We start from the raw sequence: 115343 nt of genomic DNA on the forward strand, positions 1-115343 counted from the left end.
GGCCGGCGTCGGCGTGCCGTCACCGCGGCGGCCGGCGCGCGCTACCTCACCGGTTACGGCACCGCGCTGGCCGACACGGCGCGGCACGCCGACGCCGGCCGCGTCCGTACCGCCGTCGAGACCGGCATCCTCGGCGCGGTCCCGCTCCAGGCCGCGCTGACCGCCGCGGCCGGAGCGCCCACGGCCGCCGCCGTGCTGTCCGCTGTCCACCCGCTGGCCGGCCGGCTCGTCAAGGCGGTGTCGGCGACATGAGCGGACGCCTCCCCCTGCGCTTCGGCTACGGCACCAACGGCTTCGCCCACCACACCCTCGACGAGGCCCTGCGCATCATCGCCGACCTCGGCTACGACGGCGTCGCCCTCACCCTCGCCCGCCACCACCTCGACCCCTACGCCAAGGACGCGCCCGCCCGCACCGCCCGGCTGGCCGGGCTCCTGGACCGGCTCGGCCTCTCGGCCGTCGTGGAGAGCGGGGACCCGCTGCTGCTCGACCCGGCCCGCCCGCACCGGCCCGGCCTGCTATGCGAGCACGGCGCCGACGCCCGCGTGGACCTGGTGCGGCGCGCCGTACGGATCACCGCCGAACTCGGTGCCGACACCGTGCACTTCACCAGCGGCCACACCCCCGAGGGCCTCACGGAACAGGCCGCGCTCGACCGGCTCGCCGCCGGCTGCCGGCCGCTCCTGGCCGCCGCCGAGACCCACGGGGTCACCCTCGCCCTGGAGCCCGAGCCCGAGATGTTCGTCCACGGCATCGACCGCTTCGCGGCGCTGCGCGAGCGGCTGGACGGCCATCCGCTGCTGCGGCTCACCCTGGACGTCGGGCACGCCCACTGCGTGGAGCCGCGGCCCGTCCTGGACTGCGTCCACCAGGCCCTGCCCCACCTGGCCCACGTCCAGATCGAGGACATGGTGCGCGGCGTCCACCGGCACCTGGAGTTCGGCGCCGGGGAGATCGACTTCCCGCCGCTGCTGCGCGCCCTGGCTGATGGCGGCCACCGCGGCCTGGTCTCCGTGGAGATCCAGGACGGCTCGCCCGACGCCGCCCGGGTGGCCCAGCGCTCCCTGGCCTTCCTGTACGAGGCCGCACGAGTGAGGGAGACGGCGTGACCAAGGTGTTCGCGGACCTCTGCGCCTGCCTGGAGGCACGGCTCGCACCGGACGCCGCCGCCTGGCTGGAGGCGGCCCTGTACGCGACGGCCACCGACCCCATGGCCGTCCTGGAACTCTTCCCCGTCGTCGCCCGGCACTGCGGCCGGGGCCCCCTGGACCCCACCGGCGCACCCGGAGCCCGCCCCGCCGCCGCCGGCTGGGCCGCGCCCGACGCGGCCCGCGTGGTCCTGCTGGCGGCCCTTCCGCCCGCGCCGGGGCTGCTGCCCGGCCTGCTCACCCGGCTCTACCGGGCGGGCGGCACCCCGGAACGCCGGGCGCTACTGCGGGCCCTGCCCGTCCTGGACCCGCTCCGCTCCGACCTGGGCGACGCTGCCGTCGGCCTGGTGCACGAGGCGCTCCGCTCGCAGGACAACAGCCTCGTCGCCGCCGCCCTGAGCCCCTACGCGGCCCGCCACCTCGACGCCGCCGCCTACCGGCACGCCGTCCTCAAGTGCGTCTTCATGGGCGTCCCGCCGGTGATCGCGGAGGAGCGCGTGGACGCGGAGCTGGCTCGGATGCTCGCCGACCACGCCCACGAACGCGTCGCGGCCGGCCGGGACGTACCCGAGGACGTCTGGCCGGTCCTGGCCCGTTTCCCCGCCGTGGTGGCCGCCTCGGGGCTGCCCGGCGAGGCGGACCGCCCCGAACCTGGGCGCCGCGCGGCCGCCCGCCGCGCCCTGACCCGGCTCGCCGCGCACACCCCGGCCGGCGTCCCCGGCCACCGACTTCGGCCCTGCGAATGAAGGAGCACCGCATGCGCATCTTCGACCCACACGTGCACATGACGTCCCGCACCACCGACGACTACACGCGCATGCGTGACGCGGGCGTCCGGGCGCTGGTGGAGCCGGCGTTCTGGCTCGGCCAGCCGCGGACCTCCATCGGCAGCTTCACCGACTACTTCGACAGCCTTCTCGGTTTCGAGCCGTTCCGGGCCGGCCAGTTCGGCATCCGCCACCACTGCGCCCTCGCCCTCAACCCCAAGGAGGCCAACGACCCGCGCTGCACCGGCGTCCTGGACGTCCTGCCCCAGTACCTGGTCCGCGACGGCGTGGTGGCCGTCGGTGAGATCGGCTACGACTCGATGACCCCTGCCGAGGACACGGCGTTCGCCACCCAGCTCGAACTCGCCGTCCGGTACGACCTGCCGGTCCTGGTGCACACCCCGCACCGGGACAAGGCCGCGGGCACCCGGCGCACCCTCGACGTCGTCCGCGAGTCCGGCATCGCGCCCGAACGCGTCTTGGTCGACCACCTCAACGAGGTGACCGTGGACCTCGTAGCCGAGGCCGGCTGCTGGGCGGGCTTCTCCATCTACCCCGAGACCAAGATGAGCCCGCCCCGCATGGTCGAGGTGCTGCGCCGCCACGGCACCGCCCGCACGCTGGTCGACTCGGCCGCCGACTGGGGCCACAGCGACCCGCTGACCACCCGCGCCACCGGCGATGCCATGCTCGCCGCCGGTATGACCGAGGACCAGGTCGACGAGGTGCTCTGGCGCAACCCGGTCGCCTTCTACGGCCAGAGCGGCCGACTGGACCTGGAAGGGGTCGACGGCCACCAGGACGGGACCGCCGCCCCGGGACCGGCGGTCTTCGCGGACAACTCGCTGCTGCGCGGGGAGCGGTGACGCCGTGCGCTTCCGGCACCGCGACGGCTCCCTCGTCCACCTCGCCTACTGCACCCACGTGCACGCCGCCGAGACCCTGGACAGTGTCACCGCCCAGCTCGACGCCTGCGCGGCACGGGTGCGCGACCGGCTCGGCACCCCCGTCCTGGGCGTAGGGCTCTGGCTGGCCCGGGACGCCGCCCGCGACCTCGCCGCGCGCCCCTATGAGGTCGCCCGGCTCCGCGCGCACCTGCACCGGCGCGGCCTGGAGGTCGTCACCCTCAACACCTTCCCGTACCAGGGCTTCCACCAGCCCGTCGTCAAGCACGCGGTGTACACGCCGGACTGGACCGACTCTCGCCGGGCGGCGTACACCCTCGACTGCGCCCGTGTCCTGGCCGGGCTGCTGCCCGACGACGTCGCCAAGAGCGGGACCTGCCCCCGAGTGGTGGTCCCGACCACGGTCGGCCGGTGCAGGGTTGCTCTCCCCGTGTGCCTCTCTCGGCGCGCGCATGTGCATCATGCCCGAGCGTCCACGCCGGCGGCGGCATCACTCACTGGCGAGTTCGCCATGGCGCAACCTTCGCCCGGCGCCCACGGCCGATGATCGTGCGCCCGCCACACGGCCGTGCGATCCCGTCAGGCAGTGCGGGGGCTCATCGGCGGGCCCCCGCCTCTCCGCGAACGCCGACGAGATCTTCCGCGACCTGAAGAATCCCGAGATGGCGTCGATTTGGAACTGGCGGGCCGCCATCATGGCGCCCGGCCCGTTCACCCGCTCCGTCGGCAGGACTGCCTCGACGGCGTCTTGGGCGGCTGACGCGTTCCTGAAGTGTGGCTGCTGCTGGTGCGTCGGTTACGGGCGCTTCGCTGTGCGGTCGCGCAGTAGCAGCCACTGACTCGCGTCGGTGCCGCCTGAGCGCGCGGCCGGTCCGTGCAGCAGCACGGCGTAGGCCGTCCTCTCCGCCTTGCTGGGGGCGGCATACTGGCCGGGCGCCTCCGGGGTCGGGAAGGACCTCGTCATGCCTTTCCAGGCATTGTCCGCGTTCGGAGTGCTGAGCATCGGCCCTCCCGGGCTCAATAGGGTCAGGCAGTGCAGTACGAGCACGCGTGCGTGCAGCCCCGATAGGGGTTCACCTTCCACTCGAACGGCAGGCGTGAGGCCCCGGGGACGCGGTTGATGATCGAACGGGCCCGGATCTCGTGGAAGGTGATCCCGCGGAACTCGGGAGAGTCGAAGGTACGGGTGGTCACCGCGTCCGCGCCGAACAACGCGGCGTCGGCCGGGCCGGAGCCGGACCCCACAGTGAGGTTCTCCCAGCGCATGACACCTCCTCGGTAGCACTGACCACAGAATAGAACACATGTTCCCTTGATCGTGCGATCGTATGTTCGAGTCTTGTGAAGCTCGCCGCCGGACCCCTTGTGAGACCCCGATTTGGGCGGCCGGGCGGCGGGGTGGTTGGCTGAGCGCGACCCACCGAAGAACCAGCTGCTGGAGGAACGCAATGGCGCAGGTCGAGGCCACCACGGAGCGCATCGTCGCGGCGGACGCGGAGACGGTGTTCGACGCCCTCGCCGAATACAGCGGCACGCGCGCGAAGGTGATGCCGGAGCAGTTCAGCGAGTATGAGGTACGCGAGGGCGGCGACGGAGAGGGCACCCTCGTCCACTGGAAGCTCCAGGCCACCAAGAAGCGCGTCCGGGACTGTCTGCTGGAGGTCAGTGAGCCCACCGACGGCGAGCTCGTCGAGAAGGACCGCAACTCCTCGATGGTCACCACCTGGCGTGTCACCCCGGCCGGCGAGGGCAGGTCGCGGGTCGTCGTCACCAGCGTCTGGGACGGCGCCGGTGGCGTCGGCGGCTTCTTCGAGCGGACCTTCGCCCCCAAGGGCCTCGCCCGCATCTACGACGGCCTCCTCGACAAGCTCGCCGCCGAGGTGGAGAAGTAGTCCAAGGGGCAACCCCTCGAAGGGCGTTGGCTCCCGCCCCCGCTCACCTCACCGGTTCGAGTGGATCTCCGCCCCTTGTGCCGTTACGCCGTAACTCGTCGCACTTGCTCGCAGTTGTCGCCCAAAGCGGGAATTGTCGGTAGGTGCGACGAGGGGAGCGGTACGTGGGCGGGATCACTCTGGTGCAGGACGAACCGGCGACCGAGCTCCCTCCACCTTCTCCAGAACCTCCGCAACTCGGTCCGCGCCAGGTCCGGTTGGTGTTCTTCGGGCTCATGCTCGCGCTGCTGCTCGCCGCCCTGGAGCAGATGATCGTCGCCACCGCGCTCCCGAAGATCGTCGGGGAGCTGCACGGCCTGGACAAGATGTCCTGGGCGATCACCGCTTACCTGCTCACCGCCACCGTCGGACTGCCCGTCTACGGCAAACTCGGTGATCTGCTCGGCCGCAAGGGCGTCTTCCAGTTCGCGATCGTCGTCTTCGTCGCCGGCTCGGCGCTGGCAGGCCGGTCGCACACCATGGACCAGCTCATCGCCTTCCGCGCCCTCCAGGGCGTCGGCGCGGGCGGGTTGATGATCGGCGTCCAGGCGATCATCGCGGACATCGTGCCGCCGCGCGAACGCGGGCGGTTCATGGGTCTGATCGGCGCCGCGTTCGGCCTCGCCTCGGTCGCGGGGCCTCTCCTGGGCGGCTACTTCACCGACCACCTCTCCTGGCGGTGGTGCTTCTGGTTCAACGTGCCGTTCGGTCTTCTGACGCTGGCCGTCGTCACCGTCGTACTGAAGCTGCCCAAGCCCACGGCCAAGGCCCGGCTCGACCTCCTCGGAGCGCTGCTGCTCGCCGTGGCCTCGACCTGCCTGGTGCTGCTGACGAGTTGGGGCGGCACCGAGTACGCGTGGGGCTCGCGCGAGATCCTCGGGCTCGGCGCCGGAGCGCTCGTGGCCGCCGTACTCTTCGTCGTCGCCGAGCGGTTCGCACCCGAACCCCTCATCCCGCTACGGCTGTTCAGGGACTCCGTCTTCAACGTCACCGGTCTGGTGGGGCTGGTGACCGGCGTGGCGCTGTTCGGCGCCGCCAGCTATCTGCCGACCTTCCTCCAGATGGTCGACGGCGCCAGTGCCACCGAGTCCGGTCTGCTGATGCTGCCCATGATGGCCGGCATCGTCGGCGCGTCGATCGTCTCCGGGCAGCTCATCAGCCACACCGGCCGCTACAAGGTCTGGCCGGTCCTGGGCAGCGCCCTGTCGGTGCTCGGCATGTGGCTGCTGTCCCGCCTCGAAGCGGACACGCCCCGGCTGCACTACAGCCTCTGGATGGCCGTCCTCGGCACCGGCATCGGCATGGTGATGCCGGTCCTGGTCCTCGCCGTGCAGAACTCCGTGCGCCCTGCCGACCTCGGCACCGCGACCAGCGCCAACAACTACTTCCGGCAGATCGGCGGCAGCGTCGGCGCCGCGGTCTTCGGCACCCTCTTCTCGAACCGGCTCGCCGAGTCCCTGCACAAGAGCCTCCCCACGCGCGCGGGTGCCCGTCTCCCCGACCCCGACTCGATCACCCCGCAGCTCGTCCACGCGCTTCCCCCGGCGCTGCGCGACAGCTACATCAGGGCGTACGCCGACGCCATGCCGGGCGTCTTTCTGTACCTCGTGCCGGTGCTGGTCCTCGGCCTGCTCATCGCCTGCTTCCTCAAGGAGAAACCCCTGGTGTCCCACCACACCGCCCCCGCCGCTCCCGACTCCGCGGGACCCACGACCACCCTGGCGGTCCCGGCGGCCCTCCCCCACCCCTCGGGCGGGGGGAACCCCGTCTCGCCTCGCTCGCCGTACGCGGCCGGAATCCCGGTGTGCGGCACCGTCCAGCACCCGGACGGGACCGTCGTACCGCGCGCGGCGCTCACCCTCATCGACGTCACGGGCACGCAGATCGGACGCGGCGCGAGCGCCGAGGACGGGCGGTACGCGCTGTCCACGCCCGGCTCGGGCGCGTATGTCCTGATCGCCGCGGCGGGCGGTCACCAGCCGCAGGCGGTCACCGTGACCGTCGGCGAGCGGCCCGTCGAACTGGACCTCGTCCTCGGTGGCGCGGGGCGCCTGGCCGGCCGGGTGCTGACCGGGGACGGCGCTCCGGTCCCGGACGCCACCGTCACGCTCACCGACGTGCACGGCGAGGTCGTCGCCACCACCCGCAGCGGACCCGAGGGCGGATACGTCATCACCGAACTGGTGGCCGGCGAGTACACCCTCGCCGCCGGTGCGCCCGCGTTCCGCCCGGCCGCCCTCCCTGTCACCGTGCGAGCCACCCGGGAGACCCGCCAGGACGTCGGACTCGCGGGCGGCGCCGTCCTGAAGGGCACTGTGCGGGCCGGCGGCGGACGGCCCGTCGAGGACGCGCGGGTGACCCTGCTCGACGTGGCCGGCAACGTCGTGGACACGCTCACCACCCCGGCCGACGGAACGTTCCGGTTCGTGGACCTGTCCTCCGGCGAGTACACGGTCATCGCCTCCGGTTACCCGCCGGTCGCCACCGTCCTCCAGGTGGCTGGTGGCGGCCGTACGGAACGCGACCTTCAGGTCGGGCACGAGGACTGAGCGAGCGGGGCGCGTGTCTGTGCGCCGGAGCGGACCGTCCAAGAGCAATTACCGGATTGCCACACATCGCGACCGACCGGCGCCGTACGGTGGTGAGGACGGCACAGATCTCGCGGAGCCGTGGGAAGAAGGAGCCTGCGCCATGGATCGTGGCACCGAAACGGGCGCACATCCCAGCCGCGGAGCTGCGGAGAGCGCGCCGACGGAGCACGGTGAGGCGGGCCGTATCCCGCTGGCCGTGGTCGTGGTCGACCGTGAAGGCCTGGTCTCGCACTGGAGCCGGGGCGCGCGGCGTCTGTTCGGTGCCTCCAGGGAGGAAGCCCTCGGCCGGCCCGCCGTCGACCTGCTGCCCGTCTCCGGCGCCCTCCCCGACATCGATGACGACGACTCGACGCCGTTCGGGTCGTTCGCGGCCTACGACGGTCTCGGACCCGACCTGGAGTCCTCCCTCGACGGGCGGCTGTCCTACCCGGCCTCGGGCCGCGCCCGCCTCGCGGTGCCGGGCCACGACGCCGACCGTGTCGATGTGCTCTGGTGGGCCTACCCCCTGGTGGGCCCTGGCCACGAGCGCCTGCTCGTGCTTGCCGCCGACACCGACGTACTGCGCCAGGAGGACGACGAGGTCCCGGTCGAGCGCATCGCGCCCGGATTCGCCCTCCACACCAACTTCCCCGGCGCCGACGAACTCGCCCGCAGACTCCCCGAGATCCTGCCCAGCATGAGCGTCGGGGAGAGCGCCCGCATCGTCTCCCAGATCCTCGAACTGGGCTATCCCGTCCTGGAGTTCAGCCAGAACGACCTGGTCCCGGTCACCCCTGACTGGGGCGTGCCCCGCCGCGCCGAGCGTAAGGTGCGGCGGGAGCGGGTGGCCCGGGCGGTACTGGCCGGCGAACCCCTGCCCGAGGACCTCCAGGACGACGTCGAGGACCTCGAGTACGCGGCGGTGCGCGAGCGGCTGGAGTTCCTCAACGACGTCAGCGGGCGCATCGGCACCTCGCTCGACCTGTCCCGCACGATCATCGAGGTCAGCAAGGCCGTCGTACCCCGCTTCACGGACGTGGCGGGCACCTATCTGCGCGAACAGGTCGTCGCCGGTGAGGGGTTCCCCGAAGGGGTGCCCGACACGACGACGATGTGGCACCGCGTCGCCCTCGAACACACCGACGAACCGGGCCGCTGGGACGACGTCGTACCGGTCGGCGAGGCCATGCCGTTCCCGGCGCACACCCCGTTCTTCCAGTGCATGACCAGCGGTCAGCCCGTCCTCGTGCCGCGCATCAGCGAACAGATGGGGCACATGATCGCCTCGCAGTTCGAGAAGCGCGACATCAGGCCGCTGATCACGGGTCGTTCCATGCTGGTCGTACCGCTGAAGGCCCGCAACGTCGTCCTCGGCTTCATGATCCTTCTCCGCCACCCGGAGCGGGTCGAGTTCAACGACATGGACCGCGTCACCGGCGCCGAACTCGCCGCCCGCGCGGGCCTCGTGCTCGACAACGCGCGCATGTACACCTACCAGGAGAGTGTCGCCGAGACCCTCCAGGACAGCATGCTGCCGCAGATCCCGCCGCGCATGGCGGGCTGCGACATCGCCACCCGCTATCTGCCCGGCACGCTGCTGGGCAGGGTCGGCGGCGACTGGTTCGACTCCGTGAAACTGCCGGGCGCCCGCACCGCCCTCGTCGTCGGCGACGTCATGGGGCACGGCCTCAACTCGGCCGCGATGATGGGCCAGTTGCGTACGGCCGTCCAGACCATGGCCGCCCTGGACCTGCCGCCCGCCCAGCTCCTGCGCAACCTCGACGACCTCGCCCAGCGCCTCGGCGACACCTACCTCGCGACCTGCCTCTACGCCGTCTACGACCCGATCGCGGGCGAGCTGCACCTCGCCAACGCGGGCCACATCCCGCCCGTGCTGGTCCGCGCCGTGGACGGCCGGAGCGAGCTGCTCGACCTGCCCACCGGCGCGCCCATCGGCGTCGGCGGAGTGCCCTTCGAGGCGGTACGCGTGCGCGTTGAGCCGGGCGACCGGCTCGTGATGTGCACCGACGGCCTGGTCGAGGTACGCGGGGAGGACATCGGCGTGGGCCTGGCGACGCTCTGCGAGTCCGCCGCCCACCCGGCCGCCTCCATGGACGACGCCTGCGACACGATCATCCGCACCCTGAACGTCCGCGGAGGCCGCAAGGACGACGTGGCGCTGCTGATGACCAGACTCAACGGGATCGAACCGGACGACGTCGCCGAATGGCGGCTCGCCCCCGGCCCGGCCGAGGTCGGCCGGGCCCGTGCCGTGGTCCGAGAACAGCTCCACGACTGGGGCCTGGCGCGACTGGTGGGTACCACCGAGCTACTGGTCAGCGAACTGGTCACCAACGCCGTACGGCACTCGCACGGGCGTTCAGTCGAGCTGCGGCTCGTGCGCGGCGAGACGCTGCTGTGCGAAGTGGACGACGACGACCACACCCTGCCCACGCTGCTGGGCACCGAGCCCACGGCCGAGGTCGGCCGAGGGTTGCGCGTGGTGAGCACGCTGGCCCGGGAGTGGGGGGCGAGCCGGACGGGGACTGGCAAGACCGTGTGGTTCGAACTCACTCTGCCGCGCCGACGCTGACGCCCCGCCGTCGATGTCGGTGCCCTGTGCTTGGATTGCTGTTGCCGCGGGGCCGGGGAGGCGTGCGAGGCGCACACCGGCGCGCACCTCTCGAACGAGCCGTGAAGGTATGTGCGGTGTGCTTGTGGGCGTAACCGGGGCACGGTAGACCGAACTGGCCCGTCCCCTCGGACGGACAGCCGTCGCACCCTGGGGAGTTGGGCATGAGCGTCACGAGTCGGTACAGGGAGGCCTGGGAGGGCTTCTGGCGCGAGGCCCCCCACGGACAGGGGGCCGTCTTCTGGGACGCGGAGCCCATGCTGGCCGTCGGCCTCCACCTCGCCGTCTTCGAACCGCACCTCGCGGACTTCGAGTTGCCCCTGCTGGACCTCGGCTGTGGCAACGGCACGCAGACCCGGTTCCTCACGGACCGCTTCACCCGGGTCGTCGGCGCCGACCTCTCGTCCGCGGCCATCGAGCGTGCCCGTCAGGCCGACCCGGAGGGCGCCGCCGAGTACGAAGTCCTCGACTGCGCAGAGAAGACCGAGGTCGAGGAACTGCACGGAAAGCTCGGCGACACCAACGTGTACATGCGCGGGGTGCTCCACCAGTGCGACGCCGACGACCGGCAGACCCTCGTCGACGGCATCGCGACCCTCATCGGACAGACCGGCCGGGCCTTCCTGGTCGAGCTGTCGCAGGACGCGCGCCCCATCCTGATGGGCCTCGCCCAGAGCCCCGAGGGCCCGCCGCCCAAGCTGCGCCCGGTCCTCGAGCACGGCATCGCACCCGGTGAGGTGGCGGACTCGGCGGTGCCCGTGTATCTGAGCGCGGCGGGCCTGCAGGTCCTCGGGAGCGGCGAACTCCCACTCACCACCACGGAGTACACGGCGGACGGAACCCGCGTCGTGCTGCCCTCGAAGTGGGTCGTGGTGGCGCAGCAACGCTGAGGATCACGGCGGCCCGGGACGCTCCGCCGGAGGCCGCCGTGACCAAGCCGGAATGTGGAGAACTCGTGGAGGATTGACGGGAGTCACCTGACCTGGCGAGAATGCGGATCACTTCGCTGTGCCTGAAGCGAGTGAAGTGACGCGAGTGACCTGGTGCGCACGCCTTCGTGCGTCCGCCCGCGCCGTTCACTGGCACCCGACACACCTCCCACACATTTCGAACCACAGAGGCCCATTTTGTCGCGTTCGCACCAGTCCAGAACTCTGGCTGTCCTCGCCGCAACCGCTTTCGCCGCCGCTGTCGTACCCGTACTCGGGGCGGGCACGGCGAGCGCGACCACGGGCGGGTCGTGCCAGTCCGCCACCGTCCAGTACCGCATCGACGGCGGTGACTGGACCTCGCAGGGCGGGTTCCACTCCCTGGCCAGTGCTCCCGGCACCGTCGAGGTCCGGCTGGCCCCGGGCCAGAACGTCGGGGAGGGCTGCAAGTACCCGGTGTCCCTGGCCGAGTACACGACCGAGGGTCCGAACTGGAACACCTCCGGCCACCAGACCTTCATCGAGAAGGACACCGTCTACCTCACCTCGGCGGACGTCGCCGACGCGGGTGGCGCGGAGCACACCTGGCAGAAGCTGAGCGTGAAGACCCCGGACTGCTACGGGCAGATCGACCTGTACGGCGACGACATCGCGTACGACGGCCAGGAGGGGGAGGGCCATGGCCCCGCCCCCTACCAGCCCGACAACGTGGTCACGCCCTACCACCTCATAGCGGCCTGGAACGGCGGCGACAAGGCGTGCGACACCGGCGCCTCCGTGCCGCCCGCCCCCACGCCGTCAGAGCCCGCGCCGAGCACCCCGGGCACCCCGACCACGCCGGCGACTCCCACGACGCCCGCGAGCAGCGAGCCGCCCGCCGAGGAGTCGACCCCGCCGACCACCCCCGACACCTCCACCACGCCGCCCACCACCCCGGACGTACCCCCGGTGGAGTCGACGCCGCCCACCAGCCCGGCGCCCTCGCCCAGCGAGAGCACCCCGCCGCTGGCGGAGACCGGCGCCGGCGCGCCGGTCGGCACCATCGCCGGTGCGGCGGCCGTGGTCGTCGCCCTCGGCGCCGGCGCGCTCCTCATGGCCCGTCGGGCCCGCCGCTCCTGACCGGGAGCACAGGGACCGCAGTCGTCCCGTAGCGCGACAGCTCGTCCGACAGCCCCGACTCCTCAGGGAGGCGGGGCTGTCGCCGTGTTCCGGATACTGAACGGTTCGGTGCGGAGATCCGTGGGTTCACCCGGGAGGCAGAAGCGGTGCTTCCTGGCCGGGACCGGGCCCGGCGCGTAACGTTCGGACAGCGAGCCGCTGACCTGCGACGGGACTGTCTCACGATGAAGATCCTCATCAGCGCCGACATGGAGGGCGCCACCGGCGTCACCTGGCCGGCCGACGTACTGCCAGGCACCCCGCAGTGGGAGCGATGCCGTTCGATGTTCACCTCGGACGTCAACGCCGCCGTGCTCGGCTTCTTCGACGGCGGCGCCGACGAGGTGCTGGTCAACGAGGCCCACTGGACCATGCGCAACCTGCTCCTCGAACGGCTGGACGAGCGGGTGGAGATGCTCACCGGGCGCCACAAGTCGCTGTCCATGGTGGAGGGCGTCCAGCACGGCGACGTCGACGGCATCGCCTTCGTCGGCTATCACGCGGGCGCCGGCATGGAGGGCGTCCTCGCGCACACCTACCTCGCCAACTCCATCACCGGCGTGTGGGTGAACGGCGTACGGGCCAGCGAAGGGCTCCTCAACTCCCATGTGGTCGCCGAGTACGGGGTCCCCGTCGTGCTGGTCACCGGCGACGACCTCGCCTGCGAGGACGCGCTCGGATACGCGCCCGAGGCGCTGAAGGTCGCCGTCAAGGACCATGTGTCGCGGTACGCCGCCGTGTGCCGGACACCCGCCAGGACCGCCGCCGACATCAGGGCCGCCGCGAAGGAGGCCGCCGCGCTGGCCGTGCGGCACGAACCCGTCGTCGGCGGGCCGTTCACCGTCGCCCTCGAGTTCGACGCCGAGCATCTCTCCATGGCCGCCACCGTCGTGCCCGGCGTCGCGCGGACCGGGGAGCGGAAGGTGGCGTACACGAGCGGCACAATGTACGAGGGCATTCGTACCTTCAAGGCGGTCACGACGATCGTCTCGGCCGCGGTGGAGGAGCAGTATGGCTGAGCAGCAGGCGCTCGACGAGGTGGTGTCGTTCACCTCCGACCTCATCCGGATCGACACGACCAACCACGGCGCCGGCGACTGCCAGGAGCGGCCCGCCGCCGAGTACGCCGCCGCCCTGCTCGCCGAGGCAGGCCTCGAACCCACGCTCCTCGAGCGGACCAAGGGGCGCACCAACGTCGTCGCCCGGATCGAGGGCACCGACCCCGCCGCCAACGCGCTGCTCCTGCACGGGCATCTCGACGTCGTGCCCGCACGCGCCGACGACTGGAGCGTGCACCCCTTCTCCGGGGAGATCCGCGACGGCGTCGTCTGGGGGCGGGGCGCCGTCGACATGAAGAACATGGACGCGATGATCCTCGCCGTCGTCCGCGACTGGGCCCGCGAGGGCGTCCGGCCCCGGCGCGACATCGTGATCGCGTTCACCGCCGACGAGGAGGACAGCGCCGTGGACGGCGCCGGGTTCCTGGCCGCCGAGCACCCGGAGTTGTTCGACGGGTGCACCGAAGGGGTCGGCGAATCAGGGGCGTTCACCTTCCACGACGGCGGCGGACGCCACCTGTACCCCATCGCCGCCGGTGAACGCGGCACCGGCTGGCTCAAGTTGACCGCCAAGGGGCGCGCCGGACACGGCTCGAAGGTCAACCACAGCAACGCCGTGACCCGCCTCGCCGCCGCCGTCGCCCGCATCGGCGCATACGAGTGGCCGCTTCGCCTCACCCCGACCGTCCGAGCCGCTCTCACCGAACTCGCCGCCCTCTACGGCGTCGTGCCCGACCTGGACGACGTCGACGGGCTCCTCACCAAGCTCGGACCCGCCGCCCGGCTCGTCGAGGCGACCGTCCGCAACAGCGCCAACCCCACCATGCTGAACGCCGGTTACAAGGTCAACGTGATCCCCGGCGAGGCCGTCGCGTTCGTCGATGGGCGCTTCCTGTACGGCTGCGAGGACGAGTTCCGTACGACCCTCGACGAACTCACCGGCCCCGACGTGGAGTGGGAGTTCCACCATCGCTCGGGGGCGCTGCAGGCCCCGGTGGACTCACCCACCTACGCCCGAATGCGCGCCGCCGTCGAGGAGTTCGCGCCCGAGGGGCTCGTGGTGCCCTACTGCATGTCCGGTGGGACCGACGCCAAGCAGTTCTCGCGGCTCGGCATCACCGGGTACGGATTCGCGCCCCTGAAGCTGCCCGAGGGCTTCGACTACCAGGCACTCTTCCACGGTGTGGACGAGCGTGTCCCGGTCGAGGCGCTGCACTTCGGAGTCCGGGTACTCGACCGGTTCCTGCGCACGGCCTAGGAGTGGGGAAGACAGTGCAGACACTGCCGTACGGATCATGGCTCTCGCCCATCGACGCGGAACTCGCCGCCGAGCACGACGGGTCACCCGAGTACGTGGGGTTCGTCGGCGACGAGGCCTGGTGGACCGAGCCCCGGCCCACCGAGGGCGGCCGGCGCACCCTGGTGCGGCGGCGCGCCGACGGCACCCAGGAGTCGGTCCTGGACGCGCCGTGGAACGTGCGCAGCCGCGTCATGGAGTACGGCGGCCATCCGTGGGCCGGTGCCGTGCGCGACGGCGGTCCGCTGGTCGTGTTCGTCAACTTCGCCGATCAGCGGCTGTACTGCCTGGCGGAGGGGCAGGAGCCGCGCCCGCTCACGCCGTTGTCCCCGGTCGGGGGCGGACTGCGCTGGGTGGAGCCGCAGTTGCGGCTCGAACTCGGTGAAGTCTGGTGCGTGCTGGAGGAGTTCACCGGCGAGCGACCCACCGATGTCCGGCGCGTGATCGCCGCCGTGCCGCTGGACGGATCGGCCGCCGAGGAGCGCGGCGCCGTACGCGAACTCACCGACGACCGGCACCGGTTCGTCACCGGACCCCGGATCTCGCCCGACGGCCGGCGCGCGGCCTGGCTCGCCTGGGACCATCCGCGGATGCCCTGGGACGGGACCGAGCTGGTGGTCGCGGAGGTGGGCGCCGGCGGCACGCTGAGCGGCGCCCAAACGGTCGCCGGAGGGCCCGAGGAGTCGATCGCGCAGGTGGACTGGGCGGGCGACGGAGCACTGCTGTACGTCAGCGACCGCACCGGCTGGTGGAACCTCTACCGGGACGACGTGCCCGTGTGCCCCCGCCCGGAGGAGTTCGGCGGGGCGCTGTGGAAGGTCGGGCAACGCTGGTTCGCACCCCTGGAGGGCGGGCCCGTCGCGGTCGTGCACGGGCGCGGGGCGACCTCGCTCGGGATCCTGGACCCCGAGACCGGAGACGTCGTCGACACGTGCGGCCCCTGGACCGAGTTCGCGGCCACCCTCGCCGTGCACGGTGACCGGATCCTCGCCGTCGGGGCCAGCCCGCGCAGCGCCTACGAGGTCGTCGAGCTGGACACCCGTACGGGACGGGCCCGGGTCATCGGCGCCGGGCACCAGGACCCGGTCGACCCCGTGCACTATCCCGAGCCGCAGATCCGCACCTTCACCGGCCCGGAGGGCCGGGACATCCACGCGCACATCTATCCGCCGCACCACCCCGGGTACACGGCGCCCGGCGACGAGCTGCCCCCGTACGTCGTGTGGGCGCACGGGGGGCCGACCGGGCGGGCGCCGCTCGTACTCGACCTGGAGATCGCCTACTTCACCTCGCGGGGCATCGGCGTCGCCGAGGTCAACTACGGCGGCTCGACCGGGTACGGGCGCGAGTATCGCAACCGGCTGCGCGAACAGTGGGGTGTCGTCGACGTCGAGGACTGCGCGGCCGTCGCGCTCGCCCTCGCCGACGAGGGCACCGCCGACCGTGCCCGGCTCGCCGTCCGGGGCGGCAGCGCGGGCGGCTGGACCGCGGCGGCCTCCCTCACCAGCACCGACGTCTACGCGTGCGGCACGATCCTCTATCCGATCCTCGACCTGGCGGGCTGGGGCTCGGGGGAGACCCACGACTTCGAGTCGCAGTACCTGGAGTCCCTGGTCGGCCCGCTCGCCGACGTCCCCGGCCGCTATCTGGAGCGCTCGCCCGCCGAGCACGCCGCCGACATCACCGCACCCTTCCTGCTGCTGCAGGGGCTGGACGACGTCATCTGCCCGCCCGTGCAGTGCGACCGGTTCCTCGCCCGGCTCGCGATGGAGGGGCGGCGCGTGCCGCACCGGTACATCGCGTTCGAGGGGGAGGGGCACGGATTCCGGCGGGCGGACACGACAGTGCGCGTCCTGGAGTCCGAACTCTCCCTGTACGCACAGGTCTTCGGCCTCACCCCGCCCGGCATCCCGACCCTGGAACTCGTCAAGTGAAGCCCCTGGCAAGGCCGTCGAGGCTCGCGCCGGGTGCGCGCGTGGCCGTCGTCGCGCCCAGCGGGCCCGTGCGCGAGGAGCGACTGCAGTCCGGGCTCGACCTGCTGCGCGGCTGGGGCCTCGACCCCGTCGTCGCACCCCATGTGCTCGACCGGCACGGGGAGTTCGACTACCTCGCGGGTACGGACGCGGACCGGGCCGCCGACTTCCAGGCCGCCTGGTGCGACCCCGAGGTCGACGCGGTGCTGTGCGCCCGCGGCGGCTACGGAGTGCAGCGCATGGTCGACCTGCTCGACTGGGACGCGCTGCGGGCGGCCGGCCCCAAGGTGTTCGTCGGCTACAGCGACATCACCGCGCTGCACGAGGCGTTCGCGGTCCGTCTGGGACTGGCCACCCTGCACGGACCGATGGTCTCCGCCGTCGACTTCCTCAAGAACGCGCGGGCGCAGGAGCATCTGCGGGCCACGCTGTTCGATCCGGAGTCGGTACGGGTCATCCACACCGCAGCCGGTTCGATGCTAGTACCCGGGCGGGCCCGGGGTGTCGTCCTCGGCGGCTGTCTGGCCATACTCGCCACCGAACGGGGCACCCGGCACGCCCGGTCCGGTGCGCGCGGCGGGCTGCTCATGATCGAGGACGTGGGGGAGAGCGCGTACCGGATCGACCGGGACCTCACCCAGCTGCTGCGCACCGGCTGGCTCGACGGCGTCGCCGGGATCACGCTCGGCTCGTGGGAGCGGTGCGGCCCGTACGAGGAGCTGCGCGCCGTGTTCGCCGACCGGCTCGGCGGGCTCGGGGTGCCGGTGGTGGAGGAGTTCGGGTTCGGGCACTGCGACGGGGCGCTGACGATCCCGTTCGGGGTGGCCGCCGAACTCGACGCAGACGCGGGGACACTGACGTTGGAGGAGCCGGCGCTGCGGTGAGGGTGGGGCGGGTCGGCCCTCGGTGCTGTCACCCGTCCGGCGTACCTCCGGGCGCGCGGGAAGCACCGGTTCGGCTCATGCTGGCCCCATGAGCCCGAAGACCTCCGAGAGCCGTGGCGATGCCGGTGGCGGAACCGCTGGCGGGACCGGTGGTGCGCGGGGGGTGCTGACGCCCGCCCGGGTCGCCGTCGGGGCGCTCGCCGTGCTCGCCCTGATCTTCATCTTCGAGAACACCCGAGCCACCCGGATCCGGCTGCTGATCCCGGAGGTGACCATGCCGCTGTGGATGGCGCTGCTCGGCACGGCGGTCATCGGCGCACTCTGCGGGGCCTATTTCATGCGCCGCCGAAGGTGAACGAGGGCCGCGCGTAAGGTGGCTGAGTGTCTGAGCTCCGTGGATATCTCGCCGAAGGGCCCCGCGTGGGCATACGTCCGTTCACCTACGAGGACGGTGCCGAGTTCATCGACCGGGTGCGGGAGAGCAAGGCCCTGCACCACCCCTGGCTGGCTCCGCCGGCGAGCCCCGACGCCTATGCCGCGTACGCCGGGCGGCTGATCGAGGATCCGACCAAGGCCGGGTTCCTCGTGTGCGAGAAGGGCGACGGCCCCGGCGTTGAGGGTGGCGCCGTCGCCGGGTTCGTCAACATCAACAACATCGTCCAGGGCGGCTTTCTGTGCGGCGCCCTCGGGTACGGGGCGTTCGCGCACGCGGCCGGGCGGGGGCTGATGAGCGAGGGGCTCGAACTCGTCGTCCGGTACGCCTTCGGGCCGCCGCTGCGGCTGCACCGGCTGGAGATCAACGTGCAGCCCGGCAACGCCGCCTCGATCGCCCTCGCCCGGCGCTGCGGGTTCCGGCTGGAGGGCTTCTCACCGGGCTTCCTCTACATCGACGGGGCCTGGCGGGACCACGAACGGTGGGCGATCACCTCGGAGATGCTCAAGAGGTAGGGCCTGATCGGTTCGCCCCCTTCAGCCGCCCGAAAGCTGGGGCAGCACCTTCGTGCGGTAGAAGTCGAAGAAGCCGCGCTGGTCGGGGCCGATCTGGCTGACGTAGACCCGGTCGAAGCCCGCGTCGGCGAAGGCGGACAGAGCCGAGACGTGTTCGTCCACGTCGGGTCCGCAGACCGTCTTCTCGCTCACCATGGACTCGGTCACCAGCGGCTCCAGCTGCTCGAAGTGGCGCGGCGTGGGCAGGATCTGGGCCATCTCGCCGGGCAGCAGCTGGTTGGACCACAGCTTGTGCACCGTACGGACGGCCTCCTCGCGGTCGGGGCCGTAGCAGACCTTCGTACCGCCGCTGACGAGCCCGGAGCCCCCGCCGCCCTTGCGGAACTGGGTGGTGAGGTCCTCGTCGGGGCCCATGGTGATGTAGCCGTCGCCCACGCGGGCCGCGAGCGCCGTGGCCTGGGGGCCGAAGCCGGAGACGTCGATCGGCACGGGCTCGTCCGGGACGGTGTACAACCGGGCGTTCTCGACGGTGTAGTGCGGGCCGCGGTGGTTGACCTCCTCACCGGTGAAGAGGCGGCGCATCACCTGGATCGCCTCCTCCAGCATCTCCAGGCGCGTGTGCGCGGGTGGCCACTGGTCGCCGAGGATGTGCTCGTTCAGCGCCTCACCGGAACCGACGCCGAGCCGGAACCGGCCGTCCGTCATCACCGCGCTCGTCGCCGCGGCCTGCGCCACCACCGCCGGGTGCATCCGCACGGTCGGGCACGTCACGGCCGTCTGGACGGGCAGCGACACCGCCTGCGACAGCGCGCCGATCACGGACCACACGAAGGGGCTCTGGCCCTGGGCGTCGTTCCACGGGTGGTAGTGGTCCGAGATCCACAGCGCCTGGAACCCGGCCTGCTCGGCCTGCCTCGCCTGTTCGACGAGTTCCGCCGGGCCGAACTCCTCGCACGCGAGGAAGTAGCCGTATTCGGGCATGGGAAGCACCTCCGGAAATGGGCGGATCGGGGTGTGCTCCGGGTACCCAGCGGGCGGCGGGGAAACCGGCGGGTGAGGTCGGGCCGCGGATGACCGAACGGGCCCCGACGGACGTTTGGGCGCCCTGACCAGGGGGACGCGGATAGTTCCGTACCTCGTCCATGACGGTGTACCTACGGCTGACCGAAGGTTCTGTACACGCGACCTCGCCGGAGGCGAAAACGTGAGTCGACCCCGCATCCTGATCGTCGGCGCGGGCTTCGCCGGGTACCAGACGGCCCGAACGCTGGCCCGGCTGACCCGGCACAAGGCCGACATCACCCTGCTGAACCCGACCGATCACTTCCTGTATCTGCCCCTGCTGCCCCAGGTCGCCGCCGGTGTCCTGGAACCGCGCCGTATCACCGTCTCCCTCGCCGGCACCCTGCCCCAGGTGCGCCTGGTGCTCGGCGAGGCCGACGCCGACGGGATCGACCTCGACGCGCGCACCGTCCGTTACACGGACCCCGAGGGCGAGAGCGGGACCCTCGGCTACGACCGGCTCGTCCTCGCCGTCGGCAGTGTCAACAAGCTGCTGCCCGTGCCCGGCGTCGCCGAGAACGCCCACGGTTTCCGGGGTCTGCCCGAGGCGCTGTATCACCGCGACCACGTGATCCGGCAGATCGAACTGGCGGCTGCCGCCGACGACCCCAAGAGCTGCGCGGCCCGCTGTACGTTCGTCGTGGTCGGCGCCGGCTACACCGGTACCGAAGTCGCCGCGCAGGGGCAGCTGCTCACCGATGCGCTGGTCCGCAAGCAGCCCTTGCGCGAAGGCGTCCGGCCACGCTGGTTGCTGCTGGACACCGCGCCGCGCGTCCTGCCCCAGCTGGACGAGAAGCTGGCACGCACCGCCGACCGGGTGCTGCGCGAACGGGGCGTCGACGTCCGCACGGGAACCTCCGTGAAGGAGGCGACACCCGGTGGAGTCCTGTTGTCCGACGGCGAGTTCGTCGAGTCGCGCACTCTGGTGTGGTGCGTGGGCGTCCGCCCCGATCCACTGGTCGAGAGCATCGGGCAGCCCCTGGAACGCGGACGGCTCATCGTCGACCCGTTCCTCCAAGTACCGGGCCACCCCGAGGTGTTCGCGTGCGGGGACGCCGCCGCTGTCCCCGACCTGAACAAGCCCGGGGAATTCACGGGGATGACCGCGCAGCACGCCTGGCGGCAGGGCAGGGTCGCGGCCCGCAACGTCGCCGCCTCGCTCGGCATCTGCTCGCGCAGGGCCTACCGCCATCGTGATCTGGGGTTCGTCGTCGACCTGGGCGGGATCAAGGCAGCCGCCAACCCGCTCGGCGTCTCACTGTCCGGGCCGCTCGCCGGTGCGGTCACCCGCGGCTACCACCTCGCGGCGATGCCCGGAAACCGGGTGCGGGTCGCGGCCGACTGGCTGCTGGACGCCGTACTGCCGCGCCAGGGCGTGCAGTTGGGGCTCGTCCGGTCCTGGTCGGTCCCCTTGGACACGTCGTCGCCCGAGCTGGCGCGAGTGCCGGGCGGCGAGCGGCAGTCCCCGGGACGGGTTCCGAAACAGTCCTCGCGACGTGCCGCGGAACAGTCCACCCCGTCGGAAGGAGAGTCGTGAACACCGCTGAACCCCTGCACAAGCCCGCCGAACTCGCCGAACTGGGCCAGCAGTTGCGCGTCGACAGCATCCGCGCCTCGGCTGCCGCGGGCTCCGGGCATCCGACCTCGTCGATGTCCGCCGCCGACCTGATGGCCGTACTCCTGGCCCGGCACTTCCGCTACGACTTCGACCGCCCGACCCACCCCGGCAACGACCGCTTCGTCCTCTCCAAGGGGCATGCCTCGCCGCTCCTCTACGCCGCCTACAAGGCAGTTGGCGCCATCGACGACGCCGAGCTGCTCACCTACCGCCAACTGGGCAGCAGGCTCGAAGGGCATCCGACGCCCCGGCGGCTGCCGTGGGTCGAGACGGCCACCGGATCGCTCGGCCAGGGACTGCCCGTGGCCGTCGGTATCGCGCTGGCCGGTAAGCGGCTCGACCGCACCGGGTACCGGGTGTGGGTGCTGTGCGGGGACAGCGAGCTGGCCGAGGGGTCGGTGTGGGAGGCCGCCGAGCACGCCTCGTACGAGCATCTCGACAATCTCGTCCTCGTCGTCGACGTCAACCGGCTGGGCCAGCGCGGGCCGACCCGGCACGGGCACGATCTCGACGCCTACGCCCGCCGGTTCAAGGCCTTCGGGTGGCACACCGTCGAGATCGACGGGCATGACGTCGACGCCATCGAACGTGCCTACGGCGAGGCCGAGTCCACGGCCGGGCAGCCCGTCGTCATCCTCGCCCGCACCCTCAAGGGCAAGGGCGTCGCGGCCGTCGAGGACCGCGAGGGAATGCACGGCAAACCGCTGCCGGACGCCGACGAGGCGATCGCCGAACTCGGCGGCCCCCGTGACCTCCGCGTCCGGCCGCCCGAGCCGCGCGCCGCCCGGGCGCTGCACGCCGTACGGGCCGGAGACCTGGAACCGCCCCGCTGGGACGTGGGGGAGGAGATCCCCACCCGGGACGCCTACGGGCAGGCGCTCGCCGCGCTCGGCAACGCCCGGCCGGATGTCGTGGCCCTCGACGGCGAGGTGAGCGACTCGACGCGCGCCGAGGCCTTCGCCAAGGAATACCCCGACCGGTTCTTCGAGTGCTACATCGCCGAACAGCAGATGGTCGCCGCCGCTGTGGGGTTGGCGGTGCGCGGCTGGGTACCGTACGCGTCGACGTTCGCGGCCTTCATGACCCGTGCACACGACTTCCTGCGCATGGCGGCGGTCAGCGGGGCCGGTCTCAACCTCGTCGGCTCGCACGCGGGCGTCGCGATCGGCCAGGACGGGCCCTCCCAGATGGGCCTGGAGGACCTGGCGATGTTCCGCGCGCTGCACGGCTCGACCGTGCTGTATCCCTGCGACCCCCACCAGACCACGCGGCTCGTCGCCACGATGGCCGGCCTCGAAGGCATCCGGTATCTGCGCACCTCGCGCGGCGGGGCACCACTGCTGTACGGCCCCGACGAGGAATTCCCCGTCGGCGGCAGCAAGGTGCTGCGCACCGCCGGGCGCGAGGACCGGCTGACGGTGGTCGCGGCGGGCGTGACCGTCCACGAGGCACTGGCCGCCGCCGACGCGCTCGACGCCCAGGGCATCCCCGTGCGGGTCATCGACCTGTACTCCGTCAAGCCCGTCGACCGGCTCACCCTGCGCCAGGCCGCCGAGGAGACCGGCTGTCTGCTCACCGTCGAGGACCACCGGGAGGAGGGCGGCATCGGGGACGCGGTTCTCGACGCCTTCCTCGACGGGCGGCCACTGCCCCGGCTGGCGCGCCTCGCCGTCCGTACGATGCCCGGCTCGGCGAGCCCCGACGAGCAGCTGCACGCCGCGGGCATCGACGCCGAGGCGATCATGGCGGCGGGCCGCCTGCTCGTGGAGGAGGCGATCGCGCCGTGAGTGACGGCGCGGCGAAGGCTCGACGCGATGGGCTGAAGCCTCACCACATCAACAGACGTACCTCAAGAGGAGCAGGAGTGAGCACGAACAGCGACACGAACACGAACAGCGACACGAATGCAAGCAGCGGTACAAACACGGGCAACGAGACGGGCATTGAGCGGGGTATCGAGACGAGTATCGGTACGTACGTCTACGGCATCACCGCCGCCGACCATCCCGAACTGCGTTCTCTCGCGAGGCAGTTGCACGGCGTCGGTGACCCGCCGCGTTCCGTGCGCGTCCTGACGGAGGGTGCCCTGGCGGCGATCGTCAGCGACGCACCCGAGGAACTGCGCCCCCAGCGCGAGGATCTGCTCGCCCACCAGCACGTGCTGGAGGAGGCGGGCGCGGCCGGGTGTGTGCTGCCCATGCCGTTCGGCAGCGTCGCACCGGACGACGACGCGGCCACCTCCGTACTGGCCGAGCGCGCCGAGCACTACGCGGAACGGCTCGAAGCCCTCGACGGCAACGTCGAGTACAGGGTCGAGGTGCGCCACGAGGAAGAGGTCGTCCTGCACCGAGTCCTGGCGGAGAACCCGGAGCTCCGGGCCCTCGCCGAGGCCAACAGGCAAGCGGGTGGCGGTAGTTACGACGACCGGGTGAGCCTCGGCGAGATGGTCGTGGCCGCGGTGCGGGTCCGGGAGGCCGAGGACGCCGTCGAGGTGCGGCACTCGCTGGAGCCGTCCGCGGTGGCGGTGAGCGTGGGCGCCGAGTCGAACGGCCGGCCGGCCGACGTGTCGTTCCTGGTGGCCCGTGACTCGGCGGAGGCGTTCCGCACCGCGACCGAAGGGCTCCGCAAGGCGCATCCGTACCTCGAGGTGCGGGTCCAGGGGCCGCTGCCGCCGTACAGCTTCGTCGAACCGGGCCCGGCCGAGCCCGCGGATTCCACGACGGGCACCGACAACGGGACGGTACGAGAATGAACCGAGTGGAACTGGGCCTCGCGGTTGGGGCCGGATATGTCCTTGGACGTACGAAGAAACTGAAACTGGTCTTCGCCGTCGGCGCGGTAATGGCCGCCAAACGGATGGAGCTGAGCCCACAGGTGCTCGCGGACCTGCTGTCCGGGCAACTGCGCGACAACCCGCGGTTCAAGGAGATCGTCGACCGGCTGAACGAGGACCTGCGGGACCTCGGCAACAAAGACCTGCGGGACCTCGGCAAAGACCGGTGAGCGAATTGCGGCCCGAGGACCAGGATCTGGTCCTCGGGCCGCAATTCACCCTGCTTTCCAGGGGTTGATCACCTGCCGACGCCGGCTACCAGCGGTACCACCGGCCCCTTGATCCGCTCGCGCTGGTGCCCCGCACCAGGAAGCCCAGTAGCCAGACGACGAGCACGATCAGTGCGATCCACCAGAGTATTTTCACCGCGAATCCGGCACCGAAGAGAATCAGAGCCAGAAGCAGTACGAGCAGAATGGGAACCATTGTGAACCTCCTGGACTCCGAGTTTCCCGAAACCGGCGTCTCATTCATCCGCGGAGGGAATCAGTCGCCCTTTCGGCAGAGAATCTCTCCGTGCGGGACGGTGAACCAGGCGTCCTCCTGCCGTCCCCACTCCCGCCAGGCCTCCGAGACCCCCCGCAGCTGATCCAGGGTCGCCAGGCCGCCTTCCGTGGCCCGGTCCGCGTACGCCGACGCGAGTGTCCGGTCCGCCCACAGGCCGCTCCACCAGGCGAGCTCGTCGCTGTCCGCGAATGTCCAGGTGCTGGACGTGGCCGTGATGTCCGTGAGCCCCGCCCGCAGTGCCCAGGACTTCAGGCGGCGCCCCGCGTCCGGCTCGCCCCCGTTGGCCCGGGCCACCCGCCGGTACAGGTCCAGCCAGTGGTCCATGCCCTCCGACGCCGGATACCAGGCCATGGCCAGATAGTCCGACTCGCGGACGGCGACGTAGCCGCCCGGCTTGGTGACCCGGTGCATCTCGCTCAGCGCCCGCACCGGGTCACCCACGTGCTGGAGCACCTGATGGGCGTGGACCACGCAGAACGTGTCGTCCGGGAAGTCCAGCGCGTGGATGTCCGCGACCGAGAACTCGACGTTGCCCAGGCCCCGTTCGGCGGCCGTGGCCCTGGCCTGGTCCAGGATGCCCGGCGCCCGGTCCACGCCGGTGACCTGCCCGTCGGGGACCAGCGCCGCCAGGTCCGCGGTGATCGTGCCCGGGCCGCAGCCGATGTCCAGGATCCTCATGTGCGGCTTCAGCGAACCGAGGAGGTACGCCGCCGAGTTGGCGGCGGTGCGCCAGGTGTGCGAGCGGAGCACGGACTCGTGGTGCCCGTGCGTGTAGACGGCGGTCTCCTGCGGCTGCGACTGCGGCTTGGACATGACCGTGCCCCTTCTCGTCTTCTCGAACGACCCGCTTCGAACGACTCGCTCATCACCGTACGCAGTCGTGCCGAATAATGAGACCCACGTCTTGAGATGTGGACGTCGGCCGTCAGAGGGCGGCGGGCGGTGGGCAGGGGTCAGTCGCGATCGAGCGGCGGGGCCGGGGGCGCGGACCGCTCGAGGGCCGGCGCGAGCTTTCGTACGGCGAACGCGGCGCCCGCGCCCAGGGCCGCGCCCGCCAGCACGTCACTGGGGAAGTGGACGCCGGTGTAGACACGGGACATCGCCACCGAGAAGGCGATCGGCGCCACCACAATGCCCAGACCCCGGGACTCCAGTGCGACACCGGTCGCGAAGGCCGCCGCCGACGCGGCGTGACCCGACGGGAACGACGTGGTGATCGGCTGCCGCTTCAGCTGCCTGACCCGCGGTACGGCGTCCAGTACGGGGCGGGCGCGGCGTACCGAGCGCTTGCCGACCGTGTTGATCGTCGCGGAGGCCAAGGCGAGGGAGGCGAGGCCCCGGACGGCGGCCCGGCGGGCCCGGGGGTTCCCGGTGGCCGCCAGCGCGGCGGCTGTCGCGAACCACAGGACGCCGTGGTTGGCGCTGCGGCTCAGCCTCGGCAGGACGCGCTCCGCGCCCGGCCAGTGCCGGGTGGCGGCGGTCTCGAACAGCCGGAAGTCGAGATTCAGCAGGTTCTCGCGCAGGGCGTGACGGCCGAGCTGGGGAACGGTGAGGTCGATGATGTCTGCGGTCATGACCCTCTGGGTACCCTGAAGAGGGCCTTTTTGTCTTGTCGTGCCGGTCAGGGGGCATGTCGCGAGGTCGTAGGTCGAGAGGGAATCCGTATGCGTCTGCTGCTCGTTCGGCACGGTCAGACCCCGTCGAACGTGAAATTCCTGCTGGACACCGCTGTTCCGGGGCCCGGACTCACCGAACTGGGGGAGCGGCAGGCCGCGGTGCTGCCGGAGGCGCTCGCGGGCGAGGAGATCGACGCGCTGTACGCCTCCACACTGACCCGTGCGCAGCTGACCGCCGCCCCGCTGGCCGGAGGGCGTGACCTCGACGTACGGGTGCGGGACGGGATCCGTGAGGTGGCCGCCGGGGACCTGGAGATGCGGGGCGACCCGGAGGCCGCGCACACGTACATGACCACTCTGTTCGCGTGGGCGGCCGGTGACACGGAGCTGCGGATGCCGGGCGGGGAGAACGGGGTCGAGGCGCTCGGGCGGTTCGACGCGGTCGTCGCGGAGGCCGCCGGCAGTGGAGCCGGCACGGTCGCCATGGTCAGCCACGGCGCCGCGATCCGGATGTGGGCGGCGGCCCGCGCGGACAACGTCGATGTGCCCTTCGCCGCCGAGCACCGGCTCGACAACACCGGTGTGGTTGTCCTGGAGGGATCCCCCGCGGACGGCTGGAAGGCGGTGTCCTGGGCGGGCGCGCTCGTCGCGACGACCGGGCCGGGCACGGGCGGCGGGCCGACGGGAGAGGTGCTGCACGGTTAGCGGGGGGCGAGGCCACGGGTGTGCGCTTATCGGTTTGCCCGGGGTCGTGGTCGGCCCGCAGAATGCGCCTCATGGGACACCTCGAAGCAGCGCATCTTGAGTACTACCTTCCCGACGGGAGGGCGCTGCTCGGCGATGTGTCGTTCCGGGTGGGCGAAGGGGCCGTCGTGGCCCTCGTGGGGCCCAACGGCGCCGGTAAGACGACCCTGCTGCGGCTGATCTCCGGCGAGCTGAAACCGCACGGCGGCGCCGTCAACGTGAGCGGCGGGCTCGGCGTGATGCGCCAGTTCGTGGGCTCCGTACGGGACGAGACGACCGTACGGGACCTGCTCGTGTCGGTCGCCACCCCGCGGATCCAGGAGGCGGCCAAGGCGGTCGACCTCGCCGAGCACGGCATGCTGACCGTCGACGACGAGGCGGCTCAGCTCCAGTACGCGCAGGCCCTCTCCGACTGGGCCGAGGCGCGCGGCTACGAGGCCGAGACGCTGTGGGACATGTGCACCACGGCCGCGCTCGGGGTGCCGTACGAGAAGGCGCAGTGGCGGTTGGTGCGCACGCTGTCCGGCGGTGAGCAGAAGCGGCTGGTGCTGGAGGCGCTGCTGCGCGGCACGGACGAGGTGCTGCTGCTCGACGAACCCGACAACTACCTCGACGTCCCCGGCAAGCGATGGCTGGAGGAGCGGCTCGCGGAGACCCGTAAGACGGTTCTCTTCGTCTCCCACGACCGGGAGTTGCTCTCCCGGTCCGCGCAGAAGATCGTGTCCGTCGAACCGGGGCCCGCCGGCGCGGACGCGTGGGTGCACGGCGCCGGTTTCGCCACCTACCACGAGGCGCGGGCCGAACGGTTCGCGCGCTTCGAGGAGTTGCGCCGGCGCTGGGACGAGAAGCATGCCCAGTTGAAGAAACTGGTGCTGAATCTCCGTCAGGCGGCCTCCATCAGCCATGAGTTGGCGTCCCGCTACCAGGCCGCGCAGACCAGGCTGCGGAAGTTCGAGGAGGCGGGGCCGCCGCCCGAGCCGCCGCGCGAGCAGGACATCACCATGCGGCTCAAGGGCGGCCGTACCGGTGTAAGGGCCGTCACTTGCAAGGGACTTGAGCTCACCGGGCTGATGAAACCCTTCGACCTGGAGGTCTTCTACGGCGAACGGGTCGCCGTCCTGGGCTCCAACGGCTCCGGCAAGTCCCACTTCCTGCGCCTGCTCGCCGGTGACACCGTGAACCACACGGGCGAGTGGAAGCTCGGCGCGCGGGTCGTGCCCGGGCACTTCGCCCAGACGCACGCCCACCCCGAGCTGGAGGGCCGTCCGCTCCTCGACATCCTGTGGACCGTGCACTCGCAGGACCGGGGCGCGGCCATGTCCCGGCTGCGCCGCTACGAGCTGACCGCCCAGGCCGAGCAGCGCTTCGAGCGGCTCTCCGGGGGCCAGCAGGCCCGCTTCCAGATCCTGCTCCTGGAGCTGGAGGGCGTCACGGCGCTGCTGCTGGACGAGCCGACGGACAACCTCGACCTGGAGTCCGCCGAGGCACTCCAGGAAGGGCTCGAGGCGTTCGAGGGCACGGTTCTGGCCGTCACGCACGACCGCTGGTTCGCTCGTTCGTTCGATCGTTATCTGGTCTTCGGCAGCGACGGGCGGGTCCGTGAGACCCCCGAGCCCGTGTGGGACGAGCGGCGGGTGGAGCGGGCCCGGTAGGGAGTCGCTTCGCCTGCGCGGCTACGGGTACCCGGGCCGTACCGAAGGACCCGACGATCGGGGAGCCACCATGAACGGAGTCGACCCGGGCAGACTGGACGATCAGCAGTTGATGAAAGAGCTGGAGACGATCCACCGCACCCGGCACGACACGCTGCTGCACGCGTCGAACGACGCGCTGCGCGCGCACAACGACCGCATGGCGCAACTGGAGGGCGAGTACCTGCGCCGTCATCCGCGCCGCCCGATCGCCACCGGCCGCACCCGCGAGGGCGCCCGGGAGCGGGACTGCGCGCAGGAGTGAGCGTCGGTGCCGCTGCCCGGGGCCCGAGGGCTCCCGGCAGCGGCACGGGCCGCAGCGGTGGATCTCAGCGGCGCACCGGGGGAGGATCCCCGTGCCGATGGGCCGCGACCGCCACGACGAAGGCGGGTTGTCCAGTGGCCGGTCAGTGGCCGAGGGCCTGTGCGCGACCTAGGCGGCCTTTTTGCCGAACTCGGACACGAGCGCGTCGCAGAACGCCTTCAGGTCGTCCGGTTTGCGGCTGGTGATTAGGGTGTTGGGCCCGTGGTCGCAGATCCGCACCTGCTCGTCGACCCAGTCACCGCCCGCGTTGCGGATGTCGGTACGCAGACTCGGCCACGACGTGAGCACCCGGCCGCGGACGACGTCCGCCTCCACGAGGGTCCACGGGGCGTGGCAGATCGCGGCGACCGGACGGCCCTGGTCGAAGAAGTCCCGCACGAACGCGACGGCGCGCTCGTCGGCGCGCAGGATGTCCGGATTGGCCACCCCGCCAGGCAGCACCAGTCCGTCGAAGGACTCGGCCGACACCTCACCGACCACCTCCTGCACGGGAAACGTGTCGGCCTTGTCGAGATGGCTGAACGCCTGCACCCGGCCCTGCTCCGTCGACACGAGCACGGGTTCGCCGCCCGCGTCGGCCACCGCCTGCCAGGGCTCGGTGAGTTCGATCTGTTCGACGCCCTCCGGGGCGGTAAGAAACGCGATACGCATGAGTTCCTCCAGACTTCGGGGGTGCATGCCGCGTACCCGACGATCCGCTGCCGACACACGTCAGCGGTCCTTCATCGGCGGTTCATGTGCGGCGCCGGGCCCCCGGGCCCAGTCGGGCGGTGACTTCCCCGGGGGTGAGGGCGGAGTGTTCCGCGGAGCACTCGACGACCACGCGGACTGGGGCGTCGCAGTCCGTGTGGCGAACGTCCAGCATCGGCCCCTCGGAGCCGAGCGCGTAGGCCTCGCCCCACTGGGTCAGCGCCATCAGGACGGGCCACAGGTCCCAGCCCTTGCGGGTCAGGCGGTACTCGTTGCGGGACCGGCTGCCCGGCTCCCGATAGGGGACGGTCTTCATGACACCGGCCTCGATCAGCTTCCGGAGGCGGTCGCTGAGAACGGCTTCCGACAGGCCGATGTGGCGGTGGAAGTCGTCGAAGCGGCGGACTCCGTTGACGGCGTCACGCAGGATCAGCAGCGTCCATTTCTCCCCGACCACGTCGAGCGTGCGCTGGACGGGGCAGTTCTCGGTGCTCGCCTCAAGCCACTCCATTCCGCCATCGTACGGCCCTGGCTTCGTCATTGACAGTCAGGCGAAGGGGCCGCTAGCTTCATTTGTAAAAGTCAGACCGGGAGGCGCTCGGCCGTGGGACGAACTCGTACGTATCAATGGGAAGACCCGGCGATCCTGGCGGAGGCCGCCGGACGCATGGCAGGCCTCGACTTCCTGCGCGAGCTGCAGGCGGGGCGCCTGCCGGCGCCGCCCGTCAACTACGCCGTCGACTTCACCCTGACCGAGGTGGAACCCGGCAGGGCGGTCTTCTCGCTGACGCCTGGGGAGGAGCACTACAACCCGATCGGCAGTGTGCACGGCGGCATCTTCGCCACCCTGCTCGACTCGGCGGCGGGGTGCGCCGTCCAGTCGACCCTCCCGCAGGGCATGGCGTACACCTCGCTCGACCTGACGGTGAAGTTCCTGCGGCGGATCACCGTGGACACGGGCACAGTGCGGGCCATCGGCACGCTCGTCAACAAGAGCCGCCAAACCGCTCTCGCCCAGGCGCAGTTGGTCGACGTGAACGACCGTCTGCTCGCCCACGCCACCAGTAGCTGCCTGCTCTTCCCGGTGCCGCCCGCGCAGGGTTGACCGGCGGGCGGCTGCGCCGCGGGTGTCGCGGGCGCCGGTTTCATCGTGGTCACCGCGAACCTGCCGACGCCGCGCCGATGCCGGAGCACTTCGGCCCGCCCGACCGGGCGGCACGCCTGAACAAGTCGACCGGGGCCACGACTGCCGTAGGTGTCCTCACCCGCGACGTCGGCGGCACGGCCGCGACGTACGACGTGGTCAAATCCCTGATCGACGCGCTGGGTACCTGACGGCCCGGCCCGGCAGGCACTCCGGCCGGGCCGCCGGGTGGGTGAACTCGGCGCCGACCCCGTACGAGACCGCGGGGCTCATCGTGGCAGCGCACACTCCGAGACGGCTGCCGAACTCGGCGTGACCGACCACTTCGAACGCGGACATCTCCTCGTGCCGGGGCCGGACCCAGGCGACGAACAGGCCGGGCGACCAGGCTGTTGATGCCGTCGCCGGGACGGCCGGGGAGCTCGTCACCGGACGGCACTCTCGAAAACCTGTTTGGCGCGGATAGGGCGGGGCAGGCGCAGCAACAGTGCTTCGGACAGGAGGCACGTCCGTGGGAACGGTGGATCACCGACCCGGGTGTGTCTGTCCCGGTTGTGCGCATCCTCCCGCGGGGACCCGTCCAACCCGAGCGCTCCTAGGGAGTTGCGACGCACCATGCGAACTCAAACGAGTCCGAAGCGCCACCCCCACCACGACGCCCCCGACACCGCGGAGGCGTTCCGCAGGCTTTCCGCGCTCCCTCCGGGTCAGCAGCGCGACACCCTCCGGGCGAAGATCGTCGAGGCCTGGCTGCCCATGGCCGACCGGCTCGCGGGCCGCTTCCGGAACCGGGGCGAGAGCCTGGACGACCTGCGTCAGGTGGCCGCGTTGGGCCTGGTCAAGGCCGTCGACCGCTACGACCCCGAGCTCGGCAACGCCTTCGAGAGCTACGCCGTCCCCACCATCACCGGTGAGATAAAGCGTCACTTCCGCGACCACATGTGGACCCTGCACGTGCCTCGCCGGGTCCAGGACCTGCGCAACCGCGTGCGTTTCGCCACCCAGGACCTGTCGCAGACCATCTCGGGCCGCAGGCCCACCGTCGCCGAGATAGCCGAGCACGCCAACATGACCGAGGAGGACGTCAAGGTCGGCCTGGAGGCGCTGGAGAGCTTCACCGCGCTCTCCCTCGACGCCGAACTGCCCGGCAGCGAGGACGGATACTCCCTCAGCGACGCCCTCGGCGCAGCCGACCCGGCCCTCGACATCGTCATCGACCGTGAGGCCGTCAAGCCCCGGCTGCAGGCACTGCCCGAGCGTGAACGCGCCATCCTCTACATGCGGTTCTTCGGGGACATGACCCAGAGCTGCATCGCCGAACAGCTCGGCATCTCCCAGATGCATGTCTCCCGCCTGATCAGCCGCTCCTGCAACCGGCTCCGGGACCAGGTCATGAGGGACGCGGCCTAGACCGGGACCGGACCGGTTCCGAGTGCTCCATCCTCCGACTCCCATACTTCCAGCGCGATGTGACGAGCCATCATGTGCAGCGTGTGCGCCTCCGTTGTCGCGAACACCGGTTGTGCGTCGCTCCGGATCAGTCTCTCAGCGCCAGCGTCCAACCGCCTGTCAACGCCCTGGACAGCAGTAGCTGTTGGCAGATCATCGGCACTAACTGCCTATCCTCACGCTCTCGTTGACCCGCAGTGGCGGCGGAGGGCAGAACCGGGGGCGGCCGCTGGAACCAGGGCCGCGCTGGTCGCCCGCTCAGACGTCGGGCCGGGCTCCAGTATGCGGACGCCGACTGTCGGAGCTTGTCGAACGGGCCGTCCGTTCCACTGCCGACTGCCGACTGCCTACGGCTGCACTGCCGAACGGCAGCTGTCCGGGACGGGTGCCCGGACCATGACGGAAGCGGGCCGGAATGATCGGCCGCCGTCACCCCGTCCAGCCTCGCCGGACTTGTCGCCGTGCAGCTCCGCTCCGGTGACGTGCCCAGTCCGGCCGCTCTCGAACGCGGGGAGCCCGTCGACTCGGCCGGCCCGCTGAGCGAGCGCCGCCCGTCGACCAGGCGGGCGGCATCGGCATGGACGTCACGCGGCGCCGGGCAGCGTCACCCGCTCGGGCGTGTCCGTCCCGCGAATGGTGCCCGGCCGCGCGCGCCCTGCCGCCGGGCGGGCTGTCATGGGGTGCGGGGCATCACCCGACGTGCCCCGCAGCCGCCGCTCGAAGGAGCCCAGCCATGCGCCGCACCGCCCGTGTACTGTCCGCCGCCGCTCTGGCCGGTGCCGCCCTGGGCGTCGCCGCCTCGGCCGTGTCCGCGGACGCCGCCGGGGAGGTCAGCCCGGGCACCGTCGGCCCCGGCGGCACCGTCACCGTCTCCGTGGCCTGCGACGCGACCGGCGGGACCCCGCCCACGTCCATCGACGCGCACTCGCAGAGCTTCGAGCAGGGCACCGTGCAGCTCCAGCAGGTCCCCGGCAACGACGACCAGGTGACCGGCCCCGCCTACAGCGGCACCGCGAAGATCGCGCCCGCCTGGAGCTTCGAGGGCGCCCAGAACGCGAGCGCCCCCGCCGCCGAATGGTCCGCCGACGGTACGTGTCCCGGCCAGGCCGGGGGCCAGGGCAAGGCGTGGAAGGCGACGTTCACGGTAACGCGCGACGGCACCGGCACCGGCACCGGCATCTGCGGCGCCGGCTCGCACGGCACCGACTCCCGGAGCGGCGACTTCCAGGACGTGTCCTCCTGCCCCACGCATCCCGCCGAGCCCACGCCCGCGCCGGTGCAGCGCGGGGTGCAGGCCGGTCAGGGCGGCGCCTTCACCGACTCGGTGCCCGCCCTGGTCGCCGGGGGAGTGCTGATCACGGGCGCGGCCGGGGCCGCCGTACACCGGCTGCGCCGCGGGGGAACGGCCACACGCGGCTGACCCGGGTGCGGCCCCGGTACAGGGGAAGCAACCCGGGCGGGCTCCCACGGGTCCCTGTGACCGTGGGTACTCGTAGCCGTAGCTGTAGCCACAGCAGGCACACACAGGCACCGCACCAGCAACCCCGCGGAGGTACGCATGCGGCGGACGGATCCCCAGGGGCACGGTCCTGTCCGCTACGGCCCGCCGATTCCCGGCGACGGACTCCCCGTACTGCCCGAACTCACCGCCGAGCTCGCCGCCGCGGCCGGTCGCCCCGACGCCCAGCCGACCGGCGGCGGCCCCGCGCTCCTCGACGGGGCCTGCGGCTACTGGGCCAGACGCGGACTGCCCGCCGAGCCCGACCGGGTGGCCGCCGCGCCCGGCGCCCCCGCCCTGCTGCACGCGCTGACCGCCGCGATCGGCGGCGACGTCCTGATGCCCCGGCCCTGCGCGGCCTGGTGGGCGCCCCAGGTGCGGGCGTTGGGCAGATCCGTGTTCCACGTGGCCACGCCGGCCGAGTGCGGGGGCGTGCCCGACCCGTACGCCCTGCTGGAGACCGTACGGAGGGTGCGCGCCGAGGGCGGTGATCCCCGGCTGCTCGTACTGTCCGTGGCGGACGACCCGACGGCCACCGTGGCGCCGCCCGAACTCCTGCACGAGACCGTCGAGGCCGCCGCCGGAGAAGGGCTCCACCTGGTCAGCGACGAGACCTGGCGCGACACCCTGCACCGGCCGCACGACACCGTGCTGCTCAGCCCGGCCGAGATGCTGCCCGACAGGGTCACCGTCGTGACCGACCTGTGCGGCGCGCTGCTGCCGCCGGGGTGGCCCGCCGCCCTCGCCCGCTTCCCCGCGAACCCTGCCGGCGACGCCCTACGCGCGCGCGTGCTCGACGTACTCACCGCGCTCGGCGCCCGGATCGCCGAACCGGTCGCCGTCGCGGCCGGCTACGCGCTCGGCGAGCCCGAGCCCGTCACCGAACGGCTCACCGCCGCCGTACGCCTGCACGCGCGCGTGGCCACCGCCGTGCACCGCGCGGTCGTCGGCGCGGGCTGTCTGGCCCGGCCACCGAGGGTCGGTCGCCATCTGTACGTCGATCTCGGCCCCCTGCGCACCGCGCTCGGCGCCCACGGTGTCGGCGACGCCCAGGAACTGGAGGACCACCTCAGTGCCCGGCTCGGGATGCCCACGCCGGGCGGTCACCGGTTCGGGGACGACCTCGCGGCACTGCGCGTCCGGCTGGACACGGGCGCGCTGCTCGGCGACACGCCCGGGGAACGAGCACAGTCGCTCACATCACCCGAACCACTGGAACTGCCACACGTGCGAAGCGCGTTGACCTCGATGGGATCGATCTTCGACGATCTCTGTGACGACGCTCAGCGACGGGAGCCTCCTCGATGACGCAGCAGTCCGAGTCGACCACGAGCACCGGTACGAGCACCAGCACAGGCACGACCACGAGCGCGGCCACGACAAGCGAGGTGCTTCAGCCGCCGCACGGGAACCGGGTGTGGCCCCGGACCTTCGCCGACCGGCTGACCACCCCGCTGCCCGGTCTCCGGGGCATGGCGAGATTCGCCAGAGAAGGCGCGGTACGGCCGACACCGGAAGGCCTGGCCGACATCCCGCGGCTGCCCTTCGAACCCGGCCCGCTGCCCCGCGTGGACGCGCGTACCGTCGCCGTCTCCTGGGCGGGGCACGCCAGTTGGGTGGTCAGGATCGGCGGGCTCACCGTCCTCACCGACCCGGTCTGGTCCCGCCGCATCCTCGGCACACCGGCCCGGATCACCCCCGTGGGCGTCGCCTGGAGCGCGCTGCCGCACGTCGACGCCGTAGTCATCAGCCACAACCACTACGACCACCTGGACGCCCCGACCCTGCGCAGACTCCCGCGCGACACCCCCGTGTTCGTGCCCGCCGGGCTCGGCCGCTGGTTCCGGCGGCGCCGGTTCACCCACGTCACCGAGCTGGACTGGTGGGAGACGGCCGAACTGGACGGAGTCCGCTTCGACTTCGTGCCGGCCCACCACTGGTCCAAGCGCGGCCTCACCGACACCTGCCGCACCCTCTGGGGCGGCTGGGTACTCACCGACCTGGACGGGCAGCGCGTCTACTTCGCGGGCGACACCGGGTACGGCCACTGGTTCGCCCGCATCGGACAGCGCTACCCGGGCATCGACCTCGCGCTGCTGCCGATCGGCGCGTACGACCCGCGGTGGTGGCTCAGCGACGTGCACTGCGACCCGGAGGAGGCGGTGCGGGCCGCCATGGACCTCGGCGCGCGCCGGATGGCGCCCATGCACTGGGCGACCTTCGTGCTGTCGGCCGAGCCGGTCCTCGAACCGCTCACCCGGGTGCGGGCCGCCTGGGAGAAGGCCGGCCTGCCCCGCGAGGACCTGTGGGACCTGCCGGTCGGGGGTTCACGGGTACTGGGCTGAGCTGTTCTCGCCCCCGCCGCCCCTACCCGTTCCCATCCTCGGGGGCTCCGCCCCCGAACCCCCGTATCGCGCTGAACGCGCTCGTCCTCAAACGCCGGACGGGCTGAGTGGTGCCGGCCGGCGCTTGGGTATTCAGCCTGTCCGGCGTTTGAGGACAAGGCCCCTCCAGGGCCGTAGCGGGGGTCTGGGGGCGCAGCCCCCAGGGACGGGGACGGGTACGGGCGGCAGTGGTGACTGGGCCTGGCGCCCGGCCCGCTCGCTCAGGCCGCCCCGCGGATCCCGCGCACCCGCCGCCACGCACTGGGCGCCGCGCTGATCGTCAGCGTCAGGGCGACCGCCGCCACCACGCCCTGCCAGGGCTCGTCGAAGAGCGAACCGCCGAGGACGCCGATCAGCTGGTACGTCGCGGCCCACGCGAGGCAGGCCGGGACGTCACCGCGGGCGAAGCGGCGTACCGGCCACCTCGCCATCAGACAGGCCAGCATCACCGGGATACGTCCGGCCGGCACCAGCCGGGACAGCACCAGGACCGCCACCCCGTGCTCGCTCAGCTTCTCCTGGGCCTGCGCGAGACGGTCCTCCGGCGCCCGGTTGCGGATCGCCGCCAGCCAGCGCGAGCCGTTCTTCGAGTCCATGCCGCGTCGGCCCAGCCAGTACAGCGCCACATCGCCGAGGAACGCGGCCAGTGAGGCCACCGCGAACACCAGGACCATGCCGAGCGGCGTGGTCTGGTGAAAGGCCACCACGGCCGCCGAACTCACCAGTGCCCCCGTCGGCACCACCGGCACCAGCGCCCCGATCAGCACCAGCAGGAACAGCGTCGGATAGCCGATCGCCTGCCCCGCCGACCCCTGCCCCGAGGTCGAGGCGGCAGCCAGGACCACGATCACCGTGCGACCTCCAGGCGCACGCTCTCCCCGTGCTCCAGCCGGTACACGTCGACCGCGGGCGCGCGCTCCGCCGCGAGCCGCACGAACTCCTCGCCCGGCGCGTGGAACTCATGGGGGCGCACGGCGTCCATTCCGATCGGCCAGTACGTGCCGTAGTGCACCGGCACCGCGCTGCGCGGCGCCAACCGAGCCAGTGCCTCCGCCGCCCGCTCCGCGTTCAGATGCCCCTCGCCGAGATACGGTCCCCAGCCGCCCACCGGCAGCAGCGCCGCGTCGACCGGCCCGACCTCCTCGGCCATCGACGCGAACAGGCCCGTGTCCCCGGCGAAATACGTCCGCGCCTCGCCCTCGATCACATAGCCGAGCGCGGGCGCCCGCTGCGGCCCGACGTTCAGCCGCCGCCCGTCGTGCCGCGCGGAAACGGCCCGTACGACCAGGTCACCGACCTTCATCTGGTCCCCGGGGGCCACTTCCGTGATCCGGAGATGCGCCAGGCGTCGCGACAGGCCCGGTACCGCCTTCGGCGCGCCCCGGGGCACGATCAGGCGCGTGCCCGGCGCGAGGCGCGCGAGGGAGGGCACATGGAGGTGATCGGAGTGCAGATGCGAGACGAGCGCCACGTCCGCGCGCCATGCGCCGGGCGGGGGCAACTCGCCCCGGCGACGCCGCAGGTGGGCGAGCCGGCGCACGAACAGGGGATCGGTGAGCACGCGTACGCCCGAGTCCTCGACCGTACAGGCGGCGTGACCCCACCACGTGATCTCCACCGGCACCCCTTTGCCTCCTTCGCGCGACTCCCCGAAGCCTACGGGCAGGAGTAGGGTCGGCGGGAAACCCGGGGCGAGTGGGGAAACCCCGAGGTGAACGGGGAAGCCCGGAGCTTAGGGGGACGCCATGGGACACGCGCACACCGCCGTCGGCCTGCCCGGCCCGGTACCGCGGGTCACCGCGATCGCCAGCCTGACGCCGCTCGAGGAACTCGACGAGGAGCCGTTCCTCGTGGACTCACGCAGCCAGCACGCGATGTGCGCCCGCTGGGCCGCCGAGCAGGGCTACGTCGTCACCCGGGAACTGCTCGTACGGGGTCTGCGCCCCGACCACTGCGCCCTGTGGGACGGCGTCGAGCCGGGCCTCGACCTCTTCGTGGCGCCCAGCCAGCGGGTCCTGGAACAGGCGCTGACCTCGGTCGACGAGTTCACCGCCGAGTGCGAGCGGCGCGGCGTGCGGGTCGAGACGGTGGGCTGCGCGGAACCGTCGTACGACGCTCAGATGAAGGCCCGGGTCCATCGTCGTCTCTCCATGCCGACCGCCGGGTACGACGGCCGCTGAACCTTCCCGGGGCAGACCGGGCTCCGCTCCCACGTTGTGACAGGGTGTGCACAGGCCAGCCGTGGGGACGGGCCGGGACGTGAGGTGTGCGGGACGTGGGTGCGGGGCGTTGGCGGCGGATCGTCAGCCAGATCGGGCGGAGCGTCGCGGTGTGGGCCGTGTCCACGCTGACGATGCTGGTGCTCGCCGGCATCCTGCCGGACTTCCAGATCCGGTCCGGTGACGGCGACAGCGCCACCAGGATCGCGGTCACCGCGGCCATCGGCGCCGGCGCCTTCGGTCTGCTCTCCGCCCTGGCCTGGCCGGTGCTGGTGCGGCTGCTGCTGCTCGTGCCCGCCCTCGTACTCGGCCTGCTGGTCTTCTTCCTGAACGGCGCGCTGCTGCTCGTCGCCCTGCGGCTGACTCCGGCCGACCGCCCCGAGGCCGCCCCGGAGACCGCGGTGGTGGTCGCCGCGGTGATGTCCGCCGTGGCCTCCGCGACGGGCGCGGCACTGGCCGTACGGGACGACGACGCCTACCGAAGACGGCTCTACCGCCTCGCCGACCGACGCGGCACCGCACGGCGGTTCGAGGGCCCCACGACGGCCGGTGTGGTGTTCCTGCAGCTCGACGGCGTCGGCCACGACGTCCTGGTGCGGGCCGTGGAGAAGGGGCTCATGCCGACCGTGGCGAGCTGGCTGGGCGCCTCCCATCGGCTCACCCCCTGGCGCACCGACTGGTCCAGTCAGACCGGCGCCAGCCAGCTCGGCATCCTGCACGGCACCAACCACGACATCCCAGCCTTCCGCTGGTACGAGAAGGACACCGGGGAGGTCATGGTCTGCAACCGGCCCACCAGCGCCGCCGAACTCCAGCGCCGGGCCGTCGAACACACCGGCGACGGCGGACTGCTCACGGTCGACGGGGCCAGCCGGGGCAACCTCTTCAGCGGCGGCGCCGAGGAGCAGGCCCTCGTGCTGTCCATCGCGGGGCGGCGGCGCGGCCGGGAGAACCGTTCCCGCGCCGGCTACTTCTCCTACTTCTCCGACCCCGCCAACGCCGTCCGCACCGCCCTGTCCTTCTTCGCCGAGGCCGGCCGCGAGATCGGCCAGTCGACCGTGGCCCGGATGCGTAAACGGCGCCCGCGGGTGGCGCGCGGCGGCCTCTACCCCTTCATCCGCGCTTTCGCGACCGTCGTCGAGCGGGACGTGGTCGTCGCCGCAGTGATGGGTGACATGCTCGCCGGGCGCACCGCCGTCTACGCCGACCTGGTCGCCTACGACGAGGTCGCCCACCACTCCGGTCCGCACAGCCGGGACGCCGAGAAGGTCCTCCAACGCCTCGACCGTTCCGCCGCGTTGATCGCGCAGATCGCCGAGCAGGCGCCCCGTCCGTACCGGATCGTCCTCCTCTCCGACCACGGACAGAGTCCCGGCGAGACCTTCCGTGGGCGGTACGGACTCGGCCTCGGCGACCTGGTCCGAGCCGGCTGCGGACTGCCCGTACCGCGCAAGGCGCGGCGCACCCACAGCGGAGCCGAGGCGCGGGCCGCCGTGCGCGCCGCGCTGCACAGGCCCGTCGAGGAGGACGGCGGGCGCCACGTGCCCCCGGGCCGCCACTCCGAACCGCTGGTGCTCGCCTCCGGCAACCTCGGGCTCATCTCCTTCCCGGACGTGCATCACCGCATGACCAGGGAGGAGATCGACGCCCGCCATCCCGCGCTGCTCACCACCCTCGCCAACCATCCCGGCGTCGGCTTCGTCCTCGTCCGAAGCGAGGAGCACGGCGGGGTGGTGCTGGGCGCGCACGGCGCGGAGATCCCGGTGGACGAGCTGGGCGACGAACTCCCTGGTCCGCTGGCCGACTTCGGGCCCGGCGCGGCGAGCGCGGTGCGCCGTACGCACTCCTTCCCGCACACCGCCGACATCATGGTCAACTCCTGGTACGACCCGGCCGAGGGCGAGGTGCTCGCCTTCGAGGAGCAGATCGGCTCGCACGGCGGGCTCGGCGGCGACCAGGGCAGACCCTTCCTGATGGCGCCCCTCGGGCTGTCGGCGGCGGCCGAGGAGGGGGAGGAGCTGGTCGGCGCCGAGCACATCCACCGCGTACTGCGGCGCTGGCTGCGCGAGTGCAACGGGCCGCAGGTGCCCCTGGGGGTTCCCGGGGACCACCGGGTCGCCTGAGCGCCGGCCGCCGGAAATTCGGCTGCGCTCCCGAGCCTGCGTCCCCACACTGTTCGTACCGGACCTCGCGCCTTCGCGCGCTCCGTTCCCTGCGAACCCCCTGGAGTATTTGCGTGCAGGCTGCCGTCACTGTCACTCCCGCCCGGATTCCGGAACTGCTGCTCGGTCTCGCGACCGTTCGGCCCGTGTTCCTCTGGGGCGCCCCCGGCATCGGAAAGTCCTCCCTGGTGAGGGAGTTCGCCGAATCGCTGGGGCTGGAGTGCGTGAGCCTGCTCGGTACGCAGCTGGCGCCGGAGGACCTGATCGGCGTACCGCAGATCCGCGACGGGCGGTCCGTGTTCTGCCCGCCGGAGGCCATCGCCCGGGACGAGCCGTACTGCCTGTTCCTGGACGAGCTGAACGCGGCCACACCGGACGTCCAGAAGGCGTTCTACTCGCTGATCCTGGACCGCCGCATCGGCAACTACGAGCTGCCGAAGGGCTCGATCGTGATCGGCGCCGGCAACCGCGCCACGGACAACGCCCTCGCCCGGCCGATCGCCTCCGCACTGATCAACCGTCTCGCCCACGTCCACCTGGAGGCCTCGCCGAAGGACTGGCTGGTCTGGGCCGCGAACAACGACATCCACCCCTGGGTCGTGGACCACCTCACCGACCGGCCCGACCACCTCTGGTCCAAGCCGCCGAAGACCGAGGAGCCCTTCTCCACGCCCCGCTCCTGGCACATGCTCTCCGACGCCCTGCACTCCTTCGGGCCCGCCCTCGACGAGGAGACCCTGAAGGTGATCGCGCACGGCGCGCTGACACCGACGCACGCCACCGCGTTCTGCGGGTACGTCAAGATCGTGCGCAGCCGCTTCGGCATCGACGCGATCATCAAGGGCGACGCCCGCTGGCCCCACCGCATCGAGGACCGCGACCTGCTCTACTACCTCGCCGAGTCGTTCCGCGGCCGGCTCGTCAAGGAACTCCCCGTCAGCAAGGGGCACATGTCGCCGAACGGGCGGGAGGCCGCGTACCGCGCCAAGTCGCTGCTCGTACAGCTCGCCGAGATCTCGGTGGAGGTCGCGCAGAGCGTCATCGCCGCCGACGCCGACGGCAACCCCCTGCTGCCCGCCTGGTTCCTGGTCGAGGCGGCACGCGACATGCCCCGGCTCGTGGAGGCGCGGCGGTGAGCCGGGCGCACAAGCAGGCGCGGAAGAAGAAGGACCTCGCGAAGGAGGCGTACGAGGCCGGGCTGGCCCTCGTGCGCGCCAACCCGGCGCTCGGCTCGGTGGAGTTCGTCACCTGCCGGTACGAGAGCTGTGTCCTCTCGCCCGGCGACGGACTGGTGCGCGTCGACTCCGACGGGGTGCTGCACGCCCACCCCACCCGGCGCGCCGAACCGGCCGAGTGGGCGTGGGCCGTCGCGCACGGCGTCATCCACCTCGGCTTCGGGCACGTGCCCGCGGCGAAGGGCGAGCGCGTCCAGCCCGACCGCTACGACCTCGCCGCCCGCTGCGTCGTCGTCAACCGCTTCCTGCTCGGCTTCCCGGTCGGCACCGCCCCCGAACTCCTGCCGAGCGCCTACCCCGACGGCGACGAGGAGCAACTCGCCGCCCGCTGGCGGCGCGCGGGCTCGATCCCGGCCGCGTTCGAGGGCTGCGGTACGGCGGGCGGCGAGCCCGACCAGTGGCTCGAACCGTACGACAAGTGGGCCCCGTCCGTCCCGGACTGGCAGCTCGCCTTCGCCCACGCCCTGACCCGCACGATGGCGACGGCGATGGACGTGGCCGGCGGCCGACGCGAGTCCATGTCCGACGAGTCGGCCCGACCGCGGCCCTGGGAGAAGGCGTTGAGCTGGTTCGTCACCTCCTTCCCGCTGCTCGGCGGGATCGCGGCCGGCATCAGGCTCGTCGCCGACCTCGAACTCGCCCAGGCCCACGGCATCTCCGTCGCCGCCGTGAACGCGGAGGCAGGCGAGATCTACATCAACCCGCTGCGCCAACTGGACGACGAGGAATGGCGGTTCGTCCTCGCCCACGAGATGCTGCACGCCGCCCTGCGCCACGGCGACCGCTGCGGCACCCGCGACCCGTACCTCTTCAACGTCGCCTGCGACTACGTCATCAACGGCTGGCTGGCCGAGATGGACGTCGGCACGATGCCCGAAGGGCTGCTGTACGACGCCGAGTTGAAGGACCTCTCGGCGGAGGAGGTGTACGACCGGATCGCCAAGGACCTGCGCCGGATGCGCCGGTTGTCCACCCTGCGTGGGAAGGGCGCCTGCGATGTCCTGGGCGCTCCGCTGGGCTCACCGCGCGACTACGTCGACCTCGACGAGTTCTACCGGCGCGGCCTCGGTCAAGGGCTGAACCTGCACCAACAGCACGAACGCGGCTACCTGCCGGGCGGGTTGATCGAGGAGATCCGCGCCCTGAACCATCCGCCGCTGCCCTGGGACGCCCAACTCGCCCGCTGGTTCGACGAGTTCGTGCCCCGCCCGGAGCCCGTACGGTCGTACGCGCGCCCCTCGCGCCGTCAGTCGTCCACCCCCGACATCCCGCGCGCGGGGCGGTACTTCCCGCCCGAGGAGATCGCCCGCTGCACGTTCGGGGTCGTGCTGGACACCTCCGGGTCGATGGACCGGACGCTGCTCGGGAAGGCGCTGGGCGCGATCGCCTCGTACGCCGGAGCACGGGACGTACCGGCGGCGCGGGTCGTGTTCTGCGATGCCGCGGCGCACGACGCGGGCTATCTGGCGGTCACCGAGATCGCCGAACGGGTCCGGGTGCACGGGCGCGGCGGGACGGTGCTCCAGCCGGGCGTCGACCTGCTGCACCGGGCCGACGACTTTCCGCCGGGAGCGCCCGTGCTGGTCATCACGGACGGCTGGTGCGACGTCCTGCGGGTGCGGCGCGAGCACGCCTATCTGATTCCGCAGGGTGCCCGACTGCCGTTCACCGCACGGGGGCCGGTCTTTCGCGTGCAGTGAGCCGGAAGTGAGCCCAAGTGTGATCGGATGGGGGATACGGAACCCCGGCTTCGGGACCCACACGCGAAAGGAAGAACCGTGGCTACCACGCGCTCTGCACACACCGTCTGGGAAGGCAACCTGCTGGAGGGCAACGGCGTTGTCACCTTCGACTCCTCCGGTGCCATCGCCGAGCAGCCCGTGACGTGGGCCTCGCGCGCCCAGGACGCGAACGGCAAGACCAGCCCCGAGGAGCTGATCGCCGCCGCCCACTCCAGCTGCTTCTCCATGGCGTTCTCGCACGCCCTGGCCGGCGCCGGAACCCCGGCGACCAAGCTCCTGACCTCGGCCGACGTCGTCTTCCAGCCGGGTGAGGGCATCACCGGCATCCACCTCACCGTGGAGGGCACCGTGGAGGGCATCGACGAGGACGCCTTCGTCGCCGCCGCCGAGAGCGCCAAGGAGAACTGCCCGGTCAGCAAGGCCCTGACCGGTACGACGATCACGCTGTCGGCGAAGCTCGCCTGACGTTCGCTCACGCACCCTGCCGCGCCCCTCGATGTCCGAGGTGCGCGGCATCGTCGTTTTCGGGGTACTTCAAAGAGGGAGCCCGGAGGAAGGACTGACGAGCAGGCACTCAGGTTCGGTGGTGGAGGGCGGGAAGCGTCCTGGCGGAAGGGGACAGCTGTGGCACGTGCGGTCGGGATCGATCTCGGGACCACGAACTCGGTGGTGGCAGTGTTGGAGGGCGGTGAGCCCACCGTCGTCGCGAACGCCGAGGGAGCGAGGACCACACCGTCCGTCGTGGCCTTCGCGAAGAACGGGGAGGTGCTCGTCGGCGAGGTCGCCAAGCGGCAGGCCGTGACGAATGTGGAGCGCACCGCCCGCTCCGTCAAACGTCATATGGGAGACGGTCATTGGCGGTTCCCTGAGCAGGGTTCCATGGACGGCACCCACTACCGCGCCCAGGAACTCTCCGCGCGCGTGCTGCAGAAGCTGAAGAGGGACGCGGAGGCGTATCTCGGCGAGGACGTCTCGGACGCGGTGATCACCGTGCCGGCGCACTTCGACGACTCCCAGCGGCAGGCCACCAAGGAGGCCGGGGAGATCGCCGGCCTCAAGGTGCTGCGGATCATCAACGAACCGACCGCCGCCGCCCTCGCGTACGGCCTCGACCGGGGCGAGGAACAGACCGTGCTCGTCTTCGACCTGGGCGGCGGCACCTTCGACGTGTCGCTCCTGGAGATCGGCGACGGTGTCATCGAGGTGAAGGCGACCAACGGCGACACCCAACTCGGCGGCGACGACTGGGACCAGCGGATCGTCGACCACCTCGTCACACGCTTCAAGGGCCAGCAGGGCATCGATCTCGGCGGCGACAAGATGGCGCTGCAACGGCTGCGCGAGGGCGCCGAGAAGGCGAAGATCGAACTGTCGAGTTCCTCCGAGACGACGATCAACCTGCCCTACATCACGGCCTCCGCCGACGGACCGCTGCACCTCGAGGAGAAGCTGACGCGCGCCCGGTTCCAGGAGCTCACCGCCGACCTGCTCGACCGCTGCGAGAAGCCCTTCAGCCAGGCGATCAAGGACGCGGGAGTGCAGCTCGCCGCGATCGACCACGTGATCCTCGTCGGTGGCTCGACCCGGATGCCCGCCGTCACCGAACTGGTCAAGGAGCTCACCGGCAAGGAGCCGAACAAGGGCGTCAACCCGGACGAGGTGGTCGCCCTGGGAGCCGCACTCCAGGCCGGTGTCATCCGCGGTGACGTGAAGGACGTCCTGCTGCTCGACGTCACCCCGCTGTCCGTCGGCATCGAGACCAAGGGCGGCATCATGACCAAGCTCATCGAGCGCAACACCACGATCCCGACCCGGCGCTCGGAGATCTTCACGACGGCCGCCGACAACCAGCCCTCGGTGGGCATCCAGGTCTACCAGGGCGAACGTGAAATCGCCGCGTACAACAAGAAGCTGGGCGTCTTCGACCTCACCGGGCTGCCGCCGGCCCCGCGCGGCGTGCCGCAGATCGAGGTCGCCTTCGACATCGACGCCAACGGGATCATGCACGTCTCGGCGAAGGACCTGGCCACCGGCCGGGAACAGAAGATGACCGTCACGGGCGGGTCGGCGCTCCACAAGGACGACATCGACCGGTTGATGCGTGAGGCCGAGCAGTACGCCGACGAGGACCGCAGGCGCCGGGAGGCGGCCGAGACGCGCAACCAGGCCGAGCAACTCGTCTACCAGACCGAGAAGTTCGTACGGGACAACGAGGAACGGGTGCCGGCGGAGGCGAAGTCCGAGGTCGCGGAGGCCGTCGCGGAGGTGAAGGGATTCCTCTCCGAGGAGACCGACATCAGTGTGCTGCGCGCCGGTGTCGAGAAGCTCGCCACCGTCAGTCAGCGGATGGGGGCGGCGATGTATTCGCAGGCCCAGCAACAGTCTCCGACGGAGGGACGGGACACCGGTGAGTCCGCCTCGGCGGGGGAGGACGAAGGTGTTGTGGAGGCGGAGATCGTGGATGACGAGCGGGAAGACGGTGGTGGTGGCGGGAAGGGGTAAGGGGTGGGGTGGTTCGCGGGGCGTGGGTCTGCTGTGGCTGGTCGCGCAGTTCCCCGCGCCCCTGGAAAGGGGCGCGGGGGTGCCACCTTCAGGGCTTGCGGGCTACGCCCGCGTACACCGGGACGATTCCCTCCGCCTGGGCTGCCACGTCCTCCGGGTCCGGGCGCCAGCCGTAGACGGGGATCACACCGGGGCCCAGTAGTTCCAGGCCGTCGAAGAAGCGGTGGAACTCGGCGAGGGGGCGGGGGAAGAAGGGGGTGCCGCTGCGCCGGAAGTGTTCGGCCGCCTTCGCGATGGCCTCGGGGCTGAGGTCCGGGGTGACCTGGGAGAGGATCAGATAGCTGCCTGGGGCGAGCGCGTCGACGTACTTCTTCAGCAGGCCGTGCACGTCGTCGCCCTCGGGATCGTCACCGAGGTAGTGGGTCAGAGCGACCAGTGACAGCGCGACGGGCCGGCTGAAGTCCAGGGACTCCCCGGCCAGGCGCAGGATCGTCTCGGGGTCGCGGGCGTCGGCGTGCACGTACTCGGTGGTGCCCTCGGCCGTACCGTGCAGCAGGGCCTGTGCGTGCCGCAGCACGATCGGGTCGTTGTCCGCGTACACCACCTTGGCCTCGGGGGCGACGCCCTGGGCGACCTGGTGCAGGTTCGGCTCGGTGGGGATGCCCGTACCGATGTCCAGGAACTGGCGGATCCCGGCCTCGGCGGCGGTCCGCGTCGCACGTTGCATGAACCGGCGGTTGGCGCGTGCGCCGCGAAGCACCGTGCCGTCGACGGCGAGGATCTTGCGGGCCAGCTCCTCGTCCACCGGATAGTTGTCCTTGCCGCCGAGCCACCAGTCGTAGACCCGGGCGGGGTGGGGTCTGCTGGTGTCTATGCGGGTGGGCGCGCCCTCGGGTGCGGTCATGCGGTGTGTGCTCCTCAAGTGCCGTGAGTCGTCCGGAGAGTGCTGCGGGCGGTTGTGCGGATCGGCGGCTCGGGGATCAGTAGCCGTCGCGGTACTCGGCGATGATCTCCTTGGTGCGCTGGGCCGAAGCGGCACCCGCAGTCATGTGGTCCAGGACCTCCAGGTGCGAGGCGACCTCTCGGCGGGAGTCCAGATAGAGCGCACCGGTCAGGTACTCGGTGTAGACCATGTCGGGCAGTTCCGGCTCGGCGAAGCGGAACAGTTCGAAGGGCGCCGACGTACCTGGATGCGGGCCGTCCCGGAACTCGGCGACCTGGATGGTGACATGGCCGCTCTCCGACGCTTCGAGGAGACTGTCCAACTGGTCCCGCATGACCTGGCCATCGATGCTCACGGGCCTTCGCAGCACGGTCTCGTCGATGATCACCCAGAGGTGGGGCGGGTGTTCGCGGGTCAGCAGCTTCTGCCTGGCCATGCGCAGCGACACATGCCGCTCGACCGCCTCGGGGCCCGTGTGCCCGATCGTCCCGGCCTCCATGACGGCACGCGCGTACTCCTGTGTCTGCAACAGGCCGGGCACGAAGTGCGGTTCGTAGGAGCGGATCAGCCGCGCGGAGCCCTCCAGGCTCACATGCATGCTGAACCAGTCCGGCAGGACATCGGAGAACCGCTGCCACCAGCCGGGCTCGTTCGCCTCTTCGGCCAGGTCCACGAACACGGCCAGTTCGTCCTCGGGTACGCCGTACGCCGTCAACAGCACATGTACGTAAGGGATTTTGAGGGAGACCTCGGCCATTTCCATCCGCCGTACGGTCGCCGCAGCCACCCGCAGCACTCGCGCGGCCTCTTCCCGTTTCAGCCCGGCGGCCTCGCGCAGCTCCTGGAGCCGTCTCCCGAGCACCACTTGGCCCACGGTGGGCGCAGCCCGCCGCTCACTCACGCCACGCCTCCCCTACGCGCCGAAGTAACGCGCACAGTGTGTCACGTTCCGCTCTCGGCCCGACAGGTTCGAAGCCCGGAGATTACCCCGGAGGTAATCGACCCCGGTGAGCATGCGCGGAACAGTGGTGACAACGGGTTCCGGGGCGGCGCACTCCGGTCCGGAACCCGGGTTCCGGTTCTACATCGACTTCTGCCCCGATTCTGCTTCCACTTCTGTCTCGACCTCGATGGAGGGGATCCGCCATGTCCGCAACCCAGTTCGCCACGCTCGCCGCCCGGTCCGCCGAACCGCCCGTGATGCTGCGCCGCTTCCTGGCGCTGGACGCGCTGGTGACCGGAGCGAACGCGATCGCCTACCTGGTGGCGGCCGGCCCGCTCGCCCGTCTCCTCGGCGTCGGCTCGGAGCTTCTGCTCGAACTCGGCCTGATCCTGGCCCTGTACGCCGGGGCCGTCGGATGGCTGGCCTCCCGCAGGCACCCGGCCGTGCTGCCGGTGCGGGCGGTGATAGAGGTCAACCTCGCCTGGGCGGTGCTCAGTTGCGTAGCGCTTGCTCTGTGGCTCACCCCCAGCACGGCCGGGGCGGTCTGGGCGGTGTTGCAGGCGGCCGTCGTGGCGGGGTTCGCCGCGCTGCAGTACGTATCGCTGCGGGCGAATCGCTGAGGATCATCAACGCATCAACGCATCATCGAGTGAAGGTACTTGACCGTCGCCGGGTCGGCCGGGAGGAGCGTCTCGATGGCCAGCTCGGCGACGGTGATGTCCATCGGGGTGTTGAAGGTGGAGATCGACGAGACGAAGGAGAGTACTCGGCCCTCGTGCTCGATCCGCATCGGCAGGGCGAACGCGAACGCGGATTCCGGTGCGGATGTGGATGCGGACACGGACACGGACGCCGAGTTGGCCGTACGGTCTGCCGGGCCCTCCCGTTTCTCCCGTCCCTCCGGTACCGGGTACGCGGCGACCTCCTCGTACAGCGCGCGCAGTGGGTCCGAGCGGTGCAGGGCTATCTGGCGTTCCATCTGGCCGAGCAGGTGCCCGCGCCACTCGGGAAGGTTGAGGATGCGCGGGGCCAGGCCGTCCGGGTGCAGGGTCAGGCGCATCGCGTTCAGCGGCGGCGCCAGCACGGACTCGGGGAGACCTTCGAGGAGCATCAGGATGCCCCGGTTGGCGGCCAGGACGTCGTACGTGGCGTCGACCACGAACGCCGGGTAGGGCTCGTAGCCCTGGATCAGCCGCTCGATACCCTCGCGCAGGGACTCCAGCGCCGGGTCGTCGAGCGGGGTCTCGCGGTAGCGCGGGGCGTAACCGGCCGCCAGCAGAAGGGCGTTGCGGTCCCTGACCGGGACGTCCAGGTGTTCCGCGAGCCGAAGCAGCAGTTCCTCGCTCGGGCGGGAACGGCCGGTCTCGACGAAGCTGATGTGGCGGGCGGACGAGTCGGCCCGCAGCGCCAGTTCGAGCTGGCTGACGCGCCGCCGCGCCCGCCAGACCCGCAGCAGCGGGCCGGCTCCCGTGTGCGTGTTGTGCGCCTTGCCCGTGGGGGCGATGAGGCGGGCCGCGCTGTTGGTCGGGACCGTGGTCATACGACGACCGTAGCCGAGGCGCGGCAGAGAGGGGGCGAGCGAACGAGCGGCCGGTCCCCGACGTACGAAACGGCCGTCGGACACCCTCCTGACCTGGGCCGGAACGCCCGGCCTGTGGCACGCTGGGAGAGCACCCCACATCAGGGAAGGAGCGTGGCCATGCCCGTCGAACCGCTGTCACAGAAGGAGATCGAGGATCGGCTGGCGGAACTGCCGGGCTGGTCGCTCGACGGGGACCGCATCGCCCGTTCCTACCGCCTCGGCTCGCACTTCGCCGCGACGGCGCTGGTCATCCACATCGCCCAGGTCCAGGAGGAACTGGGCCACCATTCCGACCTCACCCTCGGCTACGACACGGTGTCGCTCACCGTGAACACCCACAGTGCGGGCGGCGCTGTCACGGACCTCGACTTCCAGCTCGCCCGCAGAGTCGAGGCCCTTGCACCGGGCCACGGGGCGAGCTGACCGGGCCGAGGGAACGCGATCGTGCTGGACTACAACCAGGAGGCGGGGCGGTACGACGCCTCGCGCGGCGGCGAGCCCAGGGCGGCGGCTGCCGCGGAAGCCGTGCTGAGCCTCGTACCCGAAGCGGCGCGGAGCCTGCTCGACGTGGCGTGCGGCACGGGCATCGTGACCCGGCGGCTCGCGGCGGCGCGGACCGGGATGCGGGTGACGGGCGTCGACCTGACCGACGCGATGGCGAGGCGGGCCGCCGCTCGGCTTCCGGGGGCCGTCGTACTCGCCGACAGTCGTCAACTCCCCTTTTCGGATGGCCGGTTGGAGGCGGTGACCAGCGTGTGGCTGCTGCATCTCGCGAGGCGGCCCGAGGACGTCCGGGCCATTGTCGGGGAGTGCGCGCGAGTGCTGCGGCCGGGCGGGGTGTACGTCACCACCGTCGACAAGGGCGCCGCGCACAACGTGGGCAGTGACATCGACGCAGTCCTCGCCTCGCGCCCGTGGCGCGCGGCACCGGACGCGGCAGCCGTCGTCGAGGCGTACGCCGTCGAGCACGGGCTGGTTCCGGCCGGTGAGGCGCGCTTCCGGGGGCGAGGGCAGGGGCGCAGTCCCCGGCGGGCCGTCGCGGACCTGCGGCGCGGATGGTTCATGACGTTACCGCCGGGCGACCCGCTCGCCGACGGCTTCGCCGCCCGCCTGGAGGCGCTGCCCGACCAGGACCGGCCCCGCCCGGACCCGGTGTTCACGCTGCGGGCGTTCCGCAAGCCGCACTCATCCTGAGGGGCAGTGCTTGTGGAGAGGGGTGATTGTGCTGAACGCCATCGTCCAGTTGGTCACCCAGGTCACCCAGGTCACTCAGGTTGCCCCGTTGTCGACCGGCGAGACTGACCCTCACCGGCGGATCGGGGGGTAGGGGCGGCGGCGGTTGCGGACCGTCCACTCGCCGTGCAGGAAATCGAAGTCGTGCACGCTGCTCAAGAGCGGTCTCCAGTGGTTCCCTCGGGCAGGCTGTCTGTCAAGTAGGCGCCCAGGTCCGGGACTTGGGGTGCCAGCAGATGCCGTACCCAGGCGTCGCGTTCGTGCAGGATCGGCGGCAGCTCCCAGACGCAGCCGATCCAGGGGGCGTCAGGCGTGATGAAGTGCGTGGGGTCACGGTCCGGGCAGCCCAGCACCGGCTGGCCCGCCGCGGCGCCCCGGAAGTGCAGGACGTTGTCCCACACCCAGCTGTAGGCGTTGAGGTAGGCGCCGTCGTCGCCGCCCCGGTGCAGGACGACGAAGGTGGCGGGCGGTGTGCCGTCCGGCTCCGGGAGCAGCTTCGGCAGCATCGCGTACGCGGCCTCCTGGACGTCGGGTGCGATCCCGCCGGGGTCGGCCGTGACGTGGTAGCGCTTGATGTGCCGGCCGGCCACCTCGATGGGCGGGAGAACGGTCAGCAGTTTCTCGCTGAACGGGGTGAAGGCGGCGACGGGGGTGACCGGGGTGTTGGGCATGAGGGGACGCTAAGGCCACTTCCCTGACATCCTGTGTCAGGGAAGTGGGTGATGTTCGCGTGAGGTCCAGTCGGCTGCTGTCCGTCCTTCTTCTGCTCCAGACCCGGGGGCGGATGACCGCCGCCCAGCTCGCCGAGGAGCTGGAGGTGTCGGTGCGTACGGTCTACCGGGACGTCGAGGCGCTGAGCGCGGCGGGCGTGCCGCTGTACGGCGACGCGGGTCACGCGGGCGGCTACCGTCTGCTCGACGGCTACCGCACCCGGCTGACGGGCCTGAACGCCGACGAGGCCGAGGCCCTGTTCCTTGCCGGGGTACCGGGACCGGCCGCCGAGCTCGGCCTGGGCGCGGTCCTCGCCGCCGCCCAGCTCAAGGTCCGCGCCGCCCTGCCACCGGAGCTGCGCGCCCATGCCGACCGGATCAGCGGCCGCTTCCACCTCGACGCGCCCGGTTGGTACGCGGATGGCGAGGAGGTGCCGTACCTCCCGGCGGTTGCCGACGCGGTGTGGAACAGCCGTGTCCTGCGTGTGGTGTACCGGCGCTGGCGTGAGCCCACCGATGTGGAGCGCCGACTTGAGCCGTACGGACTGGTGCTGAAGGCGGGGCGCTGGTACGTCGTCGCGGGACCCGGGCCCCGTACCTTCCGCGTCGACCAGATTCTCGAACTCACGGCGACCGAGGAGGAGTTCACTCGACCCGATGGCTTCGATCTGGCCGCGCACTGGACGGCGTACCAGCGTGACTTCCATGACCGGTTGTACCGTGCCGAGGCGTTGGTGCGGCTCGCGCCCGGCGTGCGGCTGCCGGGGCCCGCCGCCGGTGCAGTCGAGGCCAACGGAGTTACCGATGAAGAGGGTTGGACGGTGGTGACGGTTCCGATCGAGTCCGTCGACCGTGCCTACGAGGAGTTCCTGAGACTGGGCACGGGGATCGAGGTGCTGGCGCCGGCCGAGCTGCGGGAGCGGATCGCGCGGACGGTGACGGAACTGGCGGCGCGATACGGCGACTTCGCGCACCAGAGCGGCAACTTCCCTGCGGGCGGCGGCGACTGAGGAGTGGAACCCGTCCGCCCCGCAGGAGGTAGGTACCGTGCAGCACCCGCAGCCGCATGCCCAGCCCCACCAGCCCCCCACCCGCACCAGAAGCCGGACCCTGCTGTCCGCCGTGTCCGCCGGAGCGCTCGCTGCCGCAGGGCTGGTGGCGCTCTCCGCGACGCCGGCCGAGGCCGCCACCGCCCGGCAGGTCGAGGCGCTCGACCGGGGTGTCGTCAGCGTGCACACCGACAGCGGCAACCTGGTCGGCTGGCGCTGGCTCGGCACCGACCCGAACGACGCCTCCTTCAACGTCTACCGGGCCGGTGTGAAGGTCAACTCGACGCCGGTCACCGGCTCCACGAACTACTTCCACTCGGGCGCCCCCGCCCAGGCCGACTACACGGTCCGGGCGGTCGTCGGCGGCGTGGAACAGGCCGACTCCGTCCACGCGATCCAGTTCCGCACCGGATACAAGGACGTCCCGATCACCCCGCCCGCCGGCGGCACCACCCCCGACGGAGTCGCCTACACCTACGAGGCGAACGATGCCTCGGTCGGTGACCTGGACGGTGACGGCGCGCTCGACTTCGTACTGAAGTGGCAGCCCACCAACGCCAAGGACAACTCCCAGTCGGGGTACACCGGCAACACGATCGTCGACGGGATCAAGCTCGACGGCACGCGCCTGTGGCGGATCGACCTGGGCCGCAACATCCGCTCGGGCGCGCACTACACGCAGTTCCAGGTGTACGACTACGACGGCGACCGGAAGGCCGAGGTCGCCATGAAGACGGCGGACGCGACGGTCGACGGGACCGGTGCCGTCATCGGCAACTCGTCGGCGGACTACCGGAATTCGAGCGGGTACGTGCTCTCCGGGCCCGAGTACCTGACCATGTTCAACGGGCAGACCGGCAAGGCGATGGGTACCGTCGACTACGTCCCGGCGCGCGGCACGGTCTCCTCGTGGGGCGACTCCTACGGCAACCGGGTCGACCGGTTCCTCGCCGGAACCGCCTACCTGGACGGCGCCCGGCCCTCCCTGATCATGGCGCGCGGCTACTACACGCGTACCGTGCTCGCGGCCTGGGACTGGCGGAACGGGGCGTTCGCGCGCCGCTGGACCTTCGACTCCAGCTCCTCCACCAACAGCGGCAAGGGATTCGACGGCCAGGGCTCGCACAGCCTGTCCGTCGGGGACGTCGACGGCGACGGCAAGGACGAGATCGTCTACGGGGCGATGGCCGTCGACGACAACGGCAACGGGCTGTGGACGACGAAGACGGGCCACGGCGACGCCCAGCACCTCGGCGACCTGGACCCGGGGCACTCGGGCCTGGAGTACTTCAAGGTGTCCGAGTCCAGCTCCCAGCCGGCCGAGCTGTACATCAACCCGGCCAACGGCACGATCAATTGGAGCATCGCGGCCTGCTGCGACAACGGCCGGGGAGTCGCCGGGGACATCTGGGCGGGCAATGACGGAGCCGAGGTCTGGTCGGCCTCGGACTCCTCGATCCGCGACGAGGCCGGAGCCACCAAGGGCCGCGAACCGTCCTCCGTCAACTTCCTGTCCTGGTGGGACGCCGACCCGGTCCGTGAACTCCTCGACGGCACGCACATCGACAAGTACGGCACGTCCTCCGACACCCGCCTGCTGACCGGAGCGTCCGTCCACTCCAACAACAGCACGAAGGCCACCCCGGCGCTCTCCGGAGACCTCTTCGGCGACTGGCGCGAGGAGGTGGTCTGGGCGACCAGCGACAACACGGCCCTGCGCATCTACTCGACACCGATCGAGACGACGACGCGGATCACGACCCTGCTGCACGACACGATGTACCGCACGGGCCTGGCCTGGCAGAACACCGCCTACAACCAGCCCCCACACCCCAGCTTCTTCATCGGCAACGGCATGCCGACGGCCCCGAGGCCGACGGTCTACACCCCCTGAACGAAACGGTCTGCACCCCGTGAACGAAGGTGGGTGCGTGTCCCGCCGGACACGCACCCACCCGCTCAGGCGACCGTGCAGCTCTGGTCACCCAGCTTGAACGCGGCCGGTTTTCCGTTTGTGCCCGACCAGTTGGCCGTGAAGCCGAAGCTCACGGACGAGCCGGCCGCCACGTTCGCGTTCCAGTTCACGTTCTTCGCCGTCACCGCGGCACCCGACTGGGTGTACTCGGCGCTCCAGAGCTGGGAGACGGTCTGGCCGTTCGGGAAGGACCAGCCAAGTGCCCATCCGTTCCAGGCGGTTGTGCCGGTGTTGGCAAGCTTCACGTCCGCCTGGAAGCCGCCCGACCACTCGCTGGTGACCTTGTACGTCACCGTGCAGGCCCCCGTGGGCGTCGGTGTCGGTGTGGGCGTCGGATCCGTGCCGCCTCCGCCGCCACCGCTCGTGTCCGACGACTCGCCGTAGACGACACCGCGCCCGTTCGTCGACACGTACACGCGCCCGTACACCCTCGGGTCACCGGTGATCGCCGCGCCAGTCCAACCCCACTGGTGGGCATCGTCGTTGATACGTGTCCAGCTCGCGCCCTTGTCCGTGGAGCGGAAGATGCCGCGTACGCCGCCGATCTTCGCGCTCGTGTAGAGCGTCTGGTACGTCGCTCCCGTCGCCGCCTTGCCGAAGCCGATCGTGTCGGCCTGGTCGACGTTGGACAGCTTGGTGAACGTCGTACCCCCGTTCGTCGAGTGCCACAGGCCGTACGCGCCGTCGGTCGCGCCGCCCGCCAGCCAGACGTCGCCCTTCGTGCCCGGCAGAGCCTTGAAGCGCACGCTGTCGCCGGCCGGGAGACCGGTCGCCGTCGACGCCGTGAAGGTGGCTCCGCCGTCCGAACTCACGTAGAACTTGCCCGCCTTGAATCCGTAGAACGCCTTCGGGTCCACCCGGTCGGACTCCACGATCGCGCCGGCCGGGATGCCCGTCGACGCCGACCACGACGTACCGAAACCAGTCGCGTACTGCACGCCCGTGCCCGCCGGGCTCCACACGAACCGGCTGCCGTCCGACGCCGACGCGATCGTGCCGCCGCCCGAGACACCCGAAGGATCCGTCCCCGCGAACCAGTTGGCGCCGTTGTCCGTCGAGAACGCGACATGCGGGCCCGAGTCCAGGTCGCCGACGCGGGCCACGATCCCCGGGTTCGTCTCGGCGTAGTCCAGGCTCGTGCTGGTGGTGAAGTTCGGTGAAGTGAACATCATCGAGGGGACCTTGGTGAGATCCGTGTGCCGGAAGCCGCCGATGTCGCCGAGGGCGCTGAGCAGCACCGCACCGCCCGACGGGGGAGCGGCCAGGTCGTTGACCGCCGTCTCCTCCAGGCCCTGGACCATCGGCTTGATGCTGAACTGGCTGCCGCTGTCCCAGTTGGTGAGGTTCTCGGTGCCGTAGATCGTCGCGCCCGTTCCGTACATCATGCGGTTCGAGTTGAACGGGTCGATCTCCAGTGCCTCCGTCATCCACCCCAGTTTCGGGCTCTGTTCGGGCGGCGAGGGGTTCGCGCCGAAGGTCAGCCACGGGGAGGACGAGACGTCCATCGTGTAGCGGTTCGCGCGGGTCGGGTACGAGGTGTAGTCCCAGGCCTTCGTCCAGGTGCCGCCGCTGTCCGCGGAGCGGAAGAGCTGCGTGTCCGGCCACCACGAGCTGTACGCCGTCGCCATCACCGTGCCCGGCTTCTGCCGGTCGATCGTCAGACCGCTGAAGCCGTAGTAGGTGTCCGCCTCCGCGACCGGGCTGATGTTCGTCCACGTGCCGGTGGCCGTCGCGTACCGCCACAGCTGGCCCTTGCCGCCGTCGTAGGGGCCGCCCTTGTCGCTGTACGGCAGGTACAGATAGCCGTTCTTCGCGTCGAGTACGCCCTTGTGGGCCAGATAGCCGGTGGGCTGCCCGGCGAGCCGCGACCAGGTCGCGCCCGCGTCCGTCGAGCGGTACACCGCGTTGTCCTTGTCGGCGACCCCGACGTAGATCGTGCGGGTCGCGTTGCCCGAGGTACCCGTCGACTCGTCGAAGGTGACCCAGACGATGCCCTGGTTGTCGCTCCCGTATCCGCTCGTGTCGGTCGGATCCTGGGCATAGTTGCCGACGTTGGGGAAGTTCGCCACCTGAGCCCAGGTCGCCCCCGAGTCCGTCGACCGCCACAGCCCCTTGCCGCTGGGTGCGCCCAGATACAGCACGCTGTTCCTGTTCGGGTCTACGGCGAGGCGTTCGCCCATGCCCCGGCCGGGCATGTTGCCGCCCAACTTGAAGGGCAGGTCCGCCCGTTGCCAGCTCGCGCCCCGGTCACCCGACCTCAGCACGGCACCGTTTCCGGGGTCCCAGCTGTTCGTGTACGTGCCGACAGCCGCGTACACCTTGTTCGGGTCAACGGAGTCGGACGCGAGGCTGACCACACCGGTGTGGCCCCAGCGGTCCCAGCCGACCGAGTCCGTCAGCGGGGTCCACGTCTTCGTCGACTCCTGCCAGCGGTAGGCGCCGCCGATGTCCGTACGGGCGTACGCCAGGTTCTTCTCGGTGCGGTTGAAGACGATGCCGGGGACGAAGCCGCCGCCGTCGATCCGGGCGTTCTTCCAGGTGTAGGTGTCGGTCGCGAGCTTCACCTCCGCGGCGGACGGGGCGGCGAGCGCGAGTGAACTGCCCGTCAACAGGCCTGCGGTCAGGGCCAGTACGGCCGTGAGGATACGGGTTCTTCGCATGGGTGGGGGTCCTCTCAGCAAGAGGTCTCTGGGGGAGCGAGGGGGTGTGGGGGTGTGGGGGAGAGGGAGTACGCGACGCCGGGCGGCCCCCAGTGCGGGAAGGGGCCGCCCGGCGCGGTACGCGGAGCTCAGGTCCTGTTGGACCCGGCGGGGGCTATTCGAGTAGCTCCGCGTACGAACCCATGGCGAGGGCTATGTCCGCCTGGGCCCAGAACCGGTGGTAGGTGAACGAGGGTGCGGCGCCTCCGGCCAAGTACCCCTCGATCTTCGACCAGTTGGGGTCGTTCTTGTAGAAGGAGCGGAGCGAGATGAAGGTCGACGACGAGTTGACCGTGTCGCCGTTCGGCATCTTCCCCGTCCAGCCCGACGGCACGTAGACACCGTCGTCGAAACGGTTGTAGTCCGTGCGGGTCTCCGGGACGGCGATGCCCAGGGTGTCCTGGTAGTTGGACCACATGCCGTCCAGCAGCGCCTTCGCCGTCGTCGCCGCCTCGGTGTCACCGGAGCGGTCGGCGTAGTACGTCAGCGTCTTGGCGTACGCCGCCGCCACGCCCACGTCGTTGGTGTAGTCGGCGACGGTGACGTGAAGTCCCGCGTTGGCGCCAGGAGTTGTGGCGTTCCAGGTGTCCGGGGAGCCCGACCACTGGAGCGTCGACGGGATGCGGTAGGTCCCGTCGGGGTTGATGGTCGTCTTGGACAGGGCCCAGTCGACCCACTTGTCCAGGACGGTCTTCGCCGCCGCGTTGCCCGTCTGCTGGTAGTACTCGGCGACCCGCTCCATGGACCATGCCTGGAAGCCGAACCACTGGTTGGACGGCGGGTCGTGGTACACCGGCTTCTCGTCGTAGTACATGCCGTAGAAGGTCGGTGTACCGGTCGGCGGGGTCGCGTAGCGGCCGGCCCAGCTGTTGGTCGCGCCGCCGGCGATGGCACCCTCGTTGGACTGGAGCCAGCGGTAGAACTCGACCTGCCGCTGCAGCGACTTCGTCCAGTCCGCCTGCCCTGTCGCCGACTTGGGCTTCAGGTCGGCGTACGAGCTGAGCGCGTAGGCGGCCAGGGGGTTCTGGTAGCCGCCGTGCGTGTGGCTGGAGCCGATGCGCCAGGCCCAGCCGGCCGAGGTGTCGGTGGCGCCACCCCAGGCGTAGTACCAGGACAGCAGGTAGAAGGACGCGTCCTTGCCGGTACCGGCGGGGCAGGCCGTCGGGCCGACACAGTTCCCGACCTTCTTGAAGTACTTGTCGTACATGGAGTAGCGCAGATAGTCGCCCATCTTCGCCGCCTTGCCGACGGTGGCCGAGACGTCGCTGCCCTTGCCCTGCTGCTTGGCCCAGACGTCCGCCCAGTACGCGGCCTGCACGGCGCGCGCGTCGGCGTCCGGGGCGTTGGTGAACTTCCACTGCTTGGCGTACGACGCGTCGCCGGTGAACAGGTCCAGGTACCCGTTCGTGCCGCCGTACTTGAAGGCGTCGCAGGTCGGCTGCGGCACCGTCTCCCACACCGACTCCTGCGGTCCGCGCTGGAAGGTGTTGATGTAGGAGGGGCCGGTGTCCGTCGGGCCCGCCTCGCACTTGCCGGGCGAGTTGCCGTAGCCGTACACGTTGTCGACGTCCTGGATCCAGTGCATGCCGTAGATGTCGTCTGTGCCGTACGCGCTCTTCAGCTCGGCAGCGATCGGGTCGGTGCCGACCGAGACGCCGGAGTTGAGCGCGGCCGGGTACTGGCTCGGCAGGTCCTGCTCGGGGGCGTACGTCGCCGGTTTCGACGCGTTGTAGAAGGAGTTGGTGGGCTGGTCGGCGTGGGTGGGGATCATGTACTGCTCCATGATCGACCAGGCCCCGTTGAACTTGGTCCAGTCGCCCGTCACCTTGCCGTACATGGCCTGGAGCCACAGGAGGTAGCTGTACGCCTCCGACGTGGTCTCGTGGCCGTGGTCCGGAGCCTCGACGATCAGTGTCTCCACCGAGTGGTAGGGGATGCCCTCGGGGGAGAAGTAGCCGTTGGCCGGGTTGGTGATCTTGCCGTAGAGGTCCAGGAAGCGGGCGTCGTACACCTTCGAGGCCGCCAGCTCGGTGACGGTGACCGTCGCCTTGGCGTGGCCGGTGGCCGTCGAGTCGAAGGCCGCCGATCCGGTGCCCGTCGCGTTGGCGGTGATCGTCACCTTCTGGGCGGTGTTCCAGTTCGACGGCGTGAAGGTGAGCGAGGCGCCGCCCGTCACCGACAGTCCCGTGTTGCCGCTCGCGCGAGCCGTCGCCACGGTCACGTTCGCGCTCGGCTGCGTCGACAGCTTCACGTCGTACGTGCCCGTCTTGCCCTGCTGGACGCCGAGTTGGGTCGGCACGGCGACCACGGCGGGACCCGAGGCGACCGTGATGCCGACCGGCGTGGACGGCGCCGAGGCGCCCAGGCTGTCGTACGCCTTCGCCAGCAGTGAGTGACTTCCCACGGCCAGTCCGGTGGCCGAGTACGTGTACGGCGCGGTCGTGTCCGTGCCGAGCAGCGTGGTGTCGTCGTAGAACTCGATCTTCGTGATCGTCGCGTTGTCCGCCGCCGCTGCCGTGGCGGCCATCGGCACCGCGGTGCCCTGCGAGTAGACCGCGCCCGCGACCGGGCTGGTCAGCACCGTGACCGGCGGCTGGTGGGCCCCGGCGCAGGTCGTCCCGTTGATCGCGAACGAGGTCGGCGCCGCGTTGGCGCCGCTGTACGTGAACTGCCCGCCGGTGCTGACGGCGGCTCCGGCGGCGATCGTCGCGTTGTACGTCGCGTTCTGCACGGTGACCGTCTGGCCGGACTGGGACCAGGTGCCGTTCCAGCCGTTGCTGAGCTTCTGGTTGCCCGCGTAGGCGTACGTCAGGGTCCAGCCGTTGATGACGTCCGTACCGCGGTTGGTGATCGTCAGATCCGCGGTGAAGCCGGACCCCCAGTCGTTCGTCTTGTAGTCGACGCTGCACTGAACTGCCGCCGCCTGTGCGGGAGTTGTGCTCGTCGCGAGCATGGTCAAGGGGAGGGCGAGGGCCGCCACGGCAGCGGTCCAGAACCGCCGCGCGCTGCGGCGTCCGTGTCGGGGGTGCATGGTGCTGGTTCCTCCTAGCGGGCTCGGAGGTGCTCGTGGAGATGTGGGGAGGAGCAACAAGCCTTGAACCAGTGGGAGCGCTCCCATATTGAAGACAGGCGTGTCAAGGGTCAAGGTGTTTGAAGACTCGAATTGATTCGACGACGACATCTGATGGAAACACGACACCCCCTCTGTCCTTTGCCGTCACTTGGCGCTAACTTCGTTGACACCAGTGGGAGCGGTTCCATCAGTCGACGCGTCCGAACCGACGCGCCCGATCTGCAAGGAGTCGCTCATGCGACACCCCCCGCGTTCAGGTCTTTTAGCCGTGCTCGGCGCTGCCGTCGCCCTTGTGGGCACCGCGGTCGCACCGGTCCTCACGGCGTCGGGAGCCACCCCCGCGTGCACGGTGGAGTACTCGGTCACCAGTTCGTGGGACGCCGGCTTCCAGAGCTCCGTCAGGATCACCAACAACCAGGCGGCGCTCAGCAGTTGGAGTCTCGGCTTCGACTTCGGCGCAGGTCAGAAGCTCACCCAGGGCTGGAACGCCAAGTGGTCCCAGGCCGGCACCACCGTCACCGCGGCCAACGAGAGCTACAACGGCTCGCTGGGCACGGGCGCGAGCGTCAGCGCGGGGTTCATCGCCTCACGGTCCGGGAGCAATCCCGTACCGGCGTCGTTCAAGCTCAACGGGACGACGTGCAACGTGGATTCAGGTTCGACGCCGACCCCGACACCGACTCCATCACCCACGGTGCCGCCGGCCCCCGAGGCCGGGGCACCCGCCCTGCGCGTGTCCGGCAACAAGCTCGTCGACTCCGGCGGCGCCACCCGGCGGCTGCTCGGCGTCAACCGCTCCGGCGGCGAGTTCGCGTGCGTCCAGGGCAACGGCATCTGGGACGGACCGGTCGACGACGCCTCGGTCAAGGCGATCGCCGACTGGAAGGTCAACACCGTACGCATCCCGCTGAACGAGGAGTGCTGGCTCGGCCTGTCCAACATCAAACCCGAGTACGCGGGCGCCAACTACATCGCCGCCGTCAAGGACCTGGTGGCGAAGGTGAAGGCGCACGGCATGACACCGATGGTCGAACTGCACTGGTCCTGGGGCCTGTACACGGGCAACTCGGCCGGCTGCTCCGACGTGCACGCCGGCTGCCAGAAGCCGATGCCCGACATGCAGTACTCGCCCGCCTTCTGGACCTCGGTCGCCAACACCTTCAAGGGTGACCAGGCAGTCGTGTTCGACCTGTTCAACGAGCCCTACCCGGACCGCGCCACCTCCACGGCGGCCCAGGCCTGGACCTGCTGGCGGGACGGGGGCACCTGCCCCGGCATCGGCTACGAGGTCGCCGGGATGCAGGATCTGATCGACGCGGTCCGGGCCACCGGCGCCAAGAACGTGATCCTGGCCGGCGGGCTCGCGTACTCGAACGACCTCACGCAGTGGCTGACATACAAGCCGACCGATCCGGCGGGCAATCTCGCCGCCGCCTGGCACATCTACAACTTCAACTCGTGTGCCGGCGAGAGCTGTTGGAACTCGACTCTCGCGCCGGTCGCCGCCCAGGTGCCGCTGGTGGCGGGCGAGATCGGCGAGAACACCTGCGCGCACTCCTTCGTCGACCGGGTCATGAAGTGGTTCGACGACCGCTCCCTGTCCTACCTCGGCTGGACCTGGAACACCTGGAACTGCGCCACCGGCCCATCCCTGATCTCCGGTTACGACGGCACACCCACGGCCTTCGGAATCGGTCTGCGCGACCACTTGCGGGCCATCGGTTAGCGCACCAACTCCCCATCACAGCAAGGCGCTTCTCACCCCACAGGAAAACGAGAGGACATCCGCACTCATGAGCCGTACCAGAACAGCGATCCTCGCCTCCATGGCGCTGGTCGCCGGCGCGACCGGCGCCGCGGCAGCGGTCACGCAGGCCGACCTAGGCATCGCCGCGATCCCCTGCACCGTCGACTACAAGGTGCAGAACCAGTGGTCCACCGGCTTCACCGCCGCCGTGACGGTCACCAACAACAGTGCTGCCAAGTCGAGTTGGGCCGTGAAGTGGTCCTACGCCGGTAACCAGCAGGTCACCAGCGGCTGGAACGCGAAGTTCAGCCAGAGCGGCACCGCCGTGACCGTCGCCAACGAGAGCTACAACGGGACGATCGCCACCGGTGGTTCGGTGAGCTTCGGCTTCAACGGCAGCTACAGCGGGACGAACGCCCTTCCGGCCACCTTCACCCTCGACGGCGTCACCTGCAACGTCGACGGCGGGGGCGGTCCCACGGACCCGGGTCCGACGAACCCGGGCCCGGGCACCGGCACGAAGGTCGACAACCCGTACGCCGGCGCCAAGGTGTACGTGAACCCTGAGTGGTCGGCGAAGGCCGCCGCCGAGACGGGCGGCAGCAGGATCTCCAACCAGCCCACCGGCGTCTGGCTGGACCGGATCGCGGCCATCAACGGAGCAGGCGGCAAGATGGGTCTGCGCGCCCATCTCGACGCGGCCCTCCAGCAGAAGGGCACCGGCGAAATGGTCGTCCAGCTGGTCGTCTACGACCTGCCCGGACGTGACTGCGCGGCCCTCGCCTCCAACGGCGAACTCGGCCCGACGGAGATCGACAAGTACAAGACCCAGTTCATCGACCCGATCGCGGCGATCCTCGCGGACACCAAGTACGCGGGCCTGCGCATCGTCACGACCGTCGAGATCGACTCGCTGCCCAACCTCGTCACCAACGCCGGCAGCCGGCCCACGGCCACGCCCGCGTGCAATGTGATGAAGGCGAACGGCAACTACATCAAGGGTGTCGGCTACGCGCTCAACAAGCTCGGTGACGTGCCGAACGTCTACAACTACATCGACGCCGCCCACCACGGCTGGCTCGGCTGGGACGACAACTTCGGCCCCGCCGCCGACCTGTTCAAGCAGGCGGCGACCGCCGAGGGTGCGACGGTCAACGACGTGCACGGGTTCATCAGCAACACGGCGAACTACAGCGCCCTGAAGGAGACCAACTTCACCATCAACGACACCGTGGCCGGCAAGTCGGTCCGCGAGTCGAAGTGGGTGGACTGGAACCGGTACACCGACGAGCTGTCCTTCGCGCAGGCCTTCCGCAACCAGCTGGTCACGGCCGGCTTCCCGTCGGGCATCGGCATGCTGATCGACACGTCCAGGAACGGCTGGGGCGGCGCCGCACGGCCCACCGGACCCGGTGCCACGACCAGCGTCGACACCTACGTCGAAGGCGGACGCATCGACCGACGCATCCACGTCGGCAACTGGTGCAACCAGTCCGGCGCGGGTCTGGGCGAGCGCCCGAAGGCCGCTCCGGCGACCGGGATCGACGCCTACGTGTGGATGAAGCCCCCGGGTGAGTCCGACGGCGCCAGCTCGGCGATCCCGAACGACGAGGGCAAGGGCTTCGACCGGATGTGCGACCCGACGTACACGGGTAACCCGCTGAACAACAACAACATGTCGGGCGCGCTCGGGAACTCGCCGCTCGCCGGGCACTGGTTCTCGGCGCAGTTCCAGCAGCTGATGGCCAACGCCTACCCGGCGCTCTAAGCTCCGCCGGATCGGCGGTTCGCTTTCGGCCGCGGGCCCGGTGGGGGCCGGTCGCGCAGTTCCCCGCGTCCCTGTCGGGGGGCGCGGTGCGCACCCCGACCCCACCGGGCCCGCTCAGGGGTCTCTTCTCAGGCCCAGGCGGATCGCGCGTTCCACCGGGGAGTAGTTCTCGTCCTCACGCTCCAACTCGTACGGCGCCGCCGGTTGCAGCGGTGGCTGGGCCATGAAGCGGGGTCGGGTGCCGTGGTGCGGTTGCGCGGCATGGACCAGGAAGGGGTGGCAGAGATACACGTCGCCGGGGCGGCCGGTGGCGTGCACGAGCGGGCGGTGTGCCGAGGCCGCCACCAGTTCGGGAGCTATCTCAAGCCCAGAAACACCCTCCTCACCGTACGGTTCCAGGAGTGCTGGTACGTCCAGATGCGAGCCCACCCGGATGCGTGTCGGGGCGTCCGTCTCGCCGACCTCGCTGAACAGGAACAGCATCAGCAGGGAGCGGTCCCGGGAGCGGAGGTTCGTGTACGGCCAGGTTGCGCCCTCGGGGGAGTAGCTCCCCTCGATGTGCCAGCCCGCGTCGTCCGGTTCCTCCTCGTGCGGGAACCGCAGCGGAAAACTCCCCAGCGAATAGCGTGACGCCCAGCGGCCCTCGCCCACCAGCGCGTCGAACGCCTCATGCAGCACAGGGGTGTTGACCGCGGCGGCGAACGGGCCCTGCGCCATGTCCGACACCCAGTGCACGGGCTTCGTCCAGGTGCCCGGGTCGTCCGGGTCGCATCCCGTCTCCCGCCACAGCAGCCGTGCGCAGTGCTCGGCGACGCGGGGCGGGAAGGCGCCCTCGATCTTCACGAACCCGTCTTCGAGGAAGCGCTCCACCAGCTCATCGTCCATAGGCACATCGTGGGGGAGCGGGGCGGACCCGCGCATCCTGTTTTTTTGCCGTGAGTGGGCATACGGGAGATTTCTGTTTGCCGTAACGGCAACAGAACTGGCCCGGTCGGCGAGGTCGGAGCAGGCTGGTGCCAACGACAACGGGAGGCTCGTACACCATGGCCCATCAGCACCGGCACGACCATGATCACGACCAGGCGCCTGCGCACGCCCACAGCCGTTCCCACGACCATGCCCACATCGACTTCGCCGAGATGATCCCCCATCTGGAGGGGCAGGCCGAACTGTTCGCGCCGCTCTACGCCGACGCCCTGGCCTGGCTGCGCCGGCAGCAGCCGGAACCGGGGCTGATCGTCGACGCGGGAAGTGGCCCCGGCGTCATCTCGGGCTTCTTCGCGCAGGCGTTCCCCGAGGCGCGCGTCGTCGCGGCGGACAGTTCGGCGGCGCTCCTGGAGCGAGCCCGCGAGAACGCCGAACGGCTCGGCACCGCCGACCGCTTCAGCACCGTGGAAGCCGAACTCCCTGACGGGCTGGGCGAGTTGGAGTATCCCGCCGACCTGGTGTGGTCGAGCCGGGCCGTCCACCACGTCGGTGACCAGCAGGCCGCGCTCACCGCACTCGCGGCCGTGCTCGCCCCGGGCGGCACGCTCGCCGTGATGGAGGGCGGCCTCCCCGAGCGGAACCTGCCGCGCGACCTCGGCTTCGGGCGGCCCGGCCTGGAGGCACGGCTCGACGTGATCGAGCAGGGCTGGTTCACCGAGATGCGCACCAGCCTGCCCGGCCACGTACGCGAGACCGAGGACTGGCAGGCTCTGCTCACCGCCGCCGGCCTGCGGCCCTCCGGCACCCGCTCCTTCACGCTCGACCTCCCCGCCCCGCTCACGGACGCGGCCCGCGCCTATGTGATCGGTGTCCTCGACCGGCGCCGCACCATGTTCGCGGACGAGCTCGACGCCGAGGACCGCGCCACCCTCGACCGCCTCCTCGACCCCGACGACAAGGCAGGTCTGCACCACCGGCCCGACATCTTCGTCCTGGCCACGTACACCGTGTACACGGGCAGCAAGCCGCAGGGGTAGCCGCGGTCGTGAGCGGGGGGAGCCGCCTGCCGAATCGGTCAGGAGGCCAGGTGCGCTCTCCCCGGGCTTGACTTCGAGAGCGCTTCAACTGATGGACTCCCCGTTGTTCACCGAGGCGCAGGCCGCCGCCACGCATGGCACATGCGTGGCACACACAGGGGGTAACCACCATGACCGACTCACCCGTCGCACTCATCACCGGTGGCGCGAGCGGCATCGGCGCGGCCGTCGCGCGCCGGCTGCTCGACGCCGGCCGCCGGGTCACCGTCACCGGCCGGGGCGAGGAGCGGCTGAACGGCTTCGCCGAGGAACTCGGGCGCCCGGACGGACTGTTGACGATTCCCGGCAATGCCGCCGAGTACGACCAGGTCCGTGGCGCCGTCGAGACCACACTGAAGCAGTTCGGGCGGCTGGACACGGTCGTCGCCAACGCCGGGTTCGCCACCCACGACACGGTCGCCGACGGAGACCCGGCGGGCTGGCCGGAGATGGTGCTGACCAACGTGCTCGGCCCGGCCCTGCTCATCAGGGCCTCGATCGACGCGCTGAAGGAGACCCGGGGCCGGATCGTGCTGGTCGGCAGCGTCGCCGGGTTCGTCCCCACACCGGGCAACATCTACGGGGCCACCAAGTGGGCGGTGACCGGCCTCGCCGAGAACACCCGCCGCCAGGTCACGGAGTTCGGCGTCGGTGTGACGCTGGTGGCCCCCGGGCGCGTCGAGACCCCGTTCTGGGACAGCTACGGCAGCCTGCCCCCGGGCCATCTGCTGACGGCCGACCAACTGGCCGACTCGATCGTCTGGGCGATCCGGCAGCCGGAGGGAGTCGACGTCAACACCGTGGTCGTACGACCGATCGGTCAGCCCAACTGACCTGTCCAAGACTGGAGTTGTCTGCCCAGGAGCCCGTTGCCGCGTGCGTGGACGCGGTAACGGGCCGCCCGGACCCCCGGCTCCGTGGCTTCACCGGGGAGGCCTGTGGCCGTACTGCCGTCATGGCTGACCGAACATCTCTGGGACCAGTTCGCGGTACTGCTCCCTGACTGACTGACTGACTGACTGACTGACTGACTGACTGAATGCCTGCCTGGCTGACCGGCCTGCGTGCCGACCCATCCGCTGGGCTGCCACCGGCCACGCGTCAGCGACCGGATCGTCTTCGACAGGAAGCAGCAGTTCCTGCGATCGGCAGCTTCCGCCAGGACGAGATGTGTGTCGGGGAATGAGCTATGCGCCGTCGTTGCCGTCGCGCAGGGAATGGATCATGCTCCGCAGGATCCGGAGCGCGTCCGACTGCTCGGTCTCGGTCATGCCGGCCAGCATTCTGACCTCGACGGACCGGACCGCCGCAGTTGCCTTCTCGAGACTCTGCCGGCCGCGAGGCGTGAGCCGCGTGGGAAGAACCTTCCCGACAGGTGCCTCCGCGGGCCTGGTCACGTAGCCCTCTCGTTCCAGGTTCTGGAGCAGCACGTTCATCGATTGCCGTGTCACGAACGCGCCCCGCGCGAGCTCCGAGTTCGACAAGCCCGGTCGTTGAGCCAGCAGTTCGAGGCAGGAGTAGTGCGTCACGCTCATCCCGAGCGGCCGCAGCACCGCCTCCATGGCCGCACGGAGCGCGCTCGACGCCTCTTTCAGCAGGTAGCCCAGTGACGTCTCCAGGTCGACGCCGACATTGTTTTGACTCATGTCAGGATTCTGACATAGCCTGACTCGTGTCAGAAAACTGACACGAATGAAGGAGTAGCGTCATGCCCGCCACCGGCCCCGACTTCATCTCGCTCCAAGCGCGCGACCTCGACGCTTCGCAGGCGTTCTACGAGCAGTACCTCGGCCTCGTCCGCTCGCAGGCCGGACCTCCGCACGCCGTCGTCTTCGAGACGAAGCCGATCGCGTTCGCACTCCGCGACGTCGTCCCCGGCACCGATCTCGCATCCGTCGCCCAGCCCGGCATCGGTGCCGCGCTCTGGCTCCACGCGACAGACGTCCAGGCCATTCACGATGCTCTCGTCGCCGACGGTCACACCATCGTCTCCGCACCGATCGACGGCCCCTTCGGCCGGACATTCACCTTCGCCGACCCCGACGGCTACCAGGTCACTCTCCATGACCGCGCCTGATACGCCCGATGCCACCGGGCGATCACCGGTCCTCGAAGGCCACCGGTTGCGCCCGGGGGTCGAGAATCCGGGCGACGTCCGTCTGTCCAGGGCGATCACTTTTGCGGCGCAGGCACAGGTCTCTCCGATGATCACAGAGCGTCGCAACTCCAGGATCGCCGGGACCTGTGCCTGTCGTGCGGCCGGGTGCCGCCATCACGCCTGTCCGCGCGACCTGTCAGTTGTCGCGAATGAACTGCTTGGCCAGCTGATCCCCCAGAGCGACCGCCGCGCTGTGGCTCTCTATGGGCGAAACCTGCGAGTTCTTGAACAGGATGTACGTCACGCCGGAGTCCGTGCCGCCGCTCTCCGGGTCGGGATCGATGCCGAGGGCCTGAGCGGTGGCGTACGACGCCTCGCCGATGATCTTCGTTGGGCCGGTGTCGCCGACGACCGCGTACTCGACCTTGTTGTTGTAGATCACGGCGACCACACCACCGCCCTTGATGCCGGCGCCGGAGTAGTTCCAGATGCTGCTGGAGCTGGGCACGACGACGTACGGCAGTGAATCGGCTTTGAGCGGCTTGCCGTTGGACTGGTGGAACGCCGTGTCGTCCTGGTACCAGGGGTCGGTGGTCTCACTGCACTTCGACGTGCGTTGTCCGTCGCAGTCGATGTCCATGTCGGCCTTCCAGAACACGGCGCCGTTCTTGCCGCACACGGGTATCGAGGCCGAGGTCTCGTCGTCGGTCCTGTACTTGCCGTTGGAGAGCTGGGAGCAGGACGTCACCTTGGCGAGCAGGCCGGCCGCGCTGACCGAGCCCTCCTTGGTGGTCGCCGGCCGGGGCGTGCCGGAGGCGTACGAGGGGAGCGCGGCGGTGGCGAGCAGGGCCGTGCCGGCGGCTGCGGTGAGGGTCAGTGTTCGAGAGCGCACTGTGGGGGGACCCTTCTGTTAGGAAAGTTTCCTTACCAGGTGCGATCCAAGGTGGACCTGTTTGCATGGCTGCGTCAACCCTGTCGACCGGGGTTCGACGCGGCCCGTTTGCCCTTGTTCCCATGGGGAGTTGGACGCGTCGGAGGCCGGGCGGGAGCCGGGGGAGGGTGGGGCGGCAGGTCGGTTCAGGGAGAGCGTGGGTGGTGGCGGCGGTGCGCGTGGGGTGATGTGCGCCGGGGTGGGGTGCGGGAAACCGCCGACCGGGTCAATGCCCCGTCCGCGCCGAAAGCCTGCGTCACGACGGCCGAGAACACACTCAGGGGCAAGCGAAACGCCCCGGAACCGCGACCGGATTCGGTGCGGGCCGGGGCGTTGCCGTGACCGTCGTCAGCCCACCTCGAAGGTGGCCGGGTCCGGGCCCAGCCGGCGGCCCTCGTGCAGTGCGCTGATCGCGGCGAGGTCCTCCGTGTCCAGGCTGAAGCCGAAGACCTCGATGTTCTCCTTGATCCGGGACGGTGTCACGGACTTGGGGATCACCACGTTGCCCAGCTGGACGTGCCAGCGCAGGACGACCTGGGCCGGGGTGCGGCCGTGCTTCTGGGCGATGGCCACGATCGCCGGGACCTCCAGCAGGCCCTTGCCGGAGCCGAGCGGGGACCAGGCCTCCGTGGCGATGCCGTGCTCCGCGTGGTACTCGCGGGACTCCTGCTGCTGGAGTTGCGGGTGCAGCTCGATCTGGTTGACTGCCGGGACGACCGAGGTCTCGGCGAGGAGCCGGTCGAGGTGCTCCGGAAGGAAGTTGGAGACTCCGATGGCCCGGGCGCGACCGTCCGCGTAGAGCTTCTCGAACGCCTTGTACGTATCGACGAACGCGCCCTTGGCCGGCCGCGGCCAGTGGATCAGATACAGGTCGACGTACTCCAGGCCGAGCTTCTCCAGGGAGGCGTCGAAGGCGCGGAGGGTGGACTCGTACCCCTGGTCACTGTTCCAGAGCTTGGTGGTGACGAAGAGGTCCTCGCGGGGGACGCCGGATGCGGCGATGGCCTTCCCGGTGCCCACTTCGTTGCCGTAGATCGCCGCTGTGTCGATGCTGCGGTACCCGATCTCCAGCGCGGTGGTGACCGCCTGCTCCGCCTCGTCGTCCGGCACCTGCCAGACACCGAAGCCCAGCTGGGGCATCTCGACGCCGTTGTTCAGGGTGATCGTGGGGACCTTGCTGCTCACGAGCTCTCGATCCTTCAGTCGTCGGTTGGGTACTCCCATCGTCAACGAGCGCGAGCCGTGCCGCATTCCTGACCGGGAGAATCCGCGCGAACCGACCGTCGGCTCGGTGCCGGTGGCGAGAATGGCCGGAAATGCATCCGAGGTCATCGGTCCGGACCATTGACCGCAGCCTGTCATGACGCGACGCTGTATGGCGCCGTCAAACATGTTGCTGAACATTGTGCATCCATGTGAACAACCGACTGGCCTGGGCATTCCCTTCCCCACCCTCCCGGAAAGCAGGTACGCACCCTTGAACAAGCCTGTGATGCCTCCCGCCCCAGGCGGGGGCTCCCTTCGCAAGACATCGGATGAAAAGGTCCGGCAAAGGCCCTGACTCCCATCGAAGGGGACGAACATGAGACACCGGCGCCTGTCCACGGCCCTCACGGCCGTTGCGCTCACCGCCGTCACCCTGACCGCCCTGCCGACGGCCGTTCCGCAACCGGCCGAGGCCGCGAGCGAGTGGCCCGCACCTCGTCCGGCCGCGGCCCCCGACCGGTCCCTGGCCGTCGTCGACTCCACCATGGCCCGCTACACCCCGAGCGCCATCGGCGGCTGGTCCTACCCGGTCGGTCTCTACCTCTACGGCCAGTACCTCACCTATCGGCGGACCCACGACGACCGCCAACTCACGTACATCAAGGACTACGTCGACGGCTTCGTGAAGAGTGACGGCTCCATCGACCAGGCCTTCAACAACCTGGACAGCATGCAGGCCGGCCGGCTCCTGGTGATCCTGCACCACGAGACGGGCGACGACCGCTACCGCAAGGCGGCCGGGAAGATCCGCGACCGCCTGAACACCTACCCGCGCACGGGCGACGGCGGCTTCTGGCACGCGGACACCGCCGGCCGCGCCCACCAACTCTGGGCGGACGGCGTCTACATGGTGAACCCGTTCCTCGTCGAGTACGGCAAGGAGTTCGGCGACAGCGTGTACGCCCACGACGAGGCGGCGAAGCAGCTCGCCGTCTACGGCAGCCATCTCCAGGTCGCGAACGGCCTGCTCAGGCACGCCTACGACGAGTCGAGGAGCGCGAGTTGGGCCGATCCGGAGACCGGGCTCGCCCCCGAGCACTGGTGCCGGGCGGTCGGCTGGTACTCCATGGCGATCACTGACGTCCTGGACGCCATCCCCGCCGACCATCCGCGCCGCCCGCAACTCATCGGTATCGTCCGCAAGTTGGCGGCAGACCTGGAGAAGTACCAGGACCCGGCGACCGGGCGCTGGTTCCAGGTGATCGACAAGGGCGGACAGAGCGACAACTGGACCGAGACCTCCTGCTCCAGCATGTTCACCTACGCCCTCTCGCGCGGCGTCCAACACGGCTATCTGCACCCGCACTTCAAGGCTGTCGCCCGACGCGGCTACCAGGGCGTCCTGGCGAAGCTCTCGACCGGCGCTGACGGCCGGACCGAGCTCGCCGACATCTCCGTCGGCACGAACGTCGGCGACTACGCGTACTACATCGCCCGCACCCGGGCCACCAACGACTTCCACGGCCTGGGTGCCTTCCTGATCATGAACGAACAACTGCGAGGTGATTAGTGTCATGAGCACATCCAGAAGGGCGCTGCTGGGAGCCGCCCTCGGCGGAGCCGCCGGAGCAGCCGTCGGTCTGCCGACCGCCACCACCGCCCACGCCGCCTCCTGGCAGCAGAAGTGGGCCCCGTCGGCGAGCGCGGACGGCCTCGGCGCCTTCGAGACCATCGAGGACGACCGCGCCGACTCCCACACCGCCGCGCACCCGCACATCTACGCCACCGGCAACAACTGGCGCTTCAACATGCACACCGTCGACCGTGACACCTCGACCGACCGCCAGCGCCAGGAGGTCACGGGCCTGCGCAACGGAAGCGGCGGCGACTACCTCAAGTGGACAGCGGGCCAGACCTGGCGGGTCACCTACTCGATGTACATCCCGAGCTCGCTCAAGGCGACCACCACCTTTACCCACATCATGCAGATGAAGCAGCCCGGAAGCGGCACCTCGCCGCTCGTCGTGCAGTCGCTGCGCCGGGTGAACGGCGTGCAGACCATCGAACTGAAACTGGCCATCGACGACATCCTGATCGGCCGTACCAACCTGGACCCGCTGCACGACAAATGGACCGACGTCGACTTCCAGATCAAGGTCGGCAACGGCTCGGCGGGCACGGTCCGCTGGATCCTCAAGTCCGGCGGCTCGACCGTGATCGACGCCTCGAAGACCGGCGTCGACACCTTCCTGGCCGACCGCGTGCGCCCGAAGTGGGGCATCTACCGCTCCCTCGGCGACACCTCAGGGTCTTTGCAGGACACCTACCTGCTGCTCACCAACCTCCGCGGCTACCAACTCGTCTGAGGAGCCGTCACATGCGACCCCCCACCCCCCGCACCCGCGGCGCGGCGACGATCGTCCTTCTGGTCCTCGCCGTCCCGCTCGTCGGCCTGGCCGGCTCCGTCGCGCGGGCCGCCACCGACTACCAGGCCGAGGACGCCACCGTCGTACAGGGCGCGGTGGCCACCAACCACACCGGCTACACGGGCACCGGCTTCGTCGACTACACCAACGTCACCGGCTCGTATGTGGAGTTCACGGTGAGTGCCGGTACCGCCGGAACCTCCGCGGTCGTCCTCCGGTACTCCAACGGAACCGCCGTCGACCGCCCGATGGACATCTCCATCGGTGGCACGGTGGTCGCCTCCGGTGTCTCCTTCCCGGCCACCGCCGACTGGAACACCTGGGTCACCAAGTCCGTCGACGTCCCGCTGACCGCGGGCTCCAACAGGATCCGCGCGACCGCCACCACCGCGGGCGGTGGCCCCAACCTCGACCGCATCAGCGTGGCGGCGGCCACCGACACCCAGGCCCCGACCCGTCCCGGTCAACCGAGTTGCCCGGACATCGGCGAGAACGGCCTCACCCTCGCCTGGGGCGCCTCGACCGACAACGCGGCCGTGGCGGCGTACGACCTCTACGAGCACGGCAACAAGATCGGTGAGGCGCCCGGGAGTTCGACCTCGAAGGCGCTGACCGGCCTGACACCCGCCACCACCTACAACCTGACCGTCATCGCCCGTGACGCGGCAGGCAACACCTCCGCCGCCAGCCCCGTCGTCGACTGCACCACCAAACCCAGCTCCGACACCACCCCGCCGACCAGGCCAGGCACCCTCTCGGCCGCCAACGTCACCGCGAACAGCGCCGAGTTGAGCTGGGGTGCCTCGACGGACAACCGGGCGGTCGTCGCGTACGACCTGCGTAGCGGGTCCACCGTCTACAAGTCCGTCACCGACGGCACCTCGACCACCCTCACCGGCCTCGCCTGCGACAGCCCGTACACACTCAACGTCGTCGCGCGCGACGCGGCAGGCAATGTGTCCGAGCAGAGCAGCACGGTCGCCCTCACCACCAAGGCCTGCGCCACCGACGGAGGCGTCCCGTCCTCCGTCGCCACGCTGTCCACGGGCTGGACGATCCCGTGGGGCACGTACTGGATGCCCGACGGCCAGACCGCGCTGATCACCGAGCGGGACGGCTTCGGGGTCTGGAAACTCGCCAAGGACGGGACACGCACCAAGGTCGGCACCGTCCCCGAGGCCGTCACCACCAACGGTGAGGGCGGACTGCTCGGCGTCGCCGTCGACCCGAAATGGGCGACCAACCACCACGTCTACTTCATGCACACCGCGTCCGAGGGCAACCGTGTCGTCCGCATGACGTACGACGGGACGAAACTCAGTGACTACAAGGTCCTTCTCCAGGGCATCAAGAAGAACCGCTACCACAACGGCGGCCGTCTCGCCTTCGGCCCCGACGGATATCTGTACGTCTCCACCGGCGAGGCCCAGACGCCCGATCTCGCGCAGGACAAGAGCTCCCTCAACGGCAAGATCCTTCGCATGACGACCGACGGGAAGGCGGCCCCTGGCAACCCGTTCGGCAACCACGTCTACAGCCTCGGCCACCGCAACCCCCAGGGCCTCGCCTTCGACCGCAACGGCCGGTTGTGGGAGGCGGAGTTCGGCAACAGCTCCAAGGACGAGCTGAACCTCGTCAAGCCGGGTGCCAACTACGGCTGGCCCACCTGCGAGGGGTCGTGCAGCGTCGCCGGGATGACCAACCCCAAGGCGACCTGGGGCGTCGCCGACGCCTCGCCCAGCGGTATCGCCATCGTCCGCAACGTCGTCTACATGGCGTCTCTTCGCGGTGAGCGCCTGTGGCGCATCCCCATCAACGGCGACAACGAGAGCGTGGGCACGCCGACCGCGTACTACGTCGGGACCTACGGCCGGCTGCGCACGGTCACCAAGGTGCCGGGCGCCGACCAGCTGTGGCTGTCCACCACCAACAGCGACAACAACGGAGGCGAGCCGGACGGAGCCGACAAGATCTTCCGCGTGAACATCGGTTAGAGCCGATGGAGGATCAGGCCGGGTGAGGAGCCGGGCCCGGTAGGGAGTCAGGCCTTGTACAAGGCCTCGACCTCCTTCACGTACGCGTCCTCGATCGCCTTGCGCTTCAGCTTCAGGGACGGGGTCAGCAGACCGTGTTCCTCGGTGAACGGCTGGGCCAGGATGCGGAACGTACGGATCGACTCGGCCTTGGAGACCAGGGTGTTCGCGGCGACCACCGCACGCCGTACCTCCTTCTCCAGGTCCGGGTCGCGGACCAGTTCCGTCGAGGTCAGCTGGGGTTTGCCGCGCATCGTGAGCCAGTGCTCGACCGCCTCCCGGTCCAGGGTGAGCAGGGCCGCGATGTACGGGCGGTCGTTGCCGACCACGATGCACTGGGCGACCAGGGGATGGTCCCGGACGCGTTCTTCCAGGCCGCCCGGGGCGACGCTCTTGCCGCCCGACGTCACCAGGATCTCCTTCTTGCGGCCGGTGATCGTGAGGAAGCCGTCCTCGTCGAGGGAGCCCAGGTCTCCGGTGGCCAGCCAGCCGTCGTGCAGGGTCGCGTCCGTCGCCTTCTGGTTGTTCAGATAACCCTGGAAGACGTTGTCGCCGCGCAGCCAGACCTCACCGTCCTCCGCGATGTGCACGGTCGTGCCCGGGATGGCCTGGCCGACCGTGCCGTACCGGGTGCGCTCGGGCGGATTCGCGGTGGCCGCGGCCGTCGTCTCCGTCAGGCCGTACCCCTCGTAGATGTGGACGCCGGCGCCCGCGAAGAACAGGCCGAGCCGCCGGTCCATCCCCGAACCGCCCGTCATGGCGTGCCGTACGCGCCCACCCATCGCGGCCCGGATCTTGGAGTACACGAGTTTCTCGAACAGCTGGTGCTGCATCCGCAGGCCCGCCGACGGGCCGGGGCCCAGGTCCCAGGCCTTCTCCTCCACGGCCTCCGCGTACCGGACGGCGACCTCGACGGCCTTCTCGAAGGGGCCGTCCCTGCCCTCCCGCTCGGCCTTGCGGCGGGCCGCGTTGAAGACCTTCTCGAAGATGTACGGCACGCCGAGGAAGAACGTCGGCCTGAACGCGGCGAGGTCGGGCAACAGGGCCGCCGCGTTCAGCTGCGGCTGATGGCCGAAACGGACCCCGCCGCGGATCGCGGCCACCTGCACCATCCGGCCGAAGACATGCGCGAGGGGGAGGAAGAGGAGGGTCGCCGCCTCGTCGCCCTTCCTGGAGTGGAAGACCGGTTCCCAGCGTTCGATGACGGTGTCCGCCTCGAACATGAAGTTCGCGTGGGTGATGACACAGCCCTTGGGGCGGCCCGTGGTGCCGGACGTGTAGATGATCGTCGCCGTCGACTCGGGCGTGACCGCGAGCCGGTGCCGGTGCACCACGTCGTCGTCGAGGTGCGCACCGGACTCGTACAGCTCCTGTACGGCGCCGACGTCGAGCTGCCACAGTCGGCGCAGCTCGGGCAGCCGGTCGATGACCGTGGCGATGGTCATCGCGTGGTCCTCGTGCTCCACCATCGCCGCCGTCACCTCGGCGTCGTACAGCATCCAGAAGACCTGCTCGGCCGAGGAGGTCGGATAGATGGGGACCACCTGCGCGCCGATCGTCCACAGCGCATAGTCGAACAGCGTCCACTCGTAGCGTGTACGGGACATGATCGCGACCCGGTCCCCGAACCGGACGCCCTGCGAGAGCAGGCCCTTGGCGAGGGCGAGGACCTCGTCGCGGAACTCGCCCGCGTTCACGTCCCGCCATCGGCCGGCGTCGTCCTTGCGGCCGAGCGAGACATGGAGGGGGTCTTCCTGGGCACGTTCGAACACCACGTCGGCCAGTCCGCCCACGGGCGGTGCCAACGCCAACGCTGGGTTGGTGAATTCGCGCAAACCCGCTCCTAGTGACGCTTTGCACAGCGCCGTGAAAGCTACCCCACGCCTTCACATTGCGGGAGGGGTTCCAAGCCGAGGGGTGTTCACCTTCGGTGCCGTCCCGGGGCGGAAAATACGTCTGTATGGGTAGGGGGCGGACAGAACCGCCTCCGTCGGAGAAGCTCTCGGTTCGGTAATCTCCACGGAATCCGACCGACCCGCTCACTCCCCGTGCCAGGCCTCTTGGGACTGTCTTTAAGGTTGCGGAGGCAGCCGTCAACGCCGGTGCAGCCGGTCCCCGCTCGTCAGGATCGCCGCCGCCAGCGCGTCCGCCGCGCTCTGGGCCGACGTACGGCGGTGGCCGTGGACCAGGACGAAGTCGACCCGGCCCAGCTCCGGCAGTCCCGCGCGATCGGGCACCCGGACCAGGCCGGGCGGGACCATCCCGCGCGAGTGGGCCATCACGCCGAGACCCGCCCGGGCCGCCGCGATCAGGCCGTTCAGGCTGCCGCTCGTGCAGGTGACGTGCCATGCCCGGCCCTGCCGCTCCAGGGCCTCCATGGCGAGGGCGCGGGTGATGCCCGGCGGGGGATACACGATCAACGGCACCGGGCGGTCCGGGTCCAGCCGGAGCCGTTCCGCGCCGATCCACACCAGCTCGTCGTGCCAGACCGGCTCGCCGCGCGGATCCTCGGGGCGCCGCTTGGCCAGCACGAGGTCCAGCTTCCCGGCGGCCAGCTGCTCGTGCAGGGTGCCCGACAACTCGACCGTCAGTTCCAGATCGACCTCGGGATGGTCGTACCGGAAGGCCTCCAGGATCTCCGGCAGCCGGGTCAGCACGAAGTCCTCGGACGCGCCGAACCGCAGCCGGCCGCGCAGCCGCGTGCCCGTGAAGAAGGCCGTCGCCTGCTCGTGGACCTCCAGGATGCGGCGGGCGAAACCGAGCATCACCTCGCCGTCCTCGGTCAGCTCCACGGAGTGGGTGTCCCGGGAGAAGAGCTGCCGTCCGGCCGCGTCCTCCAGGCGCCGTACGTGCTGGCTGACCGTCGACTGCCGCAGCCCGAGCCGACGGGCGGCCTGCGTGAAGCTGAGCGTCTGGGCCACGGTCAGGAAGGTCCGCAGATGAGAGGGGTCGTACACGCCTCCACGCTACCCCGTTATCGCGAAACGCGATGACAGTCAGAGCGGTGTGCGGGATTCCCGATCACGAACCGGAGGAGGACGATGGAAAGGGCACGACCGTCCTCGTATTCGGCGCCTGTGTCGTCGCTGTCCTCCCTGTTGTCCCTGTCGTCCCCGCACTGAGTAGTGGAGCACCGTGAAACGCCTGAAGTGGCCGAGCTGGATGCCGATCGACCCCTACATCCTGCTGTTGCTCGGGACGGTGGGCCTCGCGGCGCTCCTCCCGGCGCGCGGGACGGGTGCCGACGTCGCCTCGGGTGCCTCCACGGCCGCCATCGCCTTCCTCTTCTTCCTCTACGGCGCCCGCCTCTCCACCCGCGAGGCGCTGGCGGGGCTGAAACACTGGCGGCTGCACGCCACGGTCCTCGCCTGTACGTTCGTCGTCTTCCCGCTGCTCGGTCTGGCCGCCCGCGGACTCGAACCGGTGTTCCTGACCCACGACCTCTACATCGGCCTGCTCTTCCTCACCCTCGTCCCGTCCACGATCCAGTCGTCGATAGCCTTCACCTCGATGGCCCGGGGCAATGTGCCCGCCGCGATCTGCGCGGGCTCCTTCTCCTCCCTCGTCGGCATCGTCGTCACCCCGCTGCTCGCGGCCACGCTGCTCGGCAGCACCGGTGGCGGCTTCTCTCTCGACTCGCTCCTGGAGATCGTGCTCCAGCTGTTGGTGCCGTTCCTCGCCGGGCAGGTGCTCCGGCGCTGGATCGGAGCGTTCGTCACCCGGCACAAGAAGGTGCTGGGGCTGGTCGATCGCGGTTCGATCCTCCTCGTCGTCTACACCGCGTTCAGCGAGGGCATGGTCGAGGGCATCTGGCACCAGGTCAGCCCCGCCCGGCTCGGCGGACTCCTGGTCGTGGAGGCCGTACTGCTCGCGGTGATGCTGGCGCTCACCTGGTACGGCGGCAAGGCTCTCGGCTTCGGCCGCGAGGACCGGATCACGATCCAGTTCGCCGGCTCGAAGAAGTCCCTGGCGGCCGGACTGCCCATGGCGAGCGTCCTGTTCGGCGCCCAGGCCTCGCTGGCCGTGCTGCCGCTGATGCTCTTCCACCAGATGCAGCTGATGGTGTGCGCGGTCATCGCCAAGCGCCGCTCGCAGGACCCGGCGACCACCGACCCGGCGACCACCGACCCGGCGGCCACCGAGCAGGAAACGGCGGAACGCTCACACATTCTGGCCGAGCCGCGGACCGGATGAACCCGGGTGCGCACCCGGGTTCATCCGGTCCGCGGCAAGCACTCTGCCTGTCACGTGGAGCTATTCGCGTTCACCTCGTCCATGGGGAGCCACAGAACCGTGTCGCTCGTCGCCGCGGTCGCGTCCGCCGTCGCCGACACGGACGCCGCCGACAGGTCCGTGTTGCTCAACGCCCGGTCCCACACCCGAACATCATCAAGCGCACCACTGAAGTGCTGCAGACTGTCCACTCGTTGCCCGACGTGCACCCCGAACACCGAGTTGCGGCTGACGGATCCGGTCACGTCCGCCACGCTGACCGCCGTACCGTCGACGAAGAGGGTGAACTGTCCGCCGCCACGACGCAGAGCGACAAAGTGCCACTGGCCGTCGTTGTAGGTGCCCACGGAGGTCGCGGACGCCGTCCTGACGGCCGACACGCCGTCCCGGACGGTCATCAGGCCCCGTACCCGGTTGGTCGCGGGCTCGGCGCGGAGCCAGACCTGGGGCTGGGTGGAGCCGACCCCGCCCATCCACAGCAGCGGCCGGTCACCGGTCGTCGCCGTGGAGCGGAACCAGAGGGCGACGGTGAAGTCCTCGGTGCCGAGCGGCAGCCGGTCGCTGTACGGGAGGCGTACGGCGTCGTCCACGCCGTCGAACTCCAGTGCGCCGCCACCGAACACCCCGGTGGTCGCCGTGGCACCGCCCAGCACGGCGGCCGGGCGGGCCTGCGGGGCCAGGTCGGGGGTGGTCGGGTCCGGGCCGCGCGCCGGTGTCAGCCAGTCCTCGGTGAAGCGGGCGAAGCGGATCTCGTCGCGTGCGTCGACGGTGCCGGCCTCGTACATCAGGCCCACCGTCCCGCTGTCGATCTTCACCAGGTCGGAGTAGCCCGACCAGTCCCGGGTGACGACCGTGCCCCGGTCCACGCTGTCCCAGGTGCGTCCGCCGTCGTACGAGGAGCGGATCATCATCGTCCGGCGCCGGTCGGGATCGCCCGGGCAGGCCAGCAGCAGGCGGGCGCCGAGGCCCACCGTGGAGCACTGGACCTGGGGTGCGTAGAGATCCGGGAGGGCGCGGAAGGGGGTGACGAAGCTGCTGCCGCCGTCCGCGCTGAAGGCCTGGGTGCGGTGGCCGAGATCGGTACCGTCCTGTTCTCGGCCGCTGACCAGGATCACGCCGTCGGAGCGCTCCGTGAGCGTCACCTCGGAGGGTTTCTGCCGGAAGGTGCCGTCCGCCGCGATCGGCCAGCTGTCGGTGGCGCCGACCTTCCAGTGGTCGCCGCCGTCGTCACTGATGATCAGCGCGGCGTGGTTGGCGCTGATCCGACTGCCGTCCCACGACTCGGTGTTGACGCCGAAGACGAGCCGGCCGGCATGCTCGCCCCGGGCGAGCTGGATGCCGTGCACGGGGCCCGTCGCATACCAGGAGTTCCACTCGGGCGGCATGATCTCGGCGCTCAGGTCGCGCGGCTGGGACCAGGTCAACCCGTCGTCGTCGCTGTACTGCAGATGGGGGGTGCGGTCGCACGGCACCGGGCAGTTGCCGCCGCCCCGGCCCGTGTTCCAGCTCTCCGCGAGGAGGATGCGGCCGGTCTCCCGGTCCACGATCGGAGCCGGGTTGCCGTGCGTGTCGACCCCGCCGTCGTCGACGACCTGGACCGGGCCCCAGGTGCGCCCGTCGTCGGTCGACCGCTTGACGACGATATCGATGTCACCGGCGTCCCCGCAGTTGTCCTTCCGCCCCTCCGAGAAGGCCAGCAGAGTGCCCTTCAGGGTCCGGACGATCGCGGGGATCCGGTAGCAGGAGTATCCGGGGTCCTGGGAGGCCCGGAAGAGCACCTGCTGCTCGAACGTGGCCGTCTCGGTGGCCTGTTCGGCGCCTGCGGGGCTCGGCATCGCGAGCAGCAGAGCGGCCGTGGTGAACACGGCCGTGAGGGTGGATCTGAATCGTGCGCGAAGACTTGACGGCATGTGCGGCCCTGCCCTTCAACGTCTGGACTTCATGCGTCTGGACTTCAGAGTTCGTGACTTCAGAGGTCTGGACATCTGAACATTCGGGCATCCGGAAATCTGGACATCCTGCGTCCAACGTGCGCGCATCAGACGGTAGTTGGATGCTCAGCCGCCCCACAAGAACCGTGTGTCAAGGGATCAGGACAACCTTGCCGAGGTTGGTCCTGGACTCGATGACCCGGTGTGCGCCGGCCGCGTCCGCGAGTGCGAACTCCCCGTGCACCACCGGTCGTACGGCTCCTTCGGTGAACAGCCGCCACAGCTCGCGGCGCCACCGCTCGTACAACTCGGGTCGCTCGCGGGCTATTCGGCGCAGCTGAAACCCGATGACGGTCGTGGAGCCCACCAGCAGGTCGTACGCCTGGACAGTGCCGCCGCCCGAGCTGTACGCGACGAGCCGCCCGCCGGGGGTGAGGGCGGCCAGTGCCGGGGTGAGCAACGCACCGCCGACCGCGTCGAGGACGTAGTCCACGGAGGCGAACCCGCCCTGCCGGCCCCCCTCGGTCGGCCGGTCACCCTGGCTGTCCCGACCGTTCTGACCCATCCGGTGGCACGTGACGACCTCGTCGGCTCCCAGGCCGCGCACGAAGTCGGCCTTGGCCGGGTCGGAGACGGCGCCGACGACCCGGGACGCGCCGCGCGTCCGCGCGAGCTGCACCGCGAGATGCCCGACACCGCTCGCGGCCCCCGTGATCAGGGCTGTTTCACCCGGTGCGGGGCGGGCGGCGGACAGGGCGCCGAGGGCGACCAGCCCGCTGCGGACGAGCGCGACCGCGTCGACCGGCGAGGCGCCGTCGGGCACGGGGGAGGCCATGACTTCCTGGAGCACCGCGAAGTCGGCGTAACCGTGGCCGAAACAGAGCCCGGTGACCCGGTCACCCGGCCGGAAACCGGTCACTCCGGCGCCCGACGCCACGATCTCCCCGGCGATCTCGCCGCCCAGCGGGACCGGTTCGGCGGCCTCGGTCACCTTGCGGACGACAGGGAGGGTGACGCCGATCGCCTCGCAGCGCACGAGGAGCTCACCGGGCCCGGGCTCGGGCACGGGGGCCTCTTCCAGGAACAGGGGACCACCGGTGTGCCCGTACCGAACGCGGCGCATCAGCACCTCCTGTCTCGCACCTCTGAGAAACCGTTGGGAGCCCCAACGATAAACGTATAACCATTGGGAGGTCCAATGATTATTGGCTAGTCTTTCCGCATGTCTGTCGAACTTCGTTCCATACGCGTCCTCCCCAGCTGGATCCTGGGGAGGGCCGCCGACCGCGGGCGGGCGCTGGTCGCCGCCGCGCTGGCCGGCGAGGGGCTGAAGATGTGGCATCACGTGGTGCTCTCCGCCGTCGCGGAGCTGGGCCCGGTCGCGCAGGCCGAACTGGTGCGCGGGGTGGGACTCGACGCCAAGGACATGGTCGGCGTTCTCAACGACCTTCAGGACGCCTCACTCGTCGTGCGCGCACCCGATCCGCACGACCGGCGCAAGAACGCGGTGACGGTCACGCCGGACGGGCGGCGGCTGCTGGCCCGCTGCGAGCGGGCCGCGCGCAAGGCCAACGACGAGCTGCTGGCGCCGCTCACGGTCGTGGAACGCGAGATCTTCATGGGCCTGCTCGCCCGGGTTTCGGGTACGACGTAGCCGGTAGGTAGGTAAGCGGCCAGGTGGCAGGTAGAGGCGGGGTCCCACCGGCGCAGGGGGCGCTCCCCGCCGTTCGGCACCCCGCCGCCGTGTCGCGGGGAAGCCGGTCAGCCCTGGGAGGCCGCGGCCCGCAGGGCGATACGGTCCTCGCCCGCGTACACGTTCATGTTGGCGCCCCGGAGGAACCCCACCAGGGTCAGCCCCGACTCGGCCGCCAGGTCGACGGCGAGCGACGAGGGCGCCGAGACGGCCGCCAGCACCGGAATCCCCGCCATGACCGCCTTCTGTGCCAGCTCGAACGAAGCCCGGCCGGAGACCAGCAGGATCACGCGGGACAGAGGGAGGTCGCCGTTCTGCAGCGCCCGGCCGACCAGCTTGTCGACCGCGTTGTGCCGGCCCACGTCCTCCCGGATGTCGATCAGCTCGCCCTCCTCCGTGAACAGGGCCGCCGCGTGCAGACCTCCGGTCCGGTCGAACACCCGTTGGGATGCGCGGAGCCGGTCGGGGAGGCTCGAGAGTAGTTCGGGTGTCAGCCGGACCGGGGGAGCGTCGGCGCCGTCGTCGATGGGCCGGCGGGCCGTCGTACGGACCGCGTCCAGGCTCGCCTTTCCGCACAGACCGCACGAGGACGTCGTGTACACGTTCCGCTCCAGCGTGATGTCGGGCAGCACCACGTCCGGGGCCGTTCGGACGTCCACCACGTTGTACGTGTTCGAGCCGTCCTCCGTTGAGCCCGCGCAGTACACGATGTTCTGGAGTTCGTGCCGCTCGGCCAGCACGCCCTCGCTCACCAGGAAGCCGGCGGCGAGCGCGAAGTCGTCGCCCGGTGTCCGCATGGTGATGGCGATCGGCTTGCCGTTCAGCCGGATCTCCATGGGTTCCTCGGCGACGAGCGTGTCCGGTCGGGTGGAGATCGCCCCGTCCCGGATCCGGATCACCTTGCGTCGTTCGGTGACTCGTCCCATGTCGTGATCAGCCCCGGTTCTGTACGTGCTGGTAGGTGACCTTCGCGATCCATTGTCCTGCACGTGCGCAGTGGCTCTGCGGCCCACCGGGCTCCGCTGCCGCAAGGGAATGGGGTGACGGCATATTGTCTACAGTGTGGAGGTAGGGTCGGCAAGAGGTGCGGTACGGGTCGGAGCGATGGCGGCGTGGGCCGGAACGCCACCCCGTGTGTCCCGGGATGCCGTTCGTCCGGTCCGAACTACCGTTCGGCGCAGCCCGGATACCGTTCACCGCATACGGTCGGCGAGTTCGACCGGCCGCCTTCCCAACCGTGCGGCCGGTTCCTATCGTCCGGGATCATGAGTCCCCCCATCGCACCCCCCGGCTGGAGCCGCTGGCTCGTACCTCCGGCCGCCCTCTCCGTCCACCTCTCCATCGGTCAGGCCTACGCCTGGAGCGTCTTCAAGCCGCCGCTGGAATCCGCGCTCGGCCTCAGCGGCACACAGAGCGCCCTGCCCTTCCAGCTCGGCATCGTCATGCTCGGCCTGTCCGCCGCGTTCGGCGGCACCCTGGTCGAGCGCAACGGTCCGCGCTGGGCCATGACCGTCGCCCTGGTCTGCTTCTCCTCCGGTTTCCTGATCGCCTCGCTCGGCGCCGCCACCGAGCAGTACTGGCTGATCGTCTTCGGCTACGGCTTCGTCGGCGGCATCGGGCTCGGCATCGGCTACATATCGCCGGTCTCGACCCTCATCAAGTGGTTCCCGGACCGGCCCGGCATGGCCACCGGCATCGCGATCATGGGCTTCGGTGGCGGCGCGCTCATCGCCTCGCCCTGGTCGGCGCAGATGCTGGAGTCGTTCGGCTCCGACAGCTCCGGGATCGCGCTCGCCTTCCTCGTGCACGGACTGACGTACGCCGTGTTCATGTCGCTCGGGGTGCTCCTGGTGCGGGTGCCGCGCGGCGAGAAGCCCGCCGCCGTCGGCGGGGCGAGCGGGCCGAGCGCCCTCACGGGTGTCCAGGTCTCCGCGCGAAGCGCCGTGCGGACCCCGCAGTTCTGGTGCCTGTGGGTCATCCTCTGCATGAACGTGACCGCGGGCATCGGCATCCTGGAGAAGGCCGCGCCGATGATCAAGGACTTCTTCGCGGACAGCTCCACACCCGTCTCGGTGTCGGCGGCGGCCGGATTCGTCGCGCTGCTGTCGGCGGCCAACATGGCGGGCCGGATCGGCTGGTCGTCCACCTCCGACCTGATCGGCCGCAAGAACATCTACCGCGTCTACCTCGGCGTGGGCGCGCTCATGTACGCGTCGATCGCCTGGTTCGGGGACTCCTCCAAGCCGCTGTTCATCCTGTGCGCCCTGGTGATCCTCTCCTTCTACGGCGGCGGCTTCGCCACCGTCCCCGCCTATCTGAAGGACCTCTTCGGGACCTACCAGGTCGGCGCGATCCACGGGCGGTTGCTCACCGCCTGGTCCACGGCCGGTGTCCTCGGCCCGCTGATCGTCAACTGGATCGCCGACCGGCAGGAGGAGGCCGGCAAGCACGGCTCGGCGCTCTACGGGATGTCGTTCTACATCATGATCGGACTGCTCGCCGTCGGCTTCGTCGCCAACGAACTCGTCCGCCCCGTCGACCCCCGCCACCACGTCACCGCACCGAAGGAGGCCGCCGATGTCCAGCGACAGCAGTCCGTCTGAGAGCGCGGGCCCGCCGCCCGACCGCCGGCCCCTGATCGCGTTCGCCTGGCTGTGGGTGGGGGCGCCGCTCTGTTACGGCGTGTACGAGCTGGTGCAGAAGGCGACACAGCTGTTCACAGGGTAGGTGTTCGGTCACGCCGGACTCTGATAGAAGCCGACAACACGGCCGCGTTAATCCTGTGGCATCGCGTGCCGTCGTACTGGTGAGTCACTCATCAGACTGGTGGATCCCGCTACCGAAAAGCAGCAAGGGGGACCCACCCATGAACGGCTCGCGCATCGCCGCTGTCGGTCATTATCAGCCCGCCAAGGTGCTCACCAACGAGGATCTGGCGGGTCTGGTCGACACCAACGACGAGTGGATCAGAAGCCGGGTGGGCATCCGTACGCGCCACATCGCCGGTCCCGACGAGCCCGTCGACGAGCTGGCCGCGCACGCCGCCGCCAAGGCGCTCGCGGCGGCGGGCCTGGCCGCGAGCGACATCGACCTCGTCCTCGTCGCCACCTCGACCGCCGTCGACCGCTCCCCGAACATGGCCGCGCGGGTCGCGAACCGGCTGGGTATGCCCTCGCCGGCCACCATGGACCTCAATGTCGTGTGCGCCGGCTTCACCCACGCCCTGGCCACGGCCGACCACGCGGTACGGGCCGGGGGATCGGTGCGGGCCCTGGTCATCGGCGCCGACAAGATGTCCGCGGTGGCGGACTGGACCGACCGTACGACCTGCGTACTCGTCGGGGACGGTGCGGGCGCGGCGGTCGTCGAGGCCTGTCCGGCGGATGCCGCCGGACCCGCCGGTATCGGGCCCGTGCTGTGGGGCTCGGTGCCCGAGATGGGGAACGCGGTACGGATCGAGGGCACGCCCTCGCGGTTCGCGCAGGAGGGGCAGAGTGTCTACCGCTGGGCCACCACCCAGCTGCCGCGCATGGCCCGCCAGGCCTGCGAGCGCGCGGGACTGGCCCCCGAGGAGCTCGCCGCCGTCGTCCTGCACCAGGCCAATCTGCGCATCATCGAACCGCTGGCCGCGAAGATCGGCGCGGTGAACGCCGTCGTGGCACGCGATGTCATCGAGTCCGGCAACACCTCGGCCGCCAGCATCCCGCTCGCCTTCTCGAAGCTCGTCGAGCGTGGCGAGATCTCCACCGGCGACCCGGTCCTCCTGTTCGGCTTCGGCGGCAACCTCTCGTACGCCGGACAGGTCGTCCGCTGCCCGTGAGCGGGGCGGGCCCACCGGCCCACCATGGACGGGTGGGCCCACCGAGGCTCGCCCAGGGGCGCCTTCTTGGCGGCTTGCCGGCACCCTCTCCTTTGTCCTCTTAGTGGAAGAAGTCGGTGCCAATCTGTGCCCAACTTCTTCCCAGCCCCGGCAGCCACTGCTACGTTCCACTCGAAAGCCCGGCGAAGTGGCCGGAAAGAGTGGCCGGTTGGTGCCTGACTAGGCGGGGAGGGGCTTGTGAGACGTATGACCGCTCGACCCGCGAACGCCCACCAGGCCCGGCTGCTGCGCCTGTTGCGTGACGGCGGGCCCAACTCCCGGGCCCAGCTCGGGGACCAGATCGACCTGTCACGGTCCAAGCTGGCCGTGGAGGTGGACCGGCTCCTGGAGACGGGCCTGGTCGTGGCCGACGGACTCGCCGCCTCGCGAGGCGGCCGCCGCTCCCACAACATCCGGCTCGCCCCCGCCCTGCGCTTCCTCGGCGTCGACATCGGCGCGACCTCGATCGACATCGCGGTCACCAACGCCGAACTGGAAGTGCTGGGACACCTCAACCAGCCCATGGACGTACGCGAGGGCCCGGTCGCGGTCTTCGAGCAGGTCCTTTCCATGGCGGCCAAGTTGAGAGCCTCCGGACTCGCGGAGGGGTTCGACGGCGCCGGTATCGGCGTCCCGGGCCCGGTCCGCTTTCCCGAGGGCGTACCGGTCGCCCCGCCGATCATGCCCGGCTGGGACGGCTTCCCCGTACGGGAGGCACTCAGCCAGGAACTGGGCTGCCCGGTGATGGTCGACAACGACGTGAACCTGATGGCGATGGGGGAGCAGCACGCGGGCGTCGCCCGTTCCGTCGGCGACTTCCTCTGCGTCAAGATCGGCACCGGAATCGGTTGCGGCATCGTCGTCGGCGGTGAGGTCCACCGCGGGGTGACGGGCAGCGCCGGCGACATCGGGCACATCCAGGCGGTGCCCGACGGGCGCCCCTGTGCCTGCGGCAACCGAGGTTGCCTGGAAGCCCACTTCAGCGGCGCCGCACTCGCCCGCGACGCCAAAGAGGCCGTCCAGCAAGGACGTTCGGCGGAACTCGCGGCCCGATGGGAGGCGAGCGGCGCCCTGAGCGCCGTCGACGTCGCCGCCGCCGCTGCCGCCGGGGACGCCACCTCGCTCGACCTGATCCGCGAGGGCGGCAACCGCACCGGCCAGGTGATCGCCGGTCTCGTCAGCTTCTTCAACCCCGGCCTGGTGGTGATCGGCGGCGGGGTGACCGGCCTCGGCCACACCCTGCTCGCCGCGATCAGAACCCAGGTCTACCGCCAGTCGCTGCCACTGGCGACCGGCAACCTGCCCATCGTGCTGGGGGAGTTGGGCCCCACCGCCGGAGTCATCGGCGCGTCCCGCCTCATCAGCGACCATCTGTTCTCACCCGCGTAGACCGACTCCGTATCCCCGTTTCCCCGCGTCACCCGACTCCGTATCCGCGTCACCCGACGCACACCACCAGTACAGCGCCCTGCTCTGTCCTGCCCTGCGCAAAACGCCTGCCCGGCAAGCGATCCACCCTGCAACCGGCCCGCACGCCCGCCAAGGGGAACCGTCATGGCACCAGAACCACCGCTGCTCAGCATGTCCGGCATCACCAAGTCGTTCCCCGGCGTCCGGGCCCTCGACGGCGTCGACCTCGACGTCCAGGCCGGCGAAGTGCACTGCCTGCTCGGCCAGAACGGGGCCGGAAAGTCCACACTCATCAAGGTCCTGGCCGGCGCCCACCAGCCCGACGACGGCACGATCAGCTGGCGCGGCGAGCAGGTCACCCTGCGCTCGCCCATCGCCGCAATGCGCCTCGGAATCGCCACCATCTACCAGGAACTCGACCTGGTGGAGGGCCTGTCGGTGGCCGAGAACGTCCACCTCGGCCATGAACCCACGGCCGCCGGATTCGTCGTACGGGGAAAGGCCGCCAAGGCGTCGACCGCCGCGCTGCTCAGGCGACTCGGCCATCCGGAGGTCGAACCAGGCCGCCTGGTGGGGGAGTTGTCGGCGGCGCAGCGGCAGATCGTGTCGATGGCGCGGGCGCTCTCCCACGACGTACGGCTGATCGTCATGGACGAACCGTCCGCCGCGCTCGACCCGGAGGAGGTCGACAACCTTTTCAGGATCGTCGGCGACCTGACCGCCGACGGGGTCGCGGTCGTCTACATCTCGCACCGCCTGGAGGAGATCCGCCGCATCGGCGACCGCGTGACCGTACTCAAGGACGGCCGGGCGGTGGCCGGCGGTCTCCCCGCCAAGTCCACACCGACCCGCGAGGTCGTCGCCCTGATGACCGGCCGCAACGTCGAGTACGTTTTCCCGGAGCGCCCCGCGACACCGGGGGACACGGGCGTCGCACCGGTCCTCGAAGTCCAGGGGCTGGCCAGGGAAGGGGAGTTCGCGCCCGTCGACCTCACCGTGCGACCCGGTGAGATCGTCGGCCTTGCCGGACTGGTCGGGTCGGGGCGCTCGGAGATCCTGGAGACGATCTACGGCGCCCGCAAGCCGACAGCCGGTCAAGTCCTCGTCGACGGAAAGGTGTTGAAGCCGGGCAGCGTGCGGGCCGCAGTGCGCGCCGGGCTCGGACTCGCCCCCGAGGAGCGCAAGGCGCAGGCCCTGCTGATGCTGGAGTCCGTCACCCGCAACGTGTCGGTCTCCTCCATGTCCCGCTTCGCCCGGGGCGGTTGGATCGACCGGGGCGCCGAACTGGGCGCCGCCCGCACCGCCACCCGCGAGCTGTCGCTACGGCCCGACAACCCCTCCGTGCCCGTACGCACCCTCTCCGGCGGCAACCAGCAGAAGGCGGTGCTCGCCCGCTGGCTGCTGCGCGGCTGCCGAGTCCTGCTGCTCGACGAACCGACCCGGGGCGTCGACGTCGGCGCCCGCGCCGAGCTGTACGCGGTGATCCGACGCCTTGCCGACGAGGGCCTCGCCGTCCTGCTGGTCTCCAGCGAAGTGCCCGAGGTGCTCGGCCTCGCCGACCGTGTCCTGGTCCTGCGCGAGGGCCGGGTCGTCCACACGGCACCCGCCCGCGAACTCGACGAACACCGCGTGCTCGACCTCGTGATGGAAGGAGCCCCTGTGGCCAGCGCATCCTCTGCGGCCGGCAGCCCTGCGGCCGGTGAAAGGGGCCCCGCATCATGACGCAGCCCGTGTCCCCGCCGCGCACCAGCACCGACAAGGTCCCGTCGACCGGTCAACTCCCGGCCTGGCGAGGCGTGGTGGCCCGCGCCGACATCCGCACCCTCTCCCTCCTCGGTGTCCTTGCCGCACTGATCGTCGTCGGCGGGATCACCAAGCCCGACGAGTTCCTCGACACCCGCAACCTCCAACTGGTCCTCACCCAGGGCTCGGTGATCGGTGTCGTCACCGTCGGGATGACCTTCGTCATCATGTCGGGCGGCATCGACCTGTCGGTCGGCGCGATCGTGGCCCTCTCCTCGGTGTGGGCGACCACCGTCGCCACCCAGGAGTACGGCTTCGCGGGCATCCTCTTCACCGCGGTGCTCGTCGGAGTGGGCTGCGGACTGGTCAACGGACTGCTCATCGCGTACGGCGGGATGGTGCCGTTCATCGCCACGCTCGCCATGCTGGCCTCGGCGCGCGGACTCGCCCTCCAGATCACGGACGGTTCGACGCAGATCGTCTCGATCGACAGCGTCCTCGACCTGGGCGAGCGCGACGCGTACATCCTCGGTGTCCCGCCACTGGTGCTGGTCTTCGCGGTAGTGACGATCATCGGCTGGCTGATTCTGAACCGCACCACCTTCGGCCGCCGCACGGTCGCCGTGGGCGGCAACGCGGAGGCGGCCCGCCTGGCAGGCATCGACGTACGCCGCCAGCGCCTCTATCTCTACCTCCTGTCCGGACTGTGCTGCGGGATCGCCGCTTTCCTGCTGATCATCCTGTCCGGTTCGGGCCAGAACACCAACGGCAACCTGTACGAGCTGGACGCCATCGCCGCCGCGATCATCGGCGGCACCCTGCTCAGCGGGGGTCGCGGCACCATCGTCGGCTCCGTGCTGGGCGTCCTGATCTTCACCACGATCACCAACATCTTCGCCCTGAACAACCTGCAGAGCGATGTGCAGCAGATCGCCAAGGGCGCGATCATCGTCGCCGCCGTGCTCGTCCAGCGCCGTACCGCCGGCACGACCTGAGGGAAGGGTTCACCGCCATGCCAGAACCGACGCCTTTCACAAGCCGCAGAGGACTGCTCTTCGGGACCGCCGCCGTCGGGGCGGGAGTCCTGCTCGCCGGTTGCACCAGCAACGAGCCCGACGACGAGCCCGCCGCGAACGACGACCAGCCGGCCGCCGCCGACACCCCCGGCAAGGCCGTCACCATCGGCTTCGCCGGACCGCAGGCCGACCACGGCTGGCTCAACGCGATCAACGACAACGCCAAGAACCGGGCGAAGAAGTACTCCGACGTGACACTGGAGATCACCGAGGGCTCGAACGACACCGCGGCCCAGATCGGCCAGATCGAGACGCTGATCAACAAGAAGGTCGACGTGCTGGTGATCCTGCCCGCCGACGGCAAGGCGCTCACCCAGGTCGGCCTGAAGGCGATGCGCGCCGGCATCCCCGTCGTCAACTTGGACCGGATCTTCAACACCCCGCAGGCGTACCGCTGTTGGATAGGCGGGGACAACTACGGCATGGGCCTCAACGCCGGTCACTACATCGGCGAGCAGCTCAAGGACGTGGACGACGCCAAGGTCATCGAACTCGCCGGCCTCGACAACCTGGAACTGACCAAGCAGCGCACCCAGGGCTTCGACGACGCCCTGAAGAACTACCCGAACATCAAGAAGGTCGCCCGCCAGGCCGCCGAGTTCACGGTCGAGTCGGGCCAGGCCAAGATGGCCCAACTCCTGCAGGCCCAGGCCAAGTTCGACGCCCTGTGGAACCACGACGACGACCAGGGCGTGGGCGCACTGCGGGCGATCGAACAGGCCGGCCGCGACGACTTCCTGATGGTCGGTGGCGCGGGCGCCCTCTCCGCCTTCCAGGCGATCAAGCAGGGCAACAGTGTCCTGAAGGCGACGGTGCTCTATCCGCCCACGATGGCCGCGTCGGCGATCGACCTGGCCCGCGCGCTGGGCCAGGGCAAGGGAGTCGGCGGCCTCTCCGAGTTCGAGATCCCGTCGTCCCTGACCCTGTACTCGGCGGTCGTCGACAAGGACAACGTCGACCAGTACATGCCCACGGGCTTCAAGTAGGACGACCGGCGGGGGCTTTAGGGGGCGAGGTTTTCACGCGTGCGGTTCTGCCGCGCCCTTAAGGGGCGCGGGGAACTGCGCGACCAGCCACGACGAACCCGCGCCGACCCGCTGACCTCACCCCCCCACCACGAGGAGGACCTCCGAATGGCACAGCCGCAGGCAGACGCCGCCGAGGACGGAAAGCCGGTCCTGGGCGTCGGCATGGTCGGATACGCGTTCATGGGCGCAGCCCACTCCCAGGGCTGGCGCACCGTTGGCCATGTCTTCGACCTGCCCCGGCGCCCGGCGCTCGCCGCGATCTGTGGCCGGGACGCCGGTGCCGTCCGAGCGGCAGCGGACCGGCACGGCTGGGCGGCGGCCGAGACCGACTGGCGTGCCCTGATCGAACGGGACGACGTCGACCTTGTCGACATCTGCACCCCCGGCGACAGCCACGCCGAGATCGCGCTCGCCGCCCTCGCCGCAGGCAAACACGTACTGTGCGAGAAACCCCTCGCGAACACCGTCGAGGAAGCCGTTGCGATGACCGTGGCAGCCGAAGAAGCCGAGCAACGCGGCCAGTTGGCCATGGTCGGCTTCAACTACCGTCGTCTGCCCGCCACCGCGCTCGCCCGTTCCATGGTCGCCGAGGGCAGGCTCGGCAGCCTGCGGCACGTACGGGTGACGTACCTTCAGGACTGGCTGGTGGACCCGGAGTTCCCGCTGACCTGGCGGCTGCGCAAGGAGACGGCCGGGTCGGGCGCGCTCGGCGACCTGGGTGCCCACATCGTCGACCTCGCCCAGTACCTCGTGGGCGAACTCCTCGCCGGGGTCTCCGCCCTCACCGAAACCTTCGTACGCGAACGTCCGTTGCCCGGTGGCCCGACCAGTGGCCTGACTGCCACCGCGACCGCCGGCGCCGGACAGGTCACCGTGGACGACGCCGCCGTCTTCACCGGCCGCTTTGCCTCGGGCGCCCTCGCCTCGTTCGAGGCAACCCGGTACGCGACCGGCCGCAAGAACGCCCTGCGTATCGAACTCAACGGCGAACGCGGTTCGTTGGCCTTCGACCTGGAACGCCTCAACGAGCTCGCCTACCACGACGGCACCGAACCCGGCACCCACGCGGGCTTCCGCCGCATCCTTGTCACCGAGCCCGACCATCCCTACCTGGACGCATGGTGGCCGCCGGGTCACGGCCTCGGCTACGAGCACTCCTTCGTCCACCAGGCCCGCGATCTGGTCCTCGCGATAGCCGAGGGCAGCCGGCCCCGGCCGTCCTTCGCGGAGGGTCTCCAGGTACAACGCGTCCTGGCGGCGGTGGAGGAGAGCGCGGAGAAGAACTCCGTCTACACGCCCATAGCGGGCTCACCCACATCGGTCTCGCCCGTATTGACTTCATCCCTGTCGACTTCACCCCTGTCGGACTGAGGAGGCTCGACGAGAATGCCGCGCGACTTCACACTCTTCACCGGCCAGTGGGCCGACCTGCCTCTCGAAGAGGTCTGCCGCCTCGCCCGTGACTTCGGCTACGACGGACTCGAACTCGCCTGCTGGGGCGACCACTTCGAGGTCGACAAGGCCCTCGCGGATCCTTCCTATCTGGCGGGCCGCCACCAACTCCTCGACAAGTACGGCCTCAAGTGCTGGGCGATCTCCAACCACCTGGTCGGCCAGGCCGTGTGCGACGCCATCATCGACGAACGGCACCAGGCGATCCTGCCCGCCCGTATCTGGGGCGACGGCGACGCGGAGGGTGTGCGGCAACGGGCGGCGGCCGAGATCGCCGACACGGCGCGGGCAGCCGCCGCCTTCGGCGTCGACACCGTCATCGGCTTCACGGGCTCCGCGATCTGGCACCTGGTCGCGATGTTCCCGCCCGCCCCCGAGTCGATGATCGACCGTGGCTACCAGGACTTCGCCGACCGCTGGAACCCGATCCTCGACGTCTTCGACGCCCAGGGTGTGCGGTTCGCACACGAGGTCCACCCGAGCGAGATCGCCTACGACTACTGGACAACCCAGCGCGCACTGGAGGCAGTTGACCACCGAACCGCCTTCGGCCTGAACTTCGACCCCTCGCACTTCGTGTGGCAGGACCTCGACCCGGTCGGCTTCCTGTGGGACTTCCGCGACCGGATCTACCACGTCGACTGCAAGGAGGCCCGCAAACGGCTCGACGGCCGCAACGGCCGCCTCGGCTCGCATCTGCCCTGGGGCGACCCGCGGCGCGGCTGGGACTTCGTGTCGGCCGGCCATGGCGACGTCCCCTGGGAGGACGTCTTCCGCATGCTGCGCTCCATCGACTACCGGGGGCCCATCTCCGTGGAGTGGGAGGACGCCGGCATGGACCGGCTCCAGGGCGCCCCCGAGGCACTGACCCGCCTCAAGGTGTACGACTTCGACCCGCCGTCGGCCTCGTTCGACGCGGCGTTCGGCAGCAACGACTGAGTCGTTCCTGACTGTTCCGGGGTGACGGCGCACCCCGGCGTATCGCACCCGCATGTACCACGAGCTCCATTCTGGAGGCATTCGTGCACGCGAAAGACGGCCCCACCCGCACCGGAAGAATCGCGAGTCGCAGACGACACCCCCAAGTCCGCAGAGTGCTCGCCCTGTTCACGGGCGCGCTGCTCGCGGGAGCGTCACTGACCCTGGTCGCACCCCAGGCCGGCGCAGCCGTCGCCGACCCGGCAACAGCGCCCGCCCCAGCTGCTGCCGAGGACTTCCAGCAGGTCACGCTGGCGAAGGGCGAACCGGAGGTCGGTGAGCCCATGTCGCTCGCCGTCCTCCCCGACCGCTCGGTCCTGCACACCTCGCGCGACGGCGAACTCCGCATCACCGACGCCGCCGGAAACACCCGGCTGGCAGGCAAGCTCGACGTCTACTCCCATGACGAAGAAGGCCTCCAAGGCATCGGCGTGGACCCGCAGTTCAGCTCCAACCGCTTCATCTACCTCTACTACGCACCCCCGTTGAACACCCCGGCGGGCGACGCCCCCGAGACGGGCACCGCAGCCGACTTCGCGCCCTTCGACGGCGTCAACCGGCTCTCCCGATTCGTCCTCAACGCCGACGGCACCCTGAACAAGGCCAGCGAGACGAAGGTCCTCGACGTCCCGGCCTCACGCGGCCTGTGCTGCCATGTCGGCGGCGACATCGACTTCGACGCGGCGGGCAACCTGTACCTGTCGACGGGCGACGACACCAACCCCTTCCAGTCCGACGGCTTCACGCCCATCGACGAGCGCGCGAACCGCAACCCGGCCTTCGACGCACAGCGTTCGGCCGGCAACACCAACGACCTGCGCGGCAAGATCCTGCGTGTCAAGGTCGACGCCGACGGCACGTACACCGTCCCGGCCGGCAACCTGTTCGCGCCCGGCACGGACAGGACGCGCCCCGAGATCTACGCGATGGGCTTCCGAAACCCGTTCCGCTTCAGCGTCGACAAAGCGACCGGCATCCTCTACATCGGTGAGTACGGTCCCGACGCGGGTGCGGCTGATCCGGCCCGAGGCCCCGCAGGCCAGGTCGAGTTCGCCCGTGTCACCGGCCCCGGCAACTTCGGCTGGCCCTACTGCACCGGCGCCAACGACCCTTACGTGGACTACGACTTCGCGACCGGCACATCAGGTGCGGCCTTCGACTGCGCCGCCCCGAAGAACAACTCGCCCCACAACACCGGCCTGACCGACCTTCCCCCGGCGCAGGCCGCCTGGATCCCGTACAACGGCGCGTCCGTACCGGAGTTCGGCGACGGCTCCGAGTCACCAATGGGCGGCCCGGTCTACCACTACGACGCCTCGCTCGACTCCCCGGTCAAGTTCCCGGAGGCCTACGACGGCGACTTCTTCGCCGGCGAGTTCGGCCGCCGCTGGATCAAGCGGATCACCAGCGACGGCGACGGGACCGTCCAGTCCATCAACGACATTCCGTGGACCGGCACCCAGGTGATGGACATGGCCTTCGGGCCGGACGGCGCACTGTACGTCCTCGACTACGGCATCTCGTGGTTCGGCGGCGACGAGCACTCCGCCCTGTACCGCATCGAGAACGCCACCGACGGCCACTCCCCGGTCGCGCAGGCCGCCGCCGACGTCACCTCCGGCCAGGCCCCGCTGAAGGTGAGGTTCTCCTCCGCCGGCACCACCGACCAGGACGGCGACGCCCTCACGTACAGCTGGGACTTCGGCGACGGCGGTACGTCGACCGCCGCGAACCCCTCCCACAAGTACAGGAAGAACGGGACGTACACGGCGACGGTGACCGCCAAGGACACCACCGGCCGTACGGGTGGCGCGAGCGTCCAGGTCGTGGTCGGCAACACCGCACCCAAGGTGGTCCTGCAACTCCCGCAGGACGGGCAGCTGTTCGCGTTCGGTGACGCGATCCCGTTCAAGGTGAAGGTCACCGACCGGGAGGACGGCCGGTCCATCGACTGCACCAAGGTCCAGGTCACCTTCATCCTCGGTCACGACAGCCACGGCCACCCGCAGACCTCGGCGAACGGCTGCTCCGGCACCATCCAGACCAGCGCCGACGGCGGCCACGACCCGGACGCCAACATCTTCGGGGTCTTCGACGCCCAGTACACCGACCTCGGTGGTGGCGGCCAGGCACCCCTGACCACCCACGACCAGAACGTCGTCCAGCCCGACCACCGTCAGGCCGAGCACTTCAACAACTCATCAGGCGCAGTGGTGAGTTCACGGGAGTCGGCAAACGGCGGCAAGGCGGTCGGCGACATCGACAACGGCGACTGGATCGCCTTCACCCCGTACGTCCTGAGCAACGCCAAGTCGCTCACGGCACGCGTCGCCTCGGCCGGCCCGGGCGGCAGGCTGGAGATCCGCGCGGGTTCCCCGACCGGCAAGGTGCTGGGCCGCGCGACCGTACCGGCGACCGGCGGCTGGGACACCTACCAGGACGTCACCGCCGGGCTGTCCCACGCCCCGCAGGGCACGACCACGCTCTACCTGGTCTTCAAGGGAGCCGCGAGCGGCGACCTGTACGAGGTGGACGACTTCGCCTTCACCACGGGTTGAGGGGAGTGCGCCATGCGATCAACAGGACGTACCGTCACCGCTGTTGTGGGCGCGGCACTACTCCTCGGAAGCGTGTCGACCCCGGCCGCCTCCAAGCCCGTACCACGGCACACCGACCGTGTGCTGGTCTTCTCCAAGACGGCCGCCTTCCGGCACGACTCGATCCCCGACGGCATCACGGCACTCAAGGAAATCGGCGCGAGCGTCGGCTTCCGGGTCGACGCGACGGAGGACGCGGCGGCGTTCACCTCGGCGAACCTCCGCCGGTACGCGGCCGTCGTATTCCTCTCGACGACCGGCGATGTCCTGACGAACCGTCAACAGGACTCGTTCGAAAGCTACATCCACCACGGCGGCGGCTATGTGGGCATCCACGCGGCGGCCGACACCGAGTACGACTGGGCGTTCTACGGCGGCCTCGTCGGCGCCTACTTCCAGGGGCACCCGGCGATCCAACCGGCGCGGACGGTGGTGGAGGACCGCGCCCACCCGGCGACCGCCACTCTGGGCGCGGACTGGAACCGTACCGACGAGTGGTATAACTACCGCTCCAATCCACGGAGTTCAGTGCACGTCCTGGCCTCCCTCGACGAGTCGTCCTACACCGGCGGCACGATGAACGGCGACCACCCGATCGCCTGGTGCCAGAACTACGAGGGCGGACGCTCCTTCTACACCGGCGTCGGCCACCTGTCGTCCGCGTACACCGAACCGGCGCTCCGGCAGCATCTGTTGGGCGGACTGCGCTGGGCCACCGGCAGGGCCCAGGCGGACTGCCGCCCGGAGAACGGTTATCAGCCGCTCTTCGACGGCACCTCGCAGGAAGGGTGGAATCAGGCGGGCCCCGGCACCTTCACCGTCTCCGACGACGGCACGCTGACGTCGTCCGGCGGCATGGGCCTGCTCTGGTACGTCGGCCGGAGCTTCGGCGCCTACTCGCTGAAGCTGGACTGGAAGGCCCGCGGCGACGACAACTCCGGTGTGTTCGTGGGCTTCCCGCCCTCGGACGACCCGTGGTCGGCGGTCGACAAGGGCTACGAGATCCAGATCGACGCGACCGACGCCCCCGACCGCACCACCGGGGCCGTGTACGGCTTCCGCTCCGCCGACCTGCGTAAGCGCGACCGGGCGCTGAATCCGCCCGGGGAGTGGAACACGTACGAGATCCGCGTGGAGGGCGAACGCCTCCGCGTCTGGCTCAACGGTGTGCGGATCAACGATTTCACCAACACCGATCCGGCCCGCAGCCTGCGGGACGGTCACATCGGCATCCAGAACCACGGAGCCGACGACCAGGTGTCCTTCCGCGACATCCGGATCAAGGAACTGCCCGCGAACGCGCCGGCGAGCCCGGCTGCCACGGGCGACTGAGCGGCGGCGGGCGGGGGACGCCGGATCTCCGCCCGCCGCCTTCCCTCCCCTCTCGGCCTGCCGCCGGAGGGTGCGAACACCGTGAACGACAAGCCCTGAACGACCAACCGTGAACGACAAGCCGTGAACGACAAGGAGGCTGCCCATGTCCACGTCGTCGTCTCATCCTCGAACTCGTGTGGGGGTATGGCTGATCGGAGCCCGCGGCTCCGTCGCCACCACCGTCGTCGCGGGGTGCGCCGCCGTGACGGCGGGACTGCACCGCCCCATGGGCATGGTCACCGAGACACCCCCGTTCACGGACTGCGACCTCCCACCCCTGTCCGCGCTCGTCTTCGGCGGCCACGACACCGTGGACTGCCCGCTGCCCAAACGCGCCGAGGCACTGACGGCGGCAGCCGTCCTGCCGTACGGCCTCACGTCGGCCATCGCCTCCGAACTGGCCGCCGCGGACCGGGAGATCAGGCCCGGCGGCCCCGCCCCGGGCGACACCACCCGAACCCCGGACGACCTGGTGACGGCCTTCGCCGCGGACATCCAGGACTTCGTACGACGCCACGACCTGGCCCGAGCCGTGGTGGTGAACGTCGCCTCCACGGAGCCCGCCCCGACCGGCACCGCCCTCCCGCCGAGCTCGCTGTACGCGGCGGCTGCCCTCCGTACCGGCTGCCCGTACGTCAACTTCACACCGTCGACAGGGCTGCACCACCCGGCGCTCGCCCACGCTGCGGCGACCAGCGGGCTGCCCTACGCGGGCCGCGACGGCAAAACAGGTCAGACGCTGCTCAGGTCGGTCCTCGGCCCGATGTTCACGCAACGGGCACTGGAGGTCCGCGCGTGGTCGGGCACCAACCTCCTCGGCGGGGGAGACGGCGCGTCCCTCGCCGACCCCTCCGCGGCGGCGGCGAAGAACGCGGGCAAGGAACGCGTCCTCACCGACACCCTCGGCACGACACCGGAGGGCGTGGTCCACATCGATGACGTCCCGTCCCTCGGCGACTGGAAAACCGCGTGGGACCACATCGCCTTCGACGGCTTCCTCGGCACCCGGATGATCCTCCAGACCACCTGGCAGGGCTGCGACTCGGCCCTGGCGGCACCCCTGATCCTCGACCTGGCCCGACTCACCGCCCGCGCCCACGAGACTGGCCTCTCGGGCCCCTTGAGCGAACTCGGCTTCTACTTCAAGGACCCGATGGGCGACGGCCCGCCGGGACTGGCGGAGCAGTACGCGGAACTGGTGCGGTTCGCGGCGCGGCTACGGGGCGGGGGAGGGGCGGCGGCTCCGGCTGGGCCGGCGGGACCAGCGGAACCGGCGGGACCAGCGGGAGCGACAGGACCGGCGGGGCCTGCTGCACCCGCGCAACCGGCGGCACCGGCGGACAAGAAGTCGCCGGGACCAGCGGGCAAGGAGCCCGGCCGGGAAGCGGGCACCGGGACAGAGGGCAGCCGTCGGAGCGGGCCTCTGGGCGGGCCACCTGCTGTCGGCGAGGGAGAACGCCGATGAGCACGCCGGCCGACCCACGGGCCCGAGGTGGTGCACGGGACCGGAGCAACCGGGGACGCGCCCGGTCGAAGACGCCGCGCGACATCACCACCCCCCTCCGCTTCGGCTACGGAACCAACGGCCTCACCGACCTCCGCCTCGACGACGCCCTCGGCCTGCTGGCAGGCCTTGGCTACGACGGTGTCGGCCTGACCCTCGACCACATGCATCTCGACCCGCTCGCCCCCGACCTCCCCGCCCGCACCCGACTGATCGCCCGCCGCTTGAACACCCTCGGTCTCGGCGTCACCGTGGAAACCGGCGCCCGCTATGTACTCGACCCGCGCCGCAAACACGGCCCGTCTCTCCTCGACCCCGACCCGGACGACCGCGCACGACGTGTCGACCTCCTGCTCAGGGCGGTACGAGTCGCCGCGGACCTGGGCGCCCACGCCGTGCACTGCTTCAGCGGCATCACCCCCGCCGACACGGATCCGGACACGGCCTGGCACCGCCTGACCGAAGCCCTCGCCCCGGTCCTGGTCGCGGCCACCGCTGCCGGCGTCCCGCTCGCCGTCGAACCCGAACCCGGCCATCTCCTCGCCACCATCGCCGACTTCCACCACCTCCGGCACGCACTCGACGACCCCGGAGCCCTCGGACTCACCCTCGACCTCGGTCACTGTCAGTGCCTCGAACCACTCCCTCCCGCCGACTGCGTCCGCGCCGCCGCGCCCTGGCTGCGTCACGTCCAGATCGAGGACATGCGCCGCGGGATCCACGAACATCTCCCCTTCGGCGACGGGGAGATCGACTTCCCGCCCGTGCTCGCCGCGCTGGCCGCCACCGGCTATCAGGGTCTGACCGTCGTGGAACTGCCCCGCCACTCCCACGCGGGCCCCCACCACGCCGAACACTCCCTCCGCTTCCTCCACGATGCGGTCCGGGCCACCCCGGCCTCTTCCGTCGGCTCCTCCGATGCCGTAGCGCCGACCGCCAGGGCACCCCGGTCCGCCAAAGCCCCGCAGACCACCCCTCCGCATGCCGTCACCTCGATCACCGCAACCGCGACGGCCGCTTCCGCCACCTCCTTCACCACTCCGCCGCCCATGTACCCCGAAGCCACCCCCGCCGAAGGGAGCACCCCATGACCCGGCCCCACCCCGTCCCGGGCACCCCGGCGGCCGACATCCCCCTCTCCCGTACCCCGCTGGACGTCCTCCGCGCCCAGGTCACCGCCTGCCTCGGCGAAGCCGCCCGCAGCTGGCTCGCCCTCGCCCTGGACGAGGCAGCCGCCCGCTCAGGAGCCCACGGACCCATCTCCGTCTGGGAGTTGCGCCTCGCCGAAGCCGGCCGCCGCTGCGGCACCGACCACGCGGACGCCGTACGCGTCCTGATCCTGCACGCCGCCCATGCCGGCCCGGACGCCCTCACCCGTGTCTACCGGCAGGGCACCGCCGCCGAACGCCGAGCCGTCCTGCACGCCCTGCCCCACCTGGTCGCCGGCCCCGACGCCCTTCCACTGGTGGAGGACGCCCTGCGCACCAACGACACCAGCCTCGTCGCCGCGGCCGTCGGCCCGTACGCCGCCCGTCACCTGGACGCCCACAACTGGCGCCACGCCGTGCTGAAGTGCCTGTTCACCGGAGTGCCCGTCGACGAGGTGGCCGACCTCCGCCACCGGGCCCGGGCCGACACGGAACTCGCCCGCATGCTCGACGACTACGCCGCCGAACGAGCCGCCGCCGGCCGCCCCGTCCCCGAGGACCTCTACCGCGTCCTGGCCCTGACGGCGACCGAAGCGAAGGAGTCCTGATGCGCATCTTCGACCCCCACATCCACATGACGTCACGGACCACCGACGACTACCAGGCCATGTACACCGCAGGGGTCCGTGCCGTCGTCGAACCCTCCTTCTGGCTCGGCCAGCCCCGCACCTCGCCCGCCTCCTTCTTCGACTACTTCGACTCCCTCCTCGGCTGGGAACCCTTCCGCGCCGCGCAGTACGGCATCGCCCACCACTGCACGATCGCCCTCAACCCCAAGGAGGCGAACGACCCCCGTTGCGTCCCCGTCCTCGACGAACTGCCCAGGTATCTCGCCAAGGACCGCGTCGTCGCCGTCGGTGAGATCGGCTACGACTCGATGACCCCCGCCGAGGACACGGCCTTCGCCGCCCAGCTCCAGCTCGCCGCCGACCACGGTCTGCCCGCGCTCGTCCACACCCCGCACCGGGACAAGCTCGCCGGCCTCCGCCGCACCCTCGACGTCGTACGGGAGTCGGCCCTGCCACCGGCGCGGGTCCTGGTCGACCATCTCAACGAGACCACCGTCAAGGAGGCCAAGGACAGCGGCTGCTGGCTCGGCTTCTCGGTCTATCCGGAGACCAAGATGGACGAGGAACGAATGGTCGCGATCCTCCGCGGCCACGGCCTTGATCAGGTGCTGGTCAACTCCGCGGCCGACTGGGGCAGAAGCGATCCCCTCAAGACCCGCAAGGTCGGCGACCTGATGCTGGCGGAGGGTTTCACCGAGGACGACGTCGACCGCGTCCTGTGGCGCAACCCGGTTGCCTTCTACGGGCTCAGCGGCCGGCTGGACCTCGACGTCGACGCGACCGACGCCACCCACGAGGGCAACTCCGTCCTGCGCGGCGGGGAGTGACCGATGCGCTTCCGCCACCCCGACGGCTCCACCGTCCACCTCGCCTACTGCACCAACGTCCACCCCGCCGAAACCCTCGACGGTGTCCTCGCCCAACTCCGCGACCACTGCGAACCCGTACGCCGACGCCTCGGCCGTGACCGGCTGGGCATCGGACTGTGGCTGGCCAGAGACGCCGCACACGCCCTGGTCACCGACCCCTCCGCCCTGCGCGGCCTGCGCACCGAACTCGACCGGCGCGGCCTCGAAGTCGTCACCCTCAACGGCTTCCCCTACGAGGGTTTCGGCGCCGAGAAGGTCAAGTACCGCGTCTACAAGCCGGACTGGGCCGACCCCGAGCGCCTCGCCCACACCACCGACCTGGCCCGGGTCCTCGCCGGTCTTCTCCCCGACGACGTCACCGAAGGCAGCGTCTCCACCCTGCCGATCGCCTGGCGCACCGCCCACGACACCGAGCGCGCGGCCACTGCCCTGACCGCCCTGGGCACTCTCGCGGAGCGCCTCGACGCCCTCGCCGAACTCACCGGCCGCTCCATCCGCGTCGGACTGGAACCGGAACCCGGCTGCACCGTCGAGACCACCGCCGACACCATCGCCCCGCTCACCGCGATCGGCCACCACCGCATCGGCGTCTGCGTCGACACCTGCCACCTCGCCACCTCCTTCGAAGATCCGCACACCGCCCTGGACGCGCTCACGCGGGCCCGCGTTCCTGTCGTCAAGTCCCAGCTCTCCGCCGCCCTGCACGCCGAACACCCCCACCTCCCCGAAGTCCGCGAAGCACTCGCCGCCTTCGACGAACCCCGCTTCCTGCACCAGACCCGCACGGCCACCGCCGCCGGACTGCGTGGCACGGACGACCTCGGCGAAGCCCTCCACAGCGACGCCCTGCCCGACGCCTGCCCATGGCGCGCCCACTTCCACGTCCCGCTCCACGCGGCCCCCGCCGCACCTCTCGCCTCCACGCTCCCCGTACTCAAGTCCGCGCTGACCCGCCTCGTCGGCGGCCCGCACCCCCTCACCCGGCATCTGGAGGTCGAGACCTACACCTGGCAGGCACTCCCACCCGAGCTGCGGCCCCGCACCCGCGCCCAGCTCGCCGACGGCATCGCCGCCGAACTCACCCTCGCCCGCGACCTGTTGAGCGACCTGGGCCTGAAGGAGCTGCCATGAGCCCCCGCCCCGCAGGCGAAGCCGGCGTGGAACAACTCCTCGACGACGAGGGCAGGAAGACCCACCGCCTCGAGACCATCCGCGCTCCGGCGAACTCGGCGCCGTGGCGGAGCCGGACGCCTGGTTCACGTACTACTGCTGGCTCGACGACGCACACGCACCCGACTTCGCACAGCTCGTCGAGATCCACCGCAGACCCGGATACGACCCGGTCGAACTCTTCATGGATCCGCACGACCCGTTGGTCAAGGTCAAGGCGGCCACCGTGCCGGCCCGCAAGAAGCTCGCCCTGCGTTACCGCATGGCGGTCGTCCCCCAGGATCCCTCGCCTGTTCGCGGCAGCCACGGCCGCCCTCCGGCGAGCGACGACGACGGTCCGCTCCTCATCTGCTCCACCCCCCGTGCCGTCGACGGCCGCATCGCGGCCACCGATGTGAAGTCGCTCCTTCTCCAACTGACCGGTCACTCCTGACTGGTCACAAGTGAAGCACTCACCACTGACAACGCCTTCCCCATCGAGGAGTTCCACATGACCCGCACACCCCGCCCGACCGGCAGCAGCAAGGCGCACGACCCCGAACTCGCCCACCGCCTCAGCCGAAGAGGCATGCTCGGCGTGGCCGCCGGAGCCACCGCCGCCGCTCTCCTCGGCGCCGCCTCCCCGGCCACGGCGGCCACCTCCGCACAGACCGCCACCGCGGGCCGGGGCCGTCCCGTCCTGCCGCCCGGCCGGCTCGGCATCCAGCTGTACAGCCTGCGCGACAAGGTCTCCACGCTGGGCTTCGCCCCCGTGTTCGCCGAGCTGAAGAAATACGGCTACGACGAGGTCGAGTTCGCCGGATACACCCAGGGCTCCGCGGGCCCCATCACCCTCGCCCAGCTCAAGCGACTGGCGCGCGATCACGGCCTCAACCCGATCGGCAGCCACGTCGGCTACTACGCCGACGACCCGAACGCGTACACCTTCGCGCAGAACCTCGACAAGGTCCTCGACGACGCCCAGGCCCTCGGTCTCAAGCACATCGGCACCGCCTCCGGCCCGTTCCGCTACGGCTCCACCGTCGACGCCTGGAAGCGGGCAGCGGAGGAGTTCAACACGTACGGCGCGGCGGCCAGGGCACGCGGCATGAAGTTCTACCAGCACAACCACTCCGAGGAGTTCTCCTTCGCCACCGACAACCCGAAGGTCCGGCTCTACGACGTGCTGCTCGCCGAGACCGACCCCAAGCTCGTGTACCTGGAGATGGACATCTTCTGGGCGTACTCGGGCCAGTTCCGCTTCTCGAAGCGGCCCGACGGCACACCGGCGCCCTTCGAGCCCCTCGACTACGTCCTCAGGCAGCCCGACCGCTACCCGCTCTTCCATGTCAAGGACGGCGTGAGCGACCCGGGCAACCAGTACGGCTACCGCATGACCGACGTCGGTGACGGCGACATCGACTACCAGCGGTTCATCTCCGGCGTCACCCGACTGCACGGCCACCGCCTCGCCCACCACTGGCAGGCCGAGCACGACAACCCGGCCGAGTCCTTCACCTTCGCGCGCCGCTCCAGCGAGCACCTCCACTCACTGCGCGAGAAGTGCTGACGGCCCGCGTATATGTGAGGAGGCCCTCCCGGAACGGCGAATCCCGGGAGGGCCTCCTCACGCGCGCGTGCCGCGAGGGCGGAGGACCCGTACGCCGTGTTGCCTCATGGCCGCGAGGTGCGGTCCACGGGCGACGAGTTGGACGTCGGCGCCTGCTTGGTGCAGGGCGGCGCCGACATAGGGGCCGATGGCTCCGGTGCCGGGATGGCGACTCACACTGGGTGGCGCTCCGTTCGGTCGAGGGTGTACTGCGGAACTGTCGAAAACCGTCGGCGAAATATTGCCTACAGGATGCAGATGCTGGCGGCAAGGGCTTGTGGCGCCGCCCGGACGGCCGCCCGGACGGCCACCCGGGCCGCGTGAGCTCAGGATTCCGGGAGTTTGTGCGCCGTAGACTGTAGGCGAAAGCCAATTCACACTGGGCTCACAGGTGGCGACGGTGCTGCAGAGGAGGGGCTGTGATGTTGTCGACGACAGGACTGCCGCAGGGCGCGGTGCCCAAGCTCGAACGCCCCGGTCCATTGCGCGACCGTGTCTACGAGGCACTGCTCGAACTGATCACCACCCGCGCCCTGCAGCCCGGGCAGCATCTCGTCGAGAGCGAACTCGCCGGCCATCTCGGAGTCTCCCGGCAGCCGGTTCGCGAGGCGCTGCAGCGGCTCAACACGGACGGGTGGGTCGATCTGCGGCCCGCGCAGGGCGCCTTCGTGCACGAGCCGACGGAGGCGGAGGCGGACCAACTCCTCACCGTCCGCACGCTGTTGGAGGCGGAGGCAGCCCGTCTCGCCGCGGCCAACGCGGGCGCCCCGGCCATCGCCGTGCTCGAGGAGCTGTGCACGGAGGGCGAGCGCGCGGTCGCCGCCGACGACGTGGACGCCGCGGTCGCCATGAACGCCCGGCTCCACGCGAAGATCATGGAGTTGGCCGGAAACACGGTCCTCGCCGAACTGGCGGCGCAGGTCGACCGTCGGGTCCGCTGGTACTACACGCCGGTCGCCCGGCAGCGCGGACAGCAGTCCTGGATCGAGCACCGCGAGCTGATCGCGGCGATAGCGGACCGCGACGAGCGGCGCGCGACCGAGATCATGCGGGCCCACACGGAACACACGCGGAAGATGTACCACCAGCGGGAGAAGTAGCCGCTGCGCACCCACCCCCCACCCCGTAGCCGTCCGGTCGCTCGGCTCGAGAGATATGCAGGTGAAAGCCAGTCCGAAAGCTTGGTATTGTTGGTCATGTCGCCGCCGGGAAACACCTCCGAGCTGCGGCAGACACCTGGTCCGGGTGGCGGAATGGCAGACGCGCTAGCTTGAGGTGCTAGTGCCCTTTATCGGGCGTGGGGGTTCAAGTCCCCCCTCGGACACACTGTGGGACCTTTGCGAGTTGCCGGTTGAGCCTTGGGGCTCGCCGGTAATTCTGCGTTTAGGGGGCTCTCAGGCTTCCGCTGTCGGCGGGGCACCGAACCCGCCGTACCTCGTGGCCCCTTCTCTGGTAGGACCGACCCCATGGGGATTGAGCGGTTCATCGGTGTTGACCTCGCCTGGGCGGTGGGTGGAACTCGTGCCAGAACCAATGAGACGGGGGTCGCCGCCGTCGACCGGCTCGGCATGGTGATCGACTGCGGCTGGACCCGTGGGATCGAAGAGACTCTGTCGTGGCTTGCCGGGATGGCCGTCGACGGATCGACCCTGGTCTTCGTCGACGCACCGCTGATCGTTGACAACCCGCAGGGTCAGCGACCGTGCGAGCGGGAGGTCGGTCGGCGGTACGGCCGGTGGAAGGTCAGCGCGAACAGCACCAACCAGAGCTCTCCCCGGCAGGCCGGAGTGCTCTTGCGTGGACGGCTGGAGGAGCTGGGCTGGACTTACGACGACGGCAGGGACGGACCGCCGACGGGCGGACTGGTCGTGTCGGAGTGCTATCCGTACACGACGTTGGTCGGAGCCGCCGAACTCGGCTACGACCAGGAGCGCCCCACGTACAAGCGCCGGCCCGCGAGAGTGCCGACGGCACAGTGGAGATCGGTCCGTGCGGCTGCGTGCGACGAGTTGATCGCACGCATGGCGGGTCTGGCCACCGCTGATCCACCTCTCCTGCTCTCCTCCCACCCGCTCTCCCGTCAACTCCTCGACGAGCCCACACCGCAACGGGCCGCCGAGTACAAGCATCGGGAAGACCTGATCGACGCACTGCTCTGTGCGTGGACGGCGGCACTTTGGGGAGGGCGCGGATTCGCGCGCTGCCAGGTACTGGGACCTGATGACGGCCTCGTCCCGCGTGGATCTGCTCCTACCATCATCGCGCCTGCCCGTCCCGAGCAGCGGCGTGATCACTAGTGCCTGCTGCGAAAGTAGATCTTGGCCGTGCATGACGATGAGCCGTGGAGTGTGGTGGTCTGACGAATGGCCAGTGAGCCCCGACCGACGCTGCTGCTGCCGCAGGGCAAGGAGCCGGGCCGTCCGCAGGTGTGGACTCGCCTGGTTCAAGTCCAGGTACGGCGGTACCCAGGGGGACGACTGCGTTGAGGTCGCCTGGCAGAACATGTCATCTGTGTAAGGGACTTCAAGGGCCTGACGCACCCTCACCTCGTGGTCGGCCGTGACGGCTGGACCTCGTTCGTGCGGTACGCCTCGCATGGCTGAGCCCGATCGGGCGGGCCCAGCCGTGCGGCGGGTGGCTCAGTCCCGCAAGCGGTCGATCTGGCGCAATTTGTTCGTCGCGTCCAGAGCCGCCACCTTGTAGGACTCCGCGAGCGTCGGGTAGTTGAAGACCGCGTTGACGAGATAGTCGACCGTGCCGCCGCAACCCATCACGGACTGGCCGATGTGGATCAACTCGGTCGCTCCCGTGCCGAAGCAGTGGACGCCGAGGAGTTTGCGGGTCTCCGGGCAGACCAGCAGCTTGAGCATGCCGTGGGAGTCGCCGATGATCTGGCCCCGGGCCAGTTCGCGGTAGCGGGAGACACCCACCTCGAACGGGATGCTCTCCTCGGTGAGTTGGTCCTCGGTTCGGCCGATGAAACTGATCTCGGGGATGGTGTAGATACCGATGGGCTGGAGGTTGTGCATCCCGTCGACCGGTTCGCCGCACGCGTGGTACGCCGCCGCCCTGCCTTGTTCCATCGAGGTGGCGGCGAGGGCCGGGAAGCCGATGACGTCGCCGACGGCGTAGATGTGCGGCACCTCGGTGCGGTAGTGCTCGTCGACCGTGATCCGGCCGCGCCGGTCGGCGGACAACCCGGCTTTGTCCAGGTCGAGTTCGTCGGTGAGGCCCTGGCGGCCCGCCGAGTACATCACCGCGTCCGCGGGGATCTTCTTGCCGCTCTCGAGGACGGTGAGGGTGCCTCGGGCGTGGCGTTCCACCGCCGCGACCGTCTCCCCGAAGCGGAAGGTGACGGCCAGGTCCCGCAGGTGGTACTTCAGCGACTCGATCACCTCGACGTCGCACATGTCGAGCATCCCGGCCCGCTTCTCGACCACGGTGATCTTGCTGCCCAGGGCGGCGAACATGGAGGCGTACTCCATGCCGATCACCCCGGCCCCGACGATGACCATGGAACGCGGCACACCTTCGAGGTTGAGCACGTTGTCGGAGTCCATGATCGTGCGTTCGTCGAACTCGACGGTGTCCGGGCGGGCCGGCCGGGTCCCGGTGGCGATGACGATGTGCTCGGCGCTCAACAGCTTTTCGTTGCCGTTGACTTCGTGCACGGCGACGGTGTGGTCGTCGACGAAGCTGCCGGTGCCGGCGAACAGGGAGACGTGGTTGCGGGAGAGCTGGCTGCGGATGACGTCGACCTCGCGACTGACCACGTGCTCGGTGCGCGCGGTCAGGTCGGCGACGGTGATGTCCTCCTTGAGACGGTAGCTCTGGCCGTACAGATCGCGCTGGGTGAGGCCGGTGAGGTAGAGAACCGCCTCGCGCAGTGTCTTGGAGGGGATGGTGCCGGTGTGGATGGAGACCCCACCGACCATGTCGGGGCGGTCGATGACGGCGACGCGGCGGCCGAGCTTGGCCGCCGCGATGGCAGCCTTCTGGCCGCCGGGGCCGGATCCTATGACAAGCATGTCGAAGTCGGGCACCCTGGTGAGTCTGTCAGCCCGAGGCCGCCGCCCGAAAGGGTGAACGGGCAACAGTTGATGTCATCACCGCCGGTCCGGACCCCGATTCTCCCGGGCGACTGTCCCGCGCCTCGGCTCAGGAAGGCTGCGGAGTGAGGCGTTCGAGGCCCTTTCGGTCGTAGTAGCGGGCCATCGCGAAGCCGAAGAGGAGCGCGAGCGCCGCACCTACCGCGATCATGATCCAGGCGCGGGTCAGGCCGGCGTCGCCGCGGGCGTCGAAGTAGAGGATCGCGCGTGCCCCGTCGCCGAGTTGGCGCATGGGCTCGAACACGGACAGGAAGCGGTAGAAGTCCGGGACCGCCTGGAGCGGGACCGTGGCCCCGGACGAGGGCAGACCCAGGACGATGAACACGAACATCGACACGAGCTGCCCGATGCCGCCGAACGCCGCGTTGATGGCCTGGACGCCGAGGCCGACCGCGAGGGTGGCGCAGTACGAGTACAGCCACAGCAGGGGCAGGTGATCGGCGTCCATGTCGAGGATGCCGACGGTGGCGACCATGATCAGGGAGACGCTCAGGAGTGTGATCCCGGCGGTCATGCCCATCTTGAGCAGCAGGGTCTGGGTGCGGGTGATGGGCACGGTGGGGCGGCGCGTGTGCCAGGGGCCGATCTCGTTGTCGGCGTAGCCGAGGGAGGTGTCCACTCCGTTGCTGATGACGTTGGCGCCCAGGAACCCGGCCAGCACGAGCAGCAGCGTGTAGTAGAAGGTGCTGAGGCCGAGGCCGCTGTTGGTACCGATGGGGTGGCCGACCTGAGGAGTGACCGCGACCGGGTCGGCCAGCAGCAGCTTCGTCGTGGCGCTCGCACCCTTCGCGCTCGCCGTCAACTGCTCGCCGATGGTCTGGGACGCCTGGTGGGCGGCGGCCGTGGTGATCTGACTGGCGAGGGAGGAGCCGAGGCTGCCTTTGCCGGGGTTGGTCAGCACGGTCAGCGCCGGCCGGGCGGTGGCGCTCGTGCCGGTCAGCGCGCCGACCGAGGCGGTGAAGCCGTCGGGTACGACCAGCGCGCCGTAGAGCTTGCCCGAGTCCAGCTCGTCCTGGGCCCGGGCGAGGCTCAGTTCACGCCACTCGGCCTTGTCGCCGCCGGAGGTGTCGGTCGTGATCGCCTGGACGATCTGCGCACCCAGGTTCTCCTTCTGCCCGGGCAGTGGCGTGCCCCGGTCCGCGTTGACGATGCCGATGGGCAGGTCGTGCAGGTCGCGGTTGGGGCTCACGATGCCGCCCATGTAGAGCAGCGACAGCAGCAGTGCCAGCAGCCCGGTCAGGACGGTGGGCAGCAGCCACAGCTTGGGCCGGCCCAACAGGGCGGTGGCACGCGCCTGAACGCCGGTGGTGGGGGAGGGGGAAGGGGCGGGAGCGGGGGACGGGGATTCGGACGTGCTGTCCTCGGTAGCCATGGTTCTCCGGTGGCTCTGGAGCGGTTCAGGACCGTGCGGGGGGAACGGTCGTCGTAGCGGCGTGGGACCGGCAGGTTGCCGCCTGCCGGCCCAGGATCGTGCGTACGGCGGCACAGCCGCGTCAGCGACTCGCCGAGCCGGAGACTACGTCCCCCGGGTGAACACCGATCGTGGTGGGGTCCCGGCGCGGAGGGCCGGTGCCGGCAGCCGTTCACGTCGGCTGTGAGCAGCCGGACGAGCCGGGCGGCGAGGTGTCCAGCTCGGGGGGCGGGCCCATGGCGTCGCCGACCGTCAGGTCGCCGACCACCAAGCCGACCACCAAGGGGACCGCGCGTGCGTGTTCGCGCGGCGTGAGCCGCGTTCGCCCGTCACCGCAGTCCGGAACCGGCCGGGCAGGACATCGTCCACGACTCCGTGCGTGATGCCCGGCGCCCCGCGCGGGACCCACGCCGCCAAGACTGCCATCGGCCGGGCTGTCAGCACCCGCACGCACGGCACGCGGCGCCGTCTGATGCCGTGACCCTGAGGGCGGCCGGTTCACATGGCGTCGAGATAGTCCCGCAGCACCTGGGAGCGGGACGGGTGGCGGAGCTTCGACATCGTCTTGGACTCGATCTGGCGGATCCGTTCGCGCGTCACGCCGTACACCTGGCCGATCTCCTCCAGGGTTCTGGTCCGGCCGCCGGACAGGCCGTAGCGCAGGGAGATGATGCCGGCCTCCCGGGGGGACATCTCCGCGAGGATGGACTGGATGGTCTCCTGGAGCAGCAGGAAGGTGACCATCTCCATGGGGGTGACGCTGTCCCGGTCCTCGATCAGGTCGCCGAGCTCGCCGTCACCGTCCTCGCCGAGGGCGGTGTGCAGCGAGACGGGCTCCCTGGTGTAGGCGCTGAGTTCCGGCAGCCGCTCCACGGGGACACCCGCCTTCTCCGCCAGTTCCTCGGGCGTGGGTTCCGTCCCGAAGTCCTGGATCAGCTCGCGGCGGGTGCGGGCCACCCGGTTGATGACCTCCACCAGATGCACGGGGATACGGATGGTCCGGCCCTGGTCCGCCAGCGCGCGCGAGATCGCCTGCCGGATCCACCAGGTCGCGTACGTCGAGAACTTGAAGCCCTTCGCGTAGTCGAACTTCTCGACGGCCCGGATCAGGCCCGTGTTGCCCTCCTGGACCAGGTCCAGGAACAGCAGTCCGCGGCCCGTGTAGCGCTTGGCGACGGACACGACCAGGCGGAGGTTGGCCTCGATGAGGTGGGACTTGGCGCGTTCACCGTCCGCGGTGAGGATCTCCAACTCCCGTTTGAGCACGGGGTCCCCGGGTGGGTCTTCCAGCAGTTTGTGCTCGGCGTACAGCCCGGCCTCGATCCGTTTCGCGAGGTCGACCTCCTGCTCGGCGCCGAGGAGCCGGACCCGGGCGATGAGCCGGAGGTAGTCCCGCACCTGGTCGACCGACCCTCCCCCGGTGGCAAGCCGGGGCAGGGGAGCATCGCTCTCGTCCTCGGTGGCCGGGTCGAACACATCGGTCACCTCGGTATCGGTCGCCATCGTGCTCACTTCCTCTCCAGGAGTGCACGCAGGAACGTCCCTGTAGGAGAACGAGGCACCGCCGCCACGTGTTCCGGAGTCTCCTGGGCAATCACCAGGCCACCGACGGTCCCGCCCTCCGGGCTGATATAGATCACCCGTTCGACCCTAGGATACAGGGGGCCGTGGGGTTTCCGAATCGTTATCGAATTCGGGAGGGCGGGAATTCGGATACCCGGATGTACGTGGATGCACACGGAAATGCGGCATTGTCAATTCCCCGGGGAATCTCCATTTCCCCTTCCTGTTCCTCACTCCGGGGAATTGCCGTCGGGCGCGCCGGCCCGGTGGGTCAGCAGTCGCGGAACTCCGGCGACTGGTTGAGGACCTGCGAGCGTGGCGAGGTGAAGCGGGCGTAGGTGGGGCCGCTCTGCGCGCCGGGGTGGAAGGCCGCGACCCGGTGGCAGTTCTGGAAGGCGAGCGCGATGCCGAAGTGCCGCTCCAGGCTCCCCCGGATCGCGTCGCTGGCCAGCGCCCGCAGCAGCTGACCGCGCTCCTTCTCGGAGGCCGGCGGGGTCTGGTTGTCGGCGAACTCGGCGGTGCCGCCCCGGAGCTCGGCGGCGAGGCCGGCGATGAGGCCGTAGGCGTACGGAAGCGAGGTGCGGACGGTTTCGACGAAGTCGTCCTCACGGATGTCACCCTGCTCGGCTTCGGCGAGGAGCTTGGGGGAGACGTCGAGCGACATGTATGGGTGTCCTGTTCTTTTTCTGTTTCTCTGGTTTTCTTGCGTTCTCGCGGGTGGCGAGTACGGGGTGCGACAGAGGTGGGATCAGGTGAGAGCGGCAGGCCCGTGCACGAACTCCGGATCCACCTGCTCGGCCAGGTCCAGGCCCGTCGCCCGGTCCGCCCACGCGCGGGCGTTGCGCAGATGGAACTCGACGGCGTGCCGCTGGAAGGTGGCCCAGTCCTTGGGCCGGGCGTCGACCGCGTCCCGGAGCTGGTTCAGCGCGTGCAGGTTCTGCGGTTCCAGCACGCCCTGGTCGCGGCCCTGTTCGGCGGCGCGCACCCAACTGGACTGGACAAGGTGGGTGAGCAGGTCGTCGCCGGTCTCCTCCTTGAGGAAGAGCAGGTCGTCCTCGCCGGTGACCTTGTTGCCGATCACCGCGAGCGGAATCCCGAACTCCCGGGCGTGGTCGCGGTACTGGCGGTAGACGGAGACGCCCTTGCGGGTCGGTTCGGCGACCAGGAACGTCATGTCGAACCGGGTGAACAGCCCGGAGGCGAACGCGTCCGCGCCGGCGGTCATGTCGACGACGACGTACTCGCCGGGGCCGTCGACGAGATGGTTGAGGTACAGCTCCACCGCGCCCAGCTTGGAGTGGTAGCAGGCCACGCCCAGGTCGCTCTCCTCGAAGGCACCGGTCGCCATCAGCGGTACGCCGCCCACGCGTTCGACGTGCCGGGAGTGGATCTCGTCGTCGCCGAGCGGGCGCAGCAGCCGTGAGCCCCGGCCGGCCGGGGTCGTCTTGACCATGGCCTCGCGCGACTCGATGCGCGGGTTGGTGCCGCGCAGATAGTCCTTGATGTCGCCGAGGCGGGAGCTGAGCGGTGGCGCGGTGAACGCCTCGCCGCCGACCGGGTCGAGCGCCTCGGCCAGGTGCTGGTTGATGTCGCCGTCGATGGCGACCACGGGCGCGCCGGAGCGTGCGAGATGACGGGAGAAGAGTGCGGACAGCGTGGTCTTGCCGCTGCCGCCCTTGCCGACGAAAGCGACGCGCATCAGTGGGCCGCTCCTCGTTCTTCAGTGGCCGGCTCCGTGCCGACCGTTTTGAAAATGAATGTCATGTGGCAAGTTTTTATGCGGCCTCCGGGACTCTGTCAAATCGCCTCGCCCTCAACTGGGCTGCGAATGTGTGGAGTTGGTGCCCGCTTGTTCGATCAACCTAAATGCATATGATATGCAGGTGCATAAATACTGCATCAGGACGGCGACCCCCGGCGACCTCGACGGCGCGCGGGCGGTCATGCTCGACACCGTCTACCGCGACTTCGAAACGGGCTATGTGCCGCGCTGGCACGGTGACATCGTCGACCCGGCGTCCGCCTATCTCGCGCCCGCCCGTCACACCCTCCTGGTCGCGGTCGACGAACGCGACGCGAGCATCGCGGCCACTGCCGCCCTCGACTCGCGCGGCCCGCTCCATCCGCCGAACCCGCGCCATCTCGCCGAGCGCTATCCCTCGGGCGCCACCGCGCAGTTGCGTCGGGTGTACGTCCGTCCCGAGCACCGCAGGCGCGGGCTGGCCCGGCGACCCGTGGACGAACTGCTGGCCTTCGCGGCGGCCGACGGCGGCTATCGCGCCGTGTATCTGCACACGGACCCGTCGGTGGCCGGTGCCGAGGGGTTCTGGCGGTCGCTGGGGAAGGTCGTGCACGACGAGCGCGAGGACGCGTGCGGCGGGCAGGGTGTCGTGCACTTCGAGGTTCCACTGGCGCGGTGACCACCGCGCCAGTGGCAGTCGGCGGTGGTCGGCGGTGGTCGGCTCGGGCTGGCTATTGGAAATGATTATCAGCTAGGCTCCCGTTTCTGTACGGCCGACCCGTCCCTGTACGGCTCCTCCGTGCTGCCCACCCCTGTGTGAAACCCCCTGTGTAGACCCCTTACGGAACCGAGGACCATGCGCACCCCCCGCCGTCGCCGACTGCTCGTCGGACTGCTGCTCTCCCCGCTGCTCACCGGCTGCTTCGCCGCCGGCGGCGACGACAGCGACTCGTCGTCCGGCTCCGCCTCCGACTCCGGTTCCCGGCTGCGGGTCGCGCTCGCCTTCCCGCCCGCCGAGAACCTCTCGCCGTACGGTGCCGACGCCACCCTCCTCAGCCGGCTCGGCGTCACCGAGGGCCTGACCGCCCTGGACGCCAACGGCTCCGCCGCTCCCGCGCTCGCCGAGTCCTGGACCCGCAAGGACGCCCGCACCTGGCTGTTCACCCTGCGCGAGGCGACCTTCCAGGACGGCACCGACGTCACCGCGCCCACCGTCGCCGCCGCCCTCGCCCGCGCCACCCAGGCCGAGCCCGAGCCCGCCGCCCTCACCGGCGTGACCCTCACGGCGAAAGCCGCCGGTGAAGGACGTATATCCGTCACCACCGCCGAACCCGACCCCGTGCTCCCGCTGCGCCTGTCCAGTCCCGGCCTCGCCGTGCTCGGGCCCAAGGCGTTCGCGAAGAAGGGCGCCGTCGACCCGGTCGGGACCGCCACCGGACCCTTCGAGCTGACGAAGACCACCGGCTCCACCGCCGCCACCCTCGACCGCTTCGACGACTACTGGGGCGGACGCGCCCAGGCCGCCGGGATCGACGCGAGGTTCATCGCCGACGGCACCGCCCGCGCCAACGCCCTGCGCACCGGCCAGGTCGACATCGCGGAGGCGATTCCCGTCGCCCAGGCCGCCTCCCTGGACAAGGCGACCCGCCGCGAGACCGCCACGGCCCGCACCACCTCCCTGCACCTCAACACCAGGTCCGGCGTGTTCGAGGACGCGAGGCTGCGGGCCGCCGCCCGCGCCGCCGTGGACACCTCCGCGCTCGCCGACGGTGTCTACGAAGGCCACGCCGACGCCGGTCAGGGCATCTACGGCCCTGCGCTCACCTGGGCCGAGGGCAAGCGCGTCCAGCCCACCGGACGCGCGAAGGCGGCAGCGTCCAAGGGCGCGTCCGTCACCCTCGCCACGTACGACAATCGGCCCGAACTCCCGGAAGCTGCCCAGGTGTTGAAGCAGCAGCTGGAGAAGGCGGGGTTCAGGGTGAAGCTGGAGGTGCGGGAGTACTCGCGCCTCGAAAGCGACGCGCTCGGCGGCAAGTTCGACGCCGTCGTCGCCGCCCGCAACACCATGCTAGACACCGGCGACCCCGTCTCCGTCCTCGCCGGCGACTACACCTGCGACGGCGGCAACAACCTCTCCCTGCTCTGCGACAGGAAGGTCGACCAGGCCGTCGCCGAGGCCGAGGGCATCGAGGACACC

The 115343-nt window shown here is 70.4% G+C and carries 96 protein-coding genes, 1 tRNA gene and 9 pseudogenes (1 of these 106 running past the window's edge); 75 read left to right on the forward strand and 31 right to left on the reverse strand.

Annotated elements, in window-relative coordinates; translation table 11 throughout:
- The 5 genes and pseudogenes from G3I56_RS30505 to G3I56_RS30525 form a co-directional block, all read left to right on the forward strand.
- Positions 1-252: pseudogene (locus tag G3I56_RS30505) on the forward strand (prenyltransferase); the annotation flags it as partial.
- A complete protein-coding gene (locus tag G3I56_RS30510) occupies positions 249-1109 on the forward strand; it encodes a sugar phosphate isomerase/epimerase family protein (RefSeq protein ID WP_164414593.1) in 861 nt (286 codons plus the stop codon). The pseudogene G3I56_RS30505 and the gene G3I56_RS30510, both read left to right, overlap by 4 nt.
- Positions 1106-1894 carry an EboA domain-containing protein gene (locus G3I56_RS30515; RefSeq protein WP_343240096.1) on the forward strand — a complete coding sequence of 263 codons (789 nt, stop codon included), beginning with the start codon at positions 1106-1108 and terminating at the stop codon, positions 1892-1894. The genes G3I56_RS30510 and G3I56_RS30515 overlap by 4 nt, the downstream gene beginning before the upstream one ends.
- Positions 1895-1905: 11 nt before the next feature.
- Positions 1906-2781 (forward strand): TatD family hydrolase, encoded by an 876-nt coding sequence (locus G3I56_RS30520; protein WP_164414595.1) that lies wholly within the window; start codon positions 1906-1908, stop codon positions 2779-2781.
- 4 nt (positions 2782-2785) lie between these two features.
- Positions 2786-3187: pseudogene (locus G3I56_RS30525) on the forward strand (xylose isomerase); the annotation flags it as partial.
- 429 nt (positions 3188-3616) lie between these two features.
- Here the strand turns inward: G3I56_RS30525 and G3I56_RS30530 are convergent.
- Complete coding sequence (locus G3I56_RS30530; protein ID WP_164414599.1) at positions 3617-3823, reverse strand: hypothetical protein; 207 nt, start codon at positions 3821-3823, stop codon at positions 3617-3619.
- 32 nt (positions 3824-3855) lie between these two features.
- Positions 3856-4086: pseudogene (locus tag G3I56_RS30535) on the reverse strand (radical SAM protein); the annotation flags it as partial.
- Between the two features lie 182 nt (positions 4087-4268).
- Here G3I56_RS30535 and G3I56_RS30540 point away from each other — a divergent pair.
- The 11 genes from G3I56_RS30540 (at position 4269) to G3I56_RS30590 (ending at position 18200) form a co-directional block, all read left to right on the forward strand.
- A complete protein-coding gene (locus G3I56_RS30540; protein ID WP_164319205.1) occupies positions 4269-4712 on the forward strand; it encodes an SRPBCC family protein in 444 nt (147 codons plus the stop codon).
- A 164-nt stretch (positions 4713-4876) separates the two neighbouring features.
- Positions 4877-7300, forward strand: coding sequence for an MFS transporter (locus tag G3I56_RS30545; RefSeq protein WP_164414601.1), 2424 nt, complete (start codon positions 4877-4879; stop codon positions 7298-7300).
- A 142-nt stretch (positions 7301-7442) separates the two neighbouring features.
- Positions 7443-9914 carry a SpoIIE family protein phosphatase gene (locus tag G3I56_RS30550; RefSeq protein WP_164414603.1) on the forward strand — a complete coding sequence of 824 codons (2472 nt, stop codon included), beginning with the start codon at positions 7443-7445 and terminating at the stop codon, positions 9912-9914.
- Between the two features lie 203 nt (positions 9915-10117).
- Positions 10118-10843, forward strand: coding sequence for a class I SAM-dependent methyltransferase (locus tag G3I56_RS30555; protein ID WP_164414605.1), 726 nt, complete (start codon positions 10118-10120; stop codon positions 10841-10843).
- Positions 10844-11080: 237 nt separating this feature from the next.
- Positions 11081-12001: a hypothetical protein gene (locus G3I56_RS30560; RefSeq protein WP_164414607.1), complete on the forward strand. Its 921-nt coding sequence runs from the start codon at positions 11081-11083 to the stop codon at positions 11999-12001.
- A 224-nt stretch (positions 12002-12225) separates the two neighbouring features.
- Positions 12226-13059 carry a M55 family metallopeptidase gene (locus G3I56_RS30565; RefSeq protein ID WP_164414609.1) on the forward strand — a complete coding sequence of 278 codons (834 nt, stop codon included), beginning with the start codon at positions 12226-12228 and terminating at the stop codon, positions 13057-13059.
- Complete coding sequence (locus G3I56_RS30570; RefSeq protein ID WP_164414611.1) at positions 13052-14356, forward strand: M20/M25/M40 family metallo-hydrolase; 1305 nt, start codon at positions 13052-13054, stop codon at positions 14354-14356. The genes G3I56_RS30565 and G3I56_RS30570 overlap by 8 nt, the downstream gene beginning before the upstream one ends.
- Positions 14357-14370: 14 nt before the next feature.
- Positions 14371-16329: a prolyl oligopeptidase family serine peptidase gene (locus G3I56_RS30575; protein WP_164414613.1), complete on the forward strand. Its 1959-nt coding sequence runs from the start codon at positions 14371-14373 to the stop codon at positions 16327-16329.
- Positions 16326-17252, forward strand: a complete 927-nt coding sequence (locus G3I56_RS30580) for an LD-carboxypeptidase (RefSeq protein ID WP_164414615.1) — start codon at positions 16326-16328, stop codon at positions 17250-17252. Before G3I56_RS30575 ends, G3I56_RS30580 begins: the two co-directional genes overlap by 4 nt.
- A gap of 88 nt (positions 17253-17340) precedes the next feature.
- Entirely contained in the window at positions 17341-17607 is a 267-nt protein-coding gene (locus tag G3I56_RS30585; RefSeq protein ID WP_203691019.1) for a DUF1049 domain-containing protein, read from the forward strand.
- 26 nt (positions 17608-17633) lie between these two features.
- On the forward strand, positions 17634-18200 hold the full coding sequence (locus tag G3I56_RS30590) for a GNAT family protein (protein ID WP_164414617.1): 567 nt from the start codon (positions 17634-17636) through the stop codon (positions 18198-18200).
- 21 nt (positions 18201-18221) lie between these two features.
- Here the strand turns inward: G3I56_RS30590 and G3I56_RS30595 are convergent, their stop codons facing one another.
- Positions 18222-19181 (reverse strand): LLM class F420-dependent oxidoreductase, encoded by a 960-nt coding sequence (locus G3I56_RS30595; RefSeq protein WP_164414619.1) that lies wholly within the window; start codon positions 19179-19181, stop codon positions 18222-18224.
- Positions 19182-19404: 223 nt separating this feature from the next.
- Between G3I56_RS30595 and G3I56_RS30600 the strand changes: the two genes are divergently transcribed.
- The 4 genes and pseudogenes from G3I56_RS30600 to G3I56_RS30615 all read left to right on the forward strand — a co-directional run.
- The gene (locus G3I56_RS30600; protein ID WP_164414621.1) at positions 19405-20799 is read left to right on the forward strand and encodes an NAD(P)/FAD-dependent oxidoreductase; all 1395 of its coding nucleotides are present in this window, start codon (positions 19405-19407) and stop codon (positions 20797-20799) included.
- Entirely contained in the window at positions 20796-22667 is a 1872-nt protein-coding gene (locus G3I56_RS30605) for a transketolase (protein ID WP_343240097.1), read from the forward strand. Before G3I56_RS30600 ends, G3I56_RS30605 begins: the two co-directional genes overlap by 4 nt.
- Before the next feature lie 179 nt (positions 22668-22846).
- On the forward strand, positions 22847-23632 hold the full coding sequence (locus G3I56_RS30610; RefSeq protein WP_164414806.1) for a GvpL/GvpF family gas vesicle protein: 786 nt from the start codon (positions 22847-22849) through the stop codon (positions 23630-23632).
- Positions 23629-23847, forward strand: a pseudogene (locus G3I56_RS30615) (DNA primase); the annotation flags it as partial. The gene G3I56_RS30610 and the pseudogene G3I56_RS30615, both read left to right, overlap by 4 nt.
- Before the next feature lie 121 nt (positions 23848-23968).
- On the opposite strand, the gene G3I56_RS30620 reads toward G3I56_RS30615, so the two are convergent.
- The 3 genes and pseudogenes from G3I56_RS30620 to G3I56_RS30630 form a co-directional block, all read right to left on the reverse strand.
- A complete protein-coding gene (locus G3I56_RS30620; protein ID WP_164319181.1) occupies positions 23969-24139 on the reverse strand; it encodes a hydrophobic protein in 171 nt (56 codons plus the stop codon).
- Between the two features lie 60 nt (positions 24140-24199).
- Entirely contained in the window at positions 24200-25033 is an 834-nt protein-coding gene (locus tag G3I56_RS30625; RefSeq protein ID WP_164414623.1) for a methyltransferase domain-containing protein, read from the reverse strand.
- A 188-nt stretch (positions 25034-25221) separates the two neighbouring features.
- Positions 25222-25794, reverse strand: a pseudogene (locus G3I56_RS30630) (phosphatase PAP2 family protein); the annotation flags it as partial.
- 90 nt (positions 25795-25884) lie between these two features.
- On the opposite strand from G3I56_RS30630, the gene G3I56_RS30635 reads away from it, so the two are divergent.
- The 3 genes from G3I56_RS30635 to G3I56_RS30645 all read left to right on the forward strand — a co-directional run bounded on the left by G3I56_RS30635 (position 25885) and on the right by G3I56_RS30645 (position 28536).
- Entirely contained in the window at positions 25885-26541 is a 657-nt protein-coding gene (locus G3I56_RS30635; RefSeq protein ID WP_164414625.1) for a histidine phosphatase family protein, read from the forward strand.
- 71 nt (positions 26542-26612) lie between these two features.
- Positions 26613-28232, forward strand: coding sequence for an ATP-binding cassette domain-containing protein (locus G3I56_RS30640; RefSeq protein WP_164414627.1), 1620 nt, complete (start codon positions 26613-26615; stop codon positions 28230-28232).
- Between the two features lie 70 nt (positions 28233-28302).
- Positions 28303-28536: a DUF6158 family protein gene (locus tag G3I56_RS30645; protein ID WP_164414629.1), complete on the forward strand. Its 234-nt coding sequence runs from the start codon at positions 28303-28305 to the stop codon at positions 28534-28536.
- A gap of 168 nt (positions 28537-28704) precedes the next feature.
- Here the strand turns inward: G3I56_RS30645 and G3I56_RS30650 are convergent, their stop codons facing one another.
- Together G3I56_RS30650 and G3I56_RS30655 are read right to left on the reverse strand one after the other, a co-directional pair.
- The gene (locus G3I56_RS30650; RefSeq protein ID WP_164414808.1) at positions 28705-29247 is read right to left on the reverse strand and encodes a type 1 glutamine amidotransferase domain-containing protein; all 543 of its coding nucleotides are present in this window, start codon (positions 29245-29247) and stop codon (positions 28705-28707) included.
- A gap of 82 nt (positions 29248-29329) precedes the next feature.
- Entirely contained in the window at positions 29330-29797 is a 468-nt protein-coding gene (locus G3I56_RS30655) for a helix-turn-helix domain-containing protein (protein ID WP_164414631.1), read from the reverse strand.
- 93 nt (positions 29798-29890) lie between these two features.
- Between G3I56_RS30655 and G3I56_RS30660 the strand changes: the two genes are divergently transcribed.
- The 6 genes from G3I56_RS30660 to G3I56_RS30685 all read left to right on the forward strand — a co-directional run bounded on the left by G3I56_RS30660 (position 29891) and on the right by G3I56_RS30685 (position 35722).
- A complete protein-coding gene (locus G3I56_RS30660; RefSeq protein ID WP_164414633.1) occupies positions 29891-30391 on the forward strand; it encodes a PaaI family thioesterase in 501 nt (166 codons plus the stop codon).
- 77 nt (positions 30392-30468) lie between these two features.
- Positions 30469-30621: a hypothetical protein gene (locus G3I56_RS30665; protein WP_203691023.1), complete on the forward strand. Its 153-nt coding sequence runs from the start codon at positions 30469-30471 to the stop codon at positions 30619-30621.
- A gap of 424 nt (positions 30622-31045) precedes the next feature.
- Positions 31046-31840: an RNA polymerase sigma factor SigF gene (locus tag G3I56_RS30670; RefSeq protein ID WP_164414635.1), complete on the forward strand. Its 795-nt coding sequence runs from the start codon at positions 31046-31048 to the stop codon at positions 31838-31840.
- A 772-nt stretch (positions 31841-32612) separates the two neighbouring features.
- On the forward strand, positions 32613-33299 hold the full coding sequence (locus G3I56_RS30675) for a hypothetical protein (RefSeq protein WP_164414637.1): 687 nt from the start codon (positions 32613-32615) through the stop codon (positions 33297-33299).
- A gap of 138 nt (positions 33300-33437) precedes the next feature.
- Complete coding sequence (locus G3I56_RS30680; RefSeq protein WP_164414639.1) at positions 33438-34685, forward strand: aminotransferase class I/II-fold pyridoxal phosphate-dependent enzyme; 1248 nt, start codon at positions 33438-33440, stop codon at positions 34683-34685.
- Positions 34682-35722: an MBL fold metallo-hydrolase gene (locus G3I56_RS30685; protein WP_164414641.1), complete on the forward strand. Its 1041-nt coding sequence runs from the start codon at positions 34682-34684 to the stop codon at positions 35720-35722. The genes G3I56_RS30680 and G3I56_RS30685 overlap by 4 nt, the downstream gene beginning before the upstream one ends.
- 260 nt (positions 35723-35982) lie before the next feature.
- On the opposite strand, the gene G3I56_RS30690 is transcribed toward G3I56_RS30685, so the two are convergent.
- Both G3I56_RS30690 and G3I56_RS30695 read right to left on the reverse strand, forming a co-directional pair.
- A complete protein-coding gene (locus G3I56_RS30690; protein WP_164414810.1) occupies positions 35983-36609 on the reverse strand; it encodes a VTT domain-containing protein in 627 nt (208 codons plus the stop codon).
- On the reverse strand, positions 36609-37385 hold the full coding sequence (locus tag G3I56_RS30695; protein ID WP_164414643.1) for an MBL fold metallo-hydrolase: 777 nt from the start codon (positions 37383-37385) through the stop codon (positions 36609-36611). The genes G3I56_RS30690 and G3I56_RS30695 overlap by 1 nt, the downstream gene beginning before the upstream one ends.
- A gap of 121 nt (positions 37386-37506) precedes the next feature.
- Between G3I56_RS30695 and G3I56_RS30700 the strand changes: the two genes are divergently transcribed.
- From G3I56_RS30700 to dnaK, 6 genes are all read left to right on the forward strand, one after another.
- Positions 37507-37941, forward strand: coding sequence for a hypothetical protein (locus tag G3I56_RS30700; protein ID WP_164414644.1), 435 nt, complete (start codon positions 37507-37509; stop codon positions 37939-37941).
- A gap of 86 nt (positions 37942-38027) precedes the next feature.
- Positions 38028-40103, forward strand: coding sequence for an alkaline phosphatase family protein (locus G3I56_RS30705; RefSeq protein WP_164414646.1), 2076 nt, complete (start codon positions 38028-38030; stop codon positions 40101-40103).
- Between the two features lie 113 nt (positions 40104-40216).
- A complete protein-coding gene (locus tag G3I56_RS30710) occupies positions 40217-41278 on the forward strand; it encodes a MoxR family ATPase (protein WP_164414648.1) in 1062 nt (353 codons plus the stop codon).
- A complete protein-coding gene (locus tag G3I56_RS30715) occupies positions 41275-43077 on the forward strand; it encodes a hypothetical protein (protein WP_164414649.1) in 1803 nt (600 codons plus the stop codon). The genes G3I56_RS30710 and G3I56_RS30715 overlap by 4 nt, the downstream gene beginning before the upstream one ends.
- Positions 43078-43155: 78 nt before the next feature.
- On the forward strand, positions 43156-43584 hold the full coding sequence (locus G3I56_RS30720) for an OsmC family protein (RefSeq protein WP_164414651.1): 429 nt from the start codon (positions 43156-43158) through the stop codon (positions 43582-43584).
- A gap of 159 nt (positions 43585-43743) precedes the next feature.
- Positions 43744-45621, forward strand: coding sequence for a molecular chaperone DnaK (gene dnaK / locus G3I56_RS30725; protein ID WP_164414653.1), 1878 nt, complete (start codon positions 43744-43746; stop codon positions 45619-45621).
- Between the two features lie 88 nt (positions 45622-45709).
- Here dnaK and G3I56_RS30730 read toward each other — a convergent pair whose 3' ends face one another.
- The gene (locus G3I56_RS30730; protein ID WP_164414656.1) at positions 45710-46525 is read right to left on the reverse strand and encodes an SAM-dependent methyltransferase; all 816 of its coding nucleotides are present in this window, start codon (positions 46523-46525) and stop codon (positions 45710-45712) included.
- 76 nt (positions 46526-46601) lie between these two features.
- Entirely contained in the window at positions 46602-47465 is an 864-nt protein-coding gene (locus G3I56_RS30735) for a helix-turn-helix transcriptional regulator (protein WP_164414658.1), read from the reverse strand.
- A 245-nt stretch (positions 47466-47710) separates the two neighbouring features.
- On the opposite strand from G3I56_RS30735, the gene G3I56_RS30740 reads away from it, so the two are divergent.
- Complete coding sequence (locus tag G3I56_RS30740; RefSeq protein WP_164414660.1) at positions 47711-48127, forward strand: hypothetical protein; 417 nt, start codon at positions 47711-47713, stop codon at positions 48125-48127.
- Positions 48128-48141: 14 nt separating this feature from the next.
- On the opposite strand, the gene G3I56_RS30745 is transcribed toward G3I56_RS30740, so the two are convergent.
- Complete coding sequence (locus G3I56_RS30745; protein WP_164414662.1) at positions 48142-49047, reverse strand: helix-turn-helix transcriptional regulator; 906 nt, start codon at positions 49045-49047, stop codon at positions 48142-48144.
- A gap of 159 nt (positions 49048-49206) precedes the next feature.
- Here G3I56_RS30745 and G3I56_RS30750 point away from each other — a divergent pair, with 159 nt between their 5' ends.
- Entirely contained in the window at positions 49207-49512 is a 306-nt protein-coding gene (locus G3I56_RS30750) for a 4a-hydroxytetrahydrobiopterin dehydratase (RefSeq protein WP_164414664.1), read from the forward strand.
- A 21-nt stretch (positions 49513-49533) separates the two neighbouring features.
- Positions 49534-50283, forward strand: coding sequence for a class I SAM-dependent methyltransferase (locus G3I56_RS30755; protein ID WP_164414665.1), 750 nt, complete (start codon positions 49534-49536; stop codon positions 50281-50283).
- A gap of 194 nt (positions 50284-50477) precedes the next feature.
- Here the strand turns inward: G3I56_RS30755 and G3I56_RS30760 are convergent, their stop codons facing one another.
- Positions 50478-50993, reverse strand: a complete 516-nt coding sequence (locus G3I56_RS30760) for a hypothetical protein (RefSeq protein WP_164414666.1) — start codon at positions 50991-50993, stop codon at positions 50478-50480.
- Between the two features lie 59 nt (positions 50994-51052).
- On the opposite strand from G3I56_RS30760, the gene G3I56_RS30765 reads away from it, so the two are divergent.
- Both G3I56_RS30765 and G3I56_RS30770 read left to right on the forward strand, forming a co-directional pair.
- Positions 51053-52042 carry a YafY family protein gene (locus tag G3I56_RS30765; RefSeq protein ID WP_164414667.1) on the forward strand — a complete coding sequence of 330 codons (990 nt, stop codon included), beginning with the start codon at positions 51053-51055 and terminating at the stop codon, positions 52040-52042.
- Positions 52043-52142: 100 nt separating this feature from the next.
- Positions 52143-53975 carry a rhamnogalacturonan lyase gene (locus G3I56_RS30770; RefSeq protein ID WP_164414812.1) on the forward strand — a complete coding sequence of 611 codons (1833 nt, stop codon included), beginning with the start codon at positions 52143-52145 and terminating at the stop codon, positions 53973-53975.
- 65 nt (positions 53976-54040) lie between these two features.
- On the opposite strand, the gene G3I56_RS30775 is transcribed toward G3I56_RS30770, so the two are convergent.
- Together G3I56_RS30775 and G3I56_RS30780 are read right to left on the reverse strand one after the other, a co-directional pair.
- Entirely contained in the window at positions 54041-56716 is a 2676-nt protein-coding gene (locus G3I56_RS30775; RefSeq protein WP_164414668.1) for a cellulose binding domain-containing protein, read from the reverse strand.
- A gap of 154 nt (positions 56717-56870) precedes the next feature.
- Entirely contained in the window at positions 56871-59786 is a 2916-nt protein-coding gene (locus G3I56_RS30780) for a glycoside hydrolase family 48 protein (protein ID WP_164414669.1), read from the reverse strand.
- Positions 59787-60063: 277 nt separating this feature from the next.
- Between G3I56_RS30780 and G3I56_RS30785 the strand changes: the two genes are divergently transcribed.
- Positions 60064-61554, forward strand: a complete 1491-nt coding sequence (locus tag G3I56_RS30785; RefSeq protein WP_203691027.1) for a cellulase family glycosylhydrolase — start codon at positions 60064-60066, stop codon at positions 61552-61554.
- 67 nt (positions 61555-61621) lie between these two features.
- The gene (locus tag G3I56_RS30790) at positions 61622-63343 is read left to right on the forward strand and encodes a glycoside hydrolase family 6 protein (RefSeq protein ID WP_164414670.1); all 1722 of its coding nucleotides are present in this window, start codon (positions 61622-61624) and stop codon (positions 63341-63343) included.
- A gap of 114 nt (positions 63344-63457) precedes the next feature.
- On the opposite strand, the gene G3I56_RS30795 is transcribed toward G3I56_RS30790, so the two are convergent.
- Positions 63458-64228 carry a phytanoyl-CoA dioxygenase family protein gene (locus G3I56_RS30795; protein WP_164414671.1) on the reverse strand — a complete coding sequence of 257 codons (771 nt, stop codon included), beginning with the start codon at positions 64226-64228 and terminating at the stop codon, positions 63458-63460.
- Between the two features lie 158 nt (positions 64229-64386).
- Here G3I56_RS30795 and G3I56_RS30800 point away from each other — a divergent pair, with 158 nt between their 5' ends.
- The 3 genes and pseudogenes from G3I56_RS30800 to G3I56_RS44200 form a co-directional block, all read left to right on the forward strand.
- Complete coding sequence (locus G3I56_RS30800; protein WP_164414672.1) at positions 64387-65307, forward strand: class I SAM-dependent methyltransferase; 921 nt, start codon at positions 64387-64389, stop codon at positions 65305-65307.
- A 170-nt stretch (positions 65308-65477) separates the two neighbouring features.
- Positions 65478-66179 (forward strand): SDR family oxidoreductase, encoded by a 702-nt coding sequence (locus G3I56_RS30805; RefSeq protein WP_164414673.1) that lies wholly within the window; start codon positions 65478-65480, stop codon positions 66177-66179.
- A gap of 105 nt (positions 66180-66284) precedes the next feature.
- A pseudogene (locus G3I56_RS44200) lies at positions 66285-66491 on the forward strand (hypothetical protein); the annotation flags it as partial.
- A 42-nt stretch (positions 66492-66533) separates the two neighbouring features.
- Here the strand turns inward: G3I56_RS44200 and G3I56_RS30810 are convergent.
- Complete coding sequence (locus G3I56_RS30810; protein WP_164414674.1) at positions 66534-66992, reverse strand: MarR family transcriptional regulator; 459 nt, start codon at positions 66990-66992, stop codon at positions 66534-66536.
- A 62-nt stretch (positions 66993-67054) separates the two neighbouring features.
- On the opposite strand from G3I56_RS30810, the gene G3I56_RS30815 reads away from it, so the two are divergent.
- Positions 67055-67423, forward strand: coding sequence for a VOC family protein (locus G3I56_RS30815; protein WP_164414675.1), 369 nt, complete (start codon positions 67055-67057; stop codon positions 67421-67423).
- Between the two features lie 217 nt (positions 67424-67640).
- On the opposite strand, the gene G3I56_RS30820 is transcribed toward G3I56_RS30815, so the two are convergent.
- Complete coding sequence (locus G3I56_RS30820) at positions 67641-68336, reverse strand: glycoside hydrolase family 75 protein (protein ID WP_164414677.1); 696 nt, start codon at positions 68334-68336, stop codon at positions 67641-67643.
- Between the two features lie 387 nt (positions 68337-68723).
- Positions 68724-69560, reverse strand: coding sequence for an aldo/keto reductase (locus tag G3I56_RS30825; protein ID WP_164414679.1), 837 nt, complete (start codon positions 69558-69560; stop codon positions 68724-68726).
- A 397-nt stretch (positions 69561-69957) separates the two neighbouring features.
- On the opposite strand from G3I56_RS30825, the gene G3I56_RS30830 reads away from it, so the two are divergent.
- From G3I56_RS30830 to G3I56_RS30840, 3 genes are read left to right on the forward strand one after another with little or no spacing between them, the layout of a single operon-like run.
- Entirely contained in the window at positions 69958-71151 is a 1194-nt protein-coding gene (locus G3I56_RS30830) for a glycoside hydrolase family 88 protein (protein ID WP_164414681.1), read from the forward strand.
- A gap of 4 nt (positions 71152-71155) precedes the next feature.
- Positions 71156-71947: a Tat pathway signal sequence domain protein gene (locus G3I56_RS30835; protein WP_164414683.1), complete on the forward strand. Its 792-nt coding sequence runs from the start codon at positions 71156-71158 to the stop codon at positions 71945-71947.
- 11 nt (positions 71948-71958) lie between these two features.
- Positions 71959-74001 carry a PQQ-dependent sugar dehydrogenase gene (locus G3I56_RS30840; RefSeq protein WP_164414685.1) on the forward strand — a complete coding sequence of 681 codons (2043 nt, stop codon included), beginning with the start codon at positions 71959-71961 and terminating at the stop codon, positions 73999-74001.
- Positions 74002-74048: 47 nt separating this feature from the next.
- On the opposite strand, the gene G3I56_RS30845 is transcribed toward G3I56_RS30840, so the two are convergent.
- Together G3I56_RS30845 and G3I56_RS30850 are read right to left on the reverse strand one after the other, a co-directional pair.
- The gene (locus G3I56_RS30845; protein ID WP_164414687.1) at positions 74049-75875 is read right to left on the reverse strand and encodes an AMP-dependent synthetase/ligase; all 1827 of its coding nucleotides are present in this window, start codon (positions 75873-75875) and stop codon (positions 74049-74051) included.
- A gap of 258 nt (positions 75876-76133) precedes the next feature.
- Positions 76134-76997, reverse strand: a complete 864-nt coding sequence (locus tag G3I56_RS30850; RefSeq protein WP_164414689.1) for a LysR substrate-binding domain-containing protein — start codon at positions 76995-76997, stop codon at positions 76134-76136.
- Positions 76998-77202: 205 nt separating this feature from the next.
- Between G3I56_RS30850 and G3I56_RS30855 the strand changes: the two genes are divergently transcribed.
- Positions 77203-78234 (forward strand): bile acid:sodium symporter family protein, encoded by a 1032-nt coding sequence (locus tag G3I56_RS30855; protein ID WP_203691066.1) that lies wholly within the window; start codon positions 77203-77205, stop codon positions 78232-78234.
- A gap of 50 nt (positions 78235-78284) precedes the next feature.
- Here the strand turns inward: G3I56_RS30855 and G3I56_RS30860 are convergent, their stop codons facing one another.
- Positions 78285-80183 (reverse strand): sialidase family protein, encoded by a 1899-nt coding sequence (locus G3I56_RS30860; protein ID WP_164414693.1) that lies wholly within the window; start codon positions 80181-80183, stop codon positions 78285-78287.
- Positions 80184-80355: 172 nt separating this feature from the next.
- Positions 80356-81327 (reverse strand): zinc-binding dehydrogenase, encoded by a 972-nt coding sequence (locus G3I56_RS30865; protein WP_164414695.1) that lies wholly within the window; start codon positions 81325-81327, stop codon positions 80356-80358.
- A 99-nt stretch (positions 81328-81426) separates the two neighbouring features.
- Here G3I56_RS30865 and G3I56_RS30870 point away from each other — a divergent pair, with 99 nt between their 5' ends.
- A complete protein-coding gene (locus tag G3I56_RS30870; protein ID WP_164414697.1) occupies positions 81427-81858 on the forward strand; it encodes a MarR family winged helix-turn-helix transcriptional regulator in 432 nt (143 codons plus the stop codon).
- Positions 81859-81965: 107 nt separating this feature from the next.
- Here the strand turns inward: G3I56_RS30870 and fdhD are convergent, their stop codons facing one another.
- On the reverse strand, positions 81966-82823 hold the full coding sequence (gene fdhD, locus G3I56_RS30875; protein WP_164414699.1) for a formate dehydrogenase accessory sulfurtransferase FdhD: 858 nt from the start codon (positions 82821-82823) through the stop codon (positions 81966-81968).
- A gap of 339 nt (positions 82824-83162) precedes the next feature.
- Here fdhD and G3I56_RS30880 point away from each other — a divergent pair, with 339 nt between their 5' ends.
- From G3I56_RS30880 to G3I56_RS30960, 18 genes and pseudogenes are all read left to right on the forward strand, one after another.
- Positions 83163-84500: an OFA family MFS transporter gene (locus G3I56_RS30880; RefSeq protein WP_164414701.1), complete on the forward strand. Its 1338-nt coding sequence runs from the start codon at positions 83163-83165 to the stop codon at positions 84498-84500.
- Positions 84475-84624 carry a hypothetical protein gene (locus tag G3I56_RS43335; RefSeq protein WP_203691029.1) on the forward strand — a complete coding sequence of 50 codons (150 nt, stop codon included), beginning with the start codon at positions 84475-84477 and terminating at the stop codon, positions 84622-84624. The genes G3I56_RS30880 and G3I56_RS43335 overlap by 26 nt, the downstream gene beginning before the upstream one ends.
- A 139-nt stretch (positions 84625-84763) precedes the next feature.
- Entirely contained in the window at positions 84764-85717 is a 954-nt protein-coding gene (locus tag G3I56_RS30885) for a beta-ketoacyl-ACP synthase III (RefSeq protein ID WP_164414704.1), read from the forward strand.
- A 246-nt stretch (positions 85718-85963) separates the two neighbouring features.
- A complete protein-coding gene (locus G3I56_RS30890) occupies positions 85964-87145 on the forward strand; it encodes an ROK family transcriptional regulator (RefSeq protein WP_164414706.1) in 1182 nt (393 codons plus the stop codon).
- Between the two features lie 165 nt (positions 87146-87310).
- Positions 87311-88888 (forward strand): sugar ABC transporter ATP-binding protein, encoded by a 1578-nt coding sequence (locus tag G3I56_RS30895; RefSeq protein ID WP_164414708.1) that lies wholly within the window; start codon positions 87311-87313, stop codon positions 88886-88888.
- The gene (locus tag G3I56_RS30900; RefSeq protein ID WP_164414710.1) at positions 88885-89904 is read left to right on the forward strand and encodes an ABC transporter permease; all 1020 of its coding nucleotides are present in this window, start codon (positions 88885-88887) and stop codon (positions 89902-89904) included. The genes G3I56_RS30895 and G3I56_RS30900 overlap by 4 nt, the downstream gene beginning before the upstream one ends.
- 17 nt (positions 89905-89921) lie before the next feature.
- A complete protein-coding gene (locus G3I56_RS30905) occupies positions 89922-90971 on the forward strand; it encodes a substrate-binding domain-containing protein (protein WP_164414712.1) in 1050 nt (349 codons plus the stop codon).
- Between the two features lie 147 nt (positions 90972-91118).
- Positions 91119-92384: a Gfo/Idh/MocA family oxidoreductase gene (locus G3I56_RS30910; RefSeq protein WP_164414714.1), complete on the forward strand. Its 1266-nt coding sequence runs from the start codon at positions 91119-91121 to the stop codon at positions 92382-92384.
- Between the two features lie 15 nt (positions 92385-92399).
- A complete protein-coding gene (locus G3I56_RS30915) occupies positions 92400-93404 on the forward strand; it encodes a sugar phosphate isomerase/epimerase family protein (protein ID WP_164414716.1) in 1005 nt (334 codons plus the stop codon).
- 83 nt (positions 93405-93487) lie between these two features.
- Positions 93488-96001: a PQQ-dependent sugar dehydrogenase gene (locus G3I56_RS30920; protein ID WP_164414718.1), complete on the forward strand. Its 2514-nt coding sequence runs from the start codon at positions 93488-93490 to the stop codon at positions 95999-96001.
- Between the two features lie 12 nt (positions 96002-96013).
- Positions 96014-97372, forward strand: coding sequence for a ThuA domain-containing protein (locus G3I56_RS30925; protein WP_164414720.1), 1359 nt, complete (start codon positions 96014-96016; stop codon positions 97370-97372).
- A 145-nt stretch (positions 97373-97517) separates the two neighbouring features.
- The gene (locus G3I56_RS30930; RefSeq protein WP_164414722.1) at positions 97518-98879 is read left to right on the forward strand and encodes an inositol-3-phosphate synthase; all 1362 of its coding nucleotides are present in this window, start codon (positions 97518-97520) and stop codon (positions 98877-98879) included.
- A complete protein-coding gene (locus G3I56_RS30935) occupies positions 98876-100009 on the forward strand; it encodes a sugar phosphate isomerase/epimerase family protein (protein WP_164414724.1) in 1134 nt (377 codons plus the stop codon). Before G3I56_RS30930 ends, G3I56_RS30935 begins: the two co-directional genes overlap by 4 nt.
- Positions 100006-100674, forward strand: coding sequence for an EboA domain-containing protein (locus tag G3I56_RS30940; protein ID WP_164414726.1), 669 nt, complete (start codon positions 100006-100008; stop codon positions 100672-100674). Before G3I56_RS30935 ends, G3I56_RS30940 begins: the two co-directional genes overlap by 4 nt.
- Positions 100674-101522 carry a TatD family hydrolase gene (locus G3I56_RS30945; protein ID WP_164414729.1) on the forward strand — a complete coding sequence of 283 codons (849 nt, stop codon included), beginning with the start codon at positions 100674-100676 and terminating at the stop codon, positions 101520-101522. The genes G3I56_RS30940 and G3I56_RS30945 overlap by 1 nt, the downstream gene beginning before the upstream one ends.
- Positions 101523-101525: 3 nt before the next feature.
- Entirely contained in the window at positions 101526-102695 is a 1170-nt protein-coding gene (gene eboE / locus G3I56_RS30950) for a metabolite traffic protein EboE (protein WP_164414731.1), read from the forward strand.
- A gap of 23 nt (positions 102696-102718) precedes the next feature.
- Positions 102719-103167: pseudogene (locus G3I56_RS30955) on the forward strand (alkaline phosphatase family protein); the annotation flags it as partial.
- Positions 103168-103224: 57 nt separating this feature from the next.
- The gene (locus G3I56_RS30960) at positions 103225-104283 is read left to right on the forward strand and encodes a sugar phosphate isomerase/epimerase (RefSeq protein WP_164414733.1); all 1059 of its coding nucleotides are present in this window, start codon (positions 103225-103227) and stop codon (positions 104281-104283) included.
- A 69-nt stretch (positions 104284-104352) separates the two neighbouring features.
- Here G3I56_RS30960 and G3I56_RS44205 read toward each other — a convergent pair.
- Positions 104353-104499, reverse strand: a pseudogene (locus G3I56_RS44205) (2-dehydropantoate 2-reductase N-terminal domain-containing protein); the annotation flags it as partial.
- A gap of 245 nt (positions 104500-104744) precedes the next feature.
- On the opposite strand from G3I56_RS44205, the gene G3I56_RS30970 reads away from it, so the two are divergent.
- The 4 genes and pseudogenes from G3I56_RS30970 (at position 104745) to G3I56_RS44210 (ending at position 106925) form a co-directional block, all read left to right on the forward strand.
- Positions 104745-105422 carry a GntR family transcriptional regulator gene (locus G3I56_RS30970; protein ID WP_203691031.1) on the forward strand — a complete coding sequence of 226 codons (678 nt, stop codon included), beginning with the start codon at positions 104745-104747 and terminating at the stop codon, positions 105420-105422.
- 139 nt (positions 105423-105561) lie between these two features.
- Positions 105562-105646, forward strand: a tRNA-Leu gene (locus tag G3I56_RS30975).
- 142 nt (positions 105647-105788) lie between these two features.
- Positions 105789-106619: a DUF429 domain-containing protein gene (locus tag G3I56_RS30980; RefSeq protein ID WP_164414735.1), complete on the forward strand. Its 831-nt coding sequence runs from the start codon at positions 105789-105791 to the stop codon at positions 106617-106619.
- A gap of 73 nt (positions 106620-106692) precedes the next feature.
- Positions 106693-106925, forward strand: a pseudogene (locus G3I56_RS44210) (DUF397 domain-containing protein).
- 36 nt (positions 106926-106961) lie between these two features.
- On the opposite strand, the gene sthA reads toward G3I56_RS44210, so the two are convergent.
- From sthA to G3I56_RS31010, 5 genes are all read right to left on the reverse strand, one after another.
- Complete coding sequence (gene sthA, locus G3I56_RS30990) at positions 106962-108365, reverse strand: Si-specific NAD(P)(+) transhydrogenase (protein WP_164414737.1); 1404 nt, start codon at positions 108363-108365, stop codon at positions 106962-106964.
- A 115-nt stretch (positions 108366-108480) separates the two neighbouring features.
- Positions 108481-109803 carry a DUF3533 domain-containing protein gene (locus G3I56_RS30995; protein ID WP_164414739.1) on the reverse strand — a complete coding sequence of 441 codons (1323 nt, stop codon included), beginning with the start codon at positions 109801-109803 and terminating at the stop codon, positions 108481-108483.
- 537 nt (positions 109804-110340) lie between these two features.
- Entirely contained in the window at positions 110341-111345 is a 1005-nt protein-coding gene (locus G3I56_RS31000) for an RNA polymerase sigma factor (protein ID WP_164414741.1), read from the reverse strand.
- Positions 111346-111676: 331 nt separating this feature from the next.
- Positions 111677-112069: an SCO5389 family protein gene (locus G3I56_RS31005; protein ID WP_164414743.1), complete on the reverse strand. Its 393-nt coding sequence runs from the start codon at positions 112067-112069 to the stop codon at positions 111677-111679.
- An 84-nt stretch (positions 112070-112153) separates the two neighbouring features.
- Complete coding sequence (locus G3I56_RS31010) at positions 112154-113104, reverse strand: ATP-binding protein (protein ID WP_164414745.1); 951 nt, start codon at positions 113102-113104, stop codon at positions 112154-112156.
- Between the two features lie 178 nt (positions 113105-113282).
- Between G3I56_RS31010 and G3I56_RS31015 the strand changes: the two genes are divergently transcribed.
- Both G3I56_RS31015 and G3I56_RS31020 read left to right on the forward strand, forming a co-directional pair.
- On the forward strand, positions 113283-113825 hold the full coding sequence (locus G3I56_RS31015) for a GNAT family N-acetyltransferase (protein ID WP_164414747.1): 543 nt from the start codon (positions 113283-113285) through the stop codon (positions 113823-113825).
- A 177-nt stretch (positions 113826-114002) separates the two neighbouring features.
- On the forward strand, positions 114003-115343 hold the 5' portion of the coding sequence (locus tag G3I56_RS31020; protein ID WP_164414749.1) for an ABC transporter substrate-binding protein. 168 nt of this gene lie beyond the right edge of the window; only the first 1341 of its 1509 coding nucleotides appear in the window; it begins with the start codon at positions 114003-114005; its stop codon lies off the right edge, out of view.

This window comes from Streptomyces sp. SID12488, from assembly GCF_010548275.1.
Taxonomy (GTDB): Bacteria; Actinomycetota; Actinomycetes; order Streptomycetales; family Streptomycetaceae; genus Streptomyces.

Bases quoted from the DNA above. Each gene is read 5' to 3' on its own strand.
- G3I56_RS30510 (WP_164414593.1), top strand. From the start codon at position 249: ATGAGCGGACGCCTCCCCCTGCGCTTCGGCTACGGCACCAACGGCTTC.
- G3I56_RS30520 (WP_164414595.1), top strand. From the start codon at position 1,906: ATGCGCATCTTCGACCCACACGTGCACATGACGTCCCGCACCACCGAC.
- G3I56_RS30530 (WP_164414599.1), bottom strand. From the start codon at position 3,823: ATGCTCAGCACTCCGAACGCGGACAATGCCTGGAAAGGCATGACGAGG.
- G3I56_RS30540 (WP_164319205.1), top strand. From the start codon at position 4,269: ATGGCGCAGGTCGAGGCCACCACGGAGCGCATCGTCGCGGCGGACGCG.
- G3I56_RS30550 (WP_164414603.1), top strand. From the start codon at position 7,443: ATGGATCGTGGCACCGAAACGGGCGCACATCCCAGCCGCGGAGCTGCG.
- G3I56_RS30555 (WP_164414605.1), top strand. From the start codon at position 10,118: ATGAGCGTCACGAGTCGGTACAGGGAGGCCTGGGAGGGCTTCTGGCGC.
- G3I56_RS30565 (WP_164414609.1), top strand. From the start codon at position 12,226: ATGAAGATCCTCATCAGCGCCGACATGGAGGGCGCCACCGGCGTCACC.
- G3I56_RS30570 (WP_164414611.1), top strand. From the start codon at position 13,052: ATGGCTGAGCAGCAGGCGCTCGACGAGGTGGTGTCGTTCACCTCCGAC.
- G3I56_RS30585 (WP_203691019.1), top strand. From the start codon at position 17,341: ATGAGCCCGAAGACCTCCGAGAGCCGTGGCGATGCCGGTGGCGGAACC.
- G3I56_RS30595 (WP_164414619.1), bottom strand. From the start codon at position 19,181: ATGCCCGAATACGGCTACTTCCTCGCGTGCGAGGAGTTCGGCCCGGCG.
- G3I56_RS30620 (WP_164319181.1), bottom strand. From the start codon at position 24,139: ATGGTTCCCATTCTGCTCGTACTGCTTCTGGCTCTGATTCTCTTCGGT.
- G3I56_RS30625 (WP_164414623.1), bottom strand. From the start codon at position 25,033: ATGTCCAAGCCGCAGTCGCAGCCGCAGGAGACCGCCGTCTACACGCAC.
- G3I56_RS30635 (WP_164414625.1), top strand. From the start codon at position 25,885: ATGCGTCTGCTGCTCGTTCGGCACGGTCAGACCCCGTCGAACGTGAAA.
- G3I56_RS30640 (WP_164414627.1), top strand. From the start codon at position 26,613: ATGGGACACCTCGAAGCAGCGCATCTTGAGTACTACCTTCCCGACGGG.
- G3I56_RS30645 (WP_164414629.1), top strand. From the start codon at position 28,303: ATGAACGGAGTCGACCCGGGCAGACTGGACGATCAGCAGTTGATGAAA.
- G3I56_RS30650 (WP_164414808.1), bottom strand. From the start codon at position 29,247: ATGCGTATCGCGTTTCTTACCGCCCCGGAGGGCGTCGAACAGATCGAA.
- G3I56_RS30655 (WP_164414631.1), bottom strand. From the start codon at position 29,797: ATGGAGTGGCTTGAGGCGAGCACCGAGAACTGCCCCGTCCAGCGCACG.
- G3I56_RS30665 (WP_203691023.1), top strand. From the start codon at position 30,469: ATGCCGGAGCACTTCGGCCCGCCCGACCGGGCGGCACGCCTGAACAAG.
- G3I56_RS30670 (WP_164414635.1), top strand. From the start codon at position 31,046: ATGCGAACTCAAACGAGTCCGAAGCGCCACCCCCACCACGACGCCCCC.
- G3I56_RS30675 (WP_164414637.1), top strand. From the start codon at position 32,613: ATGCGCCGCACCGCCCGTGTACTGTCCGCCGCCGCTCTGGCCGGTGCC.
- G3I56_RS30680 (WP_164414639.1), top strand. From the start codon at position 33,438: ATGCGGCGGACGGATCCCCAGGGGCACGGTCCTGTCCGCTACGGCCCG.
- G3I56_RS30685 (WP_164414641.1), top strand. From the start codon at position 34,682: ATGACGCAGCAGTCCGAGTCGACCACGAGCACCGGTACGAGCACCAGC.
- G3I56_RS30700 (WP_164414644.1), top strand. From the start codon at position 37,507: ATGGGACACGCGCACACCGCCGTCGGCCTGCCCGGCCCGGTACCGCGG.
- G3I56_RS30730 (WP_164414656.1), bottom strand. From the start codon at position 46,525: ATGACCGCACCCGAGGGCGCGCCCACCCGCATAGACACCAGCAGACCC.
- G3I56_RS30740 (WP_164414660.1), top strand. From the start codon at position 47,711: ATGTCCGCAACCCAGTTCGCCACGCTCGCCGCCCGGTCCGCCGAACCG.
- G3I56_RS30745 (WP_164414662.1), bottom strand. From the start codon at position 49,047: ATGACCACGGTCCCGACCAACAGCGCGGCCCGCCTCATCGCCCCCACG.
- G3I56_RS30750 (WP_164414664.1), top strand. From the start codon at position 49,207: ATGCCCGTCGAACCGCTGTCACAGAAGGAGATCGAGGATCGGCTGGCG.
- G3I56_RS30760 (WP_164414666.1), bottom strand. From the start codon at position 50,993: ATGCCCAACACCCCGGTCACCCCCGTCGCCGCCTTCACCCCGTTCAGC.
- G3I56_RS30775 (WP_164414668.1), bottom strand. From the start codon at position 56,716: ATGCGAAGAACCCGTATCCTCACGGCCGTACTGGCCCTGACCGCAGGC.
- G3I56_RS30780 (WP_164414669.1), bottom strand. From the start codon at position 59,786: ATGCACCCCCGACACGGACGCCGCAGCGCGCGGCGGTTCTGGACCGCT.
- G3I56_RS30785 (WP_203691027.1), top strand. From the start codon at position 60,064: ATGCGACACCCCCCGCGTTCAGGTCTTTTAGCCGTGCTCGGCGCTGCC.
- G3I56_RS30790 (WP_164414670.1), top strand. From the start codon at position 61,622: ATGAGCCGTACCAGAACAGCGATCCTCGCCTCCATGGCGCTGGTCGCC.
- G3I56_RS30795 (WP_164414671.1), bottom strand. From the start codon at position 64,228: ATGGACGATGAGCTGGTGGAGCGCTTCCTCGAAGACGGGTTCGTGAAG.
- G3I56_RS30800 (WP_164414672.1), top strand. From the start codon at position 64,387: ATGGCCCATCAGCACCGGCACGACCATGATCACGACCAGGCGCCTGCG.
- G3I56_RS30805 (WP_164414673.1), top strand. From the start codon at position 65,478: ATGACCGACTCACCCGTCGCACTCATCACCGGTGGCGCGAGCGGCATC.
- G3I56_RS30810 (WP_164414674.1), bottom strand. From the start codon at position 66,992: ATGAGTCAAAACAATGTCGGCGTCGACCTGGAGACGTCACTGGGCTAC.
- G3I56_RS30815 (WP_164414675.1), top strand. From the start codon at position 67,055: ATGCCCGCCACCGGCCCCGACTTCATCTCGCTCCAAGCGCGCGACCTC.
- G3I56_RS30830 (WP_164414681.1), top strand. From the start codon at position 69,958: ATGAGACACCGGCGCCTGTCCACGGCCCTCACGGCCGTTGCGCTCACC.
- G3I56_RS30835 (WP_164414683.1), top strand. From the start codon at position 71,156: ATGAGCACATCCAGAAGGGCGCTGCTGGGAGCCGCCCTCGGCGGAGCC.
- G3I56_RS30840 (WP_164414685.1), top strand. From the start codon at position 71,959: ATGCGACCCCCCACCCCCCGCACCCGCGGCGCGGCGACGATCGTCCTT.
- G3I56_RS30855 (WP_203691066.1), top strand. From the start codon at position 77,203: ATGCCGATCGACCCCTACATCCTGCTGTTGCTCGGGACGGTGGGCCTC.
- G3I56_RS30860 (WP_164414693.1), bottom strand. From the start codon at position 80,183: ATGCCGTCAAGTCTTCGCGCACGATTCAGATCCACCCTCACGGCCGTG.
- G3I56_RS30865 (WP_164414695.1), bottom strand. From the start codon at position 81,327: ATGCGCCGCGTTCGGTACGGGCACACCGGTGGTCCCCTGTTCCTGGAA.
- G3I56_RS30870 (WP_164414697.1), top strand. From the start codon at position 81,427: ATGTCTGTCGAACTTCGTTCCATACGCGTCCTCCCCAGCTGGATCCTG.
- fdhD (WP_164414699.1), bottom strand. From the start codon at position 82,823: ATGGGACGAGTCACCGAACGACGCAAGGTGATCCGGATCCGGGACGGG.
- G3I56_RS30880 (WP_164414701.1), top strand. From the start codon at position 83,163: ATGAGTCCCCCCATCGCACCCCCCGGCTGGAGCCGCTGGCTCGTACCT.
- G3I56_RS43335 (WP_203691029.1), top strand. From the start codon at position 84,475: ATGTCCAGCGACAGCAGTCCGTCTGAGAGCGCGGGCCCGCCGCCCGAC.
- G3I56_RS30885 (WP_164414704.1), top strand. From the start codon at position 84,764: ATGAACGGCTCGCGCATCGCCGCTGTCGGTCATTATCAGCCCGCCAAG.
- G3I56_RS30890 (WP_164414706.1), top strand. From the start codon at position 85,964: ATGACCGCTCGACCCGCGAACGCCCACCAGGCCCGGCTGCTGCGCCTG.
- G3I56_RS30895 (WP_164414708.1), top strand. From the start codon at position 87,311: ATGGCACCAGAACCACCGCTGCTCAGCATGTCCGGCATCACCAAGTCG.
- G3I56_RS30900 (WP_164414710.1), top strand. From the start codon at position 88,885: ATGACGCAGCCCGTGTCCCCGCCGCGCACCAGCACCGACAAGGTCCCG.
- G3I56_RS30905 (WP_164414712.1), top strand. From the start codon at position 89,922: ATGCCAGAACCGACGCCTTTCACAAGCCGCAGAGGACTGCTCTTCGGG.
- G3I56_RS30910 (WP_164414714.1), top strand. From the start codon at position 91,119: ATGGCACAGCCGCAGGCAGACGCCGCCGAGGACGGAAAGCCGGTCCTG.
- G3I56_RS30915 (WP_164414716.1), top strand. From the start codon at position 92,400: ATGCCGCGCGACTTCACACTCTTCACCGGCCAGTGGGCCGACCTGCCT.
- G3I56_RS30925 (WP_164414720.1), top strand. From the start codon at position 96,014: ATGCGATCAACAGGACGTACCGTCACCGCTGTTGTGGGCGCGGCACTA.
- G3I56_RS30930 (WP_164414722.1), top strand. From the start codon at position 97,518: ATGTCCACGTCGTCGTCTCATCCTCGAACTCGTGTGGGGGTATGGCTG.
- G3I56_RS30935 (WP_164414724.1), top strand. From the start codon at position 98,876: ATGAGCACGCCGGCCGACCCACGGGCCCGAGGTGGTGCACGGGACCGG.
- G3I56_RS30940 (WP_164414726.1), top strand. From the start codon at position 100,006: ATGACCCGGCCCCACCCCGTCCCGGGCACCCCGGCGGCCGACATCCCC.
- G3I56_RS30945 (WP_164414729.1), top strand. From the start codon at position 100,674: ATGCGCATCTTCGACCCCCACATCCACATGACGTCACGGACCACCGAC.
- eboE (WP_164414731.1), top strand. From the start codon at position 101,526: ATGCGCTTCCGCCACCCCGACGGCTCCACCGTCCACCTCGCCTACTGC.
- G3I56_RS30960 (WP_164414733.1), top strand. From the start codon at position 103,225: ATGACCCGCACACCCCGCCCGACCGGCAGCAGCAAGGCGCACGACCCC.
- G3I56_RS30970 (WP_203691031.1), top strand. From the start codon at position 104,745: ATGTTGTCGACGACAGGACTGCCGCAGGGCGCGGTGCCCAAGCTCGAA.
- G3I56_RS30980 (WP_164414735.1), top strand. From the start codon at position 105,789: ATGGGGATTGAGCGGTTCATCGGTGTTGACCTCGCCTGGGCGGTGGGT.
- G3I56_RS30995 (WP_164414739.1), bottom strand. From the start codon at position 109,803: ATGGCTACCGAGGACAGCACGTCCGAATCCCCGTCCCCCGCTCCCGCC.
- G3I56_RS31000 (WP_164414741.1), bottom strand. From the start codon at position 111,345: ATGGCGACCGATACCGAGGTGACCGATGTGTTCGACCCGGCCACCGAG.
- G3I56_RS31005 (WP_164414743.1), bottom strand. From the start codon at position 112,069: ATGTCGCTCGACGTCTCCCCCAAGCTCCTCGCCGAAGCCGAGCAGGGT.
- G3I56_RS31010 (WP_164414745.1), bottom strand. From the start codon at position 113,104: ATGCGCGTCGCTTTCGTCGGCAAGGGCGGCAGCGGCAAGACCACGCTG.
- G3I56_RS31015 (WP_164414747.1), top strand. From the start codon at position 113,283: ATGCAGGTGCATAAATACTGCATCAGGACGGCGACCCCCGGCGACCTC.